This is a genomic window from Nocardioides panacis, assembly GCF_019039255.1.
In the GTDB taxonomy this organism is placed as follows: Bacteria; Actinomycetota; Actinomycetes; order Propionibacteriales; family Nocardioidaceae; genus Nocardioides_B; species Nocardioides_B panacis.
Genome location: NZ_CP077062.1, coordinates 3,384,089 through 3,497,867 on the forward strand (window position 1 = coordinate 3,384,089; position 113,779 = coordinate 3,497,867).

At 72.6% G+C, this 113,779-nt stretch carries 105 protein-coding genes, 1 tRNA gene and 5 pseudogenes (2 of these 111 cut by a window edge); 28 read left to right on the forward strand and 83 right to left on the reverse strand.

The window, feature by feature from the left end; all coding sequences use genetic code 11:
- On the forward strand, positions 1–682 hold the 3' portion of the coding sequence (locus tag KRR39_RS16550) for a DICT sensory domain-containing protein (RefSeq protein ID WP_216938608.1). Its footprint begins 194 nt before the window's first position; only the last 682 of its 876 coding nucleotides appear in the window; its start codon lies beyond the left edge, outside the window; the stop codon is at positions 680–682.
- A gap of 6 nt (positions 683–688) precedes the next feature.
- Here KRR39_RS16550 and bfr read toward each other — a convergent pair whose 3' ends face one another.
- The 3 genes from bfr to KRR39_RS16565 form a co-directional block, all read right to left on the reverse strand.
- Entirely contained in the window at positions 689–1,171 is a 483-nt protein-coding gene (bfr, locus tag KRR39_RS16555) for a bacterioferritin (RefSeq protein ID WP_216938609.1), read from the reverse strand.
- The gene (locus KRR39_RS16560) at positions 1,158–1,352 is read right to left on the reverse strand and encodes a (2Fe-2S)-binding protein (RefSeq protein WP_216938610.1); all 195 of its coding nucleotides are present in this window, start codon (positions 1,350–1,352) and stop codon (positions 1,158–1,160) included. Before KRR39_RS16560 ends, bfr begins: the two co-directional genes overlap by 14 nt.
- Positions 1,353–1,536: 184 nt before the next feature.
- Positions 1,537–2,916 (reverse strand): amidase, encoded by a 1,380-nt coding sequence (locus tag KRR39_RS16565; protein ID WP_216938611.1) that lies wholly within the window; start codon positions 2,914–2,916, stop codon positions 1,537–1,539.
- 159 nt (positions 2,917–3,075) lie between these two features.
- On the opposite strand from KRR39_RS16565, the gene KRR39_RS16570 reads away from it, so the two are divergent.
- Complete coding sequence (locus KRR39_RS16570; protein WP_216938612.1) at positions 3,076–4,122, forward strand: 5'-3' exonuclease; 1,047 nt, start codon at positions 3,076–3,078, stop codon at positions 4,120–4,122.
- Here KRR39_RS16570 and KRR39_RS16575 read toward each other — a convergent pair.
- From KRR39_RS16575 to KRR39_RS16615, 9 genes are all read right to left on the reverse strand, one after another.
- The gene (locus tag KRR39_RS16575; RefSeq protein WP_254185196.1) at positions 4,119–4,751 is read right to left on the reverse strand and encodes an alpha/beta hydrolase; all 633 of its coding nucleotides are present in this window, start codon (positions 4,749–4,751) and stop codon (positions 4,119–4,121) included. The genes KRR39_RS16570 and KRR39_RS16575 overlap by 4 nt on opposite strands.
- Positions 4,748–5,254, reverse strand: coding sequence for a VOC family protein (locus KRR39_RS16580; protein WP_254185197.1), 507 nt, complete (start codon positions 5,252–5,254; stop codon positions 4,748–4,750). The genes KRR39_RS16575 and KRR39_RS16580 overlap by 4 nt, the downstream gene beginning before the upstream one ends.
- A gap of 24 nt (positions 5,255–5,278) precedes the next feature.
- Positions 5,279–5,929 carry a YceI family protein gene (locus KRR39_RS16585; RefSeq protein ID WP_216938614.1) on the reverse strand — a complete coding sequence of 217 codons (651 nt, stop codon included), beginning with the start codon at positions 5,927–5,929 and terminating at the stop codon, positions 5,279–5,281.
- Positions 5,930–6,096: 167 nt separating this feature from the next.
- Positions 6,097–7,857, reverse strand: coding sequence for an L-lactate permease (locus KRR39_RS16590; RefSeq protein ID WP_216938615.1), 1,761 nt, complete (start codon positions 7,855–7,857; stop codon positions 6,097–6,099).
- 36 nt (positions 7,858–7,893) lie between these two features.
- The gene (gene glcF / locus KRR39_RS16595) at positions 7,894–9,273 is read right to left on the reverse strand and encodes a glycolate oxidase subunit GlcF (protein ID WP_254185198.1); all 1,380 of its coding nucleotides are present in this window, start codon (positions 9,271–9,273) and stop codon (positions 7,894–7,896) included.
- Positions 9,274–10,530, reverse strand: coding sequence for an FAD-binding oxidoreductase (locus KRR39_RS16600; protein WP_216938616.1), 1,257 nt, complete (start codon positions 10,528–10,530; stop codon positions 9,274–9,276).
- Complete coding sequence (locus KRR39_RS16605) at positions 10,530–12,023, reverse strand: FAD-linked oxidase C-terminal domain-containing protein (protein WP_216938617.1); 1,494 nt, start codon at positions 12,021–12,023, stop codon at positions 10,530–10,532. Before KRR39_RS16605 ends, KRR39_RS16600 begins: the two co-directional genes overlap by 1 nt.
- 1 nt (position 12,024) lies before the next feature.
- A complete protein-coding gene (locus tag KRR39_RS16610; RefSeq protein WP_216938618.1) occupies positions 12,025–12,453 on the reverse strand; it encodes a GlcG/HbpS family heme-binding protein in 429 nt (142 codons plus the stop codon).
- Entirely contained in the window at positions 12,453–14,633 is a 2,181-nt protein-coding gene (locus KRR39_RS16615) for a malate synthase G (RefSeq protein ID WP_216938619.1), read from the reverse strand. The genes KRR39_RS16610 and KRR39_RS16615 overlap by 1 nt, the downstream gene beginning before the upstream one ends.
- 106 nt (positions 14,634–14,739) lie before the next feature.
- On the opposite strand from KRR39_RS16615, the gene KRR39_RS16620 reads away from it, so the two are divergent.
- Positions 14,740–15,516: an IclR family transcriptional regulator gene (locus KRR39_RS16620; protein ID WP_216938620.1), complete on the forward strand. Its 777-nt coding sequence runs from the start codon at positions 14,740–14,742 to the stop codon at positions 15,514–15,516.
- A 19-nt stretch (positions 15,517–15,535) separates the two neighbouring features.
- Here the strand turns inward: KRR39_RS16620 and KRR39_RS16625 are convergent, their stop codons facing one another.
- The 4 genes from KRR39_RS16625 to KRR39_RS16640 form a co-directional block, all read right to left on the reverse strand.
- The gene (locus tag KRR39_RS16625; RefSeq protein ID WP_436971986.1) at positions 15,536–16,333 is read right to left on the reverse strand and encodes an amino acid ABC transporter ATP-binding protein; all 798 of its coding nucleotides are present in this window, start codon (positions 16,331–16,333) and stop codon (positions 15,536–15,538) included.
- Positions 16,333–17,292 carry an amino acid ABC transporter permease gene (locus tag KRR39_RS16630; protein ID WP_216938621.1) on the reverse strand — a complete coding sequence of 320 codons (960 nt, stop codon included), beginning with the start codon at positions 17,290–17,292 and terminating at the stop codon, positions 16,333–16,335. The genes KRR39_RS16625 and KRR39_RS16630 overlap by 1 nt, the downstream gene beginning before the upstream one ends.
- Before the next feature lie 12 nt (positions 17,293–17,304).
- Positions 17,305–18,243: an ABC transporter substrate-binding protein gene (locus tag KRR39_RS16635; RefSeq protein ID WP_216938622.1), complete on the reverse strand. Its 939-nt coding sequence runs from the start codon at positions 18,241–18,243 to the stop codon at positions 17,305–17,307.
- A gap of 224 nt (positions 18,244–18,467) precedes the next feature.
- Positions 18,468–18,549: transfer RNA gene (locus tag KRR39_RS16640), tRNA-Tyr, on the reverse strand.
- Positions 18,550–18,660: 111 nt separating this feature from the next.
- On the opposite strand from KRR39_RS16640, the gene KRR39_RS16645 reads away from it, so the two are divergent.
- A complete protein-coding gene (locus KRR39_RS16645) occupies positions 18,661–19,152 on the forward strand; it encodes a YajQ family cyclic di-GMP-binding protein (RefSeq protein WP_216938623.1) in 492 nt (163 codons plus the stop codon).
- Positions 19,153–19,200: 48 nt separating this feature from the next.
- Here the strand turns inward: KRR39_RS16645 and KRR39_RS16650 are convergent, their stop codons facing one another.
- From KRR39_RS16650 to KRR39_RS16705, 12 genes are all read right to left on the reverse strand, one after another.
- On the reverse strand, positions 19,201–21,567 hold the full coding sequence (locus KRR39_RS16650; RefSeq protein WP_216938624.1) for an FdhF/YdeP family oxidoreductase: 2,367 nt from the start codon (positions 21,565–21,567) through the stop codon (positions 19,201–19,203).
- A gap of 127 nt (positions 21,568–21,694) precedes the next feature.
- Entirely contained in the window at positions 21,695–23,173 is a 1,479-nt protein-coding gene (locus KRR39_RS16655) for an NADH-quinone oxidoreductase subunit N (protein ID WP_216938625.1), read from the reverse strand.
- The gene (locus KRR39_RS16660) at positions 23,170–24,741 is read right to left on the reverse strand and encodes a complex I subunit 4 family protein (protein ID WP_216938626.1); all 1,572 of its coding nucleotides are present in this window, start codon (positions 24,739–24,741) and stop codon (positions 23,170–23,172) included. The genes KRR39_RS16655 and KRR39_RS16660 overlap by 4 nt, the downstream gene beginning before the upstream one ends.
- Positions 24,738–26,570, reverse strand: coding sequence for an NADH-quinone oxidoreductase subunit 5 family protein (locus KRR39_RS16665; RefSeq protein WP_216938627.1), 1,833 nt, complete (start codon positions 26,568–26,570; stop codon positions 24,738–24,740). The genes KRR39_RS16660 and KRR39_RS16665 overlap by 4 nt, the downstream gene beginning before the upstream one ends.
- Positions 26,567–26,947, reverse strand: a complete 381-nt coding sequence (gene nuoK / locus KRR39_RS16670; protein WP_216938628.1) for an NADH-quinone oxidoreductase subunit NuoK — start codon at positions 26,945–26,947, stop codon at positions 26,567–26,569. The genes KRR39_RS16665 and nuoK (KRR39_RS16670) overlap by 4 nt, the downstream gene beginning before the upstream one ends.
- Complete coding sequence (locus KRR39_RS16675; RefSeq protein WP_216938629.1) at positions 26,947–27,513, reverse strand: NADH-quinone oxidoreductase subunit J family protein; 567 nt, start codon at positions 27,511–27,513, stop codon at positions 26,947–26,949. The genes nuoK (KRR39_RS16670) and KRR39_RS16675 overlap by 1 nt, the downstream gene beginning before the upstream one ends.
- A complete protein-coding gene (locus KRR39_RS16680) occupies positions 27,510–28,049 on the reverse strand; it encodes a NuoI/complex I 23 kDa subunit family protein (RefSeq protein WP_216938630.1) in 540 nt (179 codons plus the stop codon). Before KRR39_RS16680 ends, KRR39_RS16675 begins: the two co-directional genes overlap by 4 nt.
- The gene (nuoH, locus tag KRR39_RS16685; protein ID WP_216938631.1) at positions 28,046–28,996 is read right to left on the reverse strand and encodes an NADH-quinone oxidoreductase subunit NuoH; all 951 of its coding nucleotides are present in this window, start codon (positions 28,994–28,996) and stop codon (positions 28,046–28,048) included. Before nuoH (KRR39_RS16685) ends, KRR39_RS16680 begins: the two co-directional genes overlap by 4 nt.
- The gene (locus tag KRR39_RS16690; protein WP_216938632.1) at positions 28,989–29,588 is read right to left on the reverse strand and encodes an NADH-quinone oxidoreductase subunit C; all 600 of its coding nucleotides are present in this window, start codon (positions 29,586–29,588) and stop codon (positions 28,989–28,991) included. The genes nuoH (KRR39_RS16685) and KRR39_RS16690 overlap by 8 nt, the downstream gene beginning before the upstream one ends.
- Positions 29,585–29,944 (reverse strand): NADH-quinone oxidoreductase subunit B, encoded by a 360-nt coding sequence (locus KRR39_RS16695; RefSeq protein WP_436971987.1) that lies wholly within the window; start codon positions 29,942–29,944, stop codon positions 29,585–29,587. Before KRR39_RS16695 ends, KRR39_RS16690 begins: the two co-directional genes overlap by 4 nt.
- Before the next feature lie 261 nt (positions 29,945–30,205).
- Complete coding sequence (locus tag KRR39_RS16700) at positions 30,206–30,580, reverse strand: NADH-quinone oxidoreductase subunit A (RefSeq protein WP_254185199.1); 375 nt, start codon at positions 30,578–30,580, stop codon at positions 30,206–30,208.
- A 17-nt stretch (positions 30,581–30,597) separates the two neighbouring features.
- The gene (locus tag KRR39_RS16705) at positions 30,598–31,905 is read right to left on the reverse strand and encodes an FAD/NAD(P)-binding protein (RefSeq protein ID WP_216938633.1); all 1,308 of its coding nucleotides are present in this window, start codon (positions 31,903–31,905) and stop codon (positions 30,598–30,600) included.
- Between the two features lie 209 nt (positions 31,906–32,114).
- Between KRR39_RS16705 and KRR39_RS16710 the strand changes: the two genes are divergently transcribed.
- Complete coding sequence (locus tag KRR39_RS16710) at positions 32,115–33,260, forward strand: L,D-transpeptidase family protein (RefSeq protein ID WP_254185200.1); 1,146 nt, start codon at positions 32,115–32,117, stop codon at positions 33,258–33,260.
- A gap of 341 nt (positions 33,261–33,601) precedes the next feature.
- Here KRR39_RS16710 and KRR39_RS16715 read toward each other — a convergent pair whose 3' ends face one another.
- Genes KRR39_RS16715 through KRR39_RS16730 form a run of 4 tightly spaced genes read right to left on the reverse strand, consistent with a single transcriptional unit; the run spans position 33,602 to position 37,361 of the window.
- Entirely contained in the window at positions 33,602–34,648 is a 1,047-nt protein-coding gene (locus tag KRR39_RS16715; RefSeq protein WP_216938634.1) for a sulfate/molybdate ABC transporter ATP-binding protein, read from the reverse strand.
- Positions 34,645–35,466: a sulfate ABC transporter permease gene (locus KRR39_RS16720; protein ID WP_254185201.1), complete on the reverse strand. Its 822-nt coding sequence runs from the start codon at positions 35,464–35,466 to the stop codon at positions 34,645–34,647. The genes KRR39_RS16715 and KRR39_RS16720 overlap by 4 nt, the downstream gene beginning before the upstream one ends.
- Positions 35,459–36,301: a sulfate ABC transporter permease subunit CysT gene (gene cysT, locus KRR39_RS16725; RefSeq protein ID WP_216938635.1), complete on the reverse strand. Its 843-nt coding sequence runs from the start codon at positions 36,299–36,301 to the stop codon at positions 35,459–35,461. The genes KRR39_RS16720 and cysT overlap by 8 nt, the downstream gene beginning before the upstream one ends.
- 31 nt (positions 36,302–36,332) lie before the next feature.
- Complete coding sequence (locus tag KRR39_RS16730) at positions 36,333–37,361, reverse strand: sulfate ABC transporter substrate-binding protein (RefSeq protein ID WP_216938636.1); 1,029 nt, start codon at positions 37,359–37,361, stop codon at positions 36,333–36,335.
- A gap of 354 nt (positions 37,362–37,715) precedes the next feature.
- Here KRR39_RS16730 and KRR39_RS16735 point away from each other — a divergent pair, with 354 nt between their 5' ends.
- Both KRR39_RS16735 and KRR39_RS16740 read left to right on the forward strand, forming a co-directional pair.
- Complete coding sequence (locus KRR39_RS16735) at positions 37,716–39,623, forward strand: 2-oxoacid:acceptor oxidoreductase subunit alpha (RefSeq protein WP_216938637.1); 1,908 nt, start codon at positions 37,716–37,718, stop codon at positions 39,621–39,623.
- On the forward strand, positions 39,620–40,693 hold the full coding sequence (locus KRR39_RS16740; RefSeq protein ID WP_216938638.1) for a 2-oxoacid:ferredoxin oxidoreductase subunit beta: 1,074 nt from the start codon (positions 39,620–39,622) through the stop codon (positions 40,691–40,693). The genes KRR39_RS16735 and KRR39_RS16740 overlap by 4 nt, the downstream gene beginning before the upstream one ends.
- A 347-nt stretch (positions 40,694–41,040) precedes the next feature.
- Here the strand turns inward: KRR39_RS16740 and KRR39_RS25035 are convergent, their stop codons facing one another.
- Positions 41,041–41,208 (reverse strand): hypothetical protein, encoded by a 168-nt coding sequence (locus KRR39_RS25035; RefSeq protein WP_254185202.1) that lies wholly within the window; start codon positions 41,206–41,208, stop codon positions 41,041–41,043.
- Between KRR39_RS25035 and KRR39_RS26235 the strand changes: the two are divergent.
- The 7 genes and pseudogenes from KRR39_RS26235 to KRR39_RS16760 all read left to right on the forward strand — a co-directional run.
- Positions 41,180–41,443, forward strand: a pseudogene (locus KRR39_RS26235) (ABC transporter substrate-binding protein); the annotation flags it as partial. The gene KRR39_RS25035 and the pseudogene KRR39_RS26235 sit on opposite strands and share 29 nt — an antisense overlap.
- 106 nt (positions 41,444–41,549) lie before the next feature.
- Positions 41,550–42,269: an ABC transporter substrate-binding protein gene (locus KRR39_RS25045; protein ID WP_254185204.1), complete on the forward strand. Its 720-nt coding sequence runs from the start codon at positions 41,550–41,552 to the stop codon at positions 42,267–42,269.
- Positions 42,270–42,306: 37 nt separating this feature from the next.
- Positions 42,307–43,188, forward strand: coding sequence for a branched-chain amino acid ABC transporter permease (locus tag KRR39_RS16750; protein ID WP_216938639.1), 882 nt, complete (start codon positions 42,307–42,309; stop codon positions 43,186–43,188).
- Positions 43,189–43,289: 101 nt separating this feature from the next.
- A pseudogene (locus KRR39_RS25050) lies at positions 43,290–44,498 on the forward strand (branched-chain amino acid ABC transporter permease); the annotation flags it as partial.
- A gap of 67 nt (positions 44,499–44,565) precedes the next feature.
- Positions 44,566–45,033, forward strand: a complete 468-nt coding sequence (locus KRR39_RS25055) for an ATP-binding cassette domain-containing protein (protein WP_254185752.1) — start codon at positions 44,566–44,568, stop codon at positions 45,031–45,033.
- Between the two features lie 53 nt (positions 45,034–45,086).
- Positions 45,087–45,773 (forward strand): annotated as a pseudogene (locus tag KRR39_RS25060) (ABC transporter ATP-binding protein); the annotation flags it as partial.
- Positions 45,774–45,792: 19 nt separating this feature from the next.
- Positions 45,793–46,857, forward strand: a complete 1,065-nt coding sequence (locus tag KRR39_RS16760) for an alpha/beta hydrolase family protein (RefSeq protein ID WP_216938641.1) — start codon at positions 45,793–45,795, stop codon at positions 46,855–46,857.
- On the opposite strand, the gene KRR39_RS16765 is transcribed toward KRR39_RS16760, so the two are convergent.
- Genes KRR39_RS16765 through KRR39_RS16780 form a run of 4 tightly spaced genes read right to left on the reverse strand, consistent with a single transcriptional unit; the run spans position 46,854 to position 51,185 of the window.
- Positions 46,854–48,023 carry a M24 family metallopeptidase gene (locus tag KRR39_RS16765; RefSeq protein ID WP_216938642.1) on the reverse strand — a complete coding sequence of 390 codons (1,170 nt, stop codon included), beginning with the start codon at positions 48,021–48,023 and terminating at the stop codon, positions 46,854–46,856. The genes KRR39_RS16760 and KRR39_RS16765 overlap by 4 nt on opposite strands.
- Positions 48,020–49,048: a LacI family DNA-binding transcriptional regulator gene (locus tag KRR39_RS16770; RefSeq protein ID WP_216938643.1), complete on the reverse strand. Its 1,029-nt coding sequence runs from the start codon at positions 49,046–49,048 to the stop codon at positions 48,020–48,022. Before KRR39_RS16770 ends, KRR39_RS16765 begins: the two co-directional genes overlap by 4 nt.
- Positions 49,049–49,095: 47 nt before the next feature.
- Positions 49,096–50,274: an MFS transporter gene (locus KRR39_RS16775; RefSeq protein WP_216938644.1), complete on the reverse strand. Its 1,179-nt coding sequence runs from the start codon at positions 50,272–50,274 to the stop codon at positions 49,096–49,098.
- Positions 50,274–51,185: an ABC transporter substrate-binding protein gene (locus KRR39_RS16780; protein ID WP_216938645.1), complete on the reverse strand. Its 912-nt coding sequence runs from the start codon at positions 51,183–51,185 to the stop codon at positions 50,274–50,276. The genes KRR39_RS16775 and KRR39_RS16780 overlap by 1 nt, the downstream gene beginning before the upstream one ends.
- Before the next feature lie 247 nt (positions 51,186–51,432).
- Between KRR39_RS16780 and KRR39_RS16785 the strand changes: the two genes are divergently transcribed.
- From KRR39_RS16785 to KRR39_RS16795, 3 genes are read left to right on the forward strand one after another with little or no spacing between them, the layout of a single operon-like run.
- The gene (locus tag KRR39_RS16785) at positions 51,433–52,413 is read left to right on the forward strand and encodes an NAD(P)-dependent oxidoreductase (protein ID WP_216938646.1); all 981 of its coding nucleotides are present in this window, start codon (positions 51,433–51,435) and stop codon (positions 52,411–52,413) included.
- A 5-nt stretch (positions 52,414–52,418) separates the two neighbouring features.
- The gene (locus KRR39_RS16790) at positions 52,419–53,660 is read left to right on the forward strand and encodes a M24 family metallopeptidase (RefSeq protein ID WP_216938647.1); all 1,242 of its coding nucleotides are present in this window, start codon (positions 52,419–52,421) and stop codon (positions 53,658–53,660) included.
- 49 nt (positions 53,661–53,709) lie between these two features.
- Positions 53,710–55,170, forward strand: coding sequence for an NAD-dependent succinate-semialdehyde dehydrogenase (locus tag KRR39_RS16795; RefSeq protein ID WP_216938648.1), 1,461 nt, complete (start codon positions 53,710–53,712; stop codon positions 55,168–55,170).
- Positions 55,171–55,192: 22 nt separating this feature from the next.
- On the opposite strand, the gene KRR39_RS16800 is transcribed toward KRR39_RS16795, so the two are convergent.
- The 7 genes from KRR39_RS16800 to KRR39_RS16830 form a co-directional block, all read right to left on the reverse strand.
- Positions 55,193–55,744: a DinB family protein gene (locus KRR39_RS16800; protein ID WP_216938649.1), complete on the reverse strand. Its 552-nt coding sequence runs from the start codon at positions 55,742–55,744 to the stop codon at positions 55,193–55,195.
- A 58-nt stretch (positions 55,745–55,802) separates the two neighbouring features.
- A complete protein-coding gene (locus tag KRR39_RS16805) occupies positions 55,803–56,432 on the reverse strand; it encodes a carboxymuconolactone decarboxylase family protein (RefSeq protein WP_216938650.1) in 630 nt (209 codons plus the stop codon).
- 32 nt (positions 56,433–56,464) lie between these two features.
- Positions 56,465–58,585: a molybdopterin cofactor-binding domain-containing protein gene (locus KRR39_RS16810; RefSeq protein ID WP_254185205.1), complete on the reverse strand. Its 2,121-nt coding sequence runs from the start codon at positions 58,583–58,585 to the stop codon at positions 56,465–56,467.
- On the reverse strand, positions 58,582–59,049 hold the full coding sequence (locus KRR39_RS16815; RefSeq protein WP_254185206.1) for a (2Fe-2S)-binding protein: 468 nt from the start codon (positions 59,047–59,049) through the stop codon (positions 58,582–58,584). The genes KRR39_RS16810 and KRR39_RS16815 overlap by 4 nt, the downstream gene beginning before the upstream one ends.
- On the reverse strand, positions 59,046–59,726 hold the full coding sequence (locus tag KRR39_RS16820; RefSeq protein WP_254185207.1) for a GntR family transcriptional regulator: 681 nt from the start codon (positions 59,724–59,726) through the stop codon (positions 59,046–59,048). Before KRR39_RS16820 ends, KRR39_RS16815 begins: the two co-directional genes overlap by 4 nt.
- Positions 59,723–60,256, reverse strand: a complete 534-nt coding sequence (locus KRR39_RS16825; protein WP_216938651.1) for a VOC family protein — start codon at positions 60,254–60,256, stop codon at positions 59,723–59,725. The genes KRR39_RS16820 and KRR39_RS16825 overlap by 4 nt, the downstream gene beginning before the upstream one ends.
- A 210-nt stretch (positions 60,257–60,466) precedes the next feature.
- A complete protein-coding gene (locus KRR39_RS16830) occupies positions 60,467–62,044 on the reverse strand; it encodes a phytoene desaturase family protein (RefSeq protein ID WP_216938652.1) in 1,578 nt (525 codons plus the stop codon).
- Between the two features lie 129 nt (positions 62,045–62,173).
- On the opposite strand from KRR39_RS16830, the gene rarD reads away from it, so the two are divergent.
- The 5 genes and pseudogenes from rarD (at position 62,174) to KRR39_RS16850 (ending at position 69,298) form a co-directional block, all read left to right on the forward strand.
- Positions 62,174–63,085, forward strand: coding sequence for an EamA family transporter RarD (gene rarD / locus KRR39_RS16835; RefSeq protein WP_216938653.1), 912 nt, complete (start codon positions 62,174–62,176; stop codon positions 63,083–63,085).
- Positions 63,086–63,160: 75 nt separating this feature from the next.
- Positions 63,161–64,114: pseudogene (locus KRR39_RS25065) on the forward strand (glycoside hydrolase family 36 N-terminal domain-containing protein); the annotation flags it as partial.
- Between the two features lie 73 nt (positions 64,115–64,187).
- Positions 64,188–65,090: an alpha-galactosidase gene (locus KRR39_RS25070; protein ID WP_254185208.1), complete on the forward strand. Its 903-nt coding sequence runs from the start codon at positions 64,188–64,190 to the stop codon at positions 65,088–65,090.
- Positions 65,091–65,167: 77 nt separating this feature from the next.
- Positions 65,168–68,338, forward strand: a complete 3,171-nt coding sequence (locus KRR39_RS16845) for a M36 family metallopeptidase (RefSeq protein ID WP_216938654.1) — start codon at positions 65,168–65,170, stop codon at positions 68,336–68,338.
- Between the two features lie 204 nt (positions 68,339–68,542).
- Positions 68,543–69,298: a YqjF family protein gene (locus tag KRR39_RS16850; protein ID WP_254185209.1), complete on the forward strand. Its 756-nt coding sequence runs from the start codon at positions 68,543–68,545 to the stop codon at positions 69,296–69,298.
- A 97-nt stretch (positions 69,299–69,395) separates the two neighbouring features.
- Here KRR39_RS16850 and KRR39_RS16855 read toward each other — a convergent pair whose 3' ends face one another.
- The 3 genes from KRR39_RS16855 to KRR39_RS16865 all read right to left on the reverse strand — a co-directional run bounded on the left by KRR39_RS16855 (position 69,396) and on the right by KRR39_RS16865 (position 71,786).
- Entirely contained in the window at positions 69,396–70,688 is a 1,293-nt protein-coding gene (locus KRR39_RS16855; RefSeq protein ID WP_216938655.1) for an HNH endonuclease signature motif containing protein, read from the reverse strand.
- Between the two features lie 145 nt (positions 70,689–70,833).
- The gene (locus KRR39_RS16860; RefSeq protein WP_216938656.1) at positions 70,834–71,217 is read right to left on the reverse strand and encodes a hypothetical protein; all 384 of its coding nucleotides are present in this window, start codon (positions 71,215–71,217) and stop codon (positions 70,834–70,836) included.
- Positions 71,218–71,249: 32 nt separating this feature from the next.
- Positions 71,250–71,786, reverse strand: a complete 537-nt coding sequence (locus KRR39_RS16865; protein WP_216938657.1) for a GNAT family N-acetyltransferase — start codon at positions 71,784–71,786, stop codon at positions 71,250–71,252.
- A 68-nt stretch (positions 71,787–71,854) separates the two neighbouring features.
- On the opposite strand from KRR39_RS16865, the gene KRR39_RS16870 reads away from it, so the two are divergent.
- A complete protein-coding gene (locus KRR39_RS16870) occupies positions 71,855–72,364 on the forward strand; it encodes a DinB family protein (protein WP_216938658.1) in 510 nt (169 codons plus the stop codon).
- 16 nt (positions 72,365–72,380) lie between these two features.
- Here KRR39_RS16870 and KRR39_RS16875 read toward each other — a convergent pair whose 3' ends face one another.
- Positions 72,381–72,668, reverse strand: a complete 288-nt coding sequence (locus KRR39_RS16875; RefSeq protein ID WP_216938659.1) for a DUF1905 domain-containing protein — start codon at positions 72,666–72,668, stop codon at positions 72,381–72,383.
- A 35-nt stretch (positions 72,669–72,703) separates the two neighbouring features.
- The gene (locus tag KRR39_RS16880; protein ID WP_216938660.1) at positions 72,704–73,642 is read right to left on the reverse strand and encodes an SDR family NAD(P)-dependent oxidoreductase; all 939 of its coding nucleotides are present in this window, start codon (positions 73,640–73,642) and stop codon (positions 72,704–72,706) included.
- A 78-nt stretch (positions 73,643–73,720) separates the two neighbouring features.
- On the opposite strand from KRR39_RS16880, the gene KRR39_RS16885 reads away from it, so the two are divergent.
- Entirely contained in the window at positions 73,721–75,169 is a 1,449-nt protein-coding gene (locus tag KRR39_RS16885; protein WP_216938661.1) for an aromatic amino acid lyase, read from the forward strand.
- Here the strand turns inward: KRR39_RS16885 and KRR39_RS16890 are convergent.
- Positions 75,162–76,085, reverse strand: coding sequence for a quinone oxidoreductase family protein (locus KRR39_RS16890; protein ID WP_216938662.1), 924 nt, complete (start codon positions 76,083–76,085; stop codon positions 75,162–75,164). The two genes, KRR39_RS16885 and KRR39_RS16890, sit on opposite strands and share 8 nt — an antisense overlap.
- A gap of 165 nt (positions 76,086–76,250) precedes the next feature.
- Here KRR39_RS16890 and KRR39_RS16895 point away from each other — a divergent pair, with 165 nt between their 5' ends.
- Complete coding sequence (locus tag KRR39_RS16895) at positions 76,251–76,874, forward strand: alpha/beta hydrolase (protein ID WP_216938663.1); 624 nt, start codon at positions 76,251–76,253, stop codon at positions 76,872–76,874.
- A gap of 75 nt (positions 76,875–76,949) precedes the next feature.
- Here the strand turns inward: KRR39_RS16895 and KRR39_RS16900 are convergent, their stop codons facing one another.
- From KRR39_RS16900 to KRR39_RS16990, 19 genes and pseudogenes are all read right to left on the reverse strand, one after another.
- The gene (locus KRR39_RS16900; RefSeq protein WP_216938664.1) at positions 76,950–77,093 is read right to left on the reverse strand and encodes a hypothetical protein; all 144 of its coding nucleotides are present in this window, start codon (positions 77,091–77,093) and stop codon (positions 76,950–76,952) included.
- Between the two features lie 81 nt (positions 77,094–77,174).
- A complete protein-coding gene (locus tag KRR39_RS16905; RefSeq protein WP_216938665.1) occupies positions 77,175–77,807 on the reverse strand; it encodes a GNAT family N-acetyltransferase in 633 nt (210 codons plus the stop codon).
- A gap of 174 nt (positions 77,808–77,981) precedes the next feature.
- The gene (locus tag KRR39_RS16910; RefSeq protein ID WP_216938666.1) at positions 77,982–78,992 is read right to left on the reverse strand and encodes a polyprenyl synthetase family protein; all 1,011 of its coding nucleotides are present in this window, start codon (positions 78,990–78,992) and stop codon (positions 77,982–77,984) included.
- Between the two features lie 25 nt (positions 78,993–79,017).
- Entirely contained in the window at positions 79,018–80,619 is a 1,602-nt protein-coding gene (gene nuoN, locus KRR39_RS16915; protein ID WP_216938667.1) for an NADH-quinone oxidoreductase subunit NuoN, read from the reverse strand.
- Positions 80,616–82,160 carry an NADH-quinone oxidoreductase subunit M gene (locus tag KRR39_RS16920; protein ID WP_216938668.1) on the reverse strand — a complete coding sequence of 515 codons (1,545 nt, stop codon included), beginning with the start codon at positions 82,158–82,160 and terminating at the stop codon, positions 80,616–80,618. Before KRR39_RS16920 ends, nuoN begins: the two co-directional genes overlap by 4 nt.
- A 55-nt stretch (positions 82,161–82,215) precedes the next feature.
- Entirely contained in the window at positions 82,216–84,147 is a 1,932-nt protein-coding gene (gene nuoL, locus KRR39_RS16925) for an NADH-quinone oxidoreductase subunit L (RefSeq protein ID WP_216938669.1), read from the reverse strand.
- Between the two features lie 10 nt (positions 84,148–84,157).
- Positions 84,158–84,457 (reverse strand): NADH-quinone oxidoreductase subunit NuoK, encoded by a 300-nt coding sequence (gene nuoK / locus KRR39_RS16930; RefSeq protein WP_216938670.1) that lies wholly within the window; start codon positions 84,455–84,457, stop codon positions 84,158–84,160.
- On the reverse strand, positions 84,454–85,290 hold the full coding sequence (locus KRR39_RS16935; protein WP_216938671.1) for an NADH-quinone oxidoreductase subunit J: 837 nt from the start codon (positions 85,288–85,290) through the stop codon (positions 84,454–84,456). Before KRR39_RS16935 ends, nuoK (KRR39_RS16930) begins: the two co-directional genes overlap by 4 nt.
- A 3-nt stretch (positions 85,291–85,293) precedes the next feature.
- A complete protein-coding gene (gene nuoI / locus KRR39_RS16940) occupies positions 85,294–85,842 on the reverse strand; it encodes an NADH-quinone oxidoreductase subunit NuoI (RefSeq protein ID WP_216938672.1) in 549 nt (182 codons plus the stop codon).
- Positions 85,843–87,168 carry an NADH-quinone oxidoreductase subunit NuoH gene (gene nuoH, locus KRR39_RS16945; RefSeq protein ID WP_216942740.1) on the reverse strand — a complete coding sequence of 442 codons (1,326 nt, stop codon included), beginning with the start codon at positions 87,166–87,168 and terminating at the stop codon, positions 85,843–85,845. It lies immediately after the preceding gene.
- A 29-nt stretch (positions 87,169–87,197) separates the two neighbouring features.
- Complete coding sequence (locus KRR39_RS16950; RefSeq protein ID WP_216938673.1) at positions 87,198–89,633, reverse strand: NADH-quinone oxidoreductase subunit G; 2,436 nt, start codon at positions 89,631–89,633, stop codon at positions 87,198–87,200.
- Complete coding sequence (nuoF, locus tag KRR39_RS16955; protein ID WP_216938674.1) at positions 89,630–90,940, reverse strand: NADH-quinone oxidoreductase subunit NuoF; 1,311 nt, start codon at positions 90,938–90,940, stop codon at positions 89,630–89,632. Before nuoF ends, KRR39_RS16950 begins: the two co-directional genes overlap by 4 nt.
- Before the next feature lie 156 nt (positions 90,941–91,096).
- Positions 91,097–91,771 (reverse strand): NADH-quinone oxidoreductase subunit NuoE, encoded by a 675-nt coding sequence (gene nuoE, locus KRR39_RS16960; protein WP_216938675.1) that lies wholly within the window; start codon positions 91,769–91,771, stop codon positions 91,097–91,099.
- 8 nt (positions 91,772–91,779) lie between these two features.
- Positions 91,780–93,141: an NADH-quinone oxidoreductase subunit D gene (locus KRR39_RS16965; protein ID WP_216938676.1), complete on the reverse strand. Its 1,362-nt coding sequence runs from the start codon at positions 93,139–93,141 to the stop codon at positions 91,780–91,782.
- The gene (locus KRR39_RS16970) at positions 93,141–93,911 is read right to left on the reverse strand and encodes an NADH-quinone oxidoreductase subunit C (protein WP_216938677.1); all 771 of its coding nucleotides are present in this window, start codon (positions 93,909–93,911) and stop codon (positions 93,141–93,143) included. The genes KRR39_RS16965 and KRR39_RS16970 overlap by 1 nt, the downstream gene beginning before the upstream one ends.
- Positions 93,908–94,462 (reverse strand): NuoB/complex I 20 kDa subunit family protein, encoded by a 555-nt coding sequence (locus tag KRR39_RS16975; protein WP_216938678.1) that lies wholly within the window; start codon positions 94,460–94,462, stop codon positions 93,908–93,910. The genes KRR39_RS16970 and KRR39_RS16975 overlap by 4 nt, the downstream gene beginning before the upstream one ends.
- 14 nt (positions 94,463–94,476) lie before the next feature.
- Complete coding sequence (locus KRR39_RS16980; protein WP_216938679.1) at positions 94,477–94,836, reverse strand: NADH-quinone oxidoreductase subunit A; 360 nt, start codon at positions 94,834–94,836, stop codon at positions 94,477–94,479.
- A 62-nt stretch (positions 94,837–94,898) separates the two neighbouring features.
- Positions 94,899–96,207 (reverse strand): annotated as a pseudogene (locus tag KRR39_RS16985) (geranylgeranyl reductase family protein).
- Between the two features lie 531 nt (positions 96,208–96,738).
- Positions 96,739–97,428, reverse strand: a complete 690-nt coding sequence (locus KRR39_RS16990) for a demethylmenaquinone methyltransferase (protein WP_216938680.1) — start codon at positions 97,426–97,428, stop codon at positions 96,739–96,741.
- Between the two features lie 143 nt (positions 97,429–97,571).
- Between KRR39_RS16990 and KRR39_RS16995 the strand changes: the two genes are divergently transcribed.
- Positions 97,572–98,864, forward strand: a complete 1,293-nt coding sequence (locus KRR39_RS16995; RefSeq protein ID WP_216938681.1) for an isochorismate synthase — start codon at positions 97,572–97,574, stop codon at positions 98,862–98,864.
- A 201-nt stretch (positions 98,865–99,065) separates the two neighbouring features.
- Here the strand turns inward: KRR39_RS16995 and KRR39_RS17000 are convergent, their stop codons facing one another.
- From KRR39_RS17000 to KRR39_RS17025, 6 genes are read right to left on the reverse strand one after another with little or no spacing between them, the layout of a single operon-like run.
- Positions 99,066–99,701, reverse strand: a complete 636-nt coding sequence (locus KRR39_RS17000; protein WP_216938682.1) for an MBL fold metallo-hydrolase — start codon at positions 99,699–99,701, stop codon at positions 99,066–99,068.
- Positions 99,702–99,723: 22 nt separating this feature from the next.
- Positions 99,724–101,607 (reverse strand): Na+/H+ antiporter, encoded by a 1,884-nt coding sequence (locus KRR39_RS17005; RefSeq protein WP_367303749.1) that lies wholly within the window; start codon positions 101,605–101,607, stop codon positions 99,724–99,726.
- 56 nt (positions 101,608–101,663) lie between these two features.
- Positions 101,664–102,575: a helix-turn-helix transcriptional regulator gene (locus KRR39_RS17010; RefSeq protein ID WP_216938683.1), complete on the reverse strand. Its 912-nt coding sequence runs from the start codon at positions 102,573–102,575 to the stop codon at positions 101,664–101,666.
- 39 nt (positions 102,576–102,614) lie between these two features.
- Entirely contained in the window at positions 102,615–104,351 is a 1,737-nt protein-coding gene (gene menD, locus KRR39_RS17015; protein WP_216938684.1) for a 2-succinyl-5-enolpyruvyl-6-hydroxy-3-cyclohexene-1-carboxylic-acid synthase, read from the reverse strand.
- Positions 104,348–105,286, reverse strand: coding sequence for an o-succinylbenzoate synthase (locus tag KRR39_RS17020; protein WP_216938685.1), 939 nt, complete (start codon positions 105,284–105,286; stop codon positions 104,348–104,350). Before KRR39_RS17020 ends, menD begins: the two co-directional genes overlap by 4 nt.
- A complete protein-coding gene (locus KRR39_RS17025) occupies positions 105,283–106,326 on the reverse strand; it encodes an AMP-binding protein (protein ID WP_254185210.1) in 1,044 nt (347 codons plus the stop codon). Before KRR39_RS17025 ends, KRR39_RS17020 begins: the two co-directional genes overlap by 4 nt.
- Positions 106,327–106,361: 35 nt before the next feature.
- Between KRR39_RS17025 and KRR39_RS17030 the strand changes: the two genes are divergently transcribed.
- Positions 106,362–107,240, forward strand: coding sequence for a 1,4-dihydroxy-2-naphthoate polyprenyltransferase (locus KRR39_RS17030; RefSeq protein ID WP_216938686.1), 879 nt, complete (start codon positions 106,362–106,364; stop codon positions 107,238–107,240).
- 71 nt (positions 107,241–107,311) lie between these two features.
- Here the strand turns inward: KRR39_RS17030 and KRR39_RS17035 are convergent, their stop codons facing one another.
- From KRR39_RS17035 to KRR39_RS17060, 6 genes are all read right to left on the reverse strand, one after another.
- Positions 107,312–107,977, reverse strand: a complete 666-nt coding sequence (locus KRR39_RS17035) for a maleylpyruvate isomerase family mycothiol-dependent enzyme (RefSeq protein ID WP_216938687.1) — start codon at positions 107,975–107,977, stop codon at positions 107,312–107,314.
- A gap of 80 nt (positions 107,978–108,057) precedes the next feature.
- Positions 108,058–108,303: a CDGSH iron-sulfur domain-containing protein gene (locus KRR39_RS17040; RefSeq protein ID WP_216938688.1), complete on the reverse strand. Its 246-nt coding sequence runs from the start codon at positions 108,301–108,303 to the stop codon at positions 108,058–108,060.
- Positions 108,300–109,340, reverse strand: a complete 1,041-nt coding sequence (locus KRR39_RS17045) for an iron-containing redox enzyme family protein (protein ID WP_216938689.1) — start codon at positions 109,338–109,340, stop codon at positions 108,300–108,302. The genes KRR39_RS17040 and KRR39_RS17045 overlap by 4 nt, the downstream gene beginning before the upstream one ends.
- Before the next feature lie 134 nt (positions 109,341–109,474).
- Positions 109,475–110,605, reverse strand: a complete 1,131-nt coding sequence (cds1, locus tag KRR39_RS17050) for an L-cysteine desulfhydrase Cds1 (RefSeq protein ID WP_436971989.1) — start codon at positions 110,603–110,605, stop codon at positions 109,475–109,477.
- 1 nt (position 110,606) lies between these two features.
- On the reverse strand, positions 110,607–110,873 hold the full coding sequence (locus KRR39_RS17055; protein ID WP_216938690.1) for a DUF4229 domain-containing protein: 267 nt from the start codon (positions 110,871–110,873) through the stop codon (positions 110,607–110,609).
- 4 nt (positions 110,874–110,877) lie between these two features.
- Complete coding sequence (locus KRR39_RS17060; protein WP_216938691.1) at positions 110,878–111,360, reverse strand: GNAT family N-acetyltransferase; 483 nt, start codon at positions 111,358–111,360, stop codon at positions 110,878–110,880.
- Positions 111,361–111,409: 49 nt separating this feature from the next.
- Between KRR39_RS17060 and KRR39_RS17065 the strand changes: the two genes are divergently transcribed.
- Complete coding sequence (locus KRR39_RS17065; protein WP_216938692.1) at positions 111,410–111,625, forward strand: hypothetical protein; 216 nt, start codon at positions 111,410–111,412, stop codon at positions 111,623–111,625.
- 9 nt (positions 111,626–111,634) lie between these two features.
- On the opposite strand, the gene ccsB is transcribed toward KRR39_RS17065, so the two are convergent.
- Positions 111,635–112,606, reverse strand: coding sequence for a c-type cytochrome biogenesis protein CcsB (ccsB, locus tag KRR39_RS17070; protein ID WP_254185211.1), 972 nt, complete (start codon positions 112,604–112,606; stop codon positions 111,635–111,637).
- Positions 112,603–113,779: the 3' portion of a cytochrome c biogenesis protein ResB gene (resB, locus tag KRR39_RS17075; protein ID WP_254185212.1), read on the reverse strand. It continues 512 nt past the right edge of the window; the window shows 1,177 of its 1,689 coding nt (coding positions 513–1,689); its start codon lies beyond the right edge, outside the window; it ends in the stop codon at positions 112,603–112,605. Before resB ends, ccsB begins: the two co-directional genes overlap by 4 nt.

Genomic DNA, 113,779 nt, shown 5'->3' on the forward strand with positions numbered 1-113,779 from the left:
GCGCGACGGCGGCGCCCGCCTCGAGGTCGCGATCGCCGGGGTGGTGCTGGCGGAGGCGACGGTCGGGAGCGCCCCGGGGGCCCCCTCGGTGTACGCCGCGATGCGCCGACAGCACCCGCAGCTCCAGCCGCAGCGGCTGCGGAAGTCGACGCTGCTGGCGCTGTCCTGGGCGATCGAGGACGAGTGCTGCGTGCGTGCCGAGCGGCCGATGATCTTCGGGGCGTTCCAGAAGGAGCCCTACTACCGGGCCGCCGAGGAGCGCTGGACCGAGCTGGCCCGGGTCTCGCGCGCCACGATCGTCTTCGCCGACTTCGGGGCCGAGCCGGCGCCGGTCGAGCGCACCACGTTCGTCGACCTGCCCGAGGACGCCCCGATGCGGCGCGAGTGGGCGGTGGTCTGCGACGCGGCCGACCATCCCGCGATGCTCACCGCCTGGGAGCTCCCGGGCCAGTCGACGGTGCCGGACCGGCAGCGGCTGTTCGAGTCGATCTGGACCGTCGAGCCGGCCGCCGTACGCGACGCGGCCCGGGCCTGTGCCCAGGTCGCCCAGCAGCTCGGGCACCCCGAGGGCGCGCCGCTGCTCTACGAGCTCGCCGAGGACCCGGCCCCGCCGCCGGCCGGGCTGCTGTCGGCGACCTCGCTGCTCAACCGGGTCGTGGCGTACGTCGACCGGGCGCGCTGAGCCGGGCTACGGCGTGTCGGTGACGACCATCTGCGCGAGGTACTGCGGCAGGCCGACGCGGTCGACCGCGTCGAGCTGACCCTCGAACCAGTCGGCGTGCCGCTCCTCGTCGCGGACCATCTCCTCGAAGACCGCGGCGGTGCCGTGGTCGCCGAGGGCGTGGCACTCGTGCGCGCTCGCGTTGAACTCCGCGACCGCGGCGTTCTCCGAGGCGAGCGCCAGCCGGAGCATCTCGTGCGCGTCCTCCCCGACGGTGATCCCGCCGAGCTTCTGCACGTTGGGGTGACCCCCGAACATCAGGATCCGGTTGATCAGCGCGTCGGCGTCCTTCATCTCGTCGATCGACAGGTCGTAGAAGACCTTGCCGAGCCGGCCGAGGCCCCAGTTGTCGAGCATCCGGGCGTGCAGGAAGTAGGTGTTGGTGACGGTGAGCTCGAACGTCAGCGCCGAGTTCAGCAGCTCGACGACCCGGGGACTAGCTGGCTGCAACGTCGACCTCCGACAGTTCTGGCCGGTGCTCGCACACCAGCCGCTTGAGCGAGAAGACGCAGGAGCCACAGTCCTGGCCCGCCCCGGTGGAGCGGCAGACCGCCGCGAGGGACCGCGCACCCTCCCGGACGGCGGCGGCGACGGCCCGGTCGGTGACGACGCGGCAGTGGCACACGATCACGGCGGGCTCCCCTCGCGACGACGGCAGAAGTTAGGCGGGCCTAAATTATGTGAGGCATGCCTAACTTCGCGCAAGTCCCGGTCCCGGTGTGTGGATCGTCGCCTGGGTGGGTACCCGTGGCCCACCAAACCGGGTGAGGCCGGTCGGGGACGGACCACCACCCGCCCCCGGCCGGCCTCCGGCGTCAGCGGCGGTCGGCGCCCGCGGCCTCCAGCGCGGCGGCCACCCGCAGCAGCAGGTGGTCGGTGCGCGGGCGGCCCATGAGCATCGTGCCGACCGGCATCCCGTCGTCGGCGGACCGGCCGCTGGGCACCGAGACGGCGGGCAGGCCGACGAGGTTCGCGACCACCGTCCAGCAGTCGGTGTACGGCGCCGCCATCGGGTCGGCCAGGTCCTCCGCGCTCGCGTGCCCCTCCAGCAGCGGGGCGGTGGTCGGCATCGTCGGCGAGAGCAGCAGGTCGCAGCCGTCGAGGGCCTCAGTCACCTGGCCGGCGAGGATCTCGCGGGCCACCTGGGCGACCTCGAGCGGGCTCGGGATCTCCCGCAGCAGCTCCAGGCCCCACGCGTAGCGGCGCTCCACCTCCGCGCCGGCGAGCCCGGTCCGGACGTACGGCGCGAGCACCGGCACGCTCGCCGCCGAGGTGACCGTGAGGTACGTCGCCAGCGCCCGCCCCGCCGCCGGGGCCGAGACCGTGACCACCTCGGCGCCCAGCTCCCGCAGCAGCTCGACGGTCGCGTCCAGCCGGGCCAGGACGCCGACCTCGTTGCGGGAGGTGCGCAGCTCGGCCGGCACCCCGACCCGCAGGCCGCGGACGTCCGGGTCGGCGGTGGCCGCGGCCAGCCCGGGACGCCCGCCGATCACGCTGAGCAGCAGCGCGGTGTCCTCGACGGTGCGGGCCAGCGGGCCGACCCGGTCCAGGCCCGGCGCGAACGGCACCACGCCGCGCATCGGCACCAGCCCGGGGGTAGGCGCCATCCCGACGACGCCGCACTGGGAGGCCGGCTCGCGCACCGAGCCGCCGGTGTCGGTGCCGATCGACAGCGGCACCTGGTGGGCGGCCAGGGCCGCGGCCGACCCGCCGCTCGAGCCGCCGGCGCTGCGCCGCGGGTCGTGCGGGTTGTGGGTGCGCCCGTAGGCCGACGTCTGGGTGGAGGCGCCCATCGCGAGCTCGTCCATGTTGGACCGGCCGACGACCACCGCGCCCGCCGCGCGCAGCCGGTGCACCACCTCGGCGTCCACGCGCGCGGCGGCCCCGAAGGCCTTCGAGCCGCAGGTGGTCTGCTGCCCGCGCACGTCGACGTTGTCCTTGACCACGACGGGCACGCCGGCCAGCGGCCCCAGGTCGGCCCCCTCCGCCCGTCGTACGTCGAGCCGGCGGGCCCGGTCCAGGGCGTCGGCGCCGTCCACGTGCACCAGGGCGCGGACGGTCGGCTCGGTCGCGGCGATCCGGTCCAGGTGCGCCTGCACGACCTCGACGACGGAGACCTCGCGGGCGGTCACCAGCGCCGCGAGCCGGGTCGCGCCCAGGTCGGTCAGCGGCGCGGCGTACGTCGGAGGGCTCATGCCGGGAGGCTAGGCGGTCGATGTTTCACCGGTGTGACCCGCTGTAACGCGGGGTTATGGACGCTCCACCCACGGCACACCGCGGGCGGACCGTCCACGCCGCGTGCGGAGCCGGCTCGCCGGAGCCGCTGTCGGCGCCAGCGCCTAGGCTGGGCGTCGATGTCTCCTCGTGTCCTGCTCGCCGTCGACGGCAACTCGCTGCTGCACCGGAGCTTCCACGCGTCCGCGCGCACCGGGTTCCGGACGCCGGACGGCCGGCCGATGTGGGCGGTGCGGGGCCTGCTCTCCCAGCTCGTCGCGGCCGTCGACCGGGTCTGCGCCGACGCCGTCGTGGTGGGGTTCGACGACCGGGAGGCCAGCTCGCGGCGGGAGCGCTGGCCCACCTACAAGGCGCACCGCGACCCCAAACCCGAGTCGCTCGAGGAGCAGCTGGACACCGCGATCGACGTACTGCGGGCGCTCGGCGTCGTGGTCGCGGTGCCCGAGGGCCTGGAGGCCGACGACGTGCTGGCCAGCGCGGCCGCCTACGCGCCGACGGTGGGGGCCCGGACCGTCGTGGCCACCTCCGACCGGGACTCCTTCGCGCTGATCGACCGGCACACCCGGATGCTGCGGATCCTCAACGGCGGCGTCGACGCCTCTCCCCTGCTCGACCCGGAGCGGCTGGTGATGGTGACCGGCGTGCGCCCCGAGCAGTACACCGACTTCGCGGCGCTGCGCGGGGACACCTCCGACAACCTCCCGGGGGTCAGCGGGATCGGGCCCAAGACGGCGGCCCGGCTGCTCGCGGAGTTCGGCTCCGCGGCCGCCGCGTTCGACGACGCGGCCGGCGACGGCGAGCGGTGCACCCGGGTGCTCGGCCGCTCGACGGCCCGCAAGCTCGCCGACCCGGAGGCGCGGGCCCGCTGGGCGCTGAACTGCCAGGTGATGACGATGCACACCACGGCGCCGCTCGGCCTGGACCTGGACGCCGGGATCGGCTGCCTGCCCCTCGACGAGGCGGCGGTGCGGGCCACCTTCACCCGCCTGGAGCTGCACGTCCCGACCGCGGTCCGGGCGCTGACCGGCAAGGAGTCCGTCGGCCCCCAGCCGGTAGACGTCGACGCCGGGTGGGTGCCCCGGCCGCGCCCTCAGCCGATGCGGCACCCGCCGCTGCGCAGGCCGGTCGAGCCCGAGCCCGCCTCGGTGCAGGGCACCCTCTTCTAGTGCTCCCGGGCCGTCGCGGTCAGCCAGGCCGTGAGGACCGCGAGGGTCCCGGCCGAGATGCCGTGGCCACCGGGGTCGCGGTGCGCGGTGAGCGTCGCGCCCGACTCGTCGTGCAGGTAGGTCCAGGTGCGGTCCAGCAGCTCGCGCGGGATCACAGTGTCGGCGTCGCCCTGCGCGACCAGCACCGGTACGCCGGACAGCCGGCCGGGACCGGTCGGGACGCCGGCGTCGAACGGCAGGGTGCCGAGCAGGATCGCGGCGCCCGCCCAGCGCGCCGGTTCGGCCAGCAGCAGCCCGCCGGCGAACGCCGCGCCGCCGCTGAACCCGACCAGCAGCACGTCCCGTCCGGCGTGCTCGGCGTCCAGCCAGGCCCGGAACCAGGCCGTCGTCTCGGCGAGCGAGGACGCGACCGGCCGGCCGATGCCGCGGTTCGCGAACCAGGCGTACCCGCCGCCCTCGGCGATCGGCGCGCGGACCGCGGCGTAGGCCAGCTGCTGCGGCAGGTGGTCGGCCAGCGCGGCGATCTGCTGCTCGTCGGACCCGCGGCCGTGCAGCAGCACCACCAGCGGGGCGTCCGGGTCCGTCGAGCCGCGGTACGTCGCGACCGGCTCGCCGAACGCGGCGCTCACGCGTCCTCGACGATCCGGCCCGCCGTCCGGCGGCCGCCCCATCGACGTACCTCGTCGGCGAGGTCGAGCCGCTCGGTGGTCGCACTGGCGGCCATCTCGCCCCACGACGCCCGCGGCAGCATCCACATCACCTCGAACTCGTTGCCGTCCGGGTCGACGCCGTACACGCTCTTCGTGGCGCCGTGGCTGGACTCACCGGTGAAGGCGTCGAGGTTCGCCAGGGTCAGCCGGGCCTGCTCGAGGTCCTCGATCGTGTCGACCTGCCAGGCCAGGTGGTAGAGCCCGACCGTCCCGGGTCGGCGCGGCGGTGCGTCCGCGCCGATCCCGAACAGGCCGAGGTCGTGGTGGTTCTCCGAGCCCGGCATCCGCAGGAAGGCGGCGTTCGCGCGGGGCTCGCGGGCGACCACCTCGGTGCCGAAGGCGCGGACGTAGAAGTCCAGCGCCCGCTCCAGGTCGGAGACGAAGAGCACCGCGTGGTTCAGGCGTACGGCGGAGATGGTCATGTCACTCCTCGAGGGAAGAGAGGGTCAGGAGGCGGCGGGCACGGCGATGGCCGACACGTCGAACTCCAGCTTGATCTTCTCGCTGACCAGCACGCCACCGGTCTCCAGCGCGGCGTTCCAGGTCAGGCCCCAGTCCTTGCGGTTGATCGAGGTGCTGCCCTCGAAGCCGACCCGCAGGTTGCCGAAGGGGTCCTTGGCCGAGCCGGTCGACTCGAAGTCGATCGAGACGGGGTGGGTGACGCCCTTGATGGTGAGGTCGCCGGTGACGGCCCAGGTGGTGGCGTCGGCGCGGCGTACGTCGGTCGTGACGAAGGTCAGCTCGGGGAAGGTCTCGGCGTCGAAGAAGTCGGCGGAGACGAGGTGCCCGTCGCGGTCGGCCTGGCCGGTGGAGATGCTGGCGGCGCGGATGTTGACCTTGGCCGAGGAGGCCGACGGGTTCGCGGTGTCGAGGTGCGCGCTGCCCTCGAACTCGGTGAACTGGCCGCGAACCGTGGTGACCATCGCGTGGCGGGCCGAGAAGCCGATGCGGGTGTGGGTGATGTCGAGGGTGTAGTCGCCGGCGATGTCGTCGACGGCCGTGGTGCCGGCGTCGAAGAACGCGGCGGCCGGAGCAGCGGTCGCGGGGGCGGCGGCGGTGACCGGCGCGGTCTTGGTGGAGCGGTTGAACAGACCCATGATGACTCCCAGAAAGTTGTAGGTTCAAGCGATGACCCTGACTCTACACCTCTTTAGTTGAACTATCAACTGTCATCTAGATCTCACCCCACGTGGATAGTCCGTGACGTTCTTGCTGTTCCGGGTACCGGAACAGCGCAAGAACGTCACGGACTATCTCGGGAGGGCTAGGGGACCATCCAGCCCAGCACCGGGGTGGACTGCAGGCCGACGATCACGCACATCAGCACCAGCAGCGCGAGGCTCCAGCCGATCACCTTGCGGAAGATGTCGCCCTCCTTGCCGGCCATCCCGACGGCTGCCGCCGCGATCGCCAGGTTCTGCGGGCTGACCATCTTGCCGAGCACGCCACCCGAGGAGTTCGCGGCCGCCATCAGCAGCGGGTCCAGGCCGGCGTCCTTGGCCGTCTGCACCTGCAGCGCCCCGAACAGCGCGTTCGCGGACGTGTCGGACCCGGTCACCGCCACCCCGATCCAGCCGAGGATCGGCGAGAGGATCGCGAAGGCCCCGCCCGCACCGGCGAGCCAGGCGCCGAGCGAGGTGGTCTGCCCGGACAGGTTCATCACGTAGGCCAGCGCCAGCACCGCCATCACGGTGACGATCGCCGACTTGAGCTCGACGTAGGTGCGCACGTAGGTCCGCGCGGCCTGGGCCGGGGACACCTTGAGGATCGCCGCGGTGATGATGCCGGCGAAGATCATCAGCGTGCCGGCCGCGGGCAGCCAGTTGAACTTGAAGACCGTGGCGACCGGGTCGCCGGAGGGGTTGGTGATGTCCAGGCCGGGCCAGTTGAACGAGTAGGTGAACGGCTCCTTGGCCAGGAAGTCGACGACCGCCGGGATGTTGACGATCGAGAAGATCACGATGATGACGAGGTACGGCGCGTAGGCCTTCGCGATGTCCGCACCGCTGTCGCGCGGCACCTCCGGCGAGGTCGAGGCCGAGGCCACGGCCCCACTGCCGGCGCCGCGACCGGTCGAGCCGGTGACCGACGTCGAGATGCCGTGCGGCGAGCGCCGGGCCGCGCGACCCTGCGCGCGGCCGCTCTCGAGCTCGTCCTCCTCGGCACCGGCCTGCTCGGCGGTGAGCACCTCGGCCGGCGTCCACACGCGCAGCAGCAGGACCACCGAGGCGGCCGAGACCAGCGCAGCGACGATGTCGGCCAGCGGCACCGAGACGTAGTTGGCGGCGACGAACTGGGCGAGGCCGAACGCCACGCCGCAGACCAGGGCCGGGAGCCAGGTGGCCTTGACCCCGCGACGGCCGTCGACCACGAAGACCAGGATCAGCGGCACGATCACCGCGAGCAGCGGGGTCTGGCGGCCGACCATGCCACCGATGCCGTCCACGGTGAGGCGGGGGTCGCTGTTCACCGCGGAGGTCACCGACGCCAGCGTGACGATGGGGGTGGCCAGGGCGCCGAAGGCCACCGGCGCGGTGTTCGCGATCAGCGCCACCGCCGCGGCCTTCACCGGACGGAAGCCCAGCGCCATGAGCATCACCACGGTGATCGCGACCGGCGTGCCGAAGCCCGCGAGCGCCTCGAGGAGCGCACCGAAGCAGAACGCGATGATGATCGCCTGGATGCGCTGGTCGGGGCTGACCTTCTCGAACGACCGCCGGAGCACGTCGAAGTGGCCCGAGGCCACGGTCAGGTTGTAGACCCAGATCGCGTTGATCACGATCCAGAGGATCGGGAAGAAGCCGAACGCGGCGCCGTCGGTGCCGGCGAGCAGCGCCTGCCCCAGCGGCATCCCGAACAGCACGACGGCGACCACGAGCGCGACGACCAGCGAGATCAGGCCGGCCACCCACGCCTTGAGCCGCAGACCGCCGAGCAGCACGAACAGGGTGACGAGGGGGACGGCTGCACAGAGCGCGGTGAGGGCGAGCGAGTCGCCGACCGGTTGGAGGTCCTGCTGGAACATGGCTTCTCCCGAACGAGGCTGAGGTGAGTGGACGGACTAGGCGGGGAGGAACGTGCTCACCGGGGCACCCCGGATGGAGGCGTCGAGCACCTCGATGGTGTGCGCCATCCCCATCGGGTGCCCCGACCGCTGGATCGCCGAGGTGACCTGCATCAGGCAGCCGGGGTTGGCGGTGACCAGCACCTGGGCCCCGGTCGCGACGATGTTGGCGGCCTTGCGGTCGCCGAGCTCGCGGGCCGGCTCGGGGTTGACGATGTTGTAGATGCCCGCCGAGCCGCAGCACAGCTCGGGCTCCGCGATCTCCTTCAGCGACAGGCCGGGGATCGCCTCGAGCAGCCGGCGCGGCTGGGCCCGGACGCCCTGGGCGTGCGCGAGGTGGCAGGCGTCGTGGTAGGCGATCGTCATGTCGAGCGGGTGCCGCGGGGCCACCGTCCCGAGCTCGTCGAGGATCTCCGAGACGTCGCGGACCTTCTCGGCGAAGGCGCGGGCCCGGGCGGCGTACGCCGGGTCGTCGGCCAGCAGGTCGGCGTACTCCTTCATGGTGGAGCCGCAGCCGGCGGCGTTCACCACGACCCGCTCGACGCCGGAGGACTCGAAGGAGTCGACCAGCCGGCGGGCGAACCCCTGCGCCTCCTCCTCGCGGCCGTTGTGCACCGACAGCGCGCCGCAGCAGCCCTGGGACGCCGGCACCACGACGTCGCAGCCCTCGGCCTGCAGCACCCGCGCGGTCGCGGAGTTCACGCCGGGGAAGAACGCGCCCTGCACGCAGCCGGTGAGCAGGCCGACGACGGCCCGGCGCTCACCGCTGGCGTGGATGTACGGCGGCAGCGGCTCGGGCCGGCCCAGCCGCGGGGCGAGGCTCTCCATCGCGGCGAGCTGCGGGGACAGCCGCTCCAGCAGGCCGGTGCGGCGCATCGCGCGGTCGAGGCCGGTGGCCTGCAGTGCCCGTAGCGGCCCGCGGAGCAGCCGGAGCCGCTTGGGGTGCGGGAACAGCGAGAAGATCAGCCCGCGCAGCGCCCGGTCCTTCGGCGACCGCTCGTGGTGGCGCTCCACCTGGGCGCGGGTCTGCTCGATGAGCGTGTCGTACTGCACGCCCGAGGGGCACGCGGTGACGCAGGCCATGCAGCCGAGGCAGGCGTCCCAGTGCGACACCATCGAGTCGCTCATCGGCTCGCCCTCGAGACCCTCCTTCATCAGGTAGATCCGGCCGCGCGGGGAGTCCATCTCCTCGCCCCACAGCACGTAGGTCGGGCAGGTCGGCAGGCAGAACCCGCAGTGCACGCAGTCGCCGATCAGCGCCGCGTCGGGCGGGTTGTGGTCGTCGAAAGCGCCGCCGGGTGCGGGCATGCCGAGGTCGACGATGCCCCCCATCTCCCCGAGGGTGCCGCTGGTGTCGTGCTCGGACGTGTCGGTCATTCAGATGCCTCCCACGAAGCGGCCCGGCGCGAGCCGGTGGTCGGGGTCGAACTGGTCCTTGACGCGGCGCATCAGGTCGAGCGCCGGGATCGGGCCCCACACGTCCACGCCGGCCTTGACGCCGGCCGGTGCGTCCACGACGACGGTGCTGCCGCCGTGCCGGGTGCAGACCTCGCGCAACCGGGCGAGCGTCGCGGCGACGGCCTCGACGGGGGTGCCGGCCGGGACCGCGGCGTAGGCCACGCCCGCGCCGGCCGAGCCCCGCAGGGCCACGCCGGTCTCCCCCGCCGCGGCCAGCACGTCGGCCAGCCCGGAGAGCACGAACGTCAGCTTGAGGGCGGTGGCCCGGTCGTCGCCGGTGGCCCCGAGCTCCCACGGGTACGTCGACCCGCCGCCCGGGGCGTCGTCCGCGTCCGTCGAGGTCTCGCCGAGCAGGGCGCGGACCATCGCGGTCCGGCCGGCGACGCCGTCCTCGCGGCCCTCGAGGAGCACGCTCACCGTCCCGTGCCCGTGGGCCCAGCCGACCTCGACCGCGGAGGGCACGGCCTGGCCGTGCACGACCGCCTGCGCGAGCCGCTGGGCCTGCGCGGGGTCGTCGCACGGGGCGTGCACCCAACGGTGCGCGGCCGGTACGGGGTGCAGGCGGAACGTCGCGTCGGTGATCACGCCGAGCGTGCCGGCCGAGCCGATCAGCAGCTTGCCGAGGTCGTAGCCGGCCACGTTCTTCACCACCCGGCCACCGGCCTTGGCGACCACACCGTCGGCGCGGACCAGCGTGATGCCGATCAGCAGGTCGCGCGCGGTGCCGGTGGCGACCCGACGGGGACCGCTGGTGTTGGTGGCGAGCAGGCCGCCGATGCTGGTGCCGGGGACGGTCTCGTCGAGGACGAGGCGCTGGCCGCCGCGGCCGACGACGTCCTGGACGTCGCGGAGCCGGGCGCCCGCCTGGGTGGCCACGATCAGGTCGCCGGCGGCGTGGTCGAGGACCTGGTCGAGGGCGCTCACGTCGAGCAGCACGTCGGCGCCGGCGGGCGGGGTGCCCCAGGTCATCTTGGTGCCGCGGCCGCGCGGCACGACGCTCAGCCCGTGCGCCGTGGCCGCCCGCAGCACCTCGGCGACCTGCGCCGTGTCGGCCGGTCGGGCGACCAGCCCGGGGACGACCCCGTCGACGTGGTCGGCGGGCTGCGGGTCGTGCACGTCCGCGCAGGCCGAGGCGATCGCCTCGCGCGCCGTGCGGTCGAGCGTTCCGGTGCTCATCAGAAGACCTCCGCGAGGCCGGCTTCCTGCGCCGGGTGCGCCCCCTTGTGACGTCCGGGCACCTCCCCGCAGAGCCGGGGGGTGGGGAACACCTTGCCGGGGTTGGAGATGTTGTCGGGGTCGAAGGCGCAGCGCACCATCTGCATGGTGTCCAGGTCGTCGTCGGTGTACATCCGGGGCATGTACTTCGCCTTGTCCATGCCGACGCCGTGCTCGCCGGTGATCGAGCCGCCGTGCTCGATGCACAGGTCGAGGATCGCGCCGCTGACCTTCTCGGCGGCCTCGCCCGCGCCCTCGACGGCGTCGTCGAAGAGCACCAGCGGGTGCAGGTTGCCGTCGCCGGCGTGGAACACGTTGGCGACCCGTACCCCGGACGAGCTCGACAGGTCGGCGATCGCCTTGAGCACCTGCGGCAGCGCGGTGCGCGGGATCACGCCGTCCTGGACGATGTAGTCGGGGCTGATCCGGCCGACCGCCGCGAACGCGGACTTGCGGCCCTTCCAGATCAGCGCCCGGTCGACCGGGTCGGTGGCCAGCCGCTGCTCGAAGGCGCCGTTCTCGGCGCAGAGCCGCTCGACCTCGGCGTACTCCTGCTCCACCTCGACCGACGCGCCGTCGAGCTCGATGACCAGCACCGCACCGGCCCCGTCCGGGTAGTTGCAGTGCACGGCGGCCTCGGCGGCCTCGATCGCGAGCGCGTCCATCATCTCGATGGCGGCCGGCACGATCCCGGCCGAGATGATCGCCGACGTCGCCGCACCGGCCTGGTCGGTGGACTCGAAGCCCACCAGGATCGTGCGCACCTCCTCGGGCAGCCGGACCAGCCGGACCGTCGTAGAGGTGACGATGCCGAGCGTGCCCTCGGAACCGACCACCGCGCCCAGCAGGTCGTAGCCGGGGCTGTCCGGCGCGGCCCCGCCGAGCGCGACCGTGTCGCCGTCGGCGGTGACGAAGTCCGCGCCGACCACGTGGTTGGTGGTGAAGCCGTACTTCAGGCAGTGCGCGCCGCCGGAGTTCTCCGCGACGTTGCCGCCGATCGAGCAGATCTGCTGGCTCGACGGGTCCGGCGCGTAGTAGTAGCCGTACGGGGTCGCGGCCCGGGTGACGTCGAGGTTGATCACGCCGGGCTCGACGACCGCGCGCTGGTCCTCGGGACGCATCGCGGTGATCGCCCGCATCCGCGAGGTCACGATCAGCACGCCCTCCGCGTGCGGCAGGGCGCCGCCGGACAGGCCGGTGCCCGAGCCGCGGGCGACGTACGGGACCAGGTGCTCGGCGCACGCCCGGACCACGGCCGCGAGCTGCGCCGCGTCCTCCGGTACGACGACCAGGGCCGGCGTCACGCGGTAGTGCGCGAGCCCGTCGCACTCGTAGGTGCGCAGCCGGGCCCGGTCGGTGATCACGCCCGCCTCCGGCAGCAGCCGGCGCGCGACGGCGGCGACCGCCTCGATACCGGGGGTCGTGGCCGGGACCTCGCTCTCCTGCGCCGCCATGTCAGTCCGCCTGGGCGGTGAGCCCGGCGCCCTCGATGCCCGCGACCGCAGCCGCCTCGTCGTTGTCCGAGGTGTCGCCGGTGACGCCGACCGCCCCGAGCAGGGCGCCTCCCCCGTCGCGGACCAGCACCCCGCCGGGCACCGGCACCATCGACCCGCCGACGGCCGAGGTGACCGCGGCGATGAAGTACGGCTGCTGCTCGGCGCGGCCCATGATCGACCGGGAGCCCATGCCGAGCGACAGGGCGCCGTAGGCCTTGCCGAAGCCGATCTCGAAGCGCTTCATCGACGAGCCGTCCTCGCGCTCGACGGCCACCACGTGCCCGCCGGCGTCCAGGACCACGACGGTCATCGGCTTGAAGCCCGCGCCGGCCGCGTGCGCACGCGTCCCGGCGATGATCGTGCGGGCGGTGTCCAGGTCGAGGCTCATCAGGAGCGTCCCTTCTCGTGCAGCTTCCGGCTGGCGCGGCGGCGGTGCAGGATCGGCTCGGTGTAGCCGCTGGGCTGCTCGAGGCCCTCGAAGACCAGCGCCCGTGCCGCCAGGAACGCGTCGCCGTCGAAGTCCGGCGCCATCGCGTCGTACGTCGGGTCGCCGGCGTTCTGCTCGTCGACCACGGCGGCCATCCGGCGCAGCGTCTCGTCGACCTGGTCGGCGCTCACCACGCCGTGGTGCAGCCAGTTGGCGACGTGCTGCGCGGAGATGCGGCAGGTCGCGCGGTCCTCCATCAGCGGCTCACCGGTGATGTCGGGGACCTTGGAGCACCCGACGCCGGCGTCCACCCAGCGCACGACGTACCCGAGCAGGCTCTGGAGGTTGTTGTCGATCTCGGCCTGCCGGTCCTCGGCGCTCCAGGAGTCCGGGTCGCCGAGCGGGATCGTCAGCAGGTCGGCCCGGGTGGCGCGGCGGCCGCCCCGGAGCTCCTCCTGCCGGGCCCGGACGTCGACCTGGTGGTAGTGCAGCGCGTGGAGCGTGGCGGCGGTCGGCGACGGCACCCAGGCGCAGCTCGCGCCGGCCTTCGGGTGGCCGATCTTGGCCTCCATCATCGCCGCCAGGCTGTCCGGCGCGGCCCACATGCCCTTGCCGATCTGGGCGCGGCCGAGCAGCCCGCAGGCCAGCCCGATGTCGACGTTGGAGTCCTCGTAGGCCTTGATCCAGGTCTCGCCCTTCATGTCGTTCTTCCGGACGACCGGGCCGGCCAGCATCGAGGTGTGGATCTCGTCGCCGGTGCGGTCCAGGAAGCCCGTGTTGATGAAGGCGACCCGCTCCCGCGCGGCCTCGATGCAGGCCTTGAGGTTCAGCGTGGTCCGCCGCTCCTCGTCCATGATCCCGACCTTGATGGTCAGCGGCGGCAGGCCGAGGACCTGCTCGACCAGGGTGAACAGCTCGACGGTGAACGCGACCTCGTCCGGGCCGTGCATCTTCGGCTTGACGACGTACATCGACCCGGTGCGCGAGTTGGCCAGGCCGGACTCGCCGCGCAGGTCCTTCATGGAGCCGAGCCCGGTGACCAGGGCGTCCAGGATGCCCTCGGGCACCTCGTTGCCGTCGCGGTCGAGGACCGCGTCGGTGGTCATCAGGTGGCCGACCTGGCGGATGAACAGCAGCGAGCGGCCGGACAGCGTCACCTCCCCGCCGTCGGGGGCGGTGTAGACCCGGTCCGGGTTCATCGCCCGGGTGAAGGTCCTGCCGTTCTTGGTGACCTCCTCGGCGAGCCGTCCGTCCATCAGGTGCAGCCAGTTGCGGTAGCCCACGACCTTGTCGTCAGCGTCGACCGCGGCCACGGAGTCCTCGAGGTCCATGATCGTGGAGACGGCGGCCTCGACCAGCAGGTCCTTGACCCCGGCGGCGTCGGTCGAGCCGATCGCGTCCTCGCGGTCGACCTGGATCTCGACGTGCAGCCCGTGGTGCACCAGCAGCACCGCCTCGGGGGCTGCGGCGTCGCCGCGGCTGCCGACGAGCTGCGCCGGGTCGGCCAGCCGGACGACGGCGTCCTTGACGGTGACGGCCAGGCCCTCGTCGTCCAGGGCGTAGGCCGTGGCGTCCACGTGCGAGCCGTCGGCCAGCGGGAAGTGCGCGTCGAGCAGCGCGCGTCCCCGGGCGATGACCTCGTTGCCCCGCACGGTGTTGTAGCTCTCGCCGGGTGCCAGGTCGCCCTCGCGGGGGATCACGTCGGAGCCGTAGAGCGCGTCGTACAGCGAGCCCCACCGGGCGTTCACGGCGTTCGTCGCGAAGCGGGCGTTCAGCAGCGGGACCACCAGCTGCGGGCCGGCGATCCGGGCCACCTCGTCGTCCACGCCGGCGGTGCTGACCTCGAAGTCGGCCGGCTCGTCGAGCAGGTAGCCGATCTCGGTCAGGAAGGCGGTGTAGGCCTCCGCGTCGGGCACACCGGGGTGCTCCCGGTGGAACTCGTCGATGCGGGCCTGCAGCTCCTCGCGCCGGGCGAGCAGCTCCCGGTTGCGGGGGGGCCAGGTCGTGGACGACCGCGTCCGCCCCGGCCCAGAACGCCTCGGGGTCCACGCCCGAGCCGGGCAGGGCCTCCTCGACGATGAAGCGATGGAGGCTCTCCGCGACGGAGAGCCCTCCGACCTGTACGCGCTCGTCCATGCCACTCCCTTGCCTGGGTTTTCGTATTGTGGAAGTGTTTATCTTCATCTTGGAAACTAGGCGTCGCACCCACGGCTGTCAACCAGGTGCCCGAGAAAGGACGGTGCTCGCGTGCCCGATCCGGAGAACGTCAAACGCCGGGACGGCGGCGTCCAGTCGGTGCACCGGTCGCTGGACCTCGTGGAGGTCGTGGCGGCCCGCGGCGGGCACCTGACCATCGGCGAGATCGCCGCGGCCGCCGACGTACCGCTGCCCACCGCGCACCGGCTGCTCCGCACGCTCGTCGACCGCGGCTACATGCGGCAGATGCCCAACCGCCGCTACGCGCTCGGCTTCCGGCTGGTCCCGCTCGGCGCGACCGCCAGCTCGATGGTGGGCGCGGACACCGAGGCCGTGCTCGGGCGGCTCGTCGACGCGCTCGGCGAGACCGCCAACCTCGCGATCCTCTCCGGCTCCCACGCGGAGTACGTCGCCCAGGTGCCGTCGCGGCACACCATGCGGATGTTCACCGAGGTCGGCCGCCAGGTCGACCTGCACTGCACCGGCGTGGGCAAGGCGCTCCTCGCCCAGCTCGACGACGCCCGGGTCCGCAGCATCGTCCGCCGGGTCGGGCTCACCGCGCAGACCGAGCACACCCTGGTCACCGAGTCCGCGCTGCTGGCCGACCTGACCGGGGTCCGGGAGCGCGGCTACGCCCTCGACGAGCAGGAGCAGGAGGCCGGGGTCCGCTGCGTCGCCGTCCCGGTGGGCCCGGAGCCGATGTCCTGGATGGCGGTGTCCGTGTCCGGACCGGTCACCCGGATGACCGACGACCTGGTCGCCCGCGCGGTGCCGCTGCTGCACGAAGCCGGGCGGCAGCTGACCAGCCGGATGCTCAGCCCGGACTGACCGGGCTCAGGACAGCCCCTCAGAGCACCTTGGACAGGAACGCCTGGGTCCGCTCGTGCTGCGGGTTGCCGATCACGTCCCGGGGGTTGCCGGCCTCGACCACCACGCCGTCGTCCATGAAGACCAGCTCGTCGCCGACCTCGCGCGCGAAGCCCATCTCGTGGGTCACCACGATCATCGTCATCCCGGCCTCGGCCAGCCCGCGCATCACGTCGAGCACCTCGCCGACCAGCTCGGGGTCCAGCGCGCTGGTCGGCTCGTCGAAGAGCATCAGCTTCGGGTCCATCGCCAGCGCCCGGGCGATCGCCACCCGCTGCTGCTGACCGCCCGAGAGCTGGGAGGGGTACATGTCGCTGCGGTCCGCGAGCCCGACCCGCTCGAGGAGCTCGAGCCCGCGTGCGCGCGCGTCCGCCCGGGACAGCCCCCGGACCTGCACCGGCGCCTCCACGACGTTGCCGAGCGCGGTCATGTGCGGGAACAGGTTGAAGCGCTGGAACACCATCCCGATGTCCCGGCGGTGCTCGGCGACCTCCTTCTCCTTCAGCTCGTAGAGCTTCTCGCCGCGCTGCCGGTAGCCGACCAGCTCGCCGTCGACCCACAACCGGCCGCCGCTGATCTTCTCCAGGTGGTTGATGCAGCGCAGGAACGTCGACTTGCCCGAGCCGGACGGCCCGACGATGCACATCACCTCGCGCGGCAGCACCTCCAGGTCGATGCCCTTGAGCACCTCGAGCCGGCCGAACCGCTTGCGCACCGCCTCGGCCCGGACCATCACCTGGCCGGGGGCCGCCTCCTCCGCCTCGCGGGGCTCGGCCATCACGCACCGCCCCCGCTGCCCGGCAGCCGCAGCCAGGCCGGCGCCTTGCGCTCGGCCCGGTCGGTGCTGCGCCGGGTGCCCCGCGCGTAGCGCCGCTCCAGGTAGTGCTGGCCCACCATCAGCACGCTGGTCATCGCGAGGTACCACAGGCAGGCCGCGACCAGCATCGGGAAGAGCTGGAAGGTGCGCGCGCCGATCGACTGCAGCTGGAAGAACAGCTCGTAGTAGGGCACGAACGCGACCAGGGAGGTGTCCTTGATCATCGCGATCGTCTCGTTGCCGGTCGGCGGGACGATGACCCGCATCGCCTGCGGCAGCACGATCCGGCGCATCAGCCGGCCCCGGGACATGCCGAGCGCCTGCGCCGCCTCGGTCTGCCCCTCGTCGATCGAGGAGATCCCGGCGCGCACGATCTCCGCCATGTACGCCGCCTCGGACAGCGCGAGGCCGAGGAGGGCGGCGACGAACGCGGTGAGGATGGTGTTGGCGCTGACCCCGAAGAACCGGCCGTCGAAGCTGAGCCCGGTCAGGGCGGCGATCTGCCGGTCGAAGGGGATCCCGACGTCGTACCGCGCGTAGAGCACGCCCAGGTTGCCGAACAGGATCAGCAGCACGACGCGCGGCACTGCGCGGAAGAACCAGACGTACACCCAGGCGCCGCCGGAGAGCACCGGGTTCGGCGACAGCCGCATCACCGCGAGCACGATGCCGAGCAGCACGCCGATGACCATCGACAAGATGGTGAGCACCAGGGTGTTCTTCGCGCCGTTGATCACCGGCGCGGAGAACGCGTTGGCCCGGATGAACGACCACTGGAACGCCGGGTTCGTGACCAGCATGTGCACGAACATGGCCGACAGCAGCAGCACGACGGCGCTGGCGACCCAGCGGCCCGGGTGTCGGACCGGGATCGCGGTGACCTCCGCGCCGGTCCGGGACGGCGAGCTGGTGGTGGTCATCACGCCGCCCGCCTACTGGGCGGCCGGCGGGTTGACCTGCGGCTTGGCGATCGCGCCGAACCCGACGTGCCACGAGTCGAGGACCTTCTTGTACGTGCCGTCCGCGATCAACGACGCGACGGCGTCCCGGACTGCGCCGGAGAACGCGGTGTCCTTCTTGGCCACCACCATGCCGTAGGGCGCGGAGTCGTAGACCTTGCCGAGCAGCTGCAGCTGCCCCTTGGTCTGGATGGTGGCGTAGGCGATCACCGGCGAGTCGGCGAGCATCGCCTGGTCCTTGCCCGAGACCACGGCCGCGGTCGCCTGGTCCTGGCCCTGGTACTGGTCGATCTGGATGGCCGGCTTGCCGGCGGACGTGCACTTCGCGGAGCGCGCGGTGACGTCGTCGGCCTGCACGGTCGCCTTCTGGACGGCGACCTTGGCGCCGCAGGCGTCGTTGGGGTCGACCTTGGCCGGGTTGCCGCGCTTGGTCCCCCACAGCGTGCCCGCGCTGAAGTAGCTCACCATGTTGGCCTGCTTCTCGCGGTCGCTGTTGATGGTGAAGGACGAGACGCCGATCTCGTACTTGCCCGAGCTGATGCCCGGGATGATCGACCCGAACGGGGTGGGCACGTAGGTCGCCTTCAGCCCCAGCTTGGCGGCCACCGCGTCGAACAGGTCGACGTCGAAGCCGATGACGGTCTTGCCGTCCTGGGCGAGGAACTCGTTGGGTGCGTACGTCGCGTCGGTGCCGACCGTGATCTTCCCGTCGGAGGAGATCGCCGAGGGGACCTTGGCGGCCAGGGCGGCGTCCTTGGTCACGTGGGCGGCCGGTTTCGAGGACCCGCCGGCCGCGCCGCCGGTGGTGCCCGAGCTGGTCGTGCCGCTCGACCCGCCGCAGCCGGCCAGCGCGAGGGCGAGCACGGGAGCCGTGGCGAGGAGGGCGAGCCGACGAGGGTGGGAGTGTCGCATCGAGGTCCTCCACGGCGAGTCGTTCGCGCTGCGGCCCCACCGGGGCCCGGGAGGTCGCAGTCCGCTGCTTGGTGTCAGCGTCGGTCCGCCCCGCGAGCAGATCCCAGGGCCGAACGGCCCCGCTGTCCGGGCCCAACGGCCGGGACCGATCGGCCGAAGTGGCCCCAGACGCACGAAAACCCCCGCACGAGGCGGGGGTCGCATGCCTGGTGGATGCACACCAGTGGCAGGTGAAGGATTCGAACCTTCGAAGGCTAAGCCGACGGATTTACAGTCCGCTCCCATTGGCCACTCGGGCAACCTGCCGTGGATCCCCGGATTGTCTCCGGCTCACCGAGTGACGAGAATAGCGCAGCAGCATCCGAGACTTAAATCCGCCCGCACCACCCATGCAGCAACCCAGGAGGACCCACCCCCATGGCCGACTCGTCGTTCGACATCGTCAGCAAGCTCGACCAGCAGGAGATCGACAACGCGATCAACCAGGCCCAGCGCGAGATCAGCCAGCGGTTCGACTTCAAGAACACCGGCGCGACGATCGAGCGCTCCGGCGAGCACGGTGTGGAGATCTCCGCGAACGCCGACGACCGGGCCAGCGCGGTGCTCGACGTGTTCAAGGACAAGCTGATCAAGCGCCAGCAGTCCCTCAAGGTCCTCGAGGCCGGGGAGCCGCGGCAGTCCGGCCGGGAGTCCAAGATCTCGGTGGAGCTGAAGGAGGGCATCTCCCAGGAGCAGGCCAAGAAGGTCGGCAAGCTGATCCGCGACGAGGGCCCCAAGGGCATCAAGGTCCAGGTCCAGGGCGACGAGCTGCGGGTGACCAGCAAGAAGCGCGACGACCTCCAGGAGGTCATCGCCCTGGTCAAGGGCCAGGACTACGACTTCCCCGTCCAGTTCCAGAACTACCGCTGAGTGGTCGGCCCGGGTCCCCCGGCAGGGTGACCCGGGCCTCCCGCCCGCTCAGCTCAGGTGCTCGGGCTGCGGGTGCGACTTGTGGCCCGCGTCCTCGCCCTGCTCGCCGCCGCGACCGGTGCTGCCGCTGGCCCCGTGGCCGTTCGGGTCGAGCCGGATGATCACCGACTTCGACGTGGGGCAGTTGCTCTGCAGCGCGACCGAGTCCAACGGGATCAGCGCGTTCGTCTCGGGGTAGTACGCCGCCGCGCAGCCGCGGGGCTGGTGGTAGGAGACGATCCGGAAGCCCTTCGCGGTGCGCTCCGACCCGTCGGTCCACTCGCTGACCAGGTCCACGACCTGGTCCGGCTCGAGGCCCAGCTCGGCGATGTCGAGCGGGTGCACGAACACCACCCGGCGACCTCCGGAGACCCCGCGGTAGCGGTCGTCGAGGCCGTAGATCGTGGTGTTGAACTGGTCGTGCGAGCGGAGCGTCTGCATCAGCAGCCGGCCCTCGGGCACGTGCAGCACGTCGAGCGGGCTCACCGAGAACACCGCCGCACCCTCCGGGGTGTCGAACGTGCGGGAGTCCCGCGGCGGGTGCGGCAGCACGAAGCCACCGGGCCGGTCGACCTTCTCGTCGTACGCCTCGCAACCGGGGACCACGTGCGCGATCCGCTTGCGGATCTCGGTGTAGTCGTCCCGGAACGACCGCCACGGGATGCCGTGCCGGTCGCCGAGGGTCGCCTCGGCGATCGAGCAGACGATGTCGGTCTCCGAGCGCAGGTGCGGGGAGGCCGGCTCGAGCGGTCCCTGGGAGGCGTGCACCGCGCACACCGAGTCCTCCACGGTGATCCGCTGGGTGCGGCCGCCGGTGCGGTCCTTCTCGGTGCGGCCCAGGGTCGGCAGGATCAGCGCCTGGCGGCCCGGGACCATGTGCGAGCGGTTCAGCTTGGTGGAGATCTGCACGGTGAGGTCGGCGTTGCCCAGCGCCTCCTCGGCGATGTGGGTGTCCGGCGCGGCGGCGACGAAGTTGCCGCCCAGCCCGACGAAGACCTTGGCCTCGTGGTCGCGGAACGCCCGGATCGCGTTCACCGTGTCCAGCCCGTCCTCGCGCGGCGGGTTGAACCCGAACTCCTTCTGGATCGAGTCGAGGAAGCTCTGCGGCGCGCGCTCCCAGATGCCCATCGTGCGGTCGCCCTGCACGTTGGAGTGGCCGCGCACCGGGAACAGCCCGGCGCCCGGGCGGCCGATGTTGCCCTGCAGGAATGCGACGTTGCTGATCTCCTTGATCGTCGCGACCGCGTTGCGGTGCTGGGTGACGCCCATCGCCCAGCAGGTCACCGTGGCCGGGGAGTCCCGGAACATCCCGGCGGCCTCCTCGATCTGCGCCCGGGAGAGGTCGGTGGCCTTCTCGACGGCCGTCCAGTCGAGCTCGCGGACGTGCGTGGCCCACGCCTCGAAGCCGACCGTGTGCCGCTCGATGAAGTCGCGGTCCAGGCAGCCCCACTCGAGCAGCAGCGAGCCGATCGCCTGCATCAGCGCCAGGTCGCCGTTGATCCGGACCGGCAGGTGCAGGTCGGCGAGCTCGGTGCCGGGGCCGGCGACGCCGCGCGGCGACTGCGGGTTCTTGAACCGGGTGAACCCGGCCTCCTTGAGCGGGTTGATCGCGAGGATCTTCGCGCCGTTCTTCTTGGCGGCCTCCAGCGCGGTCAGCATCCGCGGGTGGTTCGTGCCCGGGTTCTGCCCCATGATCACGATCAGCTTGGCGTCCAGGACGTCCTGGTAGGAGACGCTGGCCTTGCCGATGCCGATGACCTCCTGCAGCGCGATCGAGGTCGACTCGTGGCACATGTTCGAGCAGTCCGGCAGGTTGTTGGTGCCGTAGGCGCGGGCGAACAGCTGGTAGCTGAACGCGGACTCGTTGGACGCCCGGCCGGAGGTGTAGAACACCGCCTGGTCGGGGCTGGCCAGCCCGTTCAGCGTGCCGCCGACGAGCGCGAAGGCGTCGTCCCAGCTGATCGGCTCGTAGTGCGTCGCGCCCTCGCGCAGCACCATCGGCTCGGTGATCCGGCCCTGCTTGCCCAGCCAGAACTCGCTGCGCTCGCGCAGGTCGGCCAGCGAGTGCTGCCGGAAGAACTCCGGGGTGACGCGGGCCGTGTCGGCCTCCTCGGCCACCGCCTTCGCGCCGTTCTCGCAGAACTCGGCGGTGTGCCGGTGGTCCGGATCCGGGTCCGGCCACGCGCAGGACATGCAGTCGAAGCCGTCGGCCTGGTTCAGCTTGAGCAGGGTCTTCGCGGTGCGGACCGGGCCCATCTGCTCCAGCGAGCGCTTCATCGACACCGCCACGGCGGTGATCCCGGCCGCGGCGTGCTTCTGGTCGTGCACCTCGACGTTCTGCTCGTCCACATCTCGGTCACGGGTCCAGCGGGTCATGGCAGTCCTCTCGTCGACGTACGTCAGGAATCCTGTACCACGCTGCCAACTTCTCAAGCGTCCCCCCGCGATAGTCCGTGACGTTCTTGCTGCTGGACCGGCCGTGGGGCAGCAAGAACGTCACGGACTATCGGAGGATGGCGAGGACCGGGTCGAGCAGCCAGCCGGGGAACACCGAGAACAGCACGCCGGCGGTGGTGGTCATCCCGATCGCCGCCGCGAGCCCGTTGGGTACGTCGTAGGCCTGGCCGTGCTCCACCGCGGGCGGCCGGAACAGCTCGGCGAGCCAGCGCGCGTAGTAGACCAGCCCGATCGCCACGTTCACCGCCATCACCACGGCCAGCCAGGTCGCCGGGCCGGCCGCCGCGTCGATCACCACGACCTTGGCGAGCAGGCCCACGATGCCCGGCGGCAGCCCGGCCAGGGCCACCAGTGCGAACGCCAGCGCCCAGCCGGCGCCCGGCTCGTCGCGGACCAGCCCGCGGTAGTCCGTCAGCCGCTGCGCCGGGTAGCGGCTGCCGACCAGCGCCGCGACCGAGAACGCCGCGAGGTTCACGAAGGCGTAGACCGCGAGGTAGGCCATCGACGCACCGAGGACCCGGTCGCCGGACGCGGCGGCGCCGAACGGCACCAGGATGTAGCCGGCCTGCGCCACCGACGACCAGGCGAGCAGCCGGACCGCGTGCCGCTGGCGCAGCGCGAGGACGTTGCCGACCGTCATCGTCAGCGCGGCGAGCACCCCCAGCACCGGCGACCAGACGTCCGCCACCGAGCCGAGGCCGTAGGCCAGCACCAGCATCAGCCCGACGAAGCCGGCCGCCTTCGAGACCACCGAGAGGTACGCCGCCACCGCGACCGGGGCGCCGACGTAGGTGTCGGGCACCCACATGTGGAACGGGACGGCGGCGACCTTGAACGCCAGTCCGACCACCGTGAGCAGGGTCCCGGCGACCGCGACCTGGCGCGCTGCGACGCCGCCGGCCAGCGCGGCGTCGATGTCGGAGAGGAACACCGACCCGGTCGCGCCGTACACCAGCGAGACGCCCATCAGCATCACCGCCGTGGAGACCACCGAGACCAGGAAGAACTTCACGGCGGCCTCGGCGGCCCGCCGGTCCCCGCGGCGCAGGCCGGCCATCGCGAAGGCCGGCAGCGAGACCACCTCGAGGGCCACGACGAGCGTGACCAGGTCGCGGGAGCCGGCGATCACCAGCGCACCGGTGGCCGAGCAGAGCAGCAGGAAGTTCCACTCCCCCAGCGGCGTGCGGCCCTCGGCGACCGAGACCGTGCCGATCAGCGCGACCACCGCCGTGCCGAACAGCGCGACGCCCCAGAACACCAGCGTGAACCGGTCGACCACGAACGAGCACGGCACCGGTCCGTCGAGCGGGCGGACCACGCAGAACGTCGCGCGGGGCCGGTCCCAGAGCCGGACCGCGAAAGCGCCGGCGACCACCACCGCGGTCACGGTGAGGGTGGCCGGGACGAGCGCGGCGCGACGGCTGCGGGGCAGCCCGACGATGGCGTCCGTGAGCAGCACGACCATCGCGCCGATCGCCAGCGCGAGGGGCGCGGCGACCGCGGACCAGTCGATGTCCTGGGTCATCCCGGCCCCCCGAAGAACGCCCGTGCGGCCTCGCCGACCGGACCGAGCAGCAGGCCGGGCGCGACGCCGAGCACCACGGTGAGCACGACCAGCGGCGACCAGGTCAGCCACTCCGCGGCGTCCACGTCCGCTCGCGACGCCCCCGCCATCGGGGTGCCGGGGTCGACCTCGGCGGTCGCCAGCTCGATGGAGTCCACGTCCTCGTTGACCGGGCGTACGGCGGCCGGGGTGCCCTGGAGCATCCCGCGCATCAGCTGCAGGAAGTAGGCCGAGGTCAGGATCACGCCGAGCGCCGCGATCACCGCGAGCACGGTGTAGGTGGCCGCGGGCAGCGCCGCGTCGGGGTAGAGCGCCGACCGGATCGACAGCATCTCGCCCCAGAACCCGGCCAGCCCGGGGAGCCCGAGCGAGGCCATCGCCGCGAACGCGAACAGCGCCCCCAGGTGCGGGACCGTGCCGTAGAGCGCGCTCAGCCGGTCCAGCTCGCCGGTGCCGAAGCGGTCCTTGATCGCCCCGGCCAGGAAGAACAGCAGCCCGGTGATCAGCCCGTGCGCGACGCTGGCGAAGACCGCCGCCTGCACGCCGCCGACGGTGAACGTGGTGACCGCGAGCACGACGAAGCCCATGTGGCCGACGCTGGAGTAGGCGATCAGCCGCTTGACCTCGGTCTGCGCGAGGCAGGCCAGCGCGGCGTACACGATGCCGACGACGGCGAGCCCGGCGACGAACGGCGCGAGCACCCGCCAGTGCGGGTCGGCGACCGGCAGCCAGAACCGGACCAGTCCGTAGGTGCCCAGCTTGAGCAGCACCGCCGCCAGCACGACCGAGCCGACGGTCGGCGCCTTGGAGTGCGCGTCCGGCAGCCAGATGTGCAGCGGCCACAGCGGCGTCTTGACCGCGAGCCCGAGGACCACGAGCACCGCGGCGGTGACCCCGGTCGCGCCCGAGGGCTGGTACGTCGCAGCGATCCGGACGATGTCGAACGTCCCGGCCTGGGACCGGACGAGCACGAAGCCGACCAGCATCAGCGCGGAGCCGAGCACGGTGAACACCAGGAACCGGGTCGCGGCACGGGCCCGGCCGGGCTCGTCGTGCCGGTCGCCCCAGCCGTTGATCACGAACCACATCGGGATCAGCGCGACCTCGAAGAACACGAAGAACAGCACCAGGTCCAGGGCCAGGAAGCTGCCGAGCACGCCGGCCTCGATCAGCAGCAGCAGCGCCGCGAGGTCGCCGCGGGCCCCGCCGACGGGGTCGTGGCGGACCAGGGACACCAGGCAGAGCGCGATGACCAGGGTGCTCATCAGCACGAGCGGGCCGCTGATCCCGTCCAGGCCGAGGTGCCAGCGCACGCCGAGCCCGGCGATCCAGGGGTGGTCGACGGCGGTCCCGTCCAGGACGGCGGAGCTGTCGACGTACGCCCAGACCGACCAGGCGAAGGTCAGCACCCCGCCGAGGACCGCGACGCCGAGCGCGGCGGTCCCGCGGCGGTCGAGCAGGCGGGTCAGCACGGCGAACCCGAACGGCAGCGCGACCAGGCCGTTGAGGAGCACGGCGCTCAGGCTCATGCCAGCAACCCGGCAGCGACGGCGACCGCGGCGGCCCCGACGACGACGACCATCAGGTAGCCCTGGACGCTGCCGTTCTGGGCCCGGCGCAGCAGCCACCCGAGCCCGCGGGTGGAGGCGGCGGCCCCGTCGGCGTACGCGTCGATCACGTCGCGGTCGCCGGCCCGGGCCAGCAGGGCCCCCCGGCGCACGGGCCGGACGATCGCGACCTCCCAGAGCCGGTCGACCGGCGGGTGCGGCACGACGACCGGACGCCACATCTCGCGGCCGCGGCGCCGGTAGAGCACCAGCACGACCGCGGCCGAGGCCAGGGCGACCAGCGTCATCAGCAGCGCCGTTGACCAGTGGAAGAGCCCGTCGCCGGCGCGGTCCGGGCCGAGGACCGCCGGCACGGCGACGACCAGGCCGCCGAGCGCGGTGGGCACCGCGAGCACCAGCAGCGGCACCCGCATGGTGGCCGGCGCATCGTGCACCGAGGAGGCGTCCGGACCGGCGCCGAGGAACACCAGCAGCCAGACCCGCAGGGAGTAGGCCACGGTCAGCGCCGCGGTCACGACCATCGAGGCGAGCAGCAGCCAGGCCACCCAGGGCCACACGAGGTTGCCGTGCGCGGCCTGCTCGTAGGCGCCGTGCACGATCGCGTCCTTGGTGAAGAACCCCACCAGGGGTACGACGCCGGCCAGCGCCCCCAGCCCGAGGGTCATCGTCACGAAGGTCACCGGCAACTTGTCGCGCAGGCCGCCCATCGAGCCCATCGAGGTGGCTCCGCCGACGGCGTGCACCACGGACCCGGCGGCCAGGAACAGCAGCGCCTTGAACGCGCCGTGCGCCAGCAGGTGCAGCACCGCGGCGGACCAGGCGCCGGCGGACAGCGCGCCGAACATGTACGCGAGCTGGCTGACCGTCGACCAGGCCAGCACCCGCTTCAGGTCGTCGGCGACGCTGGCGTAGAGCGCGGCGATCAGCATCGTCACCGCGGCGACCAGCGCGAGCAGGGTCAGCGCGACCGGCGCGGACAGGAACAGCGGGTAGGCGCGGGCGACGAGGTACACCCCGGCCGCGACCATCGTGGCCGCGTGGATCAGCGCGGAGATCGGCGTCGGGCCGGGCATCGCGTCCGGCAGCCAGGTGTGGAACGGGAACTGCGCGGACTTGCCGGCCACCGCGACGACCAGCAGGACCGCCGGCAGCCACAGCTCGTCGCGGGTCAGCGCCCCGTCGGTGATCGCGGCCATCACCGTGCTGATCCGGTAGGACCCGAACCGCTCGCCGAGCACCAGGATCGCGAACAGCAGCCCCAGGTCGGCGGTCCGGGTGATCAGGAACGCCTTCACCGCCCCGGCACGCGCTTCGGCGAGCTCCCAGTGGTGCGCGATCAGGAAGTAGGAGCAGGCCCCCATCAGCTCCCACCCGACGAGCAGCACCCACAGGTCGTCGGCGGTCACGACGGTGACCATCGCGCCGGTGAACAGCGACACCAGCGCGGCGTACGACGGGTAGCGCGGGTCGTCGGCGAGGTACCCCAGGGAGTACACCTGCACCAGGAACGCGACCGTCGTGGCCAGCAGCAGCATCGCGCCGGACAGCGGGTCGACGTACGACGCGAGCTCGACCGGCGGACCCACGGTGCGGCTCGCGGCGAACACGTGCGCGAGCGGCTGGGCGTCACCGAGGTGCGCGACCGCCAGCAGCCCGGCGAGCAGCAGGCCCAGCCCCGAGCCGCCGACCGCGATCCCCTTGGTCACCCCGGCCGACCGGTGCCCGGCGACAAGGGTGAGGAGAGAGGTGAGAAAGGGAACGAGGACAACGAGGAGCAGCAAGGAGGTCACCCCCGCACCTCCGAGTTGTCAGGCGCTCGATCGGCCGGGACCGACTCAGCGCCTGACAAGTCGCCGGGGTCGCGGTCGGCGAGCTCGCGCAGGTCGTCGACGTCGATGTGCCCGTGCGTGCGGAACACCAGCAGCACGATCGCCAGGGCCAGCCCGATCTCGGCGGCCGCGATCACGATCACGAACAGCGCGAACGTCTGGCCGCCGTGCAGCACGTCGCGCAGCTGCGCGTCGAACGCCACGAAGTTGAGGTTCACCGCGTTCAGCATCAGCTCGACGCCCATCAGCACCAGCACCGCGTTGCGCCGGGCCAGCACGCCGTACACCCCGATCGCGAACAGCAGGCTGGCCACCAGCAGCGGCCACCACAGCGGCATCAGCGCCTCCCCCTCACCGGGTCGTCAGCCGGAGCCGACGTCCCCGCGAGGTCGGCGGCTGACGGGTCGGCGCGGAGCCGGGAGAGCGCGATCGCGCCGACCAGGGCGGCGAGCAGCAGCACGCTGAGCACCTCGAACGGCAGCACCCACATCGTGAACACCGTGGTGCCGGTGGTCTCGGCGGAGCCGACGACGGTGTGCGCCAGGTCCAGGCGTACGTCGCGGAAGCCGGCCACCACGGTCACCGAGAGCAGCACGCCCACGAGGCCGGCCACCACCGCCGCGGGCAGCGCCCGCCGCACCGTGAGGTCGTCGGTGCGCCCGGTCGGCGCCCGGGTCAGCATCAGCGCGAACAGCAGCAGGACGACCACGGCGCCGACGTAGATCAGCACCTGGACCCAGGCCACGAACTCCGCCGCGAGCACCAGGAAGAGCCCGGCGACCGAGCCGAGCGTGACCACCAGCCACAGCGCGGCGTGCACCAGGTGCGTGGTGGTCACGACGAGCAGCCCCGAGCCGAGCGCCACCAGGGACAGCAGCACGAAGATCGCCTGGACCCAGGTCACGGCTGCGGCCCGTCCGGTCGTGCGGCGGCCCGGTCGGCTGCCTTCTGCGCGGTCCCGATCTCTTTGGCGGGCTCGGCGTGCTCGTCGAGCGCGACCGGCGCGGGGACGGTCCACATCCACTCGCGGAGCCGGTCCTTCTCGTGCGTGAGCTCGCGGATGTCGAGCTCGGCGTACTCGAACTCGGGGCTCCAGTGCAGCGCGTCGAAGGGGCAGACCTCGATGCAGATCGAGCAGTACATGCAGATCGAGAAGTCGATGGCGAACCGGTCGAGCACGTTGCGGGTCTTGTCCTTGCCGCCCTCGGCGGTGGCCGGCACGACGTCCTTGTGGGAGTCGATGTAGATGCACCACGACGGGCACTCGCGCGCGCAGAGCATGCAGGACGTGCAGTTCTCCTCGATCAGCGCGATCACGCCGCGCGAGCGGGGCGGCAGCTCGGGCATCGCGTCGGGGTAGTGGGCGGTGACCGACCGCTGGGTCATCTGCCGGAAGGTGACCGCGAGGCCCTTCGCCAGTCCGGAACCGGGAACCTTCATGCCGTCACCACCACTCCCACCGCCGTGATCGCCAGCTGCAGCAGGGCCAGCGGCACGAGGCCCTGCCAGGCGAGTCGTTGGAGCTGGTCCTCGCGCATCCGCGGGTAGGCGACGCGCACCCAGATCACCACGAAGGCGACCGCGAACGTCTTGACCAGTGTCCAGAGGAATCCGACCGTGTCGGAGAACGGCCCGTGCCAGCCGCCGAGGAACAGCACGGTGGTCAGCGCGCTGAGCACCACGATGCCGGCGTACTCCGCGAGGATGAACAGCGCGAACCGCAGGCCGCCGTACTCCGTGTAGGGGCCGAAGACGATCTCGGCGTCGGCGACCGGCATGTCGAACGGGGGACGCTGCAGCTCGGCGAGGCCGGCGACGAAGAACACCCCGAGCGCGATGCCCTGCCACAGCAGCCACCAGGGGTGCCAGGCCGCGACGATCCCGGTGAGGGACAGCGTGCCGGCGGCCATCGCGACGGACGCGGCGGCGAGCACGAACGGCAGCTCGTAGGCCATCAGCTGGGCGGCGACCCGGATGCCGCCGAGCAGGCTGAACTTGTTGGCGCTGGACCAGCCGCCCATCAGGGTGCCGATCACCCCGACGCCCATCACCGCGAGCACGAAGAAGATCCCGACGTCGAGGTCCTGGCCGACCAGCCCCGGCCCGACCGGGATCACCAGCATCGCCACGAGGTAGGGCAGCAGCGCGACGGCCGGCGCCAGCTTGAACACCGTGCGGTCCGCCGCGGTCGGGACGACGTCCTCCTTCTGCACGAACTTCACGCCGTCGGCGACGAGCTGCGCCCAGCCGTGGAACCCGCCGGCGTACATCGGCCCGACCCGGCTCTGCATGTGCGCCATCGTCTTGTGCTCGACCTGGCCGACGAGCAGCGGGACCACGAGGAACGCCACCAGCACGACGACCACGCGCAGCAGCACCTCAAGCATCACGAGGACCCCACTCCTCGGCGGTGGGGACGCCCGGCGGCCTGGCCCGGCGGCGCGAGCTGGTGCCGCCGTGCTCGCTCTCGCCCGGCTCCTTGGCCCCCGGCCAGGGCTTCGCGACACGGGAGGCGAGGACGAACTCCTTGCGCAGCGGGTGCCCCTCGAACTCGTCGGGCAGCAGCAGCGTCTCGAGCTGGAGCACGGTTCCGCCGGCGGTGAAGTCGATGCCGAACATCTCGTGGGTCTCGCGCTCGTGCCAGCGGGCCCCGGCGAAGACGCCGCCGAGGGACTCGACGGCGGCGTCCGGCCTCCCGACCAGGGTGCGTACGACGGCGTGCTCGACGCCCCCGGGGCGGTGGGCGGCGACGTGGCAGACGATCCGGAAGCCGTCCTCGAGCTCGTCGACGGCGGAGAGCCAGTCGAAGAAGGTGCAGCCCAGCCCGTCCCGGGCCAGCGAGACCGCCTCGACCCAGCGGTCCGCCGGCACGTCGACCGTGACCGGCCCGTAGCCGTCGTCGACGGTGGCGGCGTCGCCGAACGCCTCCGCGTAGGTCGTGCGGAGCCGGTCGGCGAAGGGCGCGGCGGGACCGGTCATCGGCGCGGGTCACCGGGCAGGGCCGGGGCACCCGGCGGCGGCAGCACGAGCCCCCGCTGCACCGACGCGGCGTCGGTCGCCCGGTAGCGCTCGCCGAGGTTCTCCCCGTCGATCTTCTCCTGCAGCTTGAGGATGCCCTGGAGCAGCGCCTCGGGCCGCGGCGGGCAGCCGGGGACGTAGACGTCGACCGGGATGATCTGGTCGACGCCCTTGGTCACGCAGTAGGAGTCCCAGTAGGGGCCCCCCGAGTTCGAGCAGGAGCCGAAGGAGATGACGTACTTCGGCTCGGGCATCTGCTCGTAGAGCCGCCGGATCGCCGGCGCCATCTTGTCGGTGACCGTGCCGGAGACCACCATCAGGTCGGCCTGCCGCGGGCCGGGGGGCGAACGGGATCACGCCGAGCCGGATGAAGTCGTGGCGGGCCATCGAGGTGGCGATGAACTCGATCGCGCAGCACGCGAGGCCGAAGTTGAACACCCACAGGGAGTACTTCCGGCCCCAGTTGAGGAGGTACCGCGCCGGTTTGGGCGCGACCTTCTGCAGGCCGCCGATGCTCGGCATCCCCAGGTCCGTCGTACCGGGCTCGCGGCCGGTCGAGCCTGTCGAGACCACTCCGTCTAGGTCCACACCAGCACCCCCTTGCGCCAGGCGTAGACCAGGCCCACCGCGAGGAACCCGATGAACACCGCCATCTCCCCCACGCTGACCCAGCCGAGCCCGGCGAACACCGTCGCCCACGGGAAGAGGAACACCGCGTCGACCGCGAAGATCACGTAGAGGTAGGCGTAGACGTAGTAGCGGATGTGGCTCTGCGCCCAGCCCTCGCCGACCGGGTCGACGCCGCACTCGTAGGTCAGCAGCTTCTCGGGGGTGTGGTGCGTGGGCCGCAGCAGCCGGTTGCCGGAGAACATCGCGACGACCAGCAGCACGCCGATGGCGATGATCGCCACCAACGGGAGGTACGTCGCGTAGTAACCGTGAGCGCCGGGCACGGGCTCACTCTAGGGGTTCAGCCGACGAGCTCGACCGGCTGCGGGGCCGAGGTGCCGAGGTGCCGGGCGAGACGGACGGCCTGGCGGCGGATGTCCGGCACCGCCGCGACCTCCCAGTCGACGCCGCGACGGGCGGCGCCCACGGCGTACATCCCGCGCGCGGCGATCCCGTCGGCGTCCAGCAGCGCCCCGTCGCCGTCGACGTCCACGCCGAGGCCGAACGGCCCGGGCCAGAGCATCCCGTTCACCGCGAGGTGGTCCACCAGCGGGTTCCAGCCGGGCGTGCTGACCGGTGCGGGCCCGGTGCAGTTCACGACCAGGTCGTAGGACGCGACGTCGACCTGCGAGGTCGGCAGCACCGTCAGCCTGCCGGTGGCGAGCAGGTCGTCTATGACCGCGGCCATCGGCGGGGCCATCCGGTGCCGGGCGATCTCCCAGTGCCGTCCGACGTGCCGGGTGAACTGCTCCTTGTCCTCGAAGGACAGCGAGTGCCACACGTCGTTGGCGATCGCCTTGAGCGACTCGACCAGGCAGCGCCAGTCGGCGCCGTCGGCGGTGCACCGCCGGATCTCGCGGAGCACGGCCCGCAGGGACCGGACGTCGCCGTCGAAGGCGGGCGCCTCCTCGGGCATCTGGGGCAGGTGGTGCAGCGGCAGCAGCCCGTGCCGCGACGTGGCGGTGAGCCGGACGCCCGGGCGGGCCGCGGCGATCTGGGCGGCGACGTCGACGGTGGTCAGGCCGGTGCCGACGAGCAGCACCCGGTCCTCGGGGCCGACCCGGTCCAGCAGGTCGGGGTCCCAGGGGTCGGCCACGAAGCGCGAGTCGGCCACCGCGAGGCCGCGCGGCCGGCGCGGCGGCGGGTTGCCCAGCGCCAGCACCACGACGTCGGCGGTCAGCACCGCGCCGGAGGCCAGCGTGGCGAGGTAGCCGCTGCCGGCGTCGGCCAGGTCGAGGACCTCGTCCCGGACCCGCTCGAGGGTGCAGCCGACCGTGACCGGCTCGGTGTCGAGCAGGTCGGCGAGGTAGCGGCCGTAGGTCTCCCGGGACACGAACGTGTCCGGGCCGACGGCCATCCCCCGGGCGCGGCACCAGCGCACCAGGTGCTGCGGGTCTGCATCGACCGCGCTCATCCGGCCCGCGTAGTTGTTCAGCAGGTGCTGCGGGTCGCGGGTGCCGTAGGCCAGGCCGGGGCCGACGACCGCTGCCCGCTCCACGACGGTGACCGCCAGGGGGGCGTCACCGGCCTCGCGGAGCAGGGCCGCGGCGGTGATCACACCGGCTGCGCCACCGCCGACGACGAGCACGCGTCTGGGCACGCTGTCCATGGGCACCTCCGGAGATATAAGACTATCGACTTTCTAGACTAAGGAGGGTTCGGAGCGCGGTCAAAACGGCTCGCCGGGCGGCGTACGTCCCGTTCCGGCGGTGCCGCAGCCGATAGCGTCCTGGCGGGCGCGGGCAACCTTTCCGGCTCGTCCGGCGTCTACCTGGCGAGGGCGCATCGGGCGTCCCACACCACGGGGAGCGGACGGTCATGGGCGCAGCGCGCAGGTTCACGGTGGCGGCGGCGGGCGCGGTCGCGCTTGCGACGGCGGTCGGGTCGACGTACGCCGTCTTCGCCCTCAGCACCTCGACCGAGACCGCGCTCCGCGAGCGGAGCACTCCGGTCGCCGCCCGGCCGACCGGTACGCCGAGCCCGACCGTGCTGGGCACCCAGGCCTCCCGCCCCGGCAGCGCACCGAGCAGCGCCCCGAGCAGCGCACCGAGCGCCACCGTCACCGCGCGGCCCGAGCCGGAGCCGGTGCTCGAGCCGGGCGACCGTGGCGTCCGGGTGCGCGAGCTGCAGGGCCGGCTCTCCCAGCTCGCCTGGTTCACCCCGCCGATGACCGGGAGGTACGACCGGGTGACCCGGGTGGGCGTGCGCGGGTTCCAGGCCAAGCGGGGCTTCGCGGCCACCGGCACCGTCGACCCGCGGACCTGGCGCCGGCTGGTGCGGATGACCCGGACCCCCTCGCAGGACGAGCTGTTCAACCGGGCCGGGCCCGCGCTGTTCGAGAAGGGCGACCAGGGGCGGGCCGTGCGGGTGGTCCAGGCGCGGCTGCGCCAGCTCGCCTGGTTCTTCGGCGACGTGTCCGACCGGTACGGCGACCGGACCGTCGCGGCCGTCCGCGGCTTCCAGGCCAAGCGGCACGTCCCGGTCACCGGCAAGGTCGACCGGCGCACCCTCGACCTGCTCGTGCAGATGACCAGCACCCCGACCGCCGACCAGCTGGCGAACCGCAAGCCCGACCCGGCCGACGGGGCCCGCCTCGACGCGCGCTGCCGCAGCGGGCGGGCGCTGTGCATCGACAAGACCAGCGACAGCCTGCGCTGGGTCGTCGACGGACGGGTGCGCACCAGCCTCGACGTCCGGTTCGGCGCGGAGTACACGCCGACCCGCGAGGGCCTGTTCAGCGTGTACTGGAAGGACCGCGACCACGTCTCGGACCTCTACGGGTCCGCGATGCCGTTCTCGATGTTCTTCAGCCGCGGCCAGGCCGTGCACTACTCCAGCGACTTCGCCGCCCGCGGGTACGCCGGCGCCTCCCACGGCTGCGTCAACGTCCGCGACTACTCCGCCCTCGCGTCCCTGTTCGACCAGGTCCGCACCGGCGACAAGGTAGTCGTCTACCGCTCCTGAAGAGGGGACCCGGGCCCCGGTCCACGCCGACCCGGGCCTAGGTCCACACCGACCCGGGCCCCCGTCCACGCCGACCCGGGCCAAGGTCCACGCCGACCCGGGCCTCGGTCCACGCCGACCCGGGCCATTGTCCCTGTCGACCCATGGCCCGGCTCGACCTTCACTCCGGCCCGGCTCGACCTTCACTCCGGCCCGGCTCGACCTTCACTCCGGCCCGGCTCGACCTTCACCCCGGCCCGGCTCGACCTCCACTCCGGCCCGGCTCGACCTTCACCCCGGCCCGGCTCGACCTTCACCCTGGCCCGGCTCGACCTGCACTCCGGCCCGGGTCGACCGTGCCGTCAGAGGGCGGGGGCGGGCTGGGGGGTCCGGGGCGCGGCGGAGGGCATGGTGGTGGCCCCCCGGTTCGGGGACAGCCAGACCCGGCTGCCGGGCTCCAGGTCGAGCTCGCGGGCGTGCGACCGGGTGAGCACGACGGTCACGTCGCCCTCCTCGCCCGGCGCGGCGACCTCGCCGTCGTGCGCGCCGCCGACCGTCGCGACCGGCCGCACGGTGAGCCGGGTCTCGAACCCGACCCGCAGGGTCCGCACCACCTCGCCGGCCACCGTGCGGGCGTCCCCCGGCTCCGCGGTGAGCACGTCGATGTCGTGCGGCCGGATCAGGGTGTCCTCGAGCCGGGTGACCGGGCCGAGGAAGCTCATCACGAAGTCGTTGGCCGGCTCGTCGTACAGCTCGTCGGGCGACCCGATCTGCTCGATCCGGCCCTCGTTGATCACCACGATCTCGTCGGCGACCTCGAGGGCCTCCTCCTGGTCGTGGGTCACGAACACCGTGGTCACGTGCACCTCGTCGTGCAGCCGGCGCAGCCAGTCCCGCAGCTCCTTGCGGACCTTGGCGTCGAGCGCGCCGAACGGCTCGTCGAGCAGCAGCACGGTCGGCTCCACGGCCAGCGCCCGCGCCAGCGCCATCCGCTGGCGCTGGCCGCCGGAGAGCTGGGAGGGCAGCCGGTGCGAGAACTGCGAGAGGTGCACGAGCTCGAGCAGCTCCGCGACCCGCTTGGCGGTCTCCGCCTTGGACCGCTTGCGGATCTCCAGCCCGTAGGCGACGTTCTTCGCCACGGTCATGTGCTTGAAGGCGGCGTAGTGCTGGAACACGAAGCCGACGTTGCGCTTCTGCGGCGGCAGGTGGGTCGCCTCGACCCCCTCGATGCTCACCGTGCCGGAGTCCGCGGACTCGAGGCCGGCGATGATCCGCAGCAGCGTGGACTTCCCGCCGCCGGACGGCCCGAGCAGCGCGGTGAGCTGTCCGGTGGGGATGTCCAGCGACACGTTCTCGAGGGCCACGAAGTCCCCGAAGTTCTTGTTGACGTCCTTGATCTGGATGCTCATGACTGGTCCTTCGGGCGCAGGAAGCTGACGACGACGATACAGATCACGGACGCGCCGGCGAGGAGGAAAGCGGTCGCGTAGCCGGTGGCCTGGTCGAAGCCCTGGTACTTCGACTCCACCACCAGCGTCGCGGTCTGGGTCTGCTGGACGATGTTGCCCGACACGATCTTGACCGCGCCGAACTCGCCGAGCGAGCGCGCGAGGGTCAGCACGACGCCGTACACCACCGCCCACTTGATGCTCGGCAGGGTGATCCGCCGGAACGTCTGTACGGCGTTCGCGCCGAGGCTGCGGGACGCCTGCTCCTGCTCGTCACCGATCTCGGCGAGCACCGGGACGACCTCGCGGATCACCAGCGGCAGCGCGACGAACGCGGTGGCCATGATCATACCGGGGGTGGCGAAGATGACCTGGATCCCGGCGGAGTCGAGGCTCTGCCCGAACAATCCGGTGCGCGGGTTGTAGGCCAGCACCAGGGCGAGGCCCACGACGACCGGCGACACCGACAGCGGCAGGTCGATCAGCGCCGACAGCGCGCGCTTGCCGCGGAAGTCGAAGCGCACCAGCAGGATCGACATCCACACGCCGAACACCAGGTTGATCGCCACCGCCGACAGCGCCACCACGGCGGTGAGCTGCAGGGCGTGCAGAACGTCGGGGTCGTTCAGCGCGGTGGTCAGCGCGGTCAGGCCGTCGGCGAAGGTGTACTTCACCACCAGCGAGACCGGCCAGAGCACCAGGAAGAACACGTAGACGATCGCGAGCAGCCGCAGCCCCCAGCGCACGGGGGTGGGCTCACGCAGACGGGCGCTAGCCACGGCGGGCCACCCTTCTCTGGATCACGTCGAGGGCGACGATCACCGCGAGCGCCACGACCAGCATCAGCGTGGCCGCGGCGGCCGCGGCGGCCTGGTCGCCGTTCTCGATGTAGGTCAGCACCCGGACCGAGACGACCTCGGTGCGGTTGGGCAGGTTGCCCGACAGCAGCACCAGCGAGCCGTACTCGCTGATCCCGCGGGCGAAGGACAGCGCCGCGCCGGCCATGATCGCCGGGACCAGGCTCGGCAGGATGATCCGCCGGAAGGTGGTCAGCCGCGAGGCGCCGAGCGAGGCGGACGCCTCCTCGACGTCGGCCTCGAGCTCCTCGAGGACCGGCTGCACCGTGCGGACGATGAACGGCAGGGTGACGAACGCGAGCGCCAGGAAGACCGACGCCCGGGTGTTCGCGACGTTCACGCCGATCGGGCTGCGCGGCCCGTAGAGGGACAGCAGCACCAGGCCGGCGACGATCGTGGGCAGCGCGAACGGGATGTCGATGACGACGTCGAGCAGGCGCTTGCCGAAGAACCGGTCGCGGACCAGCACCCAGGCGATCACCGTGCCCATCACCACGTTGACCAGGGTGACCAGGGCGGCCTGCGCGACCGTCAGCTTGACCGCCGACAGGGTCTGCGGGCTGGTGATCGTGTCGAAGAAACCGGCCAGACCGCCGGAGAGGGCGGTCGTGACGACGAGTGCGAGCGGGATCAGCACCAGCAGGCTCAGCCACAGGACTGCCACGCCGAGGCCGAGGCTGCTCGGACCGGACAGCGACCCGGACCGGCCGGCCCGGCGCTTGCGCGCCGAGCCGAGCCGGACCACGGACGTGCTCATGAGCCGTCCCCCCGCACCGGGGAACGGCCGGTCATGACTCCTTGCCCGTTTCCTTCTGGATCTTCGTGACGATGCCGTCGTTCTCGTCGAAGAACTTGGTGTTCGCCTCCGACCAGCCGCCGAAGTCGTCGTCGATCGTCAGCAGCTTCTTGCTCGGCGCCGGGAACGGGTCGCTCGGGTCGTTCGCGCCCTTGACCTCGACCTTGATGCTGTCGTCGAGGGGCCGGAAGCCCTCCTCGGCGTAGTCGGTCTGCGCCTCGGTGCCGGTGAGGTACTCCAGGAACTTCTCCGCCTTCGGCGTCGCGTCGGTGGTGACCGCGCCCGGGTTCTGGATCAGCAGGGTCTCCGGCGGCACGACGTAGTCGAAGTCCGCACCGCTCTGCCGCGCGAGGATCGCCTCGTTCTCGTAGGAGAGCAGCACGTCGCCGTTGCCGCCCTGGAAGGCGGTGGTGGCGTCGCGGCCGCTGCCCGGGAGGGCGGCGACGTTGCCGAAGAACTTCGTGAGGTACGCCGCGGCGTCGGCCTCGGAGCCGCCGTCGGCCAGCACGTGACCGTAGGCCGCGAGGATGTTCCACTTCGCCGAGCCGGACGAGGCCGGGTTCGGGGTGATGATCTTGACGCCCGGCTTGGTCAGGTCGTCCCAGGTCTCGATGTTCTTGGGGTTGCCCGTGCGGACCACCATCACCACGACGGACTGCGTGAGGATGCCCTTGGTCGGGGTCGACTTCCAGTCGTCCGCGACCAGCTTGGCGTCGACGAGCTTCTGCACGTCGGGCTCCAGGGACAGGTGGACGACGTCCGCCTTCTGGCCACCGATGACGCCGCGGGCCTGGTCACCGGACGCGCCGTAGGACTGCTTGAAGGCGACGTCCTTGCCGTCTGCGGTCTTGTTCCAGTCGGCGATGACCTGCTTGTTGGCCTGCTCGAGGATCGAGAAGCCGACCAGGTTGATCTCGTCGGAGCCGGCGGACGAGGATCCGCTCGAGCTGCCTCCGCACGCCGAGAGCGCCAGGGCGCCGACCACGGCGCCGGCGATCGCGGCCTTCCACTTGATGCTCATGATGTGCTCGTCTCTGTTCGCGAGCCGCTCTCTCGGGGTAAGCGGCGTACTAAGTCTCCTAGACTAGTCGCCTTTACTCACTTACTCGCTCTATCTCGCCCTGTGAACGCCCCGGCGTGTCCCGTCTCACACGGCCCGGCCGCCGGACGAGCGCTCTGCAGGGCCCGGTCAGCCGGACCGGGCCCTGCTCCGTGGTCCGGTACATGGTCCGGGCGGAGGCGGGCACCGTCTCAGTCATCCGGTCGCGGCACGGCAGGGGCTTGTCCCGGTCGTAGCATGGCCAGGAGGTAAGGGCACCCTGAACTACGAGGGGGCGCCAGGGGGGCGTTCCCGGCGGAAAGAAGGCGACACAGCGTGACCAAGCAGGTCAAGCAGCTCGACCGTGTGATCATCCGTTTCGCCGGCGACTCGGGCGACGGCATGCAGCTGACGGGCGACCGCTTCACCCAGGAGACCGCGAGCTTCGGCAACGACCTGTCGACGCTCCCGAACTTCCCGGCGGAGATCCGCGCACCCCAGGGCACGCTCCCCGGGGTCTCGTCGTTCCAGGTGCACTTCGCCGACCACGACATCCTCACGCCGGGCGACTCCCCGGACGTGCTCGTCGCGATGAACCCGGCGGCGCTCAAGGCGAACCTCGCGGACATCAAGAAGGGCGCGACGATCATCGTCGACTCCCATGACTTCACCACCCGCAACCTGAACAAGGCGGCGTACGCCGAGAACCCGCTCGAGAACGACTCGCTCGCGGAGTACGACGTGCACGCCTTCGAGCTCACGGACATGACGGTCGAGGCGGTCAAGGAGTTCGGGCTGTCCCGCAAGGACGCCAGCCGGGCGAAGAACATGTTCGCGCTGGGGCTGCTGTCGTGGATGTACGGCCGCCCGACCGAGTCGACGATCTCGTTCCTGGAGCGCCGCTTCGCCAAGGCCCCGGACATCCGGGACGCGAACATCACCGCGTTCAACGCGGGCTGGTACTTCGGGGAGACCACCGAGGCGTTCGTCGTGCAGTACGAGATCAAGCCGGCCCCGATGCGCGCCGGCACCTACCGCAACATCACGGGCAACCTGGCGCTGGCGTACGGCCTGATCGCGGGCTCCACCCAGTCCGGGCTGCCGCTGTTCCTCGGGTCCTACCCGATCACGCCGGCCTCCGACATCCTGCACGAGCTCAGCAAGCACAAGCGGTTCGGCGTCACGACGTTCCAGGCCGAGGACGAGATCGCCGGCATCGGCGCAGCCCTGGGCGCGGCGTTCGGCGGGTCGCTGGGCGTGACGACCACGTCCGGCCCCGGCATCGCGCTGAAGTCCGAGACGATCGGCCTCGGCGTGATGATGGAGCTGCCGCTCCTCGTGGTCGACGTGCAGCGGGGTGGGCCGTCGACCGGCCTGCCCACCAAGACCGAGCAGGCCGACCTCCTGCAGGCGATGTTCGGCCGCAACGGCGAGTCGCCGGTGCCGATCATCGCGCCGCAGTCCCCGGGCGACTGCTTCGACGCCGCCCTGGAGGCGACCCGGATCGCGGTCACCTACCGCACCCCGGTGATGCTGCTCTCCGACGGCTACCTCGCCAACGGCTCCGAGCCGTGGCAGATCCCCGAGGTCGCGGACCTGCCGCGGATCGACCCGGCCTTCGCGACGGAGACCAACCACGAGGACGCGAAGGGCAAGGCTGAGTTCTGGCCCTACCTGCGCGACGAGGAGACCCTGGCCCGGCCCTGGGCGGTGCCCGGCACCGCGGGCCTCGAGCACCGGATCGGCGGCCTGGAGAAGGGCGAGGGTCACGGGAACATCTCCTACGACCCGGCCAACCACGACTTCATGGTCCGCACCCGAGCGGCCAAGGTGGAGCGGATCGCGGACAGCATCCCGCCGATGGAGGTCGACGACCCGTCCGGCCGGGCCCGGGTGCTGGTCCTCGGCTGGGGGTCGACGTACGGCCCGATCGGCGCCGCGGTCCGCGCCGTCCGCGTCGCCGGGCAGGAGGTCGCCCAGGCACACCTGCGGCACCTCAACCCGTTCCCCAAGGACCTCGGCGAGATCCTCAAGCGCTACGACGCGGTGATGGTGCCCGAGATGAACCTCGGGCAGCTGAGCATGCTGCTGCGCGCGAAGTACCTCGTCGACGTCGTCGGCTACAACCACGTGCGCGGCCTGCCGCTGCGCGCGGCCGAGCTCGCCGACGCCATCACCGACCTGATCACCTCGACCGACGACCTGGTCGAGCCCGTCGAGACCTCCGAGGAGGCACTGCGATGACGCAGACCGAGCTGCCCGTCCCGACGCTGCGCGGCACCGAGGGCGTGCCCGCTGCGGACGGCCCGCAGAACCGCAAGGAGTTCACCTCCGACCAGGAGGTCCGCTGGTGCCCCGGCTGCGGCGACTACGCAGTGCTGGCCGCCGTCCAGGGCTTCCTGCCCGACCTCGGGCTCAAGCGCGAGAACATCGTGTTCGTCTCCGGCATCGGCTGCTCGTCGCGGTTCCCCTACTACCTCGACACCTACGGCATGCACTCGATCCACGGCCGGGCGCCGGCCATCGCGACGGGTCTCGCGACCAGCCGCGCGGACCTCTCGGTCTGGGTCGTGACCGGCGACGGCGACGCGCTGTCGATCGGCGGCAACCACCTGATCCACGCGCTGCGCCGCAACGTGAACATGACGATCCTGCTGTTCAACAACCGGATCTACGGCCTCACCAAGGGGCAGTACTCCCCCACCTCGGAGCCGGGCAAGGTCACCAAGTCCACGCCGATGGGCTCGGTCGACAACCCGTTCAACCCGGTGTCGCTGGCGCTCGGCGCCGAGGCCACCTTCGTGGCCCGCACCGTCGACTCCGACCGCAAGCACCTGACCGAGGTGCTGTCCGCCGCCGCCGCGCACCGGGGTACGTCGCTGGTGGAGATCTACCAGAACTGCCCGATCTTCAACGACGACGCGTTCGACGCGATCAAGGACAACGACACCAAGGCCGACGCGATCATCCCGCTCCGGCACGGCGAGCCGATCCGGTTCGGCAGCCGCGGCCAGCTCGGGGTCGTCCGCGACCCGGCCACCGGCGGGGTGCAGGTGGTCGAGGACCCCGACGACGCCGACGTGCTCGTGCACGACGCGCACGCCGAGGACCCGACCACGGCGTTCGCGATCTCGCGGCTCACCGACGCCGGCGTCCTCAAGCACGCGCCGGTCGGCATCTTCCGCCAGGTCGAGGCGGCGACGTACGACGACCAGGCGCGCGACCAGATCACCACCGCCAGCGCCGGCACCGGCGACCCGTCGGCGGCGCTCGCCGGCCTGCTCGCCAGCGGCGACACCTGGACCGTGGTCTGACCGACCCCGCCCCGGGGCCGCCCCGGGGCCGCCGCGGACCGGCGGCGCCCGGGTGACCGGAGGGCGCAAACGATTGTGCTCCGGGCGTCCCGCCTGGCCGGTCGTGCCAATCCGTTGACGCTCGTGACGGCGTCGGGTACGTTGACGCGAACGATTGCAGTGTGAGTGCTGTCACACCGCATCGGCCGGACACCCTCGGGGGGTCGGGGTGGTGGAGGGATGGCGCCTGGCGTCCCCGAAGCCCCACCGGGTCGTCCCTTGACGCGGGGAACTCTCCCGTGCCAAGACTGCTCTGCACCACAAACGATTGCGGTCACCTGGAGGAAAGTGATGAACCTGTCCGGCGCTCACCCCCGCACCATCCGACGACTGGTGGCGGCGGTCTCGGTCACCGCGCTCGCCGCCAGCCTGGCGGCGTGCGGCACCCCCAACTCCGAGAAGCAGGCCTCCTCGGACGGCCCGATCACCATCGGCATCTCGCTGCCGCTGACCGGCGACTTCTCCCAGCCCGGCACCCAGGCCCGCCGCGGCTACGAGGTCTGGCAGGAGATGGTCAACAAGGACGGCGGCATCCTCGGCCGGCAGGTGAAGCTCAAGATCACCGACGACGCCAGCAACCAGGACACCGTGGTCTCCGACTACACGCGCCTGATCACCCAGGACAAGGTCGACCTGCTGCTCGGCACCTTCTCCTCGCTGCTGAACTTCCCGGCCTCCGCGGTGGCCGAGAAGAACCGGATGGTCTTCGTGGAGCCCGCCGGCGGCGCGCCGGACATGTTCAGCCGGGGCTTCAAGTACCTCTTCTTCGCCCAGCCCGCCACCGCCCCCCCACCAGGCCGACGTCTTCGTCGACTACGTGAAGTCGCTCCCGGCGGCCGAGCGGCCCAAGACCGCGGCGTACCCGACCCAGGACGACCCGTTCGCCCGTCCGGTCGTCGAGAGCATGCAGAAGCAGCTCGAGGCGCTCGGCGTGAAGACGGTGTTCTCCAAGGTCTACCCGCCCGACACCTCCAACTTCCAGACGACCGCCTCCGCGATCGCGGCCAAGAAGCCCGACCTGATCGCCCAGGGTGCCGTCTTCGAGGACGGCGTCGGCCTGGTCCGGTCGCTCAAGCAGGTCGGCTACTCGCCGAAGCTGCTGTTCCAGACCTCGGCGCCCAGCAACGCCGGGCAGTACAGCGACGGCATCGGCGCCGGGAACACCGAGGGCGTCTTCTACACCGTGAGCTGGAACGAGAAGGCCCAGACCCCGAAGAACGACGAGTTCGTGAAGGCCTACGCCGCCAAGTTCGACAACGAGACCCCGGCCGAGGACGCCGCGGACGCGTTCGCCGCGGCCGAGGTCCTGCAGCAGGCGGTGGAGAAGGTCGGCAGCCTCGACCAGACCAAGATCGCCGACTGGCTGCACGGCAACGAGACCTCCACCATCCTGGGACCGCTGAGCTGGGACGAGACGGGCGCTCCGCAGAACAACTTCCTGCTGGCGCAGTGGCAGAACGGCGAGGTCCAGATCGTCGGGCCGACCGAGGCTGCGACCACGCAGGAGGTGGTCAACCCCAAGCCCGCCTGGAACTGACCCGGACGACGGACGACACGACAGGATTCGGTGGACCATGGACCAGCTACTGCAGGCGATCGTCCTCGGGCTGCTCATCGGCGGGGTGTACGCGCTGATGGCGTCGGGCCTGACGCTCGTGTTCGGCGTGATGCACATCGTCAACGTCGCCCACGGCGCCACGCTGATCGCGGTGGCCATGGTCACCTGGTGGGTCTGGAGCACCACCGGCATCGACCCGCTGCTCATCGGGGTCGCCCTGGTGCCGGTGATGTTCGGGGTCGGCTGGCTGCTCTACAAGGGCGTGGTCTCCCGGATCAGCACCGAGTCCGTGTCGATGTCGGTCCTGCTCACCTTCGGGATCGCGCTGACCATCGAGGGACTGCTCAACGTGTTCGCGGGCAACAAGTTCCGGTCCGCGACCCCGTCGTACTTCGAGGAGTCCTTCCACGTCGCCGGCCTGGTGTTCCCCAAGGCCCAGGTGTACGGCGCGACGCTGGCCCTGGTCACCCTGACGGTGCTGTACCTGGTGCTCACCCGCACCTGGACCGGCAGGGCGATCAGGGCCACCTCGCAGAACGCCTCGGGGGCGGCGCTGGTGGGGATCAGCGCCGCGGCCACCTCGGCCCTGACGTTCGCGATCGGGACGGCGACCACCGGCGTCGGCGGCTCGATCCTCTCCGTGCTCTACCCGTTCTTCCCGGCCTCGCACTACGACTGGATCTCCCGGCTGCTGGGCATCATCGTGCTCGGCGGCATGGGCAGCCTTCCCGGTGCGTTCACCGGCGCCCTGCTGCTCGGGCTCGCGGAGACGCTGACCGCGACGTACGGGTCGCTGCAGTGGGCCACCGTCATCTTCTACGTCGCGATCCTGGTCGTGCTGCTGGTCAAGCCGCAGGGACTGTTCGGCGCCAAGCTCCGAGAGGACGTCGCAGCATGAAGGGCCTCCTGACCCGCCAGCGGGGAGCGGTCGCGCTGGTCGCGCTGGCGCTGCTGCTCTACCCGGTGGTGCGTCCCTACGACGTCTACCCGCAGACCGTGATGCTGCTCGCGTTCCTGCTGGCCATCCAGTCTGTCAGCTGGAACATCATCTCCGGCTACGCCGGCTACATCTCGCTGGGCCACAGCGTCTTCCTCGGCCTCGGGGGGTACGCCGCGGCGATCGTGGCCACCCGCACCGGCCTCAACCCGCTGGTGCTCGCGCCGCTCGGCGCCGTCGTCGTCACCGTGATCGCGGTGCTCGTCGGGGCCGTCGTGCTGCGGAGGCGCAGCCACGCGTTCGTGATCATCACCATCGCGCTGCTGCTCTCGACCCAGGCCGTGTTCACCAACTGGAAGAGCCTGACCGGCGGCTCCGACGGGCTCACCCTCTCGCTGCCGACCTGGTCCAACGACATCCAGGCACTGCCGTTCTACTACATGTTCCTGGTCGTGCTGGGCCTGACCGTGGCCTTCTCCGCGCAGATCCGGCGGCGCAAGTTCGGCACCGGGCTGATCGCGATCCGCGAGGACGAGGGCAAGGCCGCGGCCATCGGCGTGAACGCCGCCCGCTACAAGATCATCGCGTTCGGGTGCAGCGCCTTCTTCGTCGGCCTGGCCGGTGGCGTCTACGCCTACTACCAGAGCTTCTTGAACCCGCCCGGCATGTTCAGCATCCTCAGCAGCGTGATGATCGTGCTCGCCGCGCTCGTGGGCGGACGGGGCACCCTGTTCGGCCCCGTCATCGGCGCCTTCATCCTGCAGTTCGCCAGCGAGGCCGCCACCGTCTACGGCGGCGGGAGCGAGACCCGGGTGCTGCTCTTCGGCATCGTGCTGGTCCTCGTCGTGCTGTTCATGCCGGCCGGCCTGCTGCCCACCGTCCAGCGGCTGTGGGACCGCAGGCACACCGGCGAGACCGAGTACACCAACCAGATCGGCGCCCTCGGCCACGGCCGCCTGGAGTTCCGCACCCGCGAGCCGCGCGAGCTCGACCCGGACACGGAGCCACCCGTGCTCCTCGACGTGCGCGGCGTCTCCAAGGCCTTCGGCGGCATCCAGGCCGTCGACCACGCCGACCTGCAGGTGCGCGAGGGCTCGATCACCGCGCTCATCGGGCCCAACGGCTCCGGCAAGACCACGCTGTTCAACCTGGTCACCGGGGTGATGAAGGCGGACGCCGGCGAGATCTGGTTCGACGGCAGGCGCATCGACTCGCTGGCGGCGCACTCCCGCGGGCACCTCGGGCTGGCGCGGACCTTCCAGGTCACCCGGCTCTTCGACTCCATGACCGTGCTGGAGAACGTCGTCGCCCCCCGTGCCGGACACCCGGCTCAGGACGATGCTCGCCGGCGCCGTCAGCGGCCAGGAGGCCGAGCGGGCCCGGCACCTCCTGGACTACGTCGGCCTCGGCTCGTTCGCCCAGCAGCAGGCCGGCGCGCTGTCCTACGGCCAGAAGAAGCTCGTCGAGCTCGCCCAGGTGCTGATGATGGAGCCGCGGCTGATCCTGCTCGACGAGCCCGCCGGCGGCATCAACCCCAGCCTGGTCGAGCGGCTCTCGGGCATGATCCGCGACCTGAACGAGCAGGGCGTCTCCTTCCTGGTCGTCGAGCACAACATCCCGATGGTGCTCGACCTCTGCGACCCGGTCTACGTCTTCGCCCGGGGCACGTCGATCAGCCAGGGCTCGCCGGACGTCGTCCGCAACGACCCGGCGGTGCTCGACGCCTACCTCGGCGACGAGTGGAAGTCCGAGCCCGTCGCCTCTGCCATCTCGACCGCTGCCGCTCCCGGAGGTGCACCGTGCTGAGGATGACGAACATCTGGGCGGGGTACGGCGGCAGCCACGTGCTGCAGGGCGTCGACCTGCACTGCGCACCGGGCACGATCACCTGCATCGTCGGGCCGAACGGCGCCGGCAAGTCGACCGTGCTCCGGGTGGTCAGCGGCCTGCTGTCCCCGAGCGAGGGGTCGGTCGACCTCGACGGCACCCCGATCGCCGGACGCGCGCCGGACGCGATCCTGCGTGCGGGCGTCGCGCAGGTGCCGCAGTCGCACGCGCTGTTCCCGCAGATGACCGTGCGCGAGAACGTCATGCTCGGCGGCTACACGATCCGCCGCGACAAGGACCTGCTCCAGCAGCGCTTCCGCGAGGTCAGCGAGCTGGTGCCGATCGTGGCCGACCGCGCCGAGCAGCACGCCGGCAACCTGTCCGGCGGCCAGCGGCGGATGGTGGAGATCGCCCGCTGCCTGATGCTCGACCCCACCCTGCTGCTGCTCGACGAGCCGTCCCTGGGGCTGGACCCCAAGGCGGTCGGGTCGGTGATCGCGCTCGTCCAGGACCTCAACGCCGGCGGCAAGACCATCCTGCTGGTCGAGCAGAACGTCCGGATGGGGCTGCAGATGGCCACCCACGGCGTCGTGATGGAAGGCGGCCGGGTCCGGCTGACCGGCACCGCCGACGAGGTCCGCACCAACCCCGAGATCGCCACGCTGTTCCTCGGCGGCCACGTCGCCACCGACGAACCGCGCTCCGGCCAGCCCGCCTGACCCGACCCGAGGAGGACACATGCCTGACGCCGAGGTGGAGGCCGCGCTGGCCCACTGGGCCCCGAGGTTCATCCAGAACGGGGTCGACTACAACGACTTCGTGCGCACCGTGCAGCGGATCGACACCTGGGACCAGTGGCTCCCCGAGTGGAGCCGGACCGCCGACGAGCAGGCCGAGCTGGCCGCCGAGTCCGACGCCACGGGGCACCGCGACACCGCCGGCCACGCCTGGCGCCGCGCCGCGACCGACCGGCACTTCGGCAAGTTCGTCTGGATGGTCGACCTGGACCTGGCCGCCGAGGCGGGCCGGCGCTCGGTCGAGGAGATGCGGGCCGCACACACCCGTCTCGACCCGACCGCCGAGCGCCTGGAGATCGCGGTGGACGGCAGCACGGCCTACGCCAACCTGCGCCGTCCCCCGGGCGCCGACCGGTCGCCGTACGTCGTGCTGGTCCCGGGCCTGGACTCCACCAAGGAGGAGTTCTTCTACTTCGAGCAGGGCTTCCTCGACCGTGGGGTCGCCACCGTCTCGCTCGACGGGCCGGGCCAGGGCGAGACCGGTGTCCGGCTGCCGATCCGGCCGGACTACGAGGTCGCGGTCACTCCCCTGCTCGACGCGCTGGCCGCCCGCACCGACCTGGACCACGACCGCATCGGCCTGTGCGGGGTGAGCCTGGGCGGCTACTACGCCCCGCGGGCCGCCGCCTTCGAGCCCCGGGTGCGTGCCGTCGCAGGCATCAGCGGTCCGTTCTGCTTCGGAGACATGTGGGACGACCTGCCCCCGATGACCCGGCAGACGTTCGTGGTGAAGTCGGGCGCGAAGGACGACGCCGAGGGCCACCGGATCGCCAGCAGCCTGGACCTGGCGGGCGTCTGCGAGCGGATCACCGTCCCCGCGCTCTACGTCACCGGCGCCAAGGACCGGCTGATCCCCTGGCAGCAGACCCAGCGGCAGGCCGAGGAGACGCCCCACGGCACCTTCGTGAACTACCCCGAGGGCAACCACGGGGTCTCGAACATGCCCTACCGCGCCCGCCCGCTCATCGCGGACTGGATGACCGACCGGCTCACCGGCCGGGGCTAGGCGATCCGGCCGAGGCCGCGCGGGAAGGCGTGCAGGCGCTCGCACCCGGTCGCGGTGACGGCGAACAGCTCGCCGGTCTGCACCCCCGCGCGCCCGTCGTACGTCGTGACGTTGGGCTGCACCACCACGGTCATGCCCTCGGCGAGGGCGAGCTCGGGCAGCGGTTCCAGCGTGCGGCTGCGCGACCCGAACACGGGCGGCAGGTAGCCACCTCCGAGGCCGTGCACGAGGTCGTCGACGGTGGTGAAGCCGGCGTCCTCGATGACGGACGCGGCCTCGACCACCTCGGCGGGCGTGACCCCCGGGGCCAGCAGCGCCTCCACGCGCGCGAGCGCCTCGTCGGCCACCGCGTGCAGGTCGAGGTAGAGCGAGGTGGGGGGCGCCGCCACCGTGAACGTGCGCAGCAGCTGGCCGGGGTAGTCGATCCCGTGCGCGGTGCTCAGCTCGCACGACAGCACGTCGCCGACCGCGAGCCGGCGCTCGCCCGGCCACTGCGAGGGCACGCACTGGCGCGGGTCGGCCATCGACGTGACGGAGAAGTAGTGGATGTAGTTGGTGCCGCCCAGCGGCAGGTAGCTGCCCTCGACCAGGGCGTTCAGCTCGTGCTCGCTCGTGCCCGGGCCGGCGCCGTCACGCATCGCCGCGCAGGAGCCGTCCGTGAGCCGGGCGGCGATCCGCAGCCAGTCGAGCTCCTCGGGAGACTTGTGCATCCGGAGCCGGGTGTAGGCCGGGTTCAGGTCCACCGCGTCCACGCCCGCCGCGCGCAGCGCCGACCAGACCGCGAAGGGCAGCGCCCCGACGACGCCGACGCGCGAGCCGGCGAGGTCCCCGCGCTCCCGCAGCTCGGCCAGGACGGTGTCCGCGAGCCTTGGGCCCGCCCAGCGCACGTCGCAGCCGAGCGCGACCCGGGTGGCCTGGGGGACGTGGTTGAAGAACTGCACCAGCAGCACGTCACGGCGGTCGGCGCCGTGCACGACGACGGCCTCCCGGGTCACCGGCCACCCGGACAGCCACTGCACGCCGCTCCCCGAGCGGTTCGCGCCGTGCACCACGACCTGCTCGACGCCGGCCTCGGCCATCACGGCGTCGAGCGCGGTGCGCCGGCGCAGCATCTCGGCGTCGCTGAACGCCGCGGGACCCGCCTCCGGGTCGACGTACGCGCTCACGCCCGGGACGCCGGGGCAGCAGCGGTGGAGCCGCGGACCACGAGGGAGAGCGGGAGGAACACCGAGCGCGGCGAGCGGTCCGGCTCGTGGATGGACTCCAGCAGCATCCGGCCGGCCTCGACGCCGATCTGGTGGTGCGGCACGGCCACCGTGGTCAGCGGCGGCCGGAGCTTGTCGAGGAAGGGCATGTCGTTGAAGCCCACGACGCTCACCTCGCCGGGGCAGTCGATGCCGCGCTCGGCGAACACGTCGTAGCACCCCAGCGCGATCAGGTCGTTCCCGGCGACGACCGCGGTGAACTCGGCACCGCCGTCGAGCACCTGGCGCAGGGCGCGAGCGCCCTCCTCCTCGCTCCAGTAGTCACAGGTGACCAGCAGCGCCGGGTCGTCGTCGAGCCCGTGGCCCCGCAGCGCGCTGTGGAACGCGCGGGCCCGGACCACGCCCGTCGAGGTGCTCTGCGGGCCGGCGAGGTGCGCGATCCGGGTGTGCCCGAGCTTCACGAGGTGCTCCACCGCGAGCTCCACGCCGCGCGCGTCGTCGGGGGTGATGGAGGGGACGTCGAGGTCGTCGGTGCGGCGGTTGACGAGCACCATCCGGACCCCCTGCTCGTGCAGCTGCTGCAGCAGCGGGTGCTCGAGCCGCGCGGTGGCGACGATGAGCCCCTCGACCTGGCGGGACCGCAGCGTCATGACCTGCTGCTGCTCGCGGGCCGGGTCGTTGTCGGTGTTGACGATCAGGGCGCTGAAGCCCGCAGGCCCCAGCACGTCCTCGATGCCGCGCACGATCGGCGGGAACAGCGGGTTGGTGAGGTCGGGCAGCACCAGACCGATGGTCCCGGACTTCGAGGTCTTGAGGCTGCGCGCGATCGGGTTGGGCTGGTAGCCCAGGGCCTCGGCGGCCTTGATCACCCGCCGGGCCGTGTCGGAGTTCACGAGTCGACGGGTCTCGGGGTTGAGGGCCCGGGAGGCGGTCGCCGCGTGCACGCCCGCGGCCTCGGCCACGTCCCGCAGCGTTGGTGTCGACATTGTTGGATCCTAGATCCCTTCCGGGGTCGGTGGTGGTGCTGCAGGTCTCACGCGGTCGCCTCGCCCGGCCTGCGCCACCGGCTCCGGCCCCAGGTCGCGAGCACCGCGAGCGGGACGGCCAGGACCGCGGTCGCGACGAAGATCGCGGTGTACCGGCCGCCGTCGGCCAGGTCCGCCACGGCGACGGCCGCCGCAGCACTGCCCACGAACAGCGACCCGGCGAACAGCGAGACGACCGCCGCCCGTGCGTCGGGCACGACCTCGGTCGCCCAGGTCTGCAGGGAGGAGTGCATCGCGGCCCACGCGAGGCCGAGCAGCACCGCGACCACGACCGCGACGCCCGGCGCCTGCGAGACGGCGAGCACGGCGCACGCGAGCAGCGCCGCGGTGCCACCGAGGGCGATCAGCCGGGCCGGGTGCCAGGAGCGGCTGAGCCGTCCGACGAGCCGGGCGGACCCGAAGACCGCGAGGCCGTAGACCCCCGTCACCGCACCGGCCACCGTCGAGCTGGCGCCGGTCGCCTGCACGGCCGAGGGCAGCAGGGTCAGCACGCCGAGCAGGACCGCGCCCTCGGCGAACGCCAGCACCAGCACCAGGCGCGCCGTGCCCGAGCGGACCACGACTCCCAGCGGCGCGAGCGGGTGCCCCCGTGGGGCCCGCGGGGGCTCGGGCAGCGAGCGCAGCGCGACCACGAGGACCAGCGCGGCGACCCCGGTGACCACGAAGGCGGCCCGCCAGCTGAACAGCTCGGCCAGCGCGCCGGCGCCCACCGACGCGGCCGCCGTGCCGAGCGCGACGCCGACCATCAGCCGGGTGACCTCCACCTGGCGGCGCTGGGCGGGCACCGTGTCGCCGAGGTAGATCAGGCTGTTCGGGTAGGCGGAGCCGAAGAAGCCGCCGGCCAGGCCGCGGGCCACGCCGAGCACGACCGGCGTCATCGCGAACGCGGAGCCGATCGTCATCAGACCGGCCACGAGCAGGGTCAGCCGCATCGTGCGCACCCGTCCGAGCGAGTCCGAGACGATGCCCCACACGGGCTGGGTCAGGCCGTAGGCCAGGAAGTAGGCGCCCGCCGCGTGCACGATCTGGCCCAGCGGCACGCCGAGGTCGTGGGCGATCACCACCAGCATGGGCGGCATCGCGAACCGGTCGAAGGTGCTGACGAACGAGGTGAGCTGGAGCAGCTGGATCGGCGAGGGGCCGCCGCGTCCGGACCGGGACCGCATCACCGCACCGGTGCGAGCAGGCCGGACGACGGTTCGAGCGCGGAGGCGAGGACGTCGTCCGCCCCGTCCGCGACCGGCAGGTGCCGGCGGCGCAGGCCGACGATCGTCGCGAGGCCGGCGAGGTCGGGCGCCTCGGAGCGGATCAGCCCCTCGTCCTGGCTGGTGAGCCGGTCGACGTACCGCACGGCGAGCTCGTGGGGCAGCCCCAGCCGCCGGGCGGCCTCGCTCACCGCGACCTCGTGGGCGCGACCCTCCCACAGGTCCCGTGCCGTGGCGTGCAGGGCGGCGGCCAGCTCCCGCGCACCGGCCAGCCGTCGGTCGCCGTCGACGCACAGCACGGTGCCGACGTACGGCGCGCAGACGTCGGCCGCCCGGGCGAGGAGCACCGCACCGGCCTGCTCGGCGAGCAGCTCGTTGCCGGCGTTGAGCATGGTCGCGTCGCACTCACCGGCCAGCAGCGCCTCGAGGCGGCGCGGGGTCGAGCCGAGGGCGACCAGCTCGTACTCCCCGCGCCCGACCCCCAGCGAGTCGCCGAGGGAGTACATCGCCAAGGCGAACCCCGACGTCGGCACGTCGACCCCGACGACCGCCCCGCGCAGCCGCTCGGGACCGCCGAAGCCCGGCCGCCCGTAGAGCGCCAGCCCCGTGCCCCGGTCGACGGTGCTCACGATGCTGACGTCCGCGAGGGCGCCGAGCGGGTTCGTCGGGCCGAACCGGTAGGCCAGGACGTTGTCGGGGCTGGTGAACGCCACGTCGATCTCCCCGTCGAGCAGCGAGCGGAACTGGCCCGGCGAGGAGGACACCGGGACCTCCTCGACCTCGAGCCCCCGCTCGTCGAGGCGGCCCGTGCGACGGGCCACCGAGAGCAGGACCGAGGGGGTGAAGGCCCCCACCACCAGCCGCACACCCATCAGGACTCCCTCGCACTCGATTGCATCGCTGTTGCAGGATGCCAGACACCCGTCCCCGACTGCGACCAGGGGTCGCGCCCCCTTGACAGCCACGTCGTCCGTTTGCCACGCTGCATACGTTTGCAGAGTAACATTCACGCGTCGGCACCGCCCGCGGTTCCGGACGTCGGCAGCACCCGTTCCCACCGCCCGACGGGACCGCACCGTGGACCCCGTTGGCACAAACGATTGCAGATAGGCGGACGCTATGACCACCACGAGCGACGACGGCGTCGTCGACCCCCGCTCCGCGACCCCCACGGTCGGCTGGATCGGCACCGGCCGGATGGGCTTCGCGATGGCGCGGCGGCTCGCGACGGCCGGCGTCGCCGTGACCGCGTGGAACCGCACCCGGTCCAAGGCCGAGCCGCTCGAGGAGGTCGGCGCGACCGTCGTCGACAGCGTCGCCGAGCTGCGCGGCCACGACGTCGTCTTCACGATGGTCTCCACCCCCGCGGACCTCGAGCAGGTGCTGCTCGGCGACGGCGGCCTGCTGGCCGACCCCGTGCACGTCCCGGGCGTCGTGGTGGACTGCTCGACGGTCTCCACCGAGTCCTCGGAGGCGATGCGCGAGGCGTGCACGGCCAGGGGCGTGGACTTCCTGGCCGCCCCGGTCAGCGGCAACGGCAAGGTGGTCCGCGCCGGCGGCCTGAGCCTGGTCGTGTCCGGTCCCGAGGAGACCTTCCACCGGGTGGCACCGCTGCTCGCGCACCTCGGCAAGTCCGTGACGTACGTCGGCGAGGGGGACGTGGCCCGCCTGGTCAAGATCTGCCACAACCTGATGCTCGGGGTGGTCACCCAGTCGCTGGCCGAGATCACCGTGCTCGCGGAGAAGGGCGGCGTGCCCCGCGCGGCGTTCCTGGACTTCCTCAACAACAGCGTGATGGGCTCGGTCTTCACCCGCTACAAGTCGCCCGCCTTCGTGAACCTCGACTACACCCCCACCTTCACCCCGGTCCTGCTCCGCAAGGACTTCGACCTCGGTCTCGCCGCGGCCCGCCGCCTCGACGTGCCCATGCCCGTCGCAGCCGCGACCGCCCAGCTCGTCCAGGCCACCGTCAGCAGCGGCCGGGTCGACGAGGACTTCGCGATCCTGCTCGACCAGCAGGCGGCGGCCTCCGGTCTCGAGCTCAAGCCCGAGAACGTGGTCGTCGACGACGGCCTCGGCGCGGCCGACGAGGTGAGCTGACCGTGGTGAGCGCAGCCCCGCTGCCCGCGCCGGGACACATGGGCGTCGACTACGAGCAGCGCGTCGACTTCGGGCGGCTCCGCGACTACCGGCTGGCCCGGGCCCGCGAGTCGCTGCGCGCCAGCGAGTGCGGGGCGTTCCTGCTCTTCGACTTCTACAACATCCGCTACACGACCCAGACCTGGATCGGCGGCGCGCTCGGCGACAAGATGACCCGCTACGCGCTGCTCACCCGCGAGGGCGAGCCGATGCTGTGGGACTTCGGGTCGGCCGCCCGGCACCACCGGCTCTACTCCCCCTGGCTGGAGCCGGAGAACTGCCACGCCGGCATGCTCGGGCTGCGCGGCGCGATCGCGCCGACCGCCGGGCTGATGGAGTCCGCGGTCCGGCAGATCAAGGGACTGCTCGAGGACGCCGGCGTCGCGGACGCGCCGATCGGCGTCGACATCGTGGAACCGCCGTTCCTGTTCGAGATGCAGCGCCAGGGCCTGAACGTCGTCGACGCCCAGCAGCTGATGCTCGACGCCCGGCAGATCAAGTCCTCCGACGAGATCATGCTGCTCACCCAGGCCGCGGCGATGGTGGACGGCGTCTACCAGGACATCGTCGAGGCGCTGAAGCCCGGCATCCGCGAGAACGAGATCGTGGCGCTCGCGAACAAGCGGCTCTACGAGATGGGGTCGGACCAGGTCGAGGCGGTCAACGCGGTCTCCGGCGAGCGCTGCAACCCGCACCCGCACAACTTCTCCGACCGGTTGATCCGCCCGGGCGACCAGGCGTTCTTCGACATCATCCACTCCTACAACGGCTACCGGACCTGCTACTACCGGACGTTCAGCGTGGGCAGCTCGACCGCGAGCCAGCGGGACGCCTACACCAAGGCGCGGGAGTGGATGGACGCCTCCATCGGCATGATCAAGCCCGGCGTCGGCACCGACGAGGTCGCCGCGGTGTGGCCCGCCGCGACGGAGTTCGGCTTCGAGAACGAGATGGCGGCGTTCGGCCTGCAGTTCGGCCACGGCCTCGGCCTCGGGCTGCACGAGCGGCCGATCATCTCCCGGCTCAACAGCATGACCGAGCCGGTCGAGCTCCAGCCCGGCATGGTCTTCGCGCTGGAGACCTACTGCCCGGCGAGCGACGGGTTCTCCGCGGCCCGCATCGAGGAGGAGGTCGTGGTCACCCCCGACGGCCCCCGCATCCTCACGCTGTTCCCGGCCCAGGACCTGGTCGTCACCAACCCCTACTGAGCGCTGCCGGGCCCTCCTCCGGGCCGGCTCGTCCCCGAAAGGACCTTCCATGGGTGAGCACACCCTCGACGTGACCGACGGGCTGGTCACCGACCTGTACGTCGGCGGCAAGCTCGTCCCGGCCTCGGACGGTGGGCGCTTCGACGTCGTCGACCCGGCCACCGGAGACGTGGTCGCCTCCGTCGCCGACGGCACCGTGCAGGACGCCGTCGCCGCGGTCGACGCCGCAGCGGAGGCCGCCGCCTCGTGGGCGGCGACGTCCCCCCGCGAGCGGGCCGAGACGCTGCGCCGGGCCTTCGAGATCATGACCGGCCGGGCCGAGTCGCTGGCCCGGCTGATCACGCTGGAGAACGGCAAGGCGCTCGCGGACGCCCGCGGCGAGGTGGCCTACGCCGCCGAGTTCTTCCGCTGGTACTCCGAGGAGGCGGTGCGCGGCACCGGCAGCCTGGTCACCGCCCCGGGCGGTGCGAACAAGATCCTGGTGGTCCAGCAGCCGGTCGGCATCTGCGTGCTGGTCACCCCGTGGAACTTCCCGGCGGCGATGGCCACGCGCAAGATCGCGCCCGCGCTGGCCGCCGGCTGCACGGTCGTGCTCAAGCCCGCCTCCGACACCCCGCTCACCGCGCTCGCGATGGCGGCGATCCTCGACGACGCGGGAGTCCCGCCCGGCGTGGTGAACATCCTGCCGGCGCGCCGGTCCGGGGCCGTGGTCTCCGCGATGCTGCACGACCCCCGGGTCCGCAAGCTGTCCTTCACCGGCAGCACCGAGGTGGGCCGGGTGCTGCTGCGCGAGGCAGCCGACCAGGTGATCAACAGCTCGATGGAGCTCGGCGGCAACGCGCCGTTCCTGGTGTTCGCCGACGCCGACCTCGACGCCGCGGTCGAGGGCGCGATGGTCGCGAAGATGCGCAACGCCGGCGAGGCCTGCACCGCCGCCAACCGGTTCTACGTCGAGGCCCCGGTCGCCGGGGAGTTCGGCCGCCGGCTCGCCGAGCGGATGGGCTCGCTCAGCGTCGGGCCGGGGCTCGACGAGAACCACCAGGTGGGTCCGCTGGTCAACGAGGAGAGCGCGGCCAAGGTCGACGAGCTCGTGCGCGCCGCGGTGGGGGACGGAGCCCGGGCCGTCGTCGGCGGCTCCCGTCCGGACCGGGTCGGGTTCTACTTCGAGCCGACCGTCCTGGTCGACGTACGACCGGGGTCGGCGATCCTGTCCGAGGAGATCTTCGGGCCGGTCGCGCCGATCGTCACCTTCGAGACCGAGGACGAGGCGGTGCGGCTGGCCAACGACACCGAGTTCGGCCTGGTGTCCTACGTCTACACCACCGACCTCGCGCGCGGCCTGCGGGTCAGCGAGGCCCTGGAGTCCGGGATGGTCGGCCTGAACCGCGGCCTGGTCAGCGACCCGGCGGCGCCCTTCGGCGGCACCAAGCAGAGCGGCATCGGCCGCGAGGGCGGCCACGACGGGATGCTGGACTACCTCGAGTCGAAGTACATCGCCGTCCAGTGGTGACCGCCGGCGGTCGCCGCCGGCCTCACTGACCGGTGCGGCCGTCGATGCACTCGCGCAGCAGGTCGGCGTGGCCGGTGTGCCGCGCGTACTCCTCGACCATGTGCACGAGGACGTCGCGCACCGAGACCGACTCGTCGGCCCCGAGCGGGACCACCGCGTCCAGCGACACGTCGCCGGCCCGCCACTCCTCGGCGGCGCGCACCTCGCGGCGCCAGGTCGACCAGGCCTCGTCCACGACCGCCGGGTCGGCGACCGCGCCGTTGAAGTCGTGGTCCCGGTCGGTGGCGGAGCGGTAGAGCCGCGGTACGTCGCGCTGCTGGAGGACCCGCTGGAACCAGTTGCGCTCGACCTGGGCGAGGTGGCGCACCAGCCCGAGCAGGGACATCGACGACGGCGGGACCGAGCGCCTCGCGAGCTGCTCGGCGTCGAGCCCGTCGCACTTCATCTCGAGGGTCAGCCGGTAGTGGCGCAGGTAGTCCCACACGGTGTCCAGCTCCCCGACCGGCTGCGTGCCGGTCACGCGGGGATCCTCGTGCGGGTCCACCCACCTGTCCGGGAAGGCTCTCTCGCTCATCGGCACAGCGTGGTTCACGTGAGCACCGGGCGCAACCGGGAGCGGGGAGCGTCCCGGACTACTCGGCCTTCGCCCAGTAGCCGCCGCTGGCCTTGCTGGCGACGAGCTCCTCGGCCGTGCGGAAGCCGGGCGCCATCGAGGCGTCGGTGCCCGCGAGGTACTGGTGGTGGTCGATGCCGAGCAGCCGGATCCAGCTCTGCTGGCCGAAGGTCAGCGCGATGCAGTTGCCCAGCTCGACCAGCTCCTCCTCCGAGAAGTGCGCGCGCAACCGCGTCCAGAGGCCCTCGAGGTCGCTCTCGCCCCACGCGATGGCCTGGGCGTACGACAGCGCGGCCTTCTGCCGGTCGTCGTAGCGGTCCGAGGACTCGAAGTTCAGCAGGTCGTCGTACTGCTGCTCCTGCAGACCGGCGTCCGTCGCCTTGGTCGAGCGCTGGTTGCCGCAGAACTCGCACTTGACCGTGCGCGAGATGTAGACCCGGCAGAGCTCCTTGATCAAGTGGTCGCAGACCCCGCTGTGGAACACGGCCTTCCACGAGTCCGCGAACGCCCAGAACGCCGCCGGGACGTGCGCCCGGACCGCGCTGCTCTCCGGGCGCGGGGTGCCCTCGCGGGCACACCGGTGCATCTCCTCCTGCATCCGCTCGTCCATCTCCTCGAGGGGGACGTAGCTGATCGCCTGCTCGGCCATGTGCTTCTCCTTCGTTCGCTCGGTCGTGAGGGTCACGCGTCCTGTGCGTCGATGGCGGCCACCACGGCCTCCGCGGTCAGCGGCAGGTCGCGGACCCGCACGCCCAGCGCCGCGTCGAGCGCGTTGGCCAGGGCGGCGGCGGTCGGCCCCTGGGCGGCCTCGCCCGCGCCGACGGACGGGAGGTCCGGCCGGTCCACCAGCACCACCTCGACGGGCGGGACCTCGGAGAACCGCAGCACCGGGTAGCTCTCCCAGTCGTCGCTGGTCACGCGCGTCCGGTCGAAGCGGACCCGCTCCTTGAGCGTCCAGCTGGTCGCCTGCACCGCGCCGCCCTCGATCTGGTTGCGGACACCGTCGGGGTTCAGCACCAGGCCGACGTCGACGGCCACGGTCAGCCGACGCACCCGGACCGCGCTCTCCGCCTCGACCTCGGCGACCACCGCGCAGTAGGCGCCGGTGCCCTTGTAGCGCGCGAAGCCGATCCCCAGCCCGACCCCGTCCTCGAGGTGACGGCCCCAGCCGGCGGCACCGGCCGCGACCTCGAGGACGGCCCGTCCCCGGGGGTCGGACAGGTGGTCGAGCCGGTAGGCCAGCGGATCCCGCCCAGCGAGCCGGGCGAGCTCGTCGACGAAGCTCTCGATCGCGAAGACGTTGAGGTGGGCACCCAGCGCCCGCAGCGCCGAGGACCGCACCGGCGAGGCCAGCACCCGGTGCGCCGTGACCCGGCGCGGTCCGACGTCGTACGCCGGCACCGCGTTGCGCGCCGTGCCGCCGCCGGCCGCCAGGGGCGGGTCGGCCGCGCCCGGGTGGTCGAGCGGGTGCTCGAGGTGGGCGGCGGCCAGCAGACCGGGGACCCCGGAGTAGCCGGGACGGGCGGTGTGCCCCTGCCCCCAGACGTCGTAGGTCCAGCCACGGATCCGCCCGGTGCCGTCGACCTCGGCCGCGACGTCGGCGGTCATCGCCGGGCCGAAGGGTCCCCAGGCCAGCTCGTCGCGGCGACTCCACCGCACCATCACCGGCCGGCCGGGCACGGCACGGGCCAGCAGCACCGCGTCGAACGCGGCGTCGTCGGCGGCGTTGTGGCCGTAGCAGCCGGCGTTCTGCACGTGCTCGACCTCGACCCTCGCCGCGTCGAGGTCCAGGGCCAGGGCGATCGCGTCACGCAGCCGGTGCACGCCCTGGCTGTGGCTCCACACCGACAGCGCACCGTCGTCCTCCCAGCGCGCGACCCCGCAGCTCGGGGCGATCGAGGCGTGCGCCAGGAACGGCCTGCTGTACGACGCCCGCAGCCGTCGCACGTCCCCGGCGTCGGGGGCCGGCTCCTCGGCCAGCACCACGACGTCCTCGTGGGGACCGGCCCGCAGGAAGGCGCCGAGGTCGTCCTCGTCGGGGAGGTCCGCGCGTTCCTTCCAGGTCGCGGTCGCCCGGAGCCGGTCGGCCGCCCGCGCCACGGCGAGCTCGTCCGCTCCGACCACGCCGAGGAAGGAGCCGTCCACCACCACGAGGCAGTCGCTGCCCGCCACCGCCGACTCCCCCGCGTCGAGCAGCTCGGCGCCCGGGGACGGGGGCCGCACCACGCGGCCGACGAGCTGACCGGGCAGCCGCAGGTCGGCGATGAACCGGGGCACGCCGGCCACCTTGTCGGGGAGGTCGATCCGGGCCGAGCTGGTCCCGACGAGCCGTCGTGCGACCGGGGGCGCGTCGACCCGTCCGGCGGGCACGTCCAGGTCCAGGTCGCCGGCCAGGTCGCCGTACGCCAGACGGCCGGACGGGCCGACGAGCGCTCCGTCCTCGATCGTGACCAGCCCGGCCGTGACACCCCAGCGGGCTGCCGCGGCCGCGACCAGCAGCGCGCGCAGGTGCGCGCCGACGACCCGCAGCACGGGGGCGGTGTCGATCACCGACATGCTGCCGGCGGTGAGGTCCTGGTCGGGGCCGAGCGCGGTGTTCGCCGGCAGCATCCTGACCCGGTCCAGCGGCAGGTCGAGCTCGTCGGCGACCACTTGGGCGAGCACGGTCAGGATGCCCTGCCCGAGCTCCACCTTCCCCACCCGCACCTCGACCGTGCCGTCGTCGCGGACCGCGACCCACTGCGACAGCAGCGGGTTGGCGAGCAGGTGCCGGGGCAGCACCGGCGAGCCGTCGGCCGTCACGGACGTGCCTCTCCCGCCCTCACGACCGCCCGGACGATCCGGCCGTGCGCGCCGCAGCGGCAGAGGTTGCGGTCCAGGGCCTCGACCACCGCAGGCTCGTCGGGGTGCGGGTCGCGGGCGAGCAGCGCGGCGGCCGCCACCGCGATGCCGGAGATGCAGAAGCCGCACTGGGCGGCCTGCTCGTCGAGGAGGGCCTGCTGCACCGGGTGCAGCCGGCCGTCGGCGCCGAGGCCCTCGACGGTGACCACGTCGGTGCCCTCGGCCGACCACACCGGGGTGTCGCAGGACGGCACGACGGCGCCGTCCATCGTCACGAAGCAGGCGCCGCACAGCGCCATCCCGCAGCCGAACCGCGACCCGAGCAGCCCGAGGTCGTTGCGCAGCACGGTGAGCAGCGGCGTGTCGGGGTCGACCTCCACCTCGACGGCGGTGCCGTTGACGGTCAGCGACAGGGCGCGGGTCACCGGCCGACCTCGTCGAACACCTCGGGGTGCCGCTCGAGCTCGATCCGGGTCCGCCGGATGTGACCGACCAGGTAGCGCTCGGCGTCGACGACGTCGCGGCGCTGCAGCGAGTCGAGCAGCAGCCGGTGCTCGGCGTTGACCACCCACATCCGTCCCGGTCCGGTGATCGTGACGAACGCCCGGCGGTAGTACTGGGTCGAGTTCCAGAGCCGGGTGACGGTGCCCAGCAGCTGGTCGATGGCGCAGCCGGTGTAGCTCAGCAGGTGGAACTGCCGGTCGAGGACCAGGAACTGCGAGACGTCGGTGTTGTGCTCGATGCACTCCTGGAGCTCCTCGAGCCGGGCGAGGTCCTCCTCGGTGAGGTGCGGGATGCTCTCGGCCACCGCGAGCGGCTCGAGCCGCTCGCGCATGCGGTACATCACGTCCACCTCGTGCCGGCCCAGCCGCGGCACCCGCGCGCCGCGCCGCGGCTCGTGCTCGGTGAGTCCCTCTGCCTCCAGGATGCGCAGCGCCTCGCGCACCGGGAGCCGGCTCGCCCCGGAGCGCTCGGCCACCTCCTCCTGGCGGATCCACTCCCCCGGACCGATGTCGCCGGACAGGATCGCGTCGCGCAGGAAGTCCGCCACCCGGGCGCTCGCGGCCCCCTCCGGTACGTCGATCGCGTCGGCGCCGTTCACGAGGCGCCGCCCGTGGCCCGGTCGGTGGTGGCCCGGTCGGCGGCGGCCCGGTCGAACGCCTTGCCGCCGGGGTAGCTGACCAGCTCGAACTGCATGCCCCAGGGGCTCAGGAAGTAGACCCACCGGTTGCCCAGCGCCGGCCCCTTGCTCGCGGTCGGCTCGCCGAGCACGCGCACGCCCCGGTCGCGGAGGTAGGCGACCGCGGCGTCGAGGTCGTCGACGTACAGCGCGACGTGGTGCCCGCCCACGTCGCTGTTGCGCGGCGGCACGCCGACCCGGTCGGGGGCGGCGTAGTCGAAGACCTCGAAGACCGCCTGGCCGCCGCAGCGGAAGAACCGGTTCTCGGTGACCACTGCCCGCGGGTGCACGTCGAGGTGCTCGCGCATCCAGTCGTCGCCGTCGCTGGCGAACGGGCCGAGGGAGTAGAGGTACTCGCACCCGAGGACGTCGACCAGGAACCGGTGCGCCTCGTCGAGGTCGGGGACCGTGAACCCGATGTGGTCCAGCCGCTGCAGCCCGGGGATGCCCATGCCGACCGGTCCCTTCTCGTCGCACCTTTGGATCCAGTCAACCTAGCCCCGCTGCGCAGATGTGTCCAGGGTCACACGCGAAGCGTCAAAGTTGGATCCGATCACCTTCTGCGCCGACCCGGCGCCAATGGCGACTCCACCCACCGTCGGCGCCGCCAGAGTCGCCGGGTCGGCGCCGTCGGCACCGGCAGAGTCGCCGGGTCGGCGCCGTCAGGTCGGCCCCATCACCTTCGCGGGGTCGATGCCGAGGTCGGTCAGCACCGCCCGGGCGGCGTTGCGCCCCGGACGGCCGGACACCGAGCCCCCGGGGTGGCTGGTCGCGCCGGTCAGGAACAGCCCGCGGATCCCGGTGGTGTACGACGGCCAGCCCGGGACCACGCCGCCGGAGCGGGTCCGGAACTCGCCGCCGTGGCACGAGCCGCCGAGGTTGTGCGGGTTGTGGGCCGCGACGTCGACCGGTGACTCGGCCCGGACCGCGAGGACGTCGGCGTCACCGAGGCCGTCGGTGCGGGCCCGGACCAGGTCGACCAGCTGCGCGGCGTACTCGTCCTTGGACTCCTGCCAGGAGCGGCCGTCGGAGCGGTCGTGGGGTGCGATCGTCAGGATCTTGAAGGTGCCCTGTCCCGCGGGTGCCCGCGTCCCGTCGACGACGCTCTGGTTGACCACCAGCAGCCACGGGTCACGGGCGTCGGGCACGCCGCGGTGCAGCGCGTCGATCTGGGCCGCGACGCCGGCGGTCGACCCGAAGCCGCCCGCGGTCGACGGCACCGGCCCCGACCGGCCGTGGAAGCCGAGGTCGCCCCGGAGCGCCGCGTGCACCGCGAACACGCTCAGCCCCGGCTGCCAGGAGTCGCGGGCCTCGACCAGGTCGGCGGGCACCTCGACGCCCTCGAGCATCGCGGGGACGGTGGCGAGGTGCGCCGCCGACACGACCGCCCGGCGGGCTCGCACGGTGTGCCCGTCGCTGGTGCGCACGCTCCGCGCCGTCCCGCGGGCGGCGTCGATCGCGACGACCGGAGCCGCGCACGCGACCCGGCCGCCGTGCTCGCCCAGGAAGTCGATCAGCGCTGCGGGCAGCGCGCCGGAGCCACCGACCGGGGTGGACCAGCCGAAGCTCAGCCGCCCGGCGGTCAGCGAGGACGGCAGGACGCCGGTGCCGGGCCGGCGCGGATCCTGGATGGTCGCCATCGCCAGCCAGGTCACGAACGAGCGGATCGTGGGGTGCTCGAACCGCTCGTGGATGACGTCCCAGGCGCTGCGGTCCTTCAACGACCGGTAGGCCCGGGCCGCGTCGGCGTCCCCGAGGTCCAGGCCGGAGCTCCACCGTCCGTGCACGGCGGCGAGCCCGCCGGTCCACTCCCCGACCATCGCCCGGAACGCCTCGGCGTCGCGGGCGGACCAGCGGGCTACCTCCTCGGCGGTGGCCTCCAGGTCCCGGTGCATCACCAGGGCGTCGCCGTCCGGCTGCGGCAGCACGACCGCGGGGTCGGTGTGCACGTAGCGCAGGCCGTGGTGCGCGAGCAGGCCGAGCTCGTCGTCGCGCAGCAGCGGGTTGGACTGGATCAGCACGTGCGCGCTCGAGCAGCTGTCGTGGGCGAAGCCCGGCAGGGTGAGCTCCTCGGTGCGGGTGTTGCCGCCCGGGTGCTCCACGGCCTCGAGCACCAGCACCTCGAGGCCGGCCGCCGCGAGGTAGGCGGCCGTGGTCAGGCCGTTGTGGCCGGCCCCGACGACGACGACGTCGACCTCGTCGGGGAGATCGGCGGCCAGGGGGGCGGGCGAGGGGGTCATCAGCGCTCCAGCGGCTCGCAGCGGGTCGGACGAGCCCACTCTGGCCGAGCCTGCACACGATTGCAACCACGGGTGTCCAGACAGTGGTGAGGGGATGTTGACTCCTGACAGGTGCCGTAGCCTGCAACGGTGGGCGAGACGCGACGCGGAGTGATCCTGGGGCTGGCGGCCTGGACCCTGTGGGGGTTCTTCCCGCTCTACTGGCCGCTGCTCGAGCCGGCCGGCGCCGTGGAGATCCTGGCGCACCGGATCTTCTGGTCGATGATCGTGATGCTCGGCGTGGTCCTGGTGATGCGCAAGCGGGCGGCCCTCCGCGCGACGCTCGCGAACCGCCGTACCCGGTGGCTGCTGGCGCTGGCCGCGGTGCTGATCACGGTCAACTGGGGCACCTACATCTACGGCGTCAACAGCCACCACGTCGTGGAGACGTCGCTCGGCTACTTCATCAACCCGCTGGTCTCGGTCCTGCTCGGCGTGCTCGTCCTCGGCGAGCGGCTGCGCCGGCTCCAGTGGGTGGCGCTCGCGCTGGCCGGGGTCGCGGTGGTGGCGCTGACCGTGGAGTACGGCCGGCCGCCGTGGATCTCGCTGGTCCTCGCTTTCTCCTTCGCCTGCTACGGGCTGACCAAGAAGAAGGCGAACGCCGGTGCCGTCGAGAGCCTGGTCGTCGAGACCCTCGTGGTCTCGCCGGTGGCCGTGGGCTACCTCGTGTTCCTGACCGCGACCGGCGCCTCGACGTTCGTGGGCCACGGCGCCGGGCACGTGCTGCTGATCGTCGGCACCGGTGTCGTCACGGTGATCCCGCTGCTCTGCTTCGGCGGCGCCGCGACCCGGATCCCGCTGAGCACGCTCGGCCTCATGCAGTACCTCACCCCGACCGTGCAGTTCCTGCTCGGCATCCTGTTCTTCCACGAGCCGATGCCCGCGATGCGCTGGGTCGGGTTCTCGCTGATCTGGCTCGCGCTGGTCCTGTTCACGGTCTCGACGCTGCGGCACCACCAGCAGCGGCTGCGGGTGCGCCCCGAGGAGCAGGTCCCCGCCTGACGCCGCCTGACGCTGCCCGGCGGCAGCGAGCTGCAGGATGGGCCCATGGCGATCCTCCACCTGCGCGCAGCCGGCATGAGCCTGGTCCTGGACGGCAGCGGCGACGGGCTGCCCCGGGTGCTGCACTGGGGCGCCGACGTCGGCGCGCTCGACCAGCCGCAGCTCGAGGCGCTGGCCCTGGCCCACCGGGCGCAGCAGGCGTCCAACACCCTCGACGACGCGGTGCCGCTGGCCCTGCTCCCCGAGCACGCGGCCGGCTGGCTGGGCACCCCCGGGCTGTCGGTGCACCGCGACGGGGCGTACGTCGACCCGCGGCTCGCGGTCACCTCGACCGACCTCGACGGCCGCCGGCTCGTCGTGCGCGCGTCGGACGGCGCGACCGGCACCTCGCTGCTGCTGGAGCTGGAGCTGACCGCCGGCGGCCTGGTGCGGCAGCGGGCGACCGTCACCAACGACGACCCCGCCCCGCTCGTCGTCGACGGCCTGACCCTCGCGCTGCCGGTGCCGGGCCGCGCCCGCGAGCTCCTCGACCTGACCGGGCGGCACCTGCGCGAGCGCAGCCCGCAACGGCACGCGTTCACCCTCGGCACCCACCTGCGCGAGGGCCGCCGCGGTCGCACCGGCACCGACGCCACGCTGCTGATGGCCGCCGGGGAGCCGGGCTTCGGCTTCCGCGGCGGCGAGGTCTGGGCCGTGCACGTCGCCTGGAGCGGGCACCACCGGACGCTCGCCGAGGCCACCCCCGCGGGCGTCCGGCTGCTCGCGGGCGGGGAGCTGCTGCTGCCCGGCGAGGTCCGGCTGGCTGCCGGGGCGTCGTACACCTCGCCGTGGCTCTACGGCTCCTACGGGGTCGGCCTCGACGCGATGTCCGCGCGGTTCCACGCGTTCCTGCGCGACCGGCCGCACCACCCGCACGGCCCGCGGCCGGTCACCATGAACACCTGGGAGGCGGTGTACTTCGACCAGGACCTCGACCGGCTCACCGCCCTCGCGGACGCCGCGGCGGAGGTCGGCGCCGAGCGGTTCGTGCTCGACGACGGCTGGTTCCGCGGGCGCCGCGACGACCGGGCCGGCCTCGGCGACTGGTTACGTCGACCCGGAGGTGTGGCCGGACGGGCTGCACCCGCTCGTGGACCACGTGCGGGCGCGCGGCATGCAGTTCGGGCTGTGGGTCGAGCCGGAGATGGTCAACCCCGACTCGGACCTCGCCCGGGACCACCCGGACTGGCTGCTCGCGGGACCGGACCTGCTCGGCCCGGCGCACCGGCAGACGCACGCGGTCTACCGGCTGATGGCCGAGCTGCGCGCTGCGCATCCCGGCCTGGAGATCGAGTCGTGCTCCTCGGGCGGCGGCCGGGTCGACCTCGGGGTCCTCGAGCACACCGACCGGGTCTGGGCGTCGGACTGCATCGACCCGCTCGAGCGCCAGCAGGTCCAGCGCTGGACCGGGCTGCTGCTGCCACCGGAGCTGATCGGCTCGCACGTCGGGGCGCCGACCTCGCACACCACCGGGCGCACGCACACCCTGGACTTCCGGGCCGGCACCGCGTTCTTCGGCCACCTCGGCATCGAGTGGGACCTGGCGGCGGCGGGTCCCGAGGAGCGCGCCCGGCTCCGCGCCTGGGTCGCGGCCCACCGGTCGCTGCGGGACCTGCTGCACACCGGGACGGTCGTGCACGCGGACCACGACGACCCGGCCCTGTGGGTGCACGGCGTGGTCGCCCCGGACCGCGGCCGGGCGGTGTACGCCCTCGTGCAGACCGCCACCAGCGTGCAGGCGCCGGCCGGCGTCGTACGCCTGCCGGGGCTCGACCCGGACGCGACGTACCGGCTCGCGCCGCTGGCTCCCGGCGACCGGGTCGAGGGGCCGGCCACCTCGCCGCTGCCCTGGTGGCCGACCGGTGTCGAGCTGCCCGGCCGGGTGCTGGGGTCCGCGGGCGTGCAGGCGCCGACGCTGCACCCCGAGCGGCTGGTCCTGGTCCAGGCGACGAGAACGCCCGCGTGACCTGACCCGCTCCGCGTCGTTGAGGCAGGTGTCGACCCGGGCACCAGCTCCGGGCCCTCCTCGAAGGAGCACCTGCCATGCGGAGAACCCGCACGACCCAGGTACTGGCCGCCGCGACTGCTGCCGCCGCCATCGCCGGTCTGTCCCTCTCGTCCACCGCCGCCGCCGTGACCGCGCTGCCCGGCTCCCCCGCCCCGGTCGCGACCGGGGACAGCCGCGTCGGCGCGCTGGTGCGGCCGACCGCGGCGCAGGCCGACGCGGTCGCCGCCGTCATCAAGGCCAGCCCCGGCGCCCGCGCCACCTGGGACGCCCGCTTCGGCACGCCGCGCACCCTGACCCCCGCCCTCGGCCGGACGCTGTCCGGTCCCCGCGCCGGCAGCGCCGTCGACGTCGCCAAGGGGTGGCTGGCGGCCAACCGGGCGATGCTCGGCCTCTCGGCGGCCGACGTCGACGCGCTGCAGCTGCGGCGCGACCACGTGCTCCCGGACACCGGCACCCACGTCGTCCAGCTCATCCAGACCTTCGACGGGATCGCCGCGGCCCGCGGCGGCTCGCTCGGCCTCGCGGTCCGCAAGGACGGCTCGGTGCTGTCCTACACCGGCGAGACGGTCCGCTCCGGTTCCCTCGGCGGCTCCTTCAAGCTGTCCTCGTCCGACGCGCTCCAGGGCGTGGCCGCCCGGCTCGCGGGCGCCCTGGCCTTCGCCCCGTCCCGGACCGGCAGCAAGGCCGGGTACGACGTGTTCGCGAAGGGCCCGTTCGCCGCCTCCTCCTACGTCAAGAAGGTGGCCTTCCCGACCGTGGACGGGGCCCGCGCGGCGTACTCCGTGCTGTTCGTCGAGCACCTCGACGAGGGCTACCAGGTCGTCGTGGACGCGGAGACCGGCAAGCAGCTCTACTCCGCCAGCCTGGTCCAGCACGAGTCCGGCGGCACGATCTACGACAACTACCCCGGCGCCCCGGCCGGCGGACAGCCGCGGCACGTGTCCTTCGGCGCCAACGACGCCTCCCCCGGCGGGTACGTCGACCCGACCGGCCTCACCGGGCTCGGCATCACGACGTTCGGCAACAACGCCAACGCGCACGCGAACTGGTCGAACTTCGAGGTCCCGGCGGACCAGGGCCCGCGCCCGGTCAGCCCGACGGGCCAGTTCGACTACGCGTTCGCCGACCACTGGGGCAGCTCGAAGTGCGACCCGACCTCCTACCCGCAGGACCAGGACGCGGCGAGCACCAACCTCTTCTACCAGCACAACCGGATCCACGACGAGTACTACCGGCTCGGGTTCACCGATTCCGGCGGCAACTTCCAGCTGACCAACAAGGACCCGGACCCCACCACCGGCGGCAACCCCGGTGACCCGATCCAGGGCCTTGTCCAGGCCGGCGCGGTGTCGGGCGGCTCCCCGACGTACACCGGCCGCGACAACGCCTACATGCTCACGCTGCCCGACGGCATCCCGCCGTGGAGCGGGATGTTCCTGTGGGAGCCCATCGACGACGCGTTCGAGGGCCCCTGCGCCGACGGCGACTTCGACGCCGGCGTGATCCAGCACGAGTACTCCCACGGCCTCTCGAACCGCTACGTCGGCACCGAGGACGGCTCGCTGGGCACCCACCAGTCCGGCTCGATGGGTGAGGGCTGGGGCGACTGGTACGCCCTGGACCACCTGCACCGCAACGGCTTCCAGAAGGACTCGGTGCTCGGCGGGTTCGTGACCGGCAACAAGACCCGCGGCATCCGCAACTGGGCCTACGACCAGAACCCGACCACCTTCGGTGACATCGGCTACGACCTGGTCGGCCCCGAGGTGCACGCCGACGGCGAGATCTGGACCGCGACGCTGTGGCAGGTGCGCAAGGCGCTGGTCGCGAGGTACGGCGAGACCGCCGGATCCGACATCGCCGAGCACGTCGTCACCGACGCGATGCCGCTGTCCCCGAACAACCCGTCGATGCTCGACGAGCGCACCGCGATCATGACCGCGCTCGACGACCGCTACCACGCCCGGTCCGACTTCGACGCGCTCGTCGACATCGTCTACTCGGCGTTCGCCCAGCGCGGCATGGGCCTCTCGGCGCACGACGCGGTCACCGAGGCCGACCCGACCGGCGGCAACGACACCGAGGGCGTGCCCGGCTTCGACAACCGCAACCCCGCCCTGAACGGCACCATCACCGGCACCGTGCTCAACGCCTCGACGGGCAAGCCGGTCGAGGGTGCGCGGATCATGCTGGGTCGCTTCGAGGCGCGCAGCACCCCGGTCGCCACGACCGGCCCCACCGGCGCGTTCCGGATCACGGCCACCCAGGCGACGTACCCGCTCACCGTGCAGTCGCGGGGGTTCGGCTCCCGGACGTTCGACGGCGTCGCGGTGACCAAGGGCCGGACCACCACGAGGAACCTCGTCCTCGCACCGAACCTGGCGTCGAAGACGTTCGGTGCGGTCTCGGTCTCCGGTGACGCCGGCGCGGCGATGGACGACACCGAGGCCAGCTCGTGGAAGACCACCAAGGGCGGCAAGGCGGTCATCAAGCTGGCCAAGGAGTCCGTGGTCGACACCGTGCAGGTCAGCGCCTACACCAGCAGCCGGTTCGAGGGCCTGAAGAGCTTCACCCTGCAGACCAGCACGGACGGGGTGAACTGGAAGACCCAGAACGTGGGCGGCACCGACGCGTTCGGCTACCAGGCCCCGCGCCCGGTGGTCCCGGACCTGCACTACAAGACGTTCACGCTGCCGACCCCGACCAAGGCGGGCTTCATCCGCTTCTGGGCCGACGCGCCGCAGGGCAACACCAAGACCAACGTCCAGGTCGGCGACATCCAGGTGTTCAGCGCCTCGGCCTCCGGCCTCACCCCGCCGCCCCCGCCGCCGCTCGACGCGCCGGTGACCGAGAAGTTCACGATCGCCGCGGGCAACCCGGCCAACGTGGTCTCCCCGGGCGTGGTCGGCACCGAGCTGGAGAACACCTGCACCGTGCCGCCGGCCAGCCAGGACAGCGACGGCCACGTCACCGTGCTGTCGGGCGAGGCGAACGACGGCCAGCACGCGTTCAGCCTGGCGGCCGGGCCGACCGCGGTCGACGCGGACGTCTACCTCTACGACGCGGACTGCGCGCAGATCGGCTCGTTTGCCACCGAGTCGGCCGAGGAGTCCGGCATCATCCCGTCGGGCACGGCGTACGTCCTCACCTCGTTGTACGCCGGAGCGGCAGCCGACATGACGCTGACGATCACCGACACCAAGTAGGCCCGGCGGCCCTCGCTGGGCCGCCCACGAGCCGGAAGGCCCCGTCCCACCCCTCGTGGACGGGGCCTTCCTCGCGCTCCGAGCCCGTGGGATCGGAGAGTCACGACCGCACCACTGTGACTCGGGACCCGTCGTGGGATCAGGGCCGAAGGTCCCGATCCGGTCGTACCGGGCGGACGGGCCCGGCGTGCCTAGGCTGGCGGCGTGACCGTCCCCGGCATCGAGCCCGTCTCCCCCGTCGCCCCACCGGTGCGCGGCCCGGTGATGATGAACCAGCACTGGCGCGACCTGACCTTCCTGCACTGGGCGGTCGAGCCGTGGCGCGTGCAGGCGTACCTGCCGCGGGGCGTGCGCCCCGACACCTACGAGGGCGTGACCTACGTCGGGCTGGTGCCGTTCCGGATGGTCGACGCCGGCGTGGCGCGCGGACCGGGCGTGCCCTGGGCCGGCACGTTCCTGGAGACGAACGTCCGGTTGTACTCCGTGGACGACACCGGTCGGCGCGGCATCGTGTTCCTCAGCCTGGACACGGACCGCGCGGTCGTGGTGGCCGGCGCGCAGGCGGTGTTCGGCCTGCCCTACCGCTGGGCCCGGATGCGGTACGACGTCCGCGGCGACGTGCGCACCTACGACGCCCGCCTGCGCCGCCGCAGCTCGCGCCCGACCAGCCACGTCTCGGTGCGGGTCGGCGGCCCGCGGGCCGCGACCCCGCTCGACGAGTTCCTCAGCGCCCGGTGGGGCCTGCACGTCAGCCGGTGGGGGCGGACCTTCTACGTCCCGAACGCCCACGGCCCCTGGCCGCTGCGCGACGCGGAGCTGCTCGCGCTCGACGACCAGCTGACCGCCTCGGTCGGTCTCGGTGAGCTCGCCGACCATGCGCCCGACCACGTCGCGTTCAGCGACGGCGTGCACACCGAGTTCGGGCTGCCCACCCTGGCGGACCGTCCCCGGCGGACGTGACGCTCCCCGGCTGACGGGCACAGGTGCACCGTCCGCGGAATGGCGCCTGCGGGCGCCCGGACGTGCCGAGGTTTCCCGTGGGCCTTCCGTCTGCGGTCTAGGTCCTTCGGTTGAACCGGACCGTGCCGTCGGGGAGTCGTCGCAGGTCGTAGCTCTGGGGGTGGTCGGCCATCCGGTGGTGCGCGGGACACAGCGAGATGCCGTTGCTGGCGTCCGTTGGGCCGCCGTGACTCCACGGCTGCAGGTGGTGGTACTCCACCCAGGCCGGCGGCCGGTCGCAGCTGTCCGCGGCGCAGCCCTGGTAGCGGTGGTTGATCGCATGCTTCTGGTAGCGGTCGAACAACCGCCGCTCCCGGCCCACGTCCAACGGCACCGAGTCACCGCCCAGCACCATCGGGATGATCCCGGCCCGGCACGCCAGCCGGCGGGCCTCCCCGGCCGAGACCCGGTGCCCGGTGTCAAGGGCCGCCACCCCGAGACCGGAGACCAGGGCGTCGAGGCCGATCGTGACCACCACGGTGAACGGGGACCCGTTCACGGCAGGCACCGCGCTGAGGTGGTGTTCCAGCAGCTCCATCAGCCCGAGCCCGAGCAGGGTGGCGTGCGGCAGCTTCGCCCCGGTCTGCGGGTCGAGCCGGGCCGCCCCGATCCGCCGCGGGCTGGTCAGCGCCTCCAGCGCCTTCCTCAACAGCTGCGCGTGCAGGGTGGGCAGCCGGAACCGGCCCTGGCTGGTGCCGTCGCCCTGGTCGTGGATCGTCAGCTGCGCGAGCGCCCTTGCCCGGGCCTCCTCACGTTCGAGCCTGGCACCCTCGGCGGCGTCGGCCGCCTCGGGGCAGACCACCTCGAACAGCCGGTGCCCCAACCTGCGCAGGGTGCGCGCGTCGAACACCTTGGCCTGCTCGAGCAGGTGCGCCTCGGCGCGGGCCTCGGTGCCGGGAGGGAGGTCGTCGTGCTCCGAGGTCAGCCGCTGCACCGCGGCGGTGAGGATGCCGGCCTTCTCCACGTCGATCACCCCGGCCGCCAGTGCGGCCCGGGTCCGGCCGAACCGGTCGTCCAGCGCGGTGGCGAGGTGCAGGTCGCGGTGCCGGCTCGCGGTGCTGGTCCCGGTGGCGTGCGCCAGCCAGGCCGCCGTGTCGACGGCGCCGGAGTCCGCGGCGATGTCGTCGCGGTCGGCCTGCACCAGCACCCGCAGCTCCAGCTCCTTCAGGCGGTTGCGCTGCCGGCGCAGCTCCACCAAAGCCTCACGCTGCTCGGCCCGGGTCATCGACCAGGTCGGGGTCCCGGCGAGCCGGTCCAACGCAGCCGACAGCGAGGCGGCGAACCGCAGCACCGCATGTCCGGCGGGCGGCTGCCCGACCGGAGGCGGCGGAGGCGCGGTCACCGAGGTCATGCCGCAACGCTACGAGTGCCAAGTCCCCTGTCCTCGAACGAGTTTTCGCGCCGTGGACAACCCTTGGGGCCCTGCCTGTGTGGACGAAACCTGGCTGCCCAGGAGCGCTGAGGTCCCCTTCATCCCCGCCCGAGCCGGGCGCCGCTCAGCGGGCCGCCTCGTCCGGGACGGCGAGCCGCGGCACGCCCTCGAGACGCCGGTGGAAGCGGACGTGCTCGGCCCGGGCATCCAGGGCCCGCCACAGCACCGCGTGCGCGGCCCAGGGCAGCGGCTCGTCCCCGTCGCGCCAGGAGGGGCCGAAGCCGATCCACACCGGCGTCCAGTCGGCCGCGAGGTCCCACTCGCCGCGGTGCCGCTCCAGCAGCCGGTGCCGGACCTGGAACGCCTGCCGCGGCCCGTCGTCGCAGATCGGCGCGGTCCGCACCGGCCACACCCGCAGGTCGAGCGCCATCAGCTCGAGCTCGAGGTCGCCGAGTACGCGCGGGTGCACCAGCACGGTCGCGACGTTCTCGTGCGGTGGTCTCCTCACCCCGAGACGCTAACCCGAGCCTCCCCCCGGCGTCAGCCCGTCGCCGACCACTCGTGGGCGAGCAGGCCGTAGACGTCGGAGTCCCGCCAGCCGTCCCGGATCAGCAGCACCTCGCGCAGCCGGCCCTCGTGGGTCATCCCGAGCCGCCGCAGCACCCGGCCGGAGGCAAGGTTGCGCGGGTCGCAGGTGGCGAACACCCGGTGCAGCCGGAGGTCGGTGAAGCACAGCTCCAGGAGCAGCCGCGCCGCCGCGGTCGCCAGCCCCCGTCCCCAGTGCTCGGGGTGCAGCCCGTAGCCGATCTCGCCCTGCCCGTCCCCGCGCAGGTTCAGCTCGCAGCTGCCGACGACCTCGCCGTCGCAGGTGACCACGTAGACGAACCGGTTGCGGGGCCGCTCGTCGGCGGCGGCGACGGCCTGCTCGACGAAGGCGCGGGTCTGCTCCTCGGTGTTGGGTCCCCAGCCCTGGTAGCGGCAGACCTCCTCGCGGCTCGCCCACCCGTGCACCGCGCGCCAGTCGCGCTCCTCGACCGGTCGCAGCTCGACGTACGGCGACCCGGCTCGTGTGCTCACGGCGCCGACTCTGCCAGGTGGCACCACCCCGGTTGCCGGCGCACGACGGGCATTGGGATGCTGCGGGCATGCCCACCCCGCCGCCGGCGTCCGCCGAGGACGTCATCGACCAGCCGCTCGACCTCCAGCTCGAGGTGTTCCTCGACGAGCACCGGGCGATGCTCGCGGAGTGCCTGGACGGGCTGACCGAGGAGCAGGCGCGGGCGTCCCTGGTGCCGTCGCGGACCACGCTGCTCGGCCTGGTCAAGCACGCGACGTTCGTCGAGCAGGTCTGGTTCGACGAGGCGGTCACCTGCCGCTCGCGCGCCGAGATCGGCATCCCCGCGACCCCCGACGAGTCGTTCGCGCTGACCGACGGCGACACGGTCGCCGGCGTGCAGCAGGCGCACCGTGAGGCCTGCGAGTCCTCGCGGCGTGCGGTGGCGGGCCTCGGCCCGGACGACCTGGTGCACGGCAACCGGCGCGGCCCGCTGCCGCTGCGCTGGGTCTACCTGCACGTGCTGCGCGAGCTCGCCCAGCACTGCGGGCACGCGGACATCCTGCGCGAGCAGGTCCTGGCCGCTGCCGCCGTCTCCTAGCCCCGGCCGGCGGGCCTCAGACGTCCACGGTCAGCCGGACGGTCACGACGTCGCCGACGTCGAGCTCCTCGGCCCGGCGCACCGCGGTCTTGAGCGGGACGACGTACCCGCCCTCCTTGGGCCACAGCGAGGTGGTCCAGCTGGTCTCCCCGATCCGCACGGTCACCGGGATCATCCCCCAGCCGTAGCTCACGAACGAGGACGTCGCCTCGAGCTCGTCGCACTCGTCGGCGGGCACGCTGACGAAGTGCCACGGCGCCGGTCCCTTCCAGAACCAGATCTCCCCACTGAACTCCAGGTGCACAGCGGCAGCCTACGAGCGCGCGCCCCCGGGCGGACCTAGCCGACCAGGTCGGCGGACACGTCCCACAGCCGCGCGGCGGCCTCCGGGTCCAGCGCCCACTCCCGGACCCCGGCCGAGACGTGCGCATCGTTCGCGACCGTCGGGGCCTCGTTGCAGTCCTCGAGGTAGTGGCCCCCCGTGGCGAGCTCGGGAGCGACCGCCGCGACCAGCGACGTGGCCGCGCCCTGGCGGGTGTCCTTGAAGGTCACCCGGCCCTCGTCCTGCATCCGCTGCCAGCCGTCCTTGACCTCCTGGGACACGTAGCGCTGGAGGTTCGTCATGATCCCGCCGGGCATCAGCGCGTTGGCGACGATCCCGTCGTCGGCCCAGCGCCGGGTCGCCTCGACGGCGAGCAGCACGTTGGCGGTCTTCGACTGGCCGTACCCCTGCCAGGGGTCGTAGGCCCGGCGCTCGAAGAACAGGTCGTCGAAGTGCACCGGTGAGGCCAGGTGGCCGCTCGAGCTGACCGAGACGATGCGGGCGCCGCCGGCCGCGGCGAGGGCGCCGTGCAGCCCGGTGGTCAGCGCGAAGTGGCCGAGGTGGTTGGTGGCGAGCTGGCGCTCCCACCCCCGGTCGGTGAGCTCCAGGGTGGGGACCGCCATCACGCCGGCGTTGTTGACCAGCAGGTGCAGCGGCCCGGTCCAGGCGTCGGTGAAGGCCCGCACGCTCGGCAGGTCGACGAGGTCGACGTACGCCACGTGCACGTCGGGGTTGCCGGTGGTCGCGGTGATGTCGGCGGCGACCCGGTCCCCGGCGGCGGTGTCGCGGACCGCGAGGGTGACGGCCGCGCCGGCCCGGGCGAGCGAGCGGGCGGTCTCCACGCCGATGCCGGAGGCGCCGCCGGTGACGACCGCGCGGGTGCCGGACAGGTCGACGCCCTCGACGACCTCGTCCGCGGTGGTGGTGGCGTCGAACCGGGTGGTGATCAGAGTCATGGACCCATCCTGTCCCGGCGGTGGTGAGGGTCCATGCTGGAGCCTGACACCCACCCCCCCGTCGAAGGAGAGCCGCTCGTGCCGTCCGCCGCGCTGTCGCTGGACCACCTGATCACGTGGGCCATGAAGGGTGGGCCGGCCCCGGTCGGGCTCACCGACGCCTCGGTCGAGCGGATCATGCTGGCCAGCGAGCACCTCCGGCTGGCCGGCCGCTCGGGCGCGGTCTACGGGCTGACCACGGGCGTCGGCGCGCTGCGCACGGTGCCGACCGACATCACCCCGAGCGACGGTACGTCGCACGCGCTCCGGCTCTGGCGCAGCCACGCGACCGGCTTCGGGCAGACCTACGACGACGCGACCGCGCGGGCCGCGATGGCGATCCGGCTGCACCAGATCACCTCGGGCCGCTCGGGGGTGAGCGCCGGGCTCGCGTCGTCCCTGGGGGCGGCCGTGGCCGAGGGCGCCGTCCCGGACCTGCACCGGTTCGGCTCGATCGGCACCGGCGACCTGGTGCCGCTCGCCGAGCTGGGGCTCACGCTCGTCGGGGAGCGTGCCTGGCGGTCCGGGGGCGCGCCGCTCGCGCCGGTCGACGACGGCGACGCGCTGCCGTTCATGTCCAGCAACGCGCTCACCCTCGCCACCGCGGCGCTGGTGCACCGCCGCCTGGCCCGGCTGTCCGACGCGGCCGAGAAGGTGACCGCGCTGTCCGCGGTGGCGCTGCAGGCCTCGGTGCAGGCCTACGACCCGCGGGTGCACGCCGGCCGCCCGGACGCCTCCCAGCAGGGCGTCGCCCGCCGGCTCATGGCGCTGCTGTCGCCGGCGGACTGGGTGCCGGCCCGGGTGCAGGACCCGTTCGCGCTGCGGACCGTCCCCCAGGTGCACGCGCCGTTCGTCGACGCGCTGGTCACCACCGAGCACGCGGTGCTCGTCGAGGTCGACGACTCCACCGAGAACCCGCTGGTGGTCGCGGACGGCACGCCCCTGCACCACGGCGGCTTCGTGACCGCCCGGCTGTCGGCCACCCTGGACGCGCTGCGCCAGGCGACGTACCCGGTGATCTCGCTGTCCGCGGCGCGGCTCTCGGCCCTGATCAACCCGTCGCTGTCCGGCCTGCCGGCGTTCCTCGCGTCGGGGCCGGCCGGCAGCTCCGGGGTGATGATCCTGGAGTACCTCGCCCAGGACGCCCTGGCCCGGGCCCGGATCCTGACCACCCCCGTCTCCACCGGGCACGCCTCGGTCTCCCTCGGCCTGGAGGAGCACGCGAGCTTCTCCACGCAGGCCGTCTGGGCCAGCGAGCAGATGGTCGAGCTCGCCCCGGTGGTGCTGGGCTGCGAGCTGATCGCGGCCGTGCGCGCGCTGCGGATGGACCCCGACCGGCTGCCCGACAGCCCGGTCCGGGCGGCCTACGACGTGGCGGCCGCGGTGCTCAGCGACGACCGGTCGGACCGTCCGTTCACCGAGGACCTGGCGGCCGCCGTACGCCTGGTGGAGAGCGGGTTCGACACCCCCCGGCACCCGGTCAGCTGAAGTCGAGCACCAGCCGACCGCGCACGCCGCCGGCCTCCAGGGTCCGGTGCGCCTGCTCGGCCTGCTCGGCGGGCAGCACCTGCGCGACCCGCAGCGTGTAGACCCCGTCGGCGAGCTGCTGCTCGAGGCCCTTGAGCAGGTCGTCGCGGGTCGCCGAGTCGTAGACCAGCGTGGGCTTGACGGTGATGCCGCGCTCGGCCGGTCCGGCCCAGCCGCGGATGGTGCCGATCACCCCGCCGTCCTTCACGGCGGGCACCGCGAGCTCGGTCAGCACCGCGCCGTCCACCAGCCCGTCGACGCCGTCGGGCAGCAGCGCCCGGATCCGGTCGGCGACGTCGTCACCGCGGCGCACCACGTCGTCGGCGCCGAGGCTGCGGACCAGGTCCTCGTCCTTCTCGGCGGCGTCCGCGACGACCCGCAGGCCGTCGGCCTTGGCCATCTGCACGACGTACCCGCCGAACGCGCCGGCGGCACCGGTGACGGCCAGCGTCTGTCCCGCGCTGAGCCCGAGGTCGTCGAGCACCAGCCGCGCGGTCAGCGCGTTCATCACGAAGGTCGACCCGGCGTTGAAGTCCACGTCGTCGGGCAGCCGCAGCACCGACCTCTCCGGTACGACGACCTCGTCGGCGTACGCGCCGCCGGCCGGTCGGTAGGGCACCACGACGGCAGCGACCCGGTCGCCGACGCTCCAGCGGGACCCGGCACCGACCTCGTCGACCACGCCGGCGGCGTCCGCGCCGGGGATGAACGGTCCCGGCTGGTCGCTGTGCCGGTCGGCGTAGCGGCCGGCCCGCAGCCCGCTGTCGGTGGGGTTCACGGTCGCCGCGTGCACCCGGATCCGCACCTCGCCGGGGCCGGCGTGCGGCTCCGGGACGTCCAGGACCTGCAGGTTCTCGGGACCGCCGAACTCTGTCACTCCGATAGCTCTCATGTCAGGCACAACGCACCGGCCCCGTCAGACCTTCCGGATCGGCGCGGGATCTCCGCAGAAAGGCCGGGCTTGGGGCGGTCCCGGACACTGGAGGCATGACGAACCGCGCCCGGCTGATCGACACGACGGCGCCGGCCCACCCCCTCCGGGGTGGTGCTGGTGCTGCACGGCGGTGCCGCGCGGGCCGAGGCCACGGTGGTCAGCCCCACCCAGCTCTCCGTGCTGCGGATGGTCCCGGTCGCGCGCCGGATCGCCCGGGCCGGGCGGGGCCGGCTGGCGGTGCACCGGCTGCTGAACTCCTCGCGCGGCTGGGACGCGGCGCACACCCCCGTCGACGACGTGGCGTGGGCGCTCGACCAGGTCCGCGAGCGCTACGGGAGCGACGTGCCGGTCGGGCTGGTGGGCCACTCGCTCGGCGGGCGCGCGGCGATCCTGTCCGGCGACCAGCCCGGCGTGCGCAGCGTCGTGGCGCTGGCCCCTTGGGTCTACGCCGACGACGGCCAGCGGGACCTGAGCGGCCGCCAGGTGCTCGTCGTGCACGGCGACGAGGACCGGATCGCCAGCCCGCAGCGCTCGGCCGCGGTCGCCGAGGACCTGCGGCGCACGACCGCGGTGGGCTACATCCGGGTGGCGGGCGGCAAGCACGCGATGCTCGGGCACCACCGGGTCTTCGACGGGGCGGCCGCCGACTTCGTGACCGCGACCCTACTCGGCGACGAGGTGCCCGCCCCGGTGCGCGACGTGCTCGGCGGCCAGCAGCTCGTCGAGGTCTGAGCCGGTTCCTGCCCGGACGCGACGAGACCCCGGTGTGCCAGGCACACCGGGGTCCGAACAGCCGTCTTCAGTCGGTCAGAAGACCCTGCGACGGTTGCCGCCGATCGGGACGAAGTTCAGGATCAGGCCGACGACCAGCAGGATGATGCCGATCGTGGTGAGGATCGGGATGGAGGCAACCAAGCCGATGATGAGCAGGATCAGTCCGAGGACGACCATGAGGGCTCCTTCTGTTGGGTGGACAAACATCCTGGAGTACCCCCCTGGGCAAGGAGGATGCGCCCTTCTCTCATCTTTTTCTCAGGTCGGTCGGCTGTAGCAGTGCACCCGCAGCCGGGCGGGCTCCTCGCGCCACGGGTCCATGGACAGCAACCGCCAGCCCTGGCCGTCGAGCAGGGCGATCTTCTCCTTCCGCGCGGTGACCACCTCGAGCACCGGCAGCATGCCGCGCAGGCTGCTCTCCTCGGCCGCGACGTCCAGCAGCGCCGTACCGATGCCCTGGCCGCGCAGGCTCGGCCGCACGAAGAACTTCGCGACGCTGGCCAGGTCGTCCGGGTCGCGCCCGGTCATCTCGCTCCAGTGCGCCCGGCTCACGGTGTCCAGCCCCACCGGCGAGATCGCGACGTGCCCGAGGATCTCCCCGACCCGCTCGACCACCCAGGCGTCGAGCACCTCCCGGTCGAGCCACCCACGCGGACTCTCCGGCCAGCGGACCGGGTACTGGCTCTCGTAGTGCACCACCCGCAGCAGCCGGGCACAGGCCGCCAGATCCCGTCCGGTGCGGCGCCGGAGCCCGCGCATGGCGCCGGGCAGCGGGTCCTCGGGCTGCCCGCGGCGACCGGTCAGCCAGCGCTTCGCCGGTCCGGAGGGCTGGCGCGGGACGGGGCTGGACGGCGACCGTCCGGACAGCCGGCCGAGGTCGAGACGTCTCACGGGCGCGCCCTCCCGTCCTCAGGACCCGCTGACCCTCAGCGTGGGACGCGGCCGACGGGAGGTCAATGCCCCGAACGACCCAGCCACGTGCCGACCGGCAGGTGGCTTCCGTCCGGCAGGCCCGCGGGCGCTCGATGCGGGCCTCCGGTCCCCGGTACGTCGCCGGGCGGCGGCTCAGGCGGTGCGGGTGGCGATCAGCACCGCGAACGCGTCGAGCGCGTCGCGCACGGGGCCCTCGGGCAGCACCTTGAGCAGGTCCTGCGCCTCCCGGGCCCGGTCCAGGACGTAGCGCCGCGCCTCGTCCATCGCCGGGTGCCGGCGGAGCAGCTCGAGCGCCTCCGCGTGCAGGCCGTCGTCGGTGAGCTCGCCGTCGAGCAGCTCGAGCAGCCGGGCGTCCTCGGGGGCGGCGGACCGCCGGGCCATCAGCACCGGCAGCGTCGGCACGCCCTCGCGCAGGTCCGTGCCCGGCGTCTTGCCCGACTCGTCGGACTCGGAGGAGACGTCCAGGATGTCGTCGGAGAGCTGGAAGGCCATGCCGACCTTCTCGCCGTAGGCCGTCAGCGCCTCCTCGATCTCCAGCGGGGCGCCGGCGAACCGGGCGCCGTAGCGGGCGGAGGTGGCGATCAGCGAGCCGGTCTTGCCCTCGACGACGCGCAGGTAGTGCGCGAGCGCGTCCTCGTCGGGACCGGGCGTCAGGGTCTCGAGGATCTGGCCCTCGACGAGCTTGGTGAAGGTCTCGGCCTGGATCCGCACGGCGTCGGCGCCCAGGGAGGCGGTCAGCTCCGAGGACTTGGAGAACAGGAAGTCCCCGGTGAGGATCGCGACGTGGTTGTCCCACCGGGAGTTCGCCGACTCGGCGCCGCGGCGCAGGTCGGCCTCGTCCATCACGTCGTCGTGGTAGAGCGAGGCGAGGTGGGTCAGCTCGACCACGCACGCGGAGGTGACCACGCCGTCGCGGGTCGGGTCCCCGGTCTCGGCGGCGAGCAGCACCAGGAGCGGCCGGAACCGCTTGCCGCCGGCGTGCATCAGGTGCCGGGCGGCGCCGGTGATGAACGCCGCCTCGCTCTTGATCTCGCGCTCGAGGCGCTCCTCGACCTCGACCATGCGGGCGCGCAGCCGCGCCTCGAGGTCGGCGTCGAGGACCGGCAGGGCCAGCGACGAGCTTCCGTCGGCGGTCGAGGTCATGAGGAGTTCCTAGCGAACGGGAGGGTCAGCGGATGAACTGGCCCGCGGTGGCGGCGAGGTCGAGGACCGGCCCCGGGAACACGCCCAGGATGACGGTCGCGGCGAACCCGACAGCGATCACGATAGTCGTCAGGATGCTCGGCACCATCACCACGGGTCCCTCGCCCACCGGGTCCGAGAAGAACATCAGCACGATCACCCGGGCGTAGAAGAACGCCGCGACCGCGCTGAGGATCACCGCGACGACCACCAGCGGCCACGCTCCGCCGGACACCGCCGAGGCGAACACCGCCCACTTGCCGGTGAAGCCCGACGTCAGGGGGATGCCGGCCATCGCGAGCAGGAAGAACGCGAAGACGCCCGCGACCACCGGGGACTCCTTGCCGAGACCGGCCCACCTCGAGAGGTGGGTGGCCTCGCCGCCGGCGTCCCGCACGACGGTCACGACCGCGAACGCGCCGATGGTCATGAAGCCATACGTCACCAGGTAGAACAGCACCGCCTGGATCGAGGAGATCTGGTTCCCGTCGAAGCTGGCCACCGTGTGCAGGCCGACGAAGCCGGTGAGCAGGAAGCCGGCGTGCGCGATCGAGGAGTAGGCCAGCATCCGCTTGATGTCGGACTGGGTGATCGCCAGCACGCAGCCGACCAGCATGGTCAGCACCGCGATGATGCCGATCATCAGCGACCAGTCCCAGCGCGCGGCGCCGAAGGCGACGTAGAACAGCCGCAGCAGCGCGCCGAACGCCGCGACCTTCGTGCAGGCCGCCATGAACGCGGTGACCGCGGTCGGGGCGCCCTGGTAGACGTCCGGGGTCCAGGAGTGGAACGGCGCGGCGCCGACCTTGAACAGCAGGCCCACCGAGAGCAGGCCGATGCCGGCGAGCAGCAGCGCCTCGCCGCCGATGCGGCCGGAGACCGCTTCGGCGATGTCGGAGAAGTTCATCGAGCCGGCGTAGCCGTAGGTCAGCGCGATGCCGTAGAGGAAGAACCCGGAGGAGAACGCGCCGAGCATGAAGTACTTCAGCGCCGCCTCCTGCGACAGCAGCCGGCGGCGACGCGCGAGCCCGCAGAGCAGGTAGAGCGGCAGCGACAGGATCTCCAGGGCCACGAACAGGGTGATCAGGTCGTTGGCCGCCGGGAAGAGCAGCATGCCGCCGATGGAGAACATCATCAGCGGGAAGACCTCGGTGTGCTCGAGGCCCTTCGTGGAGGCCTCGCGCTCGGCCGCCGTACCGGGGAGCGCCGCGGCCTGGCCGGCGAACGCGGTGACGCCGCCCTCGAGGTGCCGCTCGGCGAACAGCAGCACGCTGATGGTCGAGAGCACCAGGATCGTGCCCCAGATGAAAACCGTCGGCCCGTCGACGGCGACCGCGCCCTCGACGGCGATCCGGCCGCGGCCGGAGGTGTCCCCCTTGGGCGCGAGCCCGGAGGCCACGATCACCGTGGCGACCAGCGCGCCCACGACGCCGACGAGCGCCAGCACGGTCTGCACGAGGTAGCGGCTCCGGCGGGCCACGAAGGCCTCGACGACGACACCGACCAGCGCGACGCCGAAGATGATCAGCATCGGCGACAGGAGGCCGTACTCGATGCTGGGCTTGGAGAATGCGGCTGCGAGGTTCACTTGGCGGACTCCTCCTGGGCACCGGCCTGCGTGGGTACGGCGGGTGCCGGGTCCTTCACGCCGACTTGCTGCAAGGTGTCAGCGACGGCGGGGTTGATGATCGAGGTCAGGGGCTTCGGGTAGAAGCCGAGCAGCACGATCAGGACGAGCAACGGGGCGAGCGCGGAGATCTCGCGGACCGTGAGGTCCTTCATGCCGACGATCGACGGCCCGGGCATCCCGGTCATGGTGCGCTGCACCATCAGCAGGATGTAGAGCGCGGCGATGACGATGCCGAGCACCGCGAACGAGGCGTACCACGGGTTGTGCGTGAACGCGCCCAGCAGCACCAGGAACTCCGAGATGAACGGCGAGAGGCCCGGCAGCGACAGCGACGAGAGCCCGGCGACCAGGAAGATGCCGGCCAGCACCGGGGCGACCTTCTCCACGCCACCGAAGTCCGGGATCAGCCTCGAGCCGCGGCGGCTGATCAGGAACCCGCTCACCAGGAACAGCGCGGCCGTGGAGAGGCCGTGGTTGAACATGTAGAGCATCGACCCGGTCTGGCCGTAGCTGTTCAGCACGAAGATGCCGAGCACGATGAAGCCGAAGTGCGACACCGAGGTGTAGGCGATCAGGCGCGGGATGCTCTTCTGCCCGATGGCCGCGAGACCGCCGTACAGCACGCTGATCACCGCGAGCACCAGGACCACCGGGGTGGCCCACTGGGACGCCTCGGGGAACAGCTGCAGGCAGAACCGGATCATCCCGAAGGTGCCGATCTTGTCCAGGATGCTGACCAGCAGCACGGACGTGCCGGGGCTGCCCTGCTCGGCGGCGTCCGGGAGCCAGGTGTGCACCGGCACCATCGGCGCCTTGATCGCGAACGCGATGAAGAAGCCGACGAACAGCCAGCGTCCGGTGTTCTGGTCCATCGGGATCTTGCTGAGCTCGGAGAGCAGGTACGTCGGGGTGCCGGCGCGGGCCGACACGACGTACAGGCCGACGACCGAGGCCAGCATCAGCAGGCCGCCGAACAGCGAGAAGAGCAGGAACTTGACCGCGGCGTACGAGCGGCGCGGGCCGCCGAAGCCACCGATCAGGAAGTAGATCGGGATCAGCGTGGCCTCGAACAGGACGTAGAAGAGGAACACGTCGGTCGCGGCGAACACCCCGATCGCGAGGCCCTCGAGCGCCAGCATCCAGGCGAAGAACGCGTTGACGCCCCAGCGGCCCTCGTCGCCGTCGTTCCACGAGGCGAGGATGACCACCGGCGACAGGATCGCGGTGAGCAGCACGAGCGTCAGGCCGATGCCGTCCACGCCGAGCGCGTAGTGGGCGCCGAAGGCGCGGATCCACTCGTGCTCCTCGGTGAACTGGAAGCGCGCGCCGCCGACGTCGAAGCCGAGCGCGACGACCGCGACGATGACCAGGGTCACCAGCGAGACGCCGAGCGCGACCACCTTGGGGAGGTCGGCACGACCGCCCTTGGGCAGCACGGCCACGACCACTGCGCCGAGGATCGGCAGCAGCAGGGCCGCGGTCAGCAGGGGGAAGCTCACAGGGACACCACCATCAGAGTTGAGCGAACCGGCCGGTCGAGCGGGTCGAGACCACTCATGCGAGGTTCACCGCCAGGAGAGCCAGGACGACCAGCAGGGCGCCGGCCAGGACCGAGAGGGCGTAGGACCGGACGAACCCGGTCTGCACCCGGCGGAACGTCTGGGACATGCCACCGAACGAGGCACCGGTGCCGTCGACGACCCCGTCCACCGCGTGGTCGTCGAACGCGACGAGGCCGCTCACGAACCGGTCGCCCGGCCGCATGAACAGCTCCTCGTTGATCGCGTCGCCGTAGAGGTCCGCACGGGCGGCCCGGGTGAGCACCGAGACCTTCGTCGGCGCGGTGCGGGGCACCTCGTGGCGCCCGACCGTCAGCCACGCGACGGCGATGCCGGCGATCACGACGAGCAGCACCACCAGCGACAGGACCAGGGCCGAGACCGGGAGCGTCTCGTGGACCTCCTCGCCGACGACCGGCGCGAGCCAGCCGGTGATCCAGCCGCCCAGGAGCAGCAGGCCGCCGAGCGCGGAGAGCGCACCCAGCACCATCAGCGGGATCGTCATCACCTTGGGCGACTCGTGCGGGTGGACGTCGTCGGCCCAGCGCTTCTCGCCGAAGTACGTCATCAGCATCAGGCGGGTCATGTAGAAAGCGGTGACGCCGGCGCCGACGAGGGTCGCGAGCCCGACGACGAGGTTGTCGCCGAACGCGGCCTCGATGATCTTGTCCTTGGACCAGAACCCGGCGAACGGCGGGACGCCGATGATCGCGAGGTAGCCGAGGGAGAACGTCAGGAACGTCACCGGCATCATCTTGCGCAGCGCGCCGTAGTGCCGCATGTTCACGTCGTCGTCCATGGCGTGCATCACCGAGCCGGCCCCCAGGAACATGTTGGCCTTGAAGAAGCCGTGCGTGAGCAGCTGGAAGATCGCGAACGCGTAGCCGGCGGGACCGAGCCCGGCGGCCAGCATCATGTAGCCGATCTGGCTCATCGTCGACCCGGCGAGCACCTTCTTGATGTCGTCCTTGGCGCAGCCGATGATCGCGCCCCACAGGAGCGTGACCATGCCGACCACGACGACGGCCGTCTGCGCGACGGGGGCGTTGTCGAAGATGAAGTTGGAGCGGACCACGAGGTAGACGCCCGCGGTCACCATCGTCGCGGCGTGGATCAGGGCGGAGACCGGGGTCGGGCCCTCCATGGCGTCGAGCAGCCAGGACTGGAGCGGCACCTGGGCCGACTTGCCGCACGCCGCGAGCAGGAACAGCAGGCCCAGGACGGTCAGCGTCGTGTCACCGGCCTGGCCGGCGACCGCCGAGACCCCCGCGAACGTGATGGTGCCGAAGGTCGCGAAGGTCAGCATCGTGCCGAGCGCCATGCCGATGTCGCCGACGCGGTTCACCACGAAGGCCTTCTTGGCGGCGACCGCGGCCGACGTCTTGTGCTGCCAGAAGCCGATCAGCAGGTACGACGCCAGGCCGACGCCCTCCCAGCCGAGGAACAGGCCGAGGTAGTTGTCCGCGAGCACCAGCATCAGCATCGCCGCGACGAACAGGTTGAGGTACCCGAAGAAGCGCGCCCGCCGCACGTCGTGCTCCATGTAGCCCACGGAGTAGATGTGGATCAGGCCGCCGACACCGGTGATCAGCAGCAGGAACACCGCGGAGAGCGGGTCGTAGAGCAGGCCCATGTCGACCTTGAAGCTGCCGGCGTCCACCCAGGTGTAGAGCGTCTGGCCGACCTGCCGGTCCTCGGCGCCGCGGCCGAGCAGCGTGACGAACGCCGCCACGCTGATCAGGAACGACCCGATCACCGTCGCGCAGCCGAGCAGGTGCGCCCAGGCCGCCGTACGGCGGTTGCCGAGGAGCAGGATCACCGCGGCGCCCAGCAGGGGCAGCGCGATGATCACCCAGAGCAGCGAGAAGACGCCGCCGGCGGGCGACGGGTCCACCACCGGGACGGCCTCGTGCAGAGGAAAGGACATGTAGGACTCCTCAGTACTTCAGCAGGCTCGCGTCGTCGACCGAGGCCGACCGGCGGGTGCGGAAGATCGTCATGATGATCGCCAGTCCTACGACGACCTCGGCGGCGGCGACCACCATCACGAAGAAGGCGGCCACCTGCCCGTCGAGGTTGCCGTTGACCCGGGAGAAGGTGACCAGGGCGAGGTTCGAGGCGTTCAGCATCAGCTCGACGCACATGAACACCACGATGGCGTTGCGGCGGGTGAGCACCCCGACGCAGCCGATCGTGAACAGGATCGCCGAGAGCACCAGGAACGGTGTCGCGCTCATGCGCGGTCCTCCCCTTCGCTGTCGTGGTTCTGGCTGGGGTCGCCGTCGATGCCGCCGCGCGGGCCGGAGCCGCGGATCGGCTCGCTGGAGGTGCCGTCCCCGATCGAGCCGGTGAGGGCGTCGATGTCCTGCGGGGCGGTCCGCACCGAGCCACGGGACTGCAGCGTCCGGGAGACCGAGATCTCCGAGGGCGAGCCGTCGGGCAGCAGCGCCGGGGTATCCACCGCGTTGTGCCGGGCGTAGACACCGGGCGAGGGCAGCGGGCCGGGGTGCTTGCCGTGCTCGGCGTAGTCCCGCATCCGGCGCGCGGCCAGGTCGGCCTGCGTCGCCTTCGGGGTGAGCCGCTCGCGGTGCGCGAGCACCATCGCGCCGATCGCGGCGGTGATCAGCAGCGCGCTGGTCGCCTCGAAGGCGAAGACGTACTTGCTGAACAACAGCCGGGCGAGCCCGGGCACGTTGCCCTCGGCGTTGGCCGCGGCCAGGCCGGTGACCGGGCCGAGCGAGACCTGTGCGACGCCGAACACCACGACCGCGCCGAACAGCAGGCCGACGACCGTGGCCATCACCCGCTGCCCCTTGATGGTCTCGACGACCGAGTCGGAGGCGTCGACGCCGACAAGCATCAGCACGAACAGGAACAGCATCAGGATCGCGCCGGTGTAGACGATGATCTGCACCGCGAAGAGGAACGGTGCGTCCTGCACGGCGTACAGCACCGCCAGGCTGATCATCACGACCGCCAGCAGCATGGCCGCGTGCACGGCCTTGCGGGTGAACAGGATGCCGAGCGCGGCGACGACCATGACGGGGGCCAGGACCCAGAAGGCGACCATGCCTCAGACCTCGCTCTCGTCGGCCGGACGGGTGCGCGGGGTGAAGGTCCCGCGGTAGTAGTCGCCCTCGTCGTCGCCGAGCTGCATGGCGTGCGGCGGCTGCTCCATGCCGGGCAGCAGCGGGGCGAGCAGGTCGGACTTCTCGTAGATCAGGTCCGCGCGGTTGTTGTCGGCGAGCTCGTACTCGTTGGTCATCGTCAGCGCGCGCGTCGGGCACGCCTCGATGCACAGCCCGCACAGGATGCAGCGCAGGTAGTTGATCTGGTAGACGCGGCCGTAGCGCTCACCGGGCGAGAACCGCTCGTCCTCGGTGTTCGACGCGCCCTCGACGTAGATCGCGTCCGCGGGGCACGCCCACGCGCACAGCTCGCAGCCGATGCACTTCTCCAGGCCGTCGGGCCAGCGGTTCAGCTGGTGCCGGCCGTGGAACCGCGGTGCGGTCGGCTTCTTCTCGAAGGGGTACTCCTCGGTGACGACCTTCTTGAACATCGTCCGGAAGGTCACCCCGAAACCCGCGATCGGGTCCCAGAACTGTTCCTTGAGGGTGGGCATCTACTCACGCTTCCCATCGGCGGTGGCCGACGACGAGACCGTCGACGTACCGCTGCTGCTGCTGGTCAACTGGTCGGCCACCTGGTGGGGCATCGGCGGCACCGGGTAGCCCCCGGCGAAGGCGTCGAACGCGCGCTCGTCCTCCATGTCGTCGCCCGGCTCCTTCTCGCTCTCCCGCTCGCCGACGAAGAACAGCACCAGGAACAGCACCGCGACGACGCCGATGGCGCCGAGCAGGTAGCTGCGGTCGATGCCGCCCTCGAGGCTGATCGCGCGGATCGCCGCGACGGCGACGATCCAGACCAGCGAGATCGGGATGAGCCGCTTCCAGCCGAACGCCATGAACTGGTCGTAGCGCAGCCGCGGCAGCGAGCCGCGCAGCCAGATGAACACGAAGATGAAGATCATCACCTTGGCGATGAACCACAGGAACGGCCAGTAGCCCTGGTTGAACATGCCGTCGTTGATCGCCGACAGCGGCCAGGGGGCGCGCCAGCCGCCGAGGAACAGCGTGGTCGCGAGCGCGGAGACGGTCACCATGTTGACGTACTCCGCGAGGAAGAACAGCGCGAACTTCAGCGAGGAGTACTCCGTGTGGAACCCGCCGACCAGCTCGCCCTCGGCCTCGGCCAGGTCGAACGGCGCACGGTTGGTCTCCCCGATCATCGCGATCACGTAGATCACGAACGACGGGATGAGGATGATGCCGAACCACAGCCGGGACTGGGCGTCCACGATCTCCGAGGTCGACATCGAGCCGGCGTAGAGGAACACCGCGACGAGCGCGAGACCCATCGCGACCTCGTAGGAGATCATCTGCGCGCTGGAGCGCAGGCCGCCGAGCAGGGAGTACGTCGACCCGCTCGACCAGCCGCCGAGCACGATGCCGTAGATGCCGATCGAGCTGATCGCCAGGATGAACAGCACACCGACCGGCATGTCGGTCAGCTGGAGCTGGGTGTAGGTGTCGGTGAACGGGATCCGCACCTCGGGGCCGAACGGGATCACCGCGAAGGCCAGGAACGCCGGCACCGTGGACAGCACCGGGGCGATCAGGAAGATCACCTTGTCCGCTGCCGTCGGGATGATGTCCTCCTTCAGCGCCAGCTTCACGCCGTCCGCCAGCGACTGCAGCAGGCCGAAGGGGCCGTGCACGTTGGGGCCGATGCGGTGCTGCATGCGAGCCACGACGCGGCGCTCGAACCAGATGTTGAACAGCGTCAGCACGACCAGGATCACGAAGATCAGCACGGCCTTGAGGATGATGACCCACCAGGCGTCGTTGCCGAAGCCCTTCAGGGTGTCCTTGCCGGCGGCCGAGACCATCTCCAGCGCCGGTCCTGCGAGCAGTGCGCTCATGCGTGGGCCCCCTCGACCTGGTTGGCTGTGGTGAGTCGTACGACGGACCCGGCGGGTGCCGACCCCGACGTCGTCGGCGTCCACACCACGCCGTCGGGCAGGTCGGCCACCCCGAGCGGGAGCGTCGAGCTGCCGTGGTCGCCGCTCACCGTGACGTGCGAGCCGGCGGCGAGGCCGAGCGCGTCGAGCGTCGCGGGCGACACCAGCGCGACCGGCGTACGGGCGGTGGCCTTGAGGTAGTCGTCGCCGTCGAGCATCCGCCCGTCGTCGAGCAGCAGCTTCCAGGTCGCCACCCGCACCGAGTTGTCAGACGGTGAATCGGTCCTGGCCGGGTGAGCGCCTGACAACTCGGGCATGGTGGCCCGGGCGCCGTCCCAGGCGCCGAGGTCCTGCATCTCGGCACGGGCCTCCTCGACGGTGCGGAAGCCGAGGCGCACGCCCATCTCGTCGGCGATCCCGGAGAGCACCCGCAGGTCGGGCAGCGCGTGCGAGTCGCGCAGCACCTTCTCGAAGGGACGCACGCGACCCTCCCAGTCCACGAACATGCCGGCCTTCTCGGCGACCGGGGCGACGGGGAAGACCACGTCGGCGGCGTGCGAGACGGCGCTGGCGCGGACCTCGAGGCTGACCACGAAGCCGGCCCTCGCGATCGCCGCGGTGGCGGCGTGCGGGGCGGGCAGGTCGGCGGGGTCCACCCCGGCCACGACCAGCGCGGTGACCTCGCCGGAGGCCGTCGCCTCGATGATCGCGTCGCCGTCGCGGCCGTCCTCGTGCGGCACGGTGGTGCCCCACACGGTGCCGAGGTCGACGCGGGCGCCGGCGTCGGTGACCGGGCGGCCGCCGGGCAGCAGGTTCGGCAGGCAGCCGGTCTCGAGCGCACCGCGCTCCCCCGCCCGGCGCGGGACCCACGCGAGCCGGGCACCGGTGGTGCCGGCCAGGGTCAGCGCCGCGGTCAGCGCGCCGGGGACGGTCGCGAGCCGCTCGCCGACCAGGATCACGCCGCCGCCGTCCAGGGCGATCTCGCCGTCGTGGGCGAGCGCCTCCAGCGCGGCGGGCTCGTCGCCCGGTGCGGTGCGGACCAGCGTGCCCTGCATCTTCTGCAGGCCGCGGGAGGTGAACGGGGCGATCGACACGACCCGGGTGCGGCCCTTGCGGGCGGCCTTGCGCAGCCGCAGGAACACGATCGGGGACTCGTCCTCCGGCTCGAACCCGGCGAGCAGCACCACGCTGGCCCGCTCGAGGTCGGCGTAGGTGACCTCGAGGGCCTTGCCGACCACGTGCGCGGCCAGGAAGTCGGCCTCCTCGACGGAGTGCGGGCGGGCCCGGAAGTCGATGTCGTTGGTGCCGAGCGCCACGCGGGCGAACTTGCTGTAGGCGTAGGCGTCCTCGCCGGTGAGCCGGCCGCCGGTCAGCACGCCGACCTTGCCGGCGTGCGCCTGCAGGCCGCGGGCCGCGACCGCGAACGCCTCGGGCCACGAGGCGGGCCGGTGCCGCCCGGTCTCCTCGTCCCGGACGAGCGGCGTGGTGAGCCGGTCCTCCTGGCGGGCGTAGAGGAACGCGAAGCGGCCCTTGTCGCAGTTCCACTCCTCGTTCACGTCCGGGTCGTTGCCGGCGAGCCGGCGGGTGACCTTGCCGCGACGGTGGTCGGTGCGCAGCGAGCAGCCAGCGGCGCAGTGCTCGCACACCGAGGGCGTGGAGACCAGGTCGAAGGGCCGGCTGCGGAAGCGGTACGACGCCGAGGTCAGCGCGCCCACCGGGCAGATCTGGATCGTGTTGCCGGAGAAGTAGCTCTCGAAGGGCTCCTTCTCGTAGATGCCGACCTGCTGGAGGGCGCCCCGCTCGATCAGCGCGATGAACGGGTCACCGGCGATCTGCTCGGAGAACCGGGTGCAGCGGGCGCAGAGCACGCAGCGCTCGCGGTCGAGAAGCACCTGCGCGGAGATGTTGATCGGCTTGGGGAAGGTGCGCTTGGTCCCGCCGCTCTCGGCGAACCGGGACTCGCCGCGACCGTTGGACATCGCCTGGTTCTGCAGCGGGCACTCGCCGCCCTTGTCGCAGACCGGGCAGTCCAGCGGGTGGTTGACCAGCAGGAACTCCATCACGCCCTGCTGGGCCTTGTCGGCGACCTTGGAGGTGGCCTGGGTGCGCACGACCATGCCCTCGGTGACCGCGAGGGTGCACGACGCCTGGGGCTTGCCCATGGAGGCGAGCTCGCCGTTGCGGGGCGCCCACACCTCCACCAGGCACTGGCGGCAGGCGCCGACCGGCGCGAGCAGCGGGTGGTCGCAGAACCGGGGGATCTGGACGCCGACCTGCTCGGCGGCCCGGATCACCAGCGAGTCCTTCGGCACGGAGACCTCGACGTCGTCGATGGTCAGCGTGACGAGGTCCGTCTTCTCCACGCTGGTCGGGCCCGTCGAAACCGTCGTCATGCGTTCGCTCCTGCCGGTGCGAAGAGGGTGGAGGCGGCCGGGTCGAACGGGCAGCCGCCCTGCTCGAAGTGGGCGATGTACTCGCTGCGGAAGTGCTGGATCGACGACGTGATCGGGCTGGTCGCCCCGTCGCCGAGCGCGCAGAACGACCGGCCGAGGATGTTGTCGCACTGGTCGAGGAGCGTCTCGAGGTCCGCCTCGGACCCCTGACCGGCCTCGAGCCGGGCCAGCGTCTGGACGAGCCACCAGGTGCCCTCGCGGCACGGGGTGCACTTGCCGCAGGACTCGTGCTTGTAGAACTCGGTCCAGCGCAGCACCGCCCGCACGACGCAGGTGGTCTCGTCGAAGATCTGCAGCGCCTTGGTGCCGAGCATCGAGCCGGCCTTGCCGACGCCCTCGTAGTCCAGCGGCACGTCGAGGTGCTCGGCGGTCAGGATCGGGGTCGACGAGCCGCCCGGGGTCCAGAACTTCAGCTCGTGGCCCTCGCGGACGCCTCCGGAGAGGTCGAGCAGCTGGCGCAGGGTGATGCCGAGCGGGGCCTCGAACTGGCCGGGCCGCGCGACGTGCCCGGACAGCGAGTAGAGCGTCATGCCCTTGCTCTTCTCGGTGCCCATCGAGCCGAACCACGAGGCGCCGTTGGCGACGATGCAGGGCACCGACGCGATCGACTCCACGTTGTTGATCACGGTCGGGGCGGCGTACAGGCCGGCGATCGCGGGGAACGGCGGGCGCAGCCGGGGTTGGCCGCGGCGGCCCTCCAGGGAGTCCAGCAGCGCGGTCTCCTCGCCACAGATGTAGGCGCCGGCGCCGGCGTGCACCGTGACGTCGAGGTCGTAGCCGGAGCCGTGGATGTCCTTGCCGAGATGGCCGGCGAGGTAGGCCTCCTGGACGGCGCGCTGCAGCCGGCGTACGACGTGCAGCACCTCGCCCCGGACGTAGATGAAGGCGTGGTTGGCACGGATCGCGTAGGAGGTGATCGCCACGCCCTCGACGAGGGTGTGCGGCGTCGCCATCATCAGCGGGATGTCCTTGCAGGTGCCCGGCTCGGACTCGTCCGCGTTGACCACGAGGTAGTGCGGCTTGCCGTCACCCTGCGGGATGAAGCTCCACTTCATGCCGGTGGGGAAGCCCGCACCGCCGCGGCCGCGCAGGCCGGAGTCCTTGACCAGCCCGATGACGTCGTCCTGGGTCATGCCCAGGGCGGTCCTCAGGGCGCCGTACCCGCCGGTGCTCTCGTAGGACTCCAGCGTCCACGGGCGGTCGGTGTCCCAGGCGTTCGACAGGACCGGGGTCAGCACGTCAACCATCAGGAGCCTCCCTTGGGGTTCTGCTTGCCGCCGGCGTCCTCGCCGACGGTCTCCGCGCCCGACTCCTCGACCGCGGTCTCGGACCGGGCCCGGCCCATCGTGGTCTGCGCCCCGAGGTCCTTGCTCCGGCCCTCGGCCGCGCCGGCGGTGACCTCGTCACGGTCGCTGTCGGGGGGCGGTCCAGCCGTTCTCGCGGGCGATCTGCAGCCCGAGCAGCGAGGCGGGACCGGCAGCCGGACCCTCGTCGGCCCGGTCGTCGGGGAACCCGGCGAGCACCCGCTCGGCCTCGCGCCAGGTGCAGATGCGCGGCCCGCGGGTGGAGCGGACCTCCTTGCCCTCCCGCAGGTCGTCGACCAGCCGGGTCGCGGACTCGGGGGTCTGGTTGTCCATGAACTCCCAGTTGACCATCATCACCGGGGCGTAGTCGCACGCCGCGTTGCACTCGAGGTGCTCCAGCGTGATCCTGCCGTCGTCGGTGGTCTCGTCGTTGCCGACGTCGAGGTGGTCCTTGAGCCGCTCGAAGATCTCGTCGCCGCCCATCACCGCGCACAGCGTGTTGGTGCAGACGCCGACGTGGTACTCACCGACCGGGCGGCGCTTGTACATCGTGTAGAACGTCGCGACGCCGGACACCTCCGCGGCGGAGATGCCCAGGATGTCGGCGCACGCCTCGATGCCGCGCGAGGTCACCCGCCCCTCGACGCTCTGCACGAGGTGCAGCATCGGCAGCAGCGCCGAGCGGGCCTGCGGGTAGCGCGTGGTGATCTCCCGCAGCTCCGCCAGCACCGAGGCGTCGAAGCCGGCCCCGTTGGTCGGGCTCGTCGTAACCATGTCGTCTGTCAACGGTCTACTCCACCCATCACGGGGTCGATCGAGGCGATGGCGACGATGACGTCGGCGACCATGCCGCCCTCGCTCATCACCGAGGTCGCCTGCAGGTTCGTGAACGACGGGTCGCGGAAGTGCGCCCGGTAGGGACGCGTGCCGCCGTCGGACACCACGTGGGCGCCGAGCTCGCCGCGGGGCGACTCGACGGGGACGTAGGCCTGGCCGGCCGGGACCCGGAAGCCCTCGGTGACCAGCTTGAAGTGGTGGATCAGGGCCTCCATCGACTCACCCATGATGTGCCGGATGTGGTCGAGGCTGTTGCCCATCCCGTCGGTGCCGACCGCGAGCTGGCTGGGCCAGGCGATCTTCTTGTCGGCGACCATCACCGGTGCGCCCTCGAGCCCGGCGAGCCGCTCGGCCGCCTGCTCGACGATCTTCAGCGACTCCCACATCTCGTCCAGACGGATCCGGAAGCGGCCGTAGGCGTCGCAGGTGTCGCGGGTGGGCACCTCGAAGTCGTAGTCCTCGTAGCCCGAGTAGGGCTGCGACTTGCGCAGGTCCCACGGCAGGCCCGTCGAGCGCAGCACCGGGCCGGTGAGGCCGAGCGCCAGGCAGCCGGCGAGGTCGAGGTGGCCGATGCCGACCAGCCGGCCCTTGAAGATCGGGTTCGCGTTGCACAGCGCGGCGTACTCCGGGAGCCGCTTCTTCATCAGCGCGACGAAGTCCCGGATCTGGTCGAGCGCGCCGGGCGGCATGTCCTGGGCGACCCCGCCGGGCCGGATGAACGCGTGGTTCATCCGCAGGCCGGTGATCAGCTCGAACAGGTCGAGCACCAGCTCGCGCTCGCGGAAGCCGATCGTCATCACCGTCAGCGCGCCGATCTCCATGCCGCCGGTCGCGATCGCGACCAGGTGGCTGGAGATCCGGTTCAGCTCCATGAGGAGGACGCGCATGACCTGCGCCTTCTCCGGGATGTCGGCCTCGATGTCGAGGAGCCGCTCCACGCCCAGGGAGTAGGTGGCCTCGTTGTAGAACGGGGAGAGGTAGTCCATCCGCGTGCAGAACGTGACGCCCTGCACCCAGGAGCGGAACTCCATGTTCTTCTCGATGCCGGTGTGCAGGTAGCCGATGCCGCAGCGGGCCTCGGTGACCGTCTCGCCCTCGAGCTCGAGGATCAGCCGGAGCACGCCGTGCGTGGAGGGGTGCTGGGGCCCCATGTTCACGACGACGTGGTCCTCGCCCTCCTCGGCGAGGCCCTCGGCGATGGTGTCCCAGTCCTGGCCGGTGACGGTGAAGACCCGTCCCGCGGACGTGTCCGCGCCGGGTGCGTAGGGGTCCTGCCCCTGCTCGGTGGTTGAGCTTGTCGAAACCATCAGGTGTACGACCTCCGCGTGTCGGGCGGTGGGATGGTGGCGCCCTTGTACTCGACCGGGATGCCACCGAGGGGATAGTCCTTGCGCTGCGGGTGCCCGGGCCAGTCGTCGGGCATCTGGATGCGCGTGAGAGCGGGGTGACCGTCGAAGATGATGCCGAAGAAGTCGTAGGTCTCGCGCTCGTGCCAGTCGCTGGTCGGGTACACCGCGACCACCGACGGGATGTGCGGGTCGCCGTCGGGGCAGGTCACCTCGAGGCGGATCCGCCGGTTGTGGGTCATCGACAGCAGGTGGTAGACGGCGTGCAGCTCGCGGCCCTGGTCGTCGGGGTAGTGCACGCCCGAGACGCCCGAGCAGAGCTCGAAGCGGAGCTTCTCGTCGTCACGGAGCAGCTGGGCCACCGCCACGAGGTCGTCGCGCCGGATGAAGAACGTCACCTCGCCGCGGTGCACGACGACCTTCTCGACGGCGGTGGTCACCCCGGAGCGGGCCAGGCCGCCCTGCAGCGCGTCGGCGACCTCGTCGAACCAGCCGCCGAACGGCCGCGACGTGCCGCCGGGCATCGTGACCGGGCGGACCAGGCCGCCGTACCCGCTCGTGTCGCCGGTGCCGGTGACGCCGAACATGCCGTGCCGGACGCCGACGACCTCGGGCTCGAGCTGCTGCGGGTCGGCAGGCAGCTGGTTCTCGACCGCGCGGTCGGTCGCGTCGTCGTCCGTCCCGGGGGTCACCTCCGGGAAGTCCTTGGGCTCCTTGGGGCCTTCGCTCATCGCAGCTTCCCCACCATGTCGGAGGTGGACAGGGCGTTCAGGCCCACGGTCTCGTTCTCCTCGATCTCGGCCAGCCGGTTCACGCCGAGCTTCGTGGCCTGGACCTGCTTGTGCAGCTTGAGGATCGCGTCGATGAGCATCTCCGGCCGCGGGGGGCAGCCGGGGAGGTACATGTCGACGGGGACGACGTGGTCGACGCCCTGGACGATCGCGTAGTTGTTGAACATCCCGCCCGAGCTGGCGCACACGCCCATCGCGAGGACGTACTTCGGCTCGGCCATCTGGTCGTAGATCTGGCGCAGCACGGGAGCCATCTTCTGGCTCACCCGCCCGGCGACGATCATCAGGTCGGCCTGGCGCGGGGAGGCGCGGAACACCTCCATGCCGAAGCGGGCCAGGTCGTAGCGCGGTCCGCCGGACGTCATCATCTCGATGGCGCAGCAGGCCAGGCCGAACGTGGCCGGCCAGAACGACGCCTTGCGCATGTAGCCGGCGACCCCCTCGACCGTGGTCAGGAGTACGCCGCTCGGCAGCTTCTCTTCGATGCCCATTGCTCTCTAGCCCCTCAGTCCCAGTCCAGGCCGCCGCGCCGCCAGACATAGGCGTACGCGACGAAGACGGTCACGATGAACAGCACCATCTCGATGAGGCCGAACATCTTCATGGAGTCGAAGTAGACGGCCCACGGGTACAGGAACACGATCTCGATGTCGAAGACGATGAACATCATCGCGGTGATGTAGTACTTCACCGGGAACTTGCCACCGCCCAGCGCCTGCGGGGTCGGCTCGATGCCGCACTCGTAGGAGTCGAGCTTCGCGCGGTTGTAGCGCTTGGGACCGGTCAGCGAGCTGACCAGCACCGAGAAGATCGCGAAGCCCGCCGCGATGACTCCGAGCGCGAGAACAGGTGTGTAGAGCTCCACCGGTGTTCCCTCCTGTCTGTCCGTCTGTGTCGTGCTGCTTCGTGCGGTGCGGTGCTGCCGGGTCAGGCCGCGGGTGCGACCTTGGCCAGCGCGTTGATCACCCGGTCCGAGACGTCGCCGTCCCGGGGATCGGTGAGGTTCGCCATCAGCTTGAGGGTGAACTTCATCAGCGCGGTGCGTGGCAGGCCGAACTTCGTGGCCTGCTTCATGAACGTCGGGTTGCCGATCATCTTCGCGAAGACCCGGCCGAGCGTGAAGTAGCCGCCGTAGGCCTGCTCCAGCGCGACCGCGTAGCCCTCGAGCACCCGCTCGCGGGCCGGGCCCTCGGGTCGCGCCAGCGCCTGCACGATCGTGTCGGCGGCCATGTGGCCGGCCTCCAGCGCGTAGTCGATGCCCTCGCCGTTGAACGGGTTGACCATGCCGCCGGAGTCGCCGACCAGCAGCACGCCGCGGGTGTAGTGCGGCTTGCGGTTGAAGCCCATCGGCAGCGCGGCCGACCCGATCCGGCCGACGAGGTTCTCCTCGCGGAAGCCCCACTCGGCCGGCGTGTGCTCGAGCCAGCGCTTGAGCACGTCCTTGTAGTCGACGTTCTGGAAGGCCTTCGAGGTGTTGAGGATGCCGAGCCCGACGTTGGCGGTGCCGTCGCCGACCCCGAAGATCCAGCCGTAGCCGGGCAGCAGGTTCGACTGGTTCGGCGTGCCGTCCCAGAGCTCGAGCCAGGACTCCATCCACGCGTCGTCGTGGCGGGGCGTCTCGTAGTAGGCGCGGACCGCGACCCCCATGGGGCGGTTCTCGCGCCGCTCGAGGCCGAGCGCGATGGCGATCCGCGCGCTGACGCCGTCGGCGGCGATCACGACCGGGGCGGTGTAGGTCTCGACCGCGCCCGGGTCGCCGACCCGGCGGCCGCGGTCGTCGACGGCCTTGGCGGTGACGCCGACGACCCGTCCGGTGCGCTCGTCGAGGACCGGTCCGGTGACCGCCGTACGCTCCACCAGCCGGGCGCCCGCCTTCTCGGCGTGCCGGGCGAGGATCTCGTCGAGGTCGGTCCGGGTGCGCACCATGCCGTAGGGCGGGAACGACGCCAGGTCGGGCCAGGGCAGCTCGAGCCGGTGGCCGGCGCCGACGATCCGCAGGCCGAGGTTCTTCTGCCAGCCCGGGGCGTCGAGGTCGAGGCCCATGGCGACCAGCTGCCGGACCGCGCGCGGGGTGAGCCCGTCGCCGCAGACCTTGTCGCGGGGGGAACGCCGCCTTCTCCAGCAGCAGGACGTCCACGCCTGCGTTCGCGAGGTGGTACGCCGCACTCGCTCCCGCGGGACCGGCGCCGACGACGATGACGTCGGCCTGCCGCGCGTCAGCGGTGGTCCGGGTCATGCGTGGCACCTCATCCATTGGCCTTCGGGGCGTGCGTTGTGCGCATGTGAATTGCTTCACTAGTCAGGCACTGTCGAGGAGTCTAGAGGCCTGGGTCACATCGCGCGACCCGGCCCCCGGGTCGTCCCGCCACACCTCGAAACCACCCCCCACCTGGGCATTTAGGTCATGTTCCCGTTGCCAAATTTGTCACCCCGCGGCGCCTCGGGTCGCCGATGCTCCGCCGACCCGGCGCCTCTGGTCGCCGGAGCCCCGCCGACCCGGCGCTCGTGGCTGGCCGGGGTGCCCGCGATGCCCGCGCCCGTGCCCTCCGACTCCCGCCGCGGCCCCGATCCTCGTGTCGTCGCGGTTGTGGTGGGCGACGGGCGGCCGGTGCGACGACCTGCCGTCCTGCTTCCTGACCTCGCCTGAGCAACCAGAAGCGCCGGGGCGGCGGGCGCCGGGCAGCCAGAGGCGCCGGGTGGGCGGGCGCCGGGCAGCCAGAGGCGCCGGGTCGGCGGGCGCTGGGCAGCCAGAGGCGCCGGGTGCGCGTCAGGCGGTGGCGCGGTGCAGGGTGACGATGCCGCCGCTGAGGTTCAGCCACTCCGGGCGCTGCCAGCCGGCCTGCCCGATCCGGTCCGCGAGCCGCTCCTGGTCGGGCCACGCGCGGATCGACTCGGCGAGGTAGACGTAGGCGTCCGGGCTGGAGGAGACCGCGCGGGCGACCGTCGGCAGCGCCTTCATGAGGTACTCCACGTAGACCGTCCGGAACGGCGCCCAGGTCGGGTGGCTGAACTCGCAGACGACCAGCCGGCCGCCCGGCCTGGTCACCCGCAGCATCTCGCGCAGGCCGGCGTCCGGGTCGACGATGTTGCGCAGCCCGAAGGAGATCGTCACCGCGTCGAACGTGTCGTCCGCGAACGGCAGCCGGGTGCCGTCGCCGGCGGTGAAGCCGAGGTGCGGCCTGGCCCGCTTGCCCACCCGCAGCATCCCGATCGAGAAGTCGCAGGGCACGACGGTGGCGCCGCGGTCCGCGAACGGCTGGCTCGAGGTGCCGGTGCCGGCCGCCAGGTCGAGGACCCGCTCGCCCGGACGGGGGTCCACGGCGTCCACGACGACCCTGCGCCAGCGGCGGTCCTGGCCCAGCGAGAGGATGTCGTTGGTGAGGTCGTAGCGACGCGCCACGTCGTCGAACATCGCGGCGACGTCCGCGGGGCGCTTGTCCAGCTGGGCTCGGGTCACGGGCGCCAGCCTATGCAGCGACGTCGGTCGAGGTGCCCGAGACCCCGGGCGGACGCACGGTCGCCCCGAGGCTCGCACGCCCCGCACCTCGACCGACGTGCCTCGTGAACCTCGTCCGAGGAACCACCGTAGGCTGGGCCACCGTGACAGAGCCTTCCTCCCGCCTGGACGCGTCGGACCCGAGTCGGGAGTCGGCGCCGCTGGTGGTGCGCACCGTGCTCGTCGAGGACACCGGGTCGCTGCTGGCCCTGCTTCCCGAGGACCGCGACGTCACCGCGTGGGTGCGCCGCGGCGAGGGGCTGGTCGGCTGGGGCGTGGCCGCGGTCCGCCGTACGTCGGGACCGGGCCGGTTCGAGGAGGCCCGCACCTGGTGGCTCGAGCACGCCGGCACCGCCGTGGTCCGCGACGAGGCGTGCCTGCCCGGCTCCGGCCTGGTGTGCTTCGGCTCCTTCGCCTTCGCCGACGAGCCCGGCGACAGCCTGCTGGTGGTCCCCGAGGTGGTCGTCGGACGCCGCGGCGACACCATGTGGGTGACCACGATCGGCGCCGGGACGATCCCGGCCGGCCCCGGGCTCGCCGCCGCCGAGGCGGTCGACGCGCCCGTCGGGGTGACCTTCGCGGACGGCGCCCTGAGCGGCACGGAGTGGGAGACGGTGGTCGCCGACGCGGTGCGCCGGATCAACGAGGGCGCGCTGGAGAAGGTCGTCCTGGCCCGGGACCTGTACGCCACCGCGGAGCAGGACATCGACGTCCGCTGGCCGCTGAACCGGCTGGCTGAGAGCTACCCGATGTGCTGGACCTTCCACGTCGACGGGCTGTTCGGCGCCACCCCGGAGATGCTCGTACGTCGCGAGCGCGGCCTGGTCACGTCGCGGGTGCTCGCGGGCACCATCCGGCGCACCGGTGACGACGCCCGCGACATGGCCCTCGCCGCGACCCTGGCCCGGTCGTCGAAGGACCTCGAGGAGCACGAGTACGCCGTGCGCTCGGTGGCCGACGCCTTGGCCCCGCACTGCTCGTCGATGAACGTGCCCGAGGCGCCGTTCGTGCTGCACCTGCCCAACGTGATGCACCTGGCCACCGACGTGGCCGGCGTGATCCACGACGCGGACGACCCGTCGGCGACCTCGCTCGACCTGGCCGCGTCGCTGCACCCGTCCGCGGCCGTCGGCGGCACCCCCACCGACGTGGCCACCGCGCTGATCCTGGAGATCGAGGGCATGGACCGCGGGCGCTACGCGGGACCGGTGGGCTGGATGGACGCGAGCGGCGACGGCGAGTGGGGCCTGGCGCTGCGCTCGGCCGAGATCGAGGGCCGGCGCGTGCGGCTGTTCGCGGGCTGCGGGATCGTCGCGGACTCGGACCCCGAGTCCGAGCTGGCCGAGGGCCAGGCGAAGTTCGTCCCGGTCCGCGACTCGCTCGGCGGCACCGACTGACCCGCACCCCTGCGGCGGGCCGGCGTCGCGGGTGGTGGCCCCTCGGGAAGACCACCGCCCCACGACGGCGACGTCGGTGCTGGCCCACCACCCCCGTGCGGGTGGGCGTGACCCAGTCTCCCGGGGCGGACGGGACCGCGTCTGTAGGCAATGGGCACCATGTCCGCTGCCCGTTCGGCCGGTGCGGCAGGGGCCGTTCGGTCAGAGCGAGAGGTCGGTGCCGGGCTGCAGCCGCTCGTAGGCGGTCTCGCCCAGCAGCAGCTCGAGGTTGCGGCCCACGACCCCGAGCCCGGTGTCGTTGAGCAGCCCGTCGTGCACGGCCACCGCGCGCGGGGCCCCGACCGACCGGCCGAAGTCGATGACCTCGGAGATCTTGCTCCACGGCGCGTGCACCGGCAGCAGGAGCACGTCGACCGGGCCGCCGGGAGGCGTGAGCGAGTCGCCCGGGTGGTAGACGCGCAGGCTGCCGACGTCGACGACGTACCCGGAGTTGTGGACCCGCGGCAGGTCCTCGTGGATCACCGCGTGCAGCTCGCCGACGGCGGTGACCGGCAGACCGACGTCGAGCTGCTCGCCCGGGGAGACGACCGTGACCCGCTCGGCGACGCCCCGGTCCGCCTCGGCGATCTGCGCGCGGACCGCCTCGATGGTGAACACCGGGGCGTCGGTGGCCCGCAAGTGGTCGACGTGCAGGTGGTCCGCGTGCTCGTGGGTGACCAGCACGGCGGTCGCGCCGTCGACCGCCTCGCGCTCGGTGAAGGCACCGGGGTCGATGACGACCACCTGGCCGTCGTGCTCGATGCGGACGCAGGCGTGGCCGAACTTGGTGATCCTCATGTCACCAACCTACTCAAGGTCCTCAGCCGAGGCGGTTGTCCACGAAGCACCAGCGCCAGTCCTCGCCGGGCTCCGCGGAGCGCATCACCGGGTGGGCGGCCTCCTCGGCATGCAGGCTGGCGTGCCGGCGGGGCGAGGAGTCGCAGCAGGCCATGTGCCCGCACTCCAGGCACTTGCGCAGGTGCACCCACTGGGTGAAGCCGTCCCGCACGCAGTCCTCGCACTCCCGCTCCACCCGGGACTCGACGTCGCGCGGCGCCGACCGGAGGTGCTCGCAGAGCGCGATGGTGCCCGCGATGCCGCTGACGGTCTCGGAGTCGTTGAGCTCCTCGTTGCGGGCCGTGCTGACGTCGAGCATGGACTCCTCCACGTCGAGCGTGGCGAGCACGTCCTCCACCACCTCGTGCGGGATCGACCCGGTGCTGCGCACGTGCAGCACCTTGGCCCGCTCGGCGTCGAGCATCTCCAGCCGCAACCGGGTGTAGGACTCGCTGGGAGTCTCCTCGCCGGGGTTGTTGCCGAGCCGCTCCCACGCCGCGGTGTTGCGCTGGGCGGACCGGTCGCGCAGCGACTGCACGGTGTTGAACGGGTCGTCGTCGTTGTGGTGCAGCTCCAGGACCTCCAGGCCCGCCGCCGACGCCTTCTCGAACAGCGCGGCCCGCGCCAGCGCGTCCTCCCGCGGGTCGGGCCGGGGCAGCTTGAGCGCCTTCACCAGCCACGGCAGCGTCGAGCCCTGGACGAAGAGCGTCGCGGCCGCCACGAACAGCGCGGTGAGGATCAGCGTCTCGCGGTAGTCGAACTCCTTGGGGATCGCGAACGCGGCCGCCAGGGTCACCACACCCCGCATCCCGGCCCAGCCGAGCACGGTGGTGTGCTGCCACGACGGGTGCTCCCCGGTCTCCCGGTCCCGGGCGGGCCGGACCAGCAGGTACCGGGCCGGGAACACCCACACCAGCCGGAGCACGACCACCGCGGCGAAGGTGGCCAGGCACAGCGTGACGACGTCGGTGACGGGTACGCCGCTGTCCTGCACGTCGCGCAGGATCCACCGGACCTGGAGCCCGATCAGCAGGAACACCACGTTCTCGAGCAGGAACTGGATGGTGCGCCAGTTCAGCCGCTCCGCGACCCGTGACCCGGCGGTCTGCAGGATCGGTGCCTTGTGGCCCAGCAGCAGGCCGGCGACCACCACGGCGAGCACGCCGGACCCGTGGATCTCCTCGGCCGCGACGTACGCGACGAACGGGGTGACCAGGGAGAGGCTGGTGTCGATCACCGGGTCGGTCACGCGGCGCCGCACGCGGCCCACGACGAAGTACAGGACCAGCCCGACGAGCACCCCGCCGGCCGCCGCGAGCACGAAGTCGAGGCCGACGTCCAGCACGGTGATCTGGTCGCCGAGGGCGACGGCGGTGCCCGCGCCGCCCACCGCGATGGCGGTGCGCAGCGCGACCAGGGCGGTCGCGTCGTTGAGCAGCGACTCGCCCTCCAGGATCGTGACGATCCGGCGCGGGATGCCGATCCGCCGGGCGATCGCGGTCGCGGAGACGGCGTCGGGAGGCGCGACGACCGCACCGAGGGCGAAGGCGGCGGGCCAGGTGACGGCCGGGATGACGGCGTAGGCGACCACGGCGACACCGACCGTGGTGAACGCGACGAGACCGATCGAGAGCAGGAGGATCGCGCGCCGGTTGGCGTTGAAGTCGACCAGGGAGGTCTGCAGGGCCGCGGCGTACAGCAGCGGCGGCAGCAGCCCGACCAGCACCACCTCCGAGGTCAGGTGGACCTCGGGGACGAACGGCAGGAAGGAGGCGCCGGCGCCGAGCGCGACGAGGACGAGGGGGGGCGGGCAGGTCGTACCGGCCGCAGAGGGCGGCGACGGCGATGACCACGACCGCGAGGGCAGAGAGGGAGAGGGCTACGTCCACCCGCCCATTCAACCGGACGGGTGTTCTCCGGGCGTTACGCCGGCTGCGCCACCCAGGTCATCGGGTCGCCCCAGCCGAGGTCCGGCACCCCGTGCTTGGCGAGTGCCATCACCACGAGGCAGCGGCGGTGCGCGGCGAAGGTCAGCACGTGGGCGATCATCCCGCCGTAGGTGAACACCTCCGCCGGCTCGCACAGCGCGTCGACGAAGGTGTCGTCCAGCCGGCCCTGCTCGGCCACCTCGCGCACCTGGGCGAGGTACGCCGGGCCCTCGACCGCCAGCCGGTCCCGCAGCGAGTCGACGGACTCGTGCTCCTCGACCGCCCAGTCGTAGGCCCGGTTCGCGACCGCCGCGTTCCACATGGCCATCTGGCCGACCAGCCGGGAGGCCAGGGACCGGATCGTCTGGTGGTCGTCGTCGACGTTGACCTCGATCGCCTCGTCGAGCTGGTCGTCGCTGAGCCGGGCGGCCCGCTCGACGATCTCTCCGGTCAGCCAGACGTGGTGCTCGACCATCTTGGTGAGCAGGTCCATGGGTGTCACCTTCTTCTCGGCGGGGAGCCGCAGGCTCCCGGGTGGGTGGAAGTGCACGTCGCTGGGCGCGTCGATCCGCAGCCGGGTGGGGTGCTCGCGCCACCGGCCGGGCCCGACGCCGTACGCCTTGGTGAACGCCCGGGTGAACGCCTCGTGCGAGCCGTACCCGGCCTCGACGGCGATGTCGAGGATCGTCCGGCGGGTGGTGGCCAGCCGGTACGCCGAGCGCTCGAGCAGGATCCGGCGGCGGAACCGGCTCGGTGACTCACCGGCGACCGAGGCGACGATCCGGTCGAGGTGGAACCGCGACAGGTACAGCCGGCCGGCCAGGTCCTCGGCGGTGGCCTCGTGGTCGTCGAGCGCGCCGGCGAGGACGTCCAGGAAGCCGGTGAAGTGGTCGGCGGCTGTGCTCATGCTCCCCATCCTGGCCAGCCGGTCCGGGCGGCCGCTTGATCAGTCTTGCGCAGCCAGCGCCCGGATCGCGGCGTCCAGCTCGCGGCGGTCGTCCCGGCGTACGACGGCCTCCACCACCTCGATGCCGCCGGCCGGGCTGGCCAGCGCGTGCTGCAGCTCGGCCACCGAGCCGACCTTCCAGTGCGGGGTGCGGGTGGCGGCGCAGAGGCTGGCCACGTCCACGCCGTGCGGGGTGCCGAACAGCTTGTCGTAGGACGCCGCGTGCTGCTCGGCGCCCTGCTCCAGGGAGGCGAAGATCGAGCCGCCGTCGTCGTTGACCACCACGATCGTCAGGTCCGGGCGTTCCTCGCCGGGCCCGATCAGCAGCCCGTTGGTGTCGTGCAGGAACGTCACGTCGCCGAGCAGGGCGATCGCCCGGGTGCTGCGCGGGCGACCCAGCGCGGCGCCGACCGCGCTCGACACCGAGCCGTCGATGCCGGCCAGGCCGCGGTTGCCGACGACCATCCGCCGGTCGCCGACCTGGTACCTCGCGACCATCAGGTCGAGGTCGCGCACGGGGTTGGAGGCGCCGACGAACAGCAGCCCGCCCGGGGGCAGCGCGGCGCTCACCGTGCCGGCGACCTGCTGGGGGGTCATCGCGCCCCGCTGCGCGAGGTGCTGGTCGAGCCGGCGGGACAGCTCGGCGTCGCGGCGCCGCCACTCCGCGAGCCAGGGGTCGGCCTCGCGCGCGGGCGGCGCCACCTTCTCGCTGGTGAACCAGCTCGCGTCCACGCCCTCGAGCTCGATCCGGTCGACCACGGCGTGCACGTGGTGCCCGGAGTCGGTCCAGCCCGACGGCCCCCGCACGGCGTACAGCTCGATGTCGTCGCGGGCCAGCAGCCGGCCGACCGGGCGCGAGAGGGTCGGGTGGCCGAACACCACGACCTGCTGGATGCGGCCGGCCAGGTCGGCGTCGCCGAGCAGCAGCCGGTAGGTCCGGATCGCCGCCTCGCCGGTGCGCGAGCCGCTGGTCGGCTCGGCGAGCAGCGGCCAGCCGGCGGCCTCGGCGAGCACCCGGGCCGGCGGACCCGCGTCGTCGCCCGCGACCACGACCGTGCGCAGGTCGCGGCTGACCGGCTCGGGCGTGGCGACCGGGCGGCCGCCCGGGGTCATCCAGGGGCCGCCGTCGGGCGCCCCGTCCAGCGCGCTCCCCCAGCCGTCACCGACGTCCGGGACCAGCGGCTCCTCGAACTGCACGTTGAGGTGCACCGGACCGGGCCGGCCGCCGAGCCGGCCGTTGGCGACCGCGGCGGTGCGGGCGGCCAGCGCCCGCCACCCGACGACCTGGCGCCGCTCGACCTCGCCGCTGCCCGGGTAGCCGGCCGGCACGTCCGCGTGCTCGCGCACCGCGGTCCCGAAGATCCCGGCCTGCTCGGTGGTCTGGTTGGCGTTGCTGCCGCGCAGCCGGGCCGGCCGGTCCGCGGTGACCAGGATCAGCTGCACCCCGGCGTGGGACGCCTCGAGCACCGCCGGGTGCAGGTTCGCGACCGCCGTGCCGCTGGTGGTGACCACCACGACGGGGCGCCGGCTGGTGCGCGCGATGCCCAGGGCCAGGAAGCCGGCGGACCGCTCGTCGATCCGGGTGTGCAGCCGCAGCCGGTCCTGGTCGCGGTGCGCCGCGAACGCCAGGGCCGCGCTGCGGGAGCCGGGGGCGAGCACCACGTCCCGGACACCGCAGCGGGCCAGCTCGTCGAGCAGCGTGGTGGCCAGCGCGGTGGAGGCGTTCGCCGGGGTCATGGTCGAGAACCTATCCCCGCGAGCCGGTCCCGCCAGTGCTGCTCGCGCTCCGGTGTGGCGCGGGTGCGGGCGAGCGCGGCCGCGTCGACCTCCGGGCGCACGACGGGCAGCCGGCCGTCGAGCGGCAGCAGCGGGTGCGCGACGACGTCGTCGGTGAGCAGCTGGACGGTCGCCAGGCCGCAGGCGAACGGCAGCTCGGGCAGCGCGGCCGCCAGCGCGACGCCGGCCGCGATGCCGACGCTGGTCTCCAGGGCGCTGGACACCACCACCGGCAGGCCGATGTCCTCGGCGATCCGCAGGCACGCGCGCACCCCGCCGAGCGGCTGCACCTTGAGCACCGCGACGTCGGCGGCCTCCAGGTCCCGGACCCGGTAGGGGTCCTCGGCCCGCCGGATCGACTCGTCGGCGGCGATCGGCACGGCCACCCGGCGCCGTACGACGGCCAGGTCCTCGACGTCCGTCACCGGCTGCTCGACGTACTCCAGCCCGCCGGCCGCCCGGTCCAGCACGGGGATCCGGCCGACCGCCTCGTCCACCGACCACAGGCCGTTGACGTCGATGCGGATCCGACCGTCCGGGCCGAGCGCGTCGCGGACCGCCTCGAGGCGGGCCTGGTCGTCGGCCAGGCTCTGGCCCGGCTCGCCGACCTTGACCTTGGCGGTGCGGCAGCCGTTGCCGGCCCGGACGATCGCCGCCGCCCGTTCGGCGTCGACGGCCGGGACCGTGACGTTGACCGGGACGCTGCTGCGCAGCGGTGCGGGCCAGCCGACGTCGGCGGCCTCGCGGGCGGCCCGCAGCCAGGGCGCGGCCACCGCGGCGTCGTACTCCAGGAACGGGCTGAACTCGCCCCACCCGGCGTCGCCGCGCAGCAGCATCCCCTCCCGGACGGTGATCCCCCGGAACCGCGTCGTCATGGGGATGGAGAACACGTTCACGGTCGACCCGGGCCTGGTGGCGGGTCGAGCCGGGCCTCCCGCTGCAGGGCGAGCCGGTCCGGCTTGCCGTTCGGCAGCAGCGGCAGCGCGTCCAGGGGTACGACGCGGCGCGGCGCCCACGCGCGGGGCAGGGCGTCGGCCACCCAGCCCCGTGCGGCGTCCAGGGCCAGGTCCCCGACCAGCAGCGCGACGACCGCGGCGCCCCACTCGGGATCGGGCACCCCGACCACCTCGGCGTCGCGCACCTCCGGGTGCTCCCGCAGCCGCGCCGCCACCGCCGTGGTGGGCACGTTGACGCCGCCGGAGACCACCACGTCGTCGACGCGTCCGTCGACCCGGAGCAGCCCGTCGTGGTCGATCCGGCCCAGGTCCTGGGTCACGAACCAGCCGCCCTCCTTGGCCTGCGCGGTGAGGTCGGGCCGCCCGTCGTACCCGGTGAAGACGACGGCGCCCCCGATCCGGACCCGCCCGTCGGCGCCGGTCTTGACCGCGACCCCGTCGAGGGGACGCCCGTCGTACACGCAGCCGCCGCAGGTCTCGCTCATCCCGTACGTCGCCACCACCCGGACCCCGGCGCGCTCGGCCCGGGTCCGCAGGGCCGGCTCGAGCCGCGCGCCGCCGACGAGCACGGTGTCGAAGCCGCGCAGGGCGTCCTCGTCGAGCATCCGCACGAGCTGGGTCGGGACCAGGGAGACGTACCGCCGCGCGCCGGTCATCGATGCGGCCGCCTCGCCGAACGGGCCGTCCTGGACGACCGGCTCGGTGCCGGCCCGGACGGAGCGGAACAGCACCTGGAGGCCGGCGACGTAGGACGGCGGGAGGTTCAGCAGCCACTGGCCCGGGCCGCCGAGCCGGGTGTGCGTCGCGTCGGCGGAGGCCCGCATCGCCGCCCGGGAGAGCAGCACGCGCTTGGGGGTGCCGGTCGAGCCGGACGTCTCGACGGCCAAAGGTGCGGGGTCCTCGGCGGCGTCCCACGCACGGAGCAGCGCCAGGATCTCGCCCGCCGTACCGTGCACGGGGTTCAGGCTGGGGCGGCTCACGAGCAGACACGGTATGCCTGCGAGAATCCCCGACTGTGACAACCCCAGCGCAGTGGCTCGAAGGTGCACGCCCCCGCACCCTGCCCGCGGCCGTCTCCCCCGTGCTCGCCGGCACCGGCGTCGCGGCCTACCTCGACCAGGCGGTCTGGTGGAAGGCGGCTCTCGCGCTGCTGGTCTCGCTCGCGCTCCAGGTCGGCGTGAACTACGCCAACGACTACTCCGACGGCATCCGCGGCACCGACGCCGACCGGGTCGGCCCGCTGCGGCTGGTCGGGTCGGGGGTCGCCTCGCCCGGGTCGGTGAAGGCCGCGGCGTTCGCGGCGTTCGGGGTCGCGATGGCGGCCGGGCTGGTGCTGGCCGCGACGACCGGGTGGTGGCTGGTGCTGGTCGGCGCGCTGGCGGTGGTCGCCGCGTGGTTCTACACCGGCGGCTCGCAGCCCTACGGCTACCACGCGCTCGGCGAGGTGATGGTGTTCGTGTTCTTCGGGCTGGTCGCGGTGATGGGGACGACGTACGTGCAGACCGAGTCGTTCCCGCTGCCCGCCCTGTACGCCGCGGTGGGGATCGGCGCGCTGGCCTGCGCGATCCTGGTGGCCAACAACGTGCGCGACGTGCCGACGGACCGCGAGTCGGGCAAGCGGACGCTGGCCGTCGTGCTCGGCGACGAGCGCAGCCGGTACCTCTACGCCCTGCTCGTCGGCGTGGCCGCGGTCGCCCTGGTCGCGCTCGGCCTGTCCACCAGCCGGCTGGCCTGGCTGGGCTTCGCCTTCCTGCTGCCGGCGGTCCCCGCGGCGCGGCTGGTGCTGACCGGCACCACCGACCGCGGGCTGGTCCCGGTGCTGCAGCGGACCGGCGTGGCCGAGCTGCTGTGGTCCCTCGGCGCCTTCGTCGGCCTCCTGCTCGCCACCGCCTGACCCGGGCCGGGCCGGTCGACCCGGGCCGGGACTCACCTCGAGCCGGGGCTCGGCTCACCTCGAGCCGGGGCTCAGTCGTCGAGCTCGTCGGCGGGCAGCGGCCCGAGGGTCTCGAAGGCCGGGAGGTACGGCGCCACGTCGCCGCGCTCGGTCCACCGACGGATCTGGGCGGCCGAGCGACGGCTCATCAGCGCCCGTGCCAGGTCGAACTCGCTCGCCCGCACGACGACCTCGGCGTCGGACGCGGGCCCGGACGAGCACCACTGCCACGACCCGCCGTACAACGCGATCGGCCTCGCGGCGCCGAGCCGGGCCTCGAACCGGCCCAGCATCCGGTCGCGCAGGGAGAGCAGGCCGGCGTTGTCGCGGGCGCCGGGCCGGCCGAGGGCGCCGCGCAGGTCCTGCTCGTGGATGACCAGGTCGCCGAGCGGCCGGGTGGTGAACTCCTGCATCCACCCGGTCAGCGGGCCGACGAGCGACCGCCACTCCTCCAGGAGCTCGCCGACCGTGCGACCGGCGCGCGCGTCGACCTGGCGCTGGGTCCAGGTGCTGTTGTGGTCGTCCGGCTCGTCGCCGGCCACCACGTCCGCGTCCAGGCCGATCATGTGCGAGAGCAGGTCCCGCACCGTCCAGTCCGGGCACGCGGGCACGCGACGAGCGGCCTCCTCCGCGCCGAGCGAGCCGACCAGGTCCGTCACGCGGCCGTAGGCGGCGCGCCACTCCTCCACAGCGTCCATGCCACCGAGCCAACCACGACACCGATAGTCCGTGACGTTCTTGCTCTGCTTCGGGGCCGGAACAGCAAGTCCGTCACGGACTATCGGGGGGTGGCGGCTCTCGGGCGGAGCACCTTGTGGGTGCCGTCGCACCACGGGGCCCGCTGCGTGCGCTCGCACGCGCACACCGCGACCACCGGGCGGGTCGTGGCGTGCACGGCGCCGTCCTTGGTCTCGACGCCGTCGGCGCCGCGGACCAGCCACGGACCACCGGGGCAGGCGCGCACCACGGCGTCGGTCTCGCCCACCGCCAGCTGCCCGTCGCGCAGCCGCACCGTCCCGCTCATGCGGCGGACCGGGCGGCCGACGTGCGGACGGCGGGCTCGACGGAGCGCAGCGAGCTCGCCCCGTCGCCGAAGCAGGCCAGCACGTGCTCGGCCAGCAGCTCGTCCATCAGCAGCGACACCGCGACCCCGAAGTGCACGTCCTCGGCCAGCGCCGGCTCGTGCTCGACGGCGGCCGCGCAGATGTCTCGGGTGGCGACCTGCTCGTGCACCGCGTCGGCCTCGACGTGCTCGTCGAAGTACTCCGCCATCGCCGGCGAGAGGTCGAGGCGGCGCAGGCCCTGGACGTACTTCCGGCAGGGCAGCGAGCTCGTGACCTCGATCGCCGCGAGGTGGCCGACGGCCGCGCCGCGCAGCCGGCGGTGCAGGCACAGCAGGCTCATCGCGTTGTTCAGCGCGAGCGTCGCGGCCGGCACCACGTCGACGTACGCGCCGTAGCTGCTGTCGAGCCCGCACTCGTCCATGCCCGCCGCGAACATCTGCGCGTGCTGGCGCTCGGGGCGCCCGGCGCCGTACTCGTCGAACTGCAGCTCGACGAGCGCGACCTTCGCCGCCCCGGGCAGCCGCGGGATGACGAACGTGTGCGGGTCGGCCTCCTTGAGCTGGTAGACGCTGCGGTGCACCAGCACCTCGCGGAACTGCTCGGCGGTCGCCTCCCGCTGCAGGAAGCGGCTCAGCGAGGGCCCGTCTGCGGCGTTCGCCTGGGCGAAGATCCGGTCGGCCACGTCCCCGGGGCCGTCGAGCGCCGCGGCCACCGGACCGGCCGTGAGCGCGCGCAGCTGCTCCTCGAACCGAGCCTCGAGCGCGCCGCGCAGGCGCAGCACCTCGGGGTCCCACTCGCGGCCGGCGTCGACGTCGTCGAACCCGCCGTAGTGCAGCTCGTAGGCCGTCCACAGCGCGAGCTGCAGGTCCTCGTCGCGTACGACGTCCTCGACCGCCTCGACCAGGGGCAGCAGCGCCGCCACGTCGAGCGGCGTGCCGTCGCGCAGGGAGTCGGTCAACGCCCGGCTGACCGGGCCGCGGTGGAGGGGGAGCTGCATCAGGGAGGGACCTCTCGGTGAGTGCGGGATCCCCGCGGTACCCCGCTCCCGGCCCCACAATCGCCCTCCGGGCTAAACACGAGACCCGGCTCACCCCTGCGCCCGGCCCGGCTCGACGGGGGCTCAGGCCCGGGTCACCGGACGCCCAGGGCCGGCTCGACCCAGGCGCCGGTCTCGTAGAACGTCTCCAGCGTCTGCGCGTACGGCGCGATGTCGATGCCCTGGGCCGCGAGCCAGTCGTCGTCGTAGTACGTCGCGGTGTACCGCTCCCCGCCGTCGCACAGCAGCGTCACCACGCTACCGGCCGTGCCCGCCGTGCGCATCGAGGAGACCAGCCGCAGCGCGCCCCACAGCGCGGTGCCCGTCGAGCCGCCGACCAGTCGGCCGGTGACCCGTGAGCACCACCGCATCGCGGCGACCGAGGCCGCGTCGGGCACCGACACCATCGCGTCGACGACGGTGGGGATGAAGGACGGCTCGACGCGGGGGCGGCCGATGCCCTCGATCCGCGAGCCGCGCCCGGTCCGGTAGCCGGGGTCGGAGGAGCGCCACCCCTCGAAGAACGCCGAGCCCTCGGGGTCCACCACGCAGACCTGGGTGTCGAAACGCCGGTAGCGCACGAAGCGTCCGATCGTCGCCGAGGTGCCGCCGGTCCCGGCGCCGACGACCACCCAGGCCGGGACCGGGTGCCGCTCCTGGGAGAGCTGCTCGAAGATCGACTCGGCGATGTTGTTGTTGCCGCGCCAGTCGGTGGCCCGCTCCGCGTAGGTGAACTGGTCCATGTAGTGGCCGCCGCTCTCGTCGGCGAGCCGGCGGGCCTCGTCGTACATCGTCGAGGGGTCCTCGACGAGGTGGCAGCGGCCGCCGTGGAACTCGATCAGCTCGATCTTGCCGCGCGAGGTGGTGGCCGGCATGACCGCGACGAACGGCAGCCCGAGCAGCCGGGCGAAGTACGCCTCGGACACCGCGGTGGAGCCCGAGGACGCCTCGATGACCGTAGTGCCCTCGCGGATCCAGCCGTTGCAGAGCGCGTAGAGGAACAGCGAGCGGGCCAGCCGGTGCTTCAGCGACCCGGTCGGGTGCACCGACTCGTCCTTGAGGTACAGGTCGACGTCCCAGCCCTCCGGCAGCGGGAAGACGTGCAGGTGCGTGTCGGCGGACCGGTTGCTGTCCGCCTCGACCTTGCGGATCGCCTCGTTGACCCAGGACCGGTCGTCGGGCCGGTGCACCTCGCGGCAGCAGCCGTCGACCCCGGACGTGGTCACGTCAGTCCTGGTCCTCACGGGACCGGGCCTCCTCGAACCGCGCGGTTGCGGCCCGGGCGCGGGCGTCGACCCGGGCGGCGAACCGCTCCCGGGGGCCCTGCAGGAGGTAGTAGGAGGCGACCGCGGAGATGACGGCGGCGGCCAGGAACGGCCACAGGATCGGCACGTGGTCGGTCCCGCGCACCAGCATGTAGACACCGGCGATCACGGCGTACGACGCGACGAACAGACCGACCCGCGCCAGGGTGTAGACGACGAACTCCTTCACGCCCTCAGGGTAGTCGCCGTGCGTACTGCACCAGACGGCGCGTGACCCCGCCCAGGAACTCCCGCTCGCGGACGGCGCCGGTCAGCAGCCAGCCGGTCCGCCCGTAGAACCGGCGCGCCCGGCCGGATCCTTCCAGCGTCCAGAGCACCACGTCGTCGCCGCCGATCCGGGGCAGCACCGCCTCGGTCAGCGCGGCCGCGGCGCCGGTGCCCCACGCGCGCGGGTGCACGTAGAGCCCGCCGATCTGCCCCGGGACGCCGTGCACGAACCCGCAGACCCCCTCCTCGTCCTCGGCGACCAGCAGCACCTCGTCGTCCGAGCTGCTCGCGACCACCGTCCCGGCGTCCCAGGCGGTCCGCCGGTACTCGACCTCGGCGGCCAGCACGTCCGCCGGGAACTGCCCGGCGTAGCCGACCGCCCAGGCGTCGGCGTGCACGACGGCGAGCGCCGCGGCGTCCTCGGGTCGGGCATCACGGATCGGCCTCATTCCCCGATGCTGGCACGGTCCGGCTTGATCACGTGCCTACATTGGAGGCGTGGGTAAGTTCCTGCTCGTCGTGATCGTGTTCGCCGCTCTCGTGTATGCCGTCTTCTGGCTCATCGAGCGTCACCGGGGCGGAGCGCCCGCCCGCGGCCGTCGTACCCCTCCGAAGCCGCCGCGCACGCTCGCGCCGGACGACGACGAGGACTTCCTGCGGGACCTCAACCGTCGGCAGCGCAAGCGGGACGACGACCGCCCCAACAACGAGTAGCGGGTCGGCTCAGCCGCCGGCGTACGAGTGCAGGCTGCCGCTGCCGAAGAAGAAGTTGATCCCGACGAAGTTGAACAGCAGGGACGCGAACCCGACCAGCGCGATGACCGACGCGGCCTTGCCCTTCCAGCCGGCGGTCGCCCGGGCGTGCAGGTAGGCGGCGTAGATCACCCAGGTGATGAACGCCCACACCTCCTTGGGGTCCCAGTTCCAGTAGCTGCCCCAGGCGTACTCCGCCCAGATCGGCCCGGCGACCAGCGCCGCGAAGGTCCAGATCGGGAAGCCGAACGCGTTGACCCGGTAGCCGACCCGCTCCAGGGCCTCGAGCGAGGGCAGCCGGCTGAGGTAGCCGCCGGCGCGCACCGTGCCGCGCCGGGTGGCCCGGTCCTTGACGAGGAACAGGGTCAGGGCCAGCGCCCCGACCGCGAATGCGCCGGAGGCGATCACCGCGGCGAGCACGTGGATCACCAGCCAGTAGGAGTGCAGCGCGGGCACCAGCGGGCCGGCGTCCTGGTAGAGCACCAGCTGGTCGAGCATCAGCACGACGACCAGGAAGCCGGTGACGATCACGCCCATCCAGCGCAGGTGGTGGCGCTTCATCAGCACGAGGTACATCACGCTGACGCCGAAGGTGCCCGCCAGCGTGAACTCGTACATGTTGCCCCAGGGCACCCGGACCGGGTCGCTGGCGAGGCCGCGGCTGACCAGCCCGCTGAAGTGCAGCAGGCAGCCGAGCACGGTCAGCGCGAGGCCGATCCGCCCGAACACCTCCGAGTTGTCAGGCGGTGGCACGGCTCCAGCCGATTCAGCGCCTGACAGCTCGGCGGAAGGGGCGCCGACACTCGCCAGCGCGGGTTCCTTGACGGTCACCGCGCGCAGCGCGACCCACTCGGCGAGGTGCGCGAGGAACGCCAGCACGTAGACGATCGAGGCGAACATGATGGCGTTGTCGCTGAAGGCTGCGAACTCCGCGGTGCTCACGCGTGCTCCCTGCTGTCGGTAGCGCTGTCTGGGTCGTGGACTGGGTCGTGGTCCGGGTCGTGGTCCGGGCCGCCGGCCGCCGGCTCTCCCCGCAGGAGCCGCTCGAGGGCGTCGATCTCGGCGGCCAGGTCGCCGCCCGAGCTGCGGTCGAGACCGGCCAGCTCCACCACGGTACGTCGCCCGTCGTCGCCCCCGCGGGCGACCCGGACCCAGGCCCGGCGGGGCCGGATGAACAGCGAGCCCATCAGGCCGACGATGCCGAGCAGCACGCCGGCCAGCGCGATGCCCTTGCCCGGGGAGTCGCTGACCTGGAGCTTGACCCAGCGGTCGACCCGGTCGAAGTGGATCGAGCCCATGTCGTCGGGCAGCTGCACGGTGTCCCCCGGCGAGAGCTTGATCCGGGCGTTCGGCCCGAGCCGCTTGGGGTCGGAGCTCGGGAAGGTCTTCATGTGGCGCATGTCGATCGAGTAGACCGACTGCGGCTTGCCGGTGTCGAGGCCGAGGTCGCCGTGCGACGGGGTCAGCGAGAGCACCGGGTCGAGCTTGTCGGGGAACTGCGAGAACGGCCCGGTCGCGCGGGTGTAGCCGTAGGTCGGGTAGAAGAAGCCCTCGAACCCGAGCTGCTCGGGCTGCGCGTCCAGCACCTTGAGCACCCCGAAGGACGAGAACGACGCGTCCTGCGGGAGGAACACCACGGGACCGGTGTAGGCGACGTTGCCGTCGCCGTCGCGGACGGTGACGACCGGCGCGTAGCCGTGGCCCACCAGGAAGACGCTCGCGCCGTCCACGGTCAGCGGGTGGTTCACCGCGAGGTCGTGGGTCTGCGGCGCGGCGTCCGGGGAGGTCCGGTAGGTGATGTTCGCGTCGAAGGACTCCGGCTGGCCCATCGCCGGGCCGCTGGTCTGGAACTTCACGTGGAAGTCGTCGACCTTGAGGCTGAGCGGCGTGAGCCGGTCCGGGGAGAACAGCTTGCCGGGCGCGAAGTCGTCGTACTGGCTCAGCGAGTTGGAGAAGCCGTTGCCGACCACGGTGACCACACCACCCTTGTAGCCGAACATCTGGCCGTAGGCGAAGCCGACCAGCACGACCAGCACCGAGACGTGGAACAGCAGGTTGCCGGCCTCGCGCAGGTAGCCGCGCTCCGCGGAGAGCGCGCCGCCCTCCCGGTCGGCG

Coding starts and splice junctions, on each gene's coding strand:
- nuoI (WP_216938672.1), bottom strand. CDS start 85,842: ATGCCCACCCTCAAGGAACAGTTCTGGGACCCGATCGCGGGTTTCGGG.
- KRR39_RS17000 (WP_216938682.1), bottom strand. CDS start 99,701: ATGAGGATCACCAAGTTCGGCCACGCCTGCGTCCGCATCGAGCACGAC.
- KRR39_RS16565 (WP_216938611.1), bottom strand. CDS start 2,916: ATGAGCCCTCCGACGTACGCCGCGCCGCTGACCGACCTGGGCGCGACC.
- KRR39_RS16590 (WP_216938615.1), bottom strand. CDS start 7,857: ATGTTCCAGCAGGACCTCCAACCGGTCGGCGACTCGCTCGCCCTCACC.
- nuoH (WP_216938631.1), bottom strand. CDS start 28,996: ATGCTTGAGGTGCTGCTGCGCGTGGTCGTCGTGCTGGTGGCGTTCCTC.
- KRR39_RS16965 (WP_216938676.1), bottom strand. CDS start 93,141: ATGGTTTCGACAAGCTCAACCACCGAGCAGGGGCAGGACCCCTACGCA.
- KRR39_RS16650 (WP_216938624.1), bottom strand. CDS start 21,567: ATGACCCGCTGGACCCGTGACCGAGATGTGGACGAGCAGAACGTCGAG.
- KRR39_RS16610 (WP_216938618.1), bottom strand. CDS start 12,453: ATGAGCCTCGACCTGGACACCGCCCGCACGATCATCGCCGGGACGCGT.
- KRR39_RS16710 (WP_254185200.1), top strand. CDS start 32,115: ATGGGCGCAGCGCGCAGGTTCACGGTGGCGGCGGCGGGCGCGGTCGCG.
- KRR39_RS16695 (WP_436971987.1), bottom strand. CDS start 29,944: ATGGTGGTCTCCGGCACGGTCACCGACAAGATGGCGCCGGCGATCCGG.
- KRR39_RS16970 (WP_216938677.1), bottom strand. CDS start 93,911: ATGAGCGAAGGCCCCAAGGAGCCCAAGGACTTCCCGGAGGTGACCCCC.
- cysT (WP_216938635.1), bottom strand. CDS start 36,301: ATGAGCACGTCCGTGGTCCGGCTCGGCTCGGCGCGCAAGCGCCGGGCC.
- KRR39_RS16705 (WP_216938633.1), bottom strand. CDS start 31,905: ATGGACAGCGTGCCCAGACGCGTGCTCGTCGTCGGCGGTGGCGCAGCC.
- KRR39_RS16690 (WP_216938632.1), bottom strand. CDS start 29,588: ATGACCGGTCCCGCCGCGCCCTTCGCCGACCGGCTCCGCACGACCTAC.
- KRR39_RS16950 (WP_216938673.1), bottom strand. CDS start 89,633: ATGACGACGGTTTCGACGGGCCCGACCAGCGTGGAGAAGACGGACCTC.
- KRR39_RS16600 (WP_216938616.1), bottom strand. CDS start 10,530: ATGAGCACCGGAACGCTCGACCGCACGGCGCGCGAGGCGATCGCCTCG.
- KRR39_RS16730 (WP_216938636.1), bottom strand. CDS start 37,361: ATGAGCATCAAGTGGAAGGCCGCGATCGCCGGCGCCGTGGTCGGCGCC.
- KRR39_RS16785 (WP_216938646.1), top strand. CDS start 51,433: ATGACCACCACGAGCGACGACGGCGTCGTCGACCCCCGCTCCGCGACC.
- KRR39_RS16870 (WP_216938658.1), top strand. CDS start 71,855: ATGCCCACCCCGCCGCCGGCGTCCGCCGAGGACGTCATCGACCAGCCG.
- KRR39_RS17035 (WP_216938687.1), bottom strand. CDS start 107,977: ATGGACGCTGTGGAGGAGTGGCGCGCCGCCTACGGCCGCGTGACGGAC.
- KRR39_RS16655 (WP_216938625.1), bottom strand. CDS start 23,173: ATGACCCAGGACATCGACTGGTCCGCGGTCGCCGCGCCCCTCGCGCTG.
- KRR39_RS16570 (WP_216938612.1), top strand. CDS start 3,076: ATGTCTCCTCGTGTCCTGCTCGCCGTCGACGGCAACTCGCTGCTGCAC.
- KRR39_RS16770 (WP_216938643.1), bottom strand. CDS start 49,048: ATGTCGACACCAACGCTGCGGGACGTGGCCGAGGCCGCGGGCGTGCAC.
- KRR39_RS16760 (WP_216938641.1), top strand. CDS start 45,793: ATGCCTGACGCCGAGGTGGAGGCCGCGCTGGCCCACTGGGCCCCGAGG.
- KRR39_RS16740 (WP_216938638.1), top strand. CDS start 39,620: ATGACGCAGACCGAGCTGCCCGTCCCGACGCTGCGCGGCACCGAGGGC.
- KRR39_RS16880 (WP_216938660.1), bottom strand. CDS start 73,642: ATGACTCTGATCACCACCCGGTTCGACGCCACCACCACCGCGGACGAG.
- KRR39_RS16775 (WP_216938644.1), bottom strand. CDS start 50,274: ATGCGGTCCCGGTCCGGACGCGGCGGCCCCTCGCCGATCCAGCTGCTC.
- KRR39_RS16580 (WP_254185197.1), bottom strand. CDS start 5,254: ATGACCATCTCCGCCGTACGCCTGAACCACGCGGTGCTCTTCGTCTCC.
- KRR39_RS16825 (WP_216938651.1), bottom strand. CDS start 60,256: ATGGGCATCCCCGGGCTGCAGCGGCTGGACCACATCGGGTTCACGGTC.
- KRR39_RS16625 (WP_436971986.1), bottom strand. CDS start 16,333: ATGGCCGAGCCCCGCGAGGCGGAGGAGGCGGCCCCCGGCCAGGTGATG.
- KRR39_RS16845 (WP_216938654.1), top strand. CDS start 65,168: ATGCGGAGAACCCGCACGACCCAGGTACTGGCCGCCGCGACTGCTGCC.
- KRR39_RS16660 (WP_216938626.1), bottom strand. CDS start 24,741: ATGAGCCTGAGCGCCGTGCTCCTCAACGGCCTGGTCGCGCTGCCGTTC.
- KRR39_RS16645 (WP_216938623.1), top strand. CDS start 18,661: ATGGCCGACTCGTCGTTCGACATCGTCAGCAAGCTCGACCAGCAGGAG.
- KRR39_RS16805 (WP_216938650.1), bottom strand. CDS start 56,432: ATGGCCGAGCAGGCGATCAGCTACGTCCCCCTCGAGGAGATGGACGAG.
- KRR39_RS17045 (WP_216938689.1), bottom strand. CDS start 109,340: ATGCAGCTCCCCCTCCACCGCGGCCCGGTCAGCCGGGCGTTGACCGAC.
- KRR39_RS16830 (WP_216938652.1), bottom strand. CDS start 62,044: ATGACCCCCTCGCCCGCCCCCCTGGCCGCCGATCTCCCCGACGAGGTC.
- KRR39_RS16800 (WP_216938649.1), bottom strand. CDS start 55,744: ATGAGCGAGAGAGCCTTCCCGGACAGGTGGGTGGACCCGCACGAGGAT.
- KRR39_RS16680 (WP_216938630.1), bottom strand. CDS start 28,049: ATGAAGGTTCCCGGTTCCGGACTGGCGAAGGGCCTCGCGGTCACCTTC.
- menD (WP_216938684.1), bottom strand. CDS start 104,351: ATGACCCCGGCGAACGCCTCCACCGCGCTGGCCACCACGCTGCTCGAC.
- KRR39_RS16715 (WP_216938634.1), bottom strand. CDS start 34,648: ATGAGCATCCAGATCAAGGACGTCAACAAGAACTTCGGGGACTTCGTG.
- nuoL (WP_216938669.1), bottom strand. CDS start 84,147: ATGTCCTTTCCTCTGCACGAGGCCGTCCCGGTGGTGGACCCGTCGCCC.
- nuoE (WP_216938675.1), bottom strand. CDS start 91,771: ATGGTTACGACGAGCCCGACCAACGGGGCCGGCTTCGACGCCTCGGTG.
- nuoF (WP_216938674.1), bottom strand. CDS start 90,940: ATGGTTGACGTGCTGACCCCGGTCCTGTCGAACGCCTGGGACACCGAC.
- KRR39_RS25055 (WP_254185752.1), top strand. CDS start 44,566: ATGCTCGCCGGCGCCGTCAGCGGCCAGGAGGCCGAGCGGGCCCGGCAC.
- KRR39_RS17010 (WP_216938683.1), bottom strand. CDS start 102,575: ATGAGCACAGCCGCCGACCACTTCACCGGCTTCCTGGACGTCCTCGCC.
- glcF (WP_254185198.1), bottom strand. CDS start 9,273: ATGACCGACACGTCCGAGCACGACACCAGCGGCACCCTCGGGGAGATG.
- KRR39_RS16855 (WP_216938655.1), bottom strand. CDS start 70,688: ATGACCTCGGTGACCGCGCCTCCGCCGCCTCCGGTCGGGCAGCCGCCC.
- KRR39_RS17040 (WP_216938688.1), bottom strand. CDS start 108,303: ATGAGCGGGACGGTGCGGCTGCGCGACGGGCAGCTGGCGGTGGGCGAG.
- nuoK (WP_216938670.1), bottom strand. CDS start 84,457: ATGAGCGCGACACCGTTCCTGGTGCTCTCGGCGATCCTGTTCACGATC.
- nuoH (WP_216942740.1), bottom strand. CDS start 87,168: ATGGTCTCGGCCGCCGGCAAGGACACCCTGAAGGGCTTCGGCAACGAC.
- KRR39_RS16935 (WP_216938671.1), bottom strand. CDS start 85,290: ATGGTCGCCTTCTGGGTCCTGGCCCCCGTCATGGTCGTCGCCGCGCTC.
- KRR39_RS16585 (WP_216938614.1), bottom strand. CDS start 5,929: ATGGGTCTGTTCAACCGCTCCACCAAGACCGCGCCGGTCACCGCCGCC.
- KRR39_RS16750 (WP_216938639.1), top strand. CDS start 42,307: ATGGACCAGCTACTGCAGGCGATCGTCCTCGGGCTGCTCATCGGCGGG.
- nuoK (WP_216938628.1), bottom strand. CDS start 26,947: ATGCCGCTGTGGTGGCCGCTGCTGGTGGCCAGCCTGCTGTTCGCGATC.
- KRR39_RS16630 (WP_216938621.1), bottom strand. CDS start 17,292: ATGACCACCACCAGCTCGCCGTCCCGGACCGGCGCGGAGGTCACCGCG.
- KRR39_RS16795 (WP_216938648.1), top strand. CDS start 53,710: ATGGGTGAGCACACCCTCGACGTGACCGACGGGCTGGTCACCGACCTG.
- KRR39_RS17060 (WP_216938691.1), bottom strand. CDS start 111,360: ATGAGGCCGATCCGTGATGCCCGACCCGAGGACGCCGCGGCGCTCGCC.
- KRR39_RS16605 (WP_216938617.1), bottom strand. CDS start 12,023: ATGGCGGCGCAGGAGAGCGAGGTCCCGGCCACGACCCCCGGTATCGAG.
- KRR39_RS16635 (WP_216938622.1), bottom strand. CDS start 18,243: ATGCGACACTCCCACCCTCGTCGGCTCGCCCTCCTCGCCACGGCTCCC.
- KRR39_RS16975 (WP_216938678.1), bottom strand. CDS start 94,462: ATGGGCATCGAAGAGAAGCTGCCGAGCGGCGTACTCCTGACCACGGTC.
- KRR39_RS16900 (WP_216938664.1), bottom strand. CDS start 77,093: ATGGTCGTCCTCGGACTGATCCTGCTCATCATCGGCTTGGTTGCCTCC.
- KRR39_RS16910 (WP_216938666.1), bottom strand. CDS start 78,992: ATGACCTCGACCGCCGACGGAAGCTCGTCGCTGGCCCTGCCGGTCCTC.
- KRR39_RS16780 (WP_216938645.1), bottom strand. CDS start 51,185: ATGGGTGTGCGGCTGGTGGTGGGGGCCTTCACCCCCTCGGTCCTGCTC.